At 40.5% G+C, this 112,775-nt stretch carries 114 protein-coding genes, 1 tRNA gene, 1 pseudogene and 1 riboswitch (1 of these 117 cut by a window edge); of the genes and pseudogenes, 34 read left to right on the forward strand and 82 right to left on the reverse strand.

The annotated features are described in order from the left end of the window. Positions 1 to 114, reverse strand: the 5' end (the start) of a protein-coding gene (gene fadH / locus QT711_RS02050; RefSeq protein ID WP_317941819.1) for a 2,4-dienoyl-CoA reductase. The gene continues 645 nt to the left of window position 1, outside the view; 114 of the gene's 759 nt are visible here — the first part of the coding sequence; it begins with the start codon at positions 112 to 114; its stop codon lies beyond the left edge, outside the window. Positions 115 to 248: 134 nt separating this feature from the next. Further along, positions 249 to 2,300 (reverse strand): putative bifunctional diguanylate cyclase/phosphodiesterase, encoded by a 2,052-nt coding sequence (locus QT711_RS02055; RefSeq protein ID WP_317941820.1) that lies wholly within the window; start codon positions 2,298 to 2,300, stop codon positions 249 to 251. Positions 2,301 to 2,626: 326 nt separating this feature from the next. Between QT711_RS02055 and QT711_RS02060 the strand changes: the two genes are divergently transcribed. Continuing rightward, on the forward strand, positions 2,627 to 3,100 hold the full coding sequence (locus QT711_RS02060) for a YkyB family protein (RefSeq protein ID WP_317941821.1): 474 nt from the start codon (positions 2,627 to 2,629) through the stop codon (positions 3,098 to 3,100). Positions 3,101 to 3,264: 164 nt separating this feature from the next. Here the strand turns inward: QT711_RS02060 and QT711_RS02065 are convergent, their stop codons facing one another. From QT711_RS02065 to QT711_RS02085, 5 genes are all read right to left on the reverse strand, one after another. Next, positions 3,265 to 4,149: an NAD(P)-dependent oxidoreductase gene (locus tag QT711_RS02065; RefSeq protein WP_317941955.1), complete on the reverse strand. Its 885-nt coding sequence runs from the start codon at positions 4,147 to 4,149 to the stop codon at positions 3,265 to 3,267. Between the two features lie 138 nt (positions 4,150 to 4,287). Further along, positions 4,288 to 5,520 (reverse strand): hypothetical protein, encoded by a 1,233-nt coding sequence (locus QT711_RS02070; RefSeq protein WP_317941822.1) that lies wholly within the window; start codon positions 5,518 to 5,520, stop codon positions 4,288 to 4,290. Beyond that, positions 5,463 to 6,674: a DUF58 domain-containing protein gene (locus QT711_RS02075; protein WP_317941823.1), complete on the reverse strand. Its 1,212-nt coding sequence runs from the start codon at positions 6,672 to 6,674 to the stop codon at positions 5,463 to 5,465. The genes QT711_RS02070 and QT711_RS02075 overlap by 58 nt, the downstream gene beginning before the upstream one ends. After that, the gene (locus QT711_RS02080; RefSeq protein WP_317941824.1) at positions 6,671 to 7,606 is read right to left on the reverse strand and encodes an AAA family ATPase; all 936 of its coding nucleotides are present in this window, start codon (positions 7,604 to 7,606) and stop codon (positions 6,671 to 6,673) included. Before QT711_RS02080 ends, QT711_RS02075 begins: the two co-directional genes overlap by 4 nt. Positions 7,607 to 7,640: 34 nt before the next feature. After that, entirely contained in the window at positions 7,641 to 7,799 is a 159-nt protein-coding gene (locus tag QT711_RS02085; protein WP_317941825.1) for an aspartyl-phosphate phosphatase Spo0E family protein, read from the reverse strand. Between the two features lie 185 nt (positions 7,800 to 7,984). Between QT711_RS02085 and QT711_RS02090 the strand changes: the two genes are divergently transcribed. Together QT711_RS02090 and QT711_RS02095 are read left to right on the forward strand one after the other, a co-directional pair. Then, positions 7,985 to 8,173, forward strand: a complete 189-nt coding sequence (locus QT711_RS02090) for a YkvS family protein (protein ID WP_317941826.1) — start codon at positions 7,985 to 7,987, stop codon at positions 8,171 to 8,173. Between the two features lie 49 nt (positions 8,174 to 8,222). Beyond that, entirely contained in the window at positions 8,223 to 8,870 is a 648-nt protein-coding gene (locus tag QT711_RS02095; protein ID WP_317941827.1) for a hypothetical protein, read from the forward strand. Between the two features lie 298 nt (positions 8,871 to 9,168). Here QT711_RS02095 and QT711_RS02100 read toward each other — a convergent pair whose 3' ends face one another. Further along, on the reverse strand, positions 9,169 to 9,615 hold the full coding sequence (locus QT711_RS02100; protein WP_317941828.1) for a MarR family winged helix-turn-helix transcriptional regulator: 447 nt from the start codon (positions 9,613 to 9,615) through the stop codon (positions 9,169 to 9,171). A gap of 83 nt (positions 9,616 to 9,698) precedes the next feature. Continuing rightward, positions 9,699 to 11,129 carry an ATP-binding protein gene (locus tag QT711_RS02105; RefSeq protein WP_317941829.1) on the reverse strand — a complete coding sequence of 477 codons (1,431 nt, stop codon included), beginning with the start codon at positions 11,127 to 11,129 and terminating at the stop codon, positions 9,699 to 9,701. 189 nt (positions 11,130 to 11,318) lie between these two features. On the opposite strand from QT711_RS02105, the gene QT711_RS02110 reads away from it, so the two are divergent. Beyond that, on the forward strand, positions 11,319 to 13,103 hold the full coding sequence (locus tag QT711_RS02110) for a B12-binding domain-containing radical SAM protein (protein ID WP_317941830.1): 1,785 nt from the start codon (positions 11,319 to 11,321) through the stop codon (positions 13,101 to 13,103). 50 nt (positions 13,104 to 13,153) lie between these two features. Here QT711_RS02110 and QT711_RS02115 read toward each other — a convergent pair whose 3' ends face one another. The 6 genes from QT711_RS02115 to QT711_RS02140 all read right to left on the reverse strand — a co-directional run bounded on the left by QT711_RS02115 (position 13,154) and on the right by QT711_RS02140 (position 23,974). After that, entirely contained in the window at positions 13,154 to 14,539 is a 1,386-nt protein-coding gene (locus tag QT711_RS02115; RefSeq protein ID WP_398295418.1) for a TrkH family potassium uptake protein, read from the reverse strand. Positions 14,540 to 14,780: 241 nt separating this feature from the next. Further along, positions 14,781 to 15,536, reverse strand: a complete 756-nt coding sequence (locus QT711_RS02120) for a TerC family protein (RefSeq protein WP_317941831.1) — start codon at positions 15,534 to 15,536, stop codon at positions 14,781 to 14,783. 414 nt (positions 15,537 to 15,950) lie between these two features. After that, the gene (locus tag QT711_RS02125) at positions 15,951 to 19,016 is read right to left on the reverse strand and encodes an efflux RND transporter permease subunit (protein ID WP_317941832.1); all 3,066 of its coding nucleotides are present in this window, start codon (positions 19,014 to 19,016) and stop codon (positions 15,951 to 15,953) included. 706 nt (positions 19,017 to 19,722) lie between these two features. Beyond that, a complete protein-coding gene (locus QT711_RS02130; protein ID WP_317941834.1) occupies positions 19,723 to 21,297 on the reverse strand; it encodes a peptide chain release factor 3 in 1,575 nt (524 codons plus the stop codon). 122 nt (positions 21,298 to 21,419) lie between these two features. Beyond that, on the reverse strand, positions 21,420 to 22,910 hold the full coding sequence (locus QT711_RS02135) for a UDP-N-acetylmuramoyl-L-alanyl-D-glutamate--2,6-diaminopimelate ligase (RefSeq protein ID WP_317941835.1): 1,491 nt from the start codon (positions 22,908 to 22,910) through the stop codon (positions 21,420 to 21,422). A gap of 14 nt (positions 22,911 to 22,924) precedes the next feature. After that, positions 22,925 to 23,974: a M42 family metallopeptidase gene (locus QT711_RS02140; RefSeq protein WP_317941837.1), complete on the reverse strand. Its 1,050-nt coding sequence runs from the start codon at positions 23,972 to 23,974 to the stop codon at positions 22,925 to 22,927. 98 nt (positions 23,975 to 24,072) lie between these two features. Between QT711_RS02140 and QT711_RS02145 the strand changes: the two genes are divergently transcribed. Next, entirely contained in the window at positions 24,073 to 25,668 is a 1,596-nt protein-coding gene (locus QT711_RS02145; RefSeq protein ID WP_317941838.1) for a two-component system sensor histidine kinase NtrB, read from the forward strand. A 73-nt stretch (positions 25,669 to 25,741) separates the two neighbouring features. Here the strand turns inward: QT711_RS02145 and QT711_RS02150 are convergent, their stop codons facing one another. Then, on the reverse strand, positions 25,742 to 27,109 hold the full coding sequence (locus QT711_RS02150; RefSeq protein WP_317941957.1) for an aldehyde dehydrogenase: 1,368 nt from the start codon (positions 27,107 to 27,109) through the stop codon (positions 25,742 to 25,744). A 339-nt stretch (positions 27,110 to 27,448) separates the two neighbouring features. On the opposite strand from QT711_RS02150, the gene QT711_RS02155 reads away from it, so the two are divergent. Continuing rightward, positions 27,449 to 27,598 carry a hypothetical protein gene (locus QT711_RS02155; RefSeq protein ID WP_317941839.1) on the forward strand — a complete coding sequence of 50 codons (150 nt, stop codon included), beginning with the start codon at positions 27,449 to 27,451 and terminating at the stop codon, positions 27,596 to 27,598. A gap of 42 nt (positions 27,599 to 27,640) precedes the next feature. Here QT711_RS02155 and QT711_RS02160 read toward each other — a convergent pair whose 3' ends face one another. Then, positions 27,641 to 28,495 carry a DNA-3-methyladenine glycosylase family protein gene (locus tag QT711_RS02160; protein ID WP_398295424.1) on the reverse strand — a complete coding sequence of 285 codons (855 nt, stop codon included), beginning with the start codon at positions 28,493 to 28,495 and terminating at the stop codon, positions 27,641 to 27,643. A 115-nt stretch (positions 28,496 to 28,610) separates the two neighbouring features. On the opposite strand from QT711_RS02160, the gene QT711_RS02165 reads away from it, so the two are divergent. Beyond that, positions 28,611 to 28,683 (forward strand) — tRNA-Val (locus tag QT711_RS02165). A 254-nt stretch (positions 28,684 to 28,937) separates the two neighbouring features. Here the strand turns inward: QT711_RS02165 and QT711_RS02170 are convergent. From QT711_RS02170 to QT711_RS02205, 8 genes are all read right to left on the reverse strand, one after another. Next, positions 28,938 to 30,002, reverse strand: a complete 1,065-nt coding sequence (locus tag QT711_RS02170) for a DUF4179 domain-containing protein (RefSeq protein WP_317941840.1) — start codon at positions 30,000 to 30,002, stop codon at positions 28,938 to 28,940. Further along, the gene (locus tag QT711_RS02175) at positions 29,977 to 30,525 is read right to left on the reverse strand and encodes a sigma-70 family RNA polymerase sigma factor (protein ID WP_317941841.1); all 549 of its coding nucleotides are present in this window, start codon (positions 30,523 to 30,525) and stop codon (positions 29,977 to 29,979) included. The genes QT711_RS02170 and QT711_RS02175 overlap by 26 nt, the downstream gene beginning before the upstream one ends. An 824-nt stretch (positions 30,526 to 31,349) precedes the next feature. Further along, entirely contained in the window at positions 31,350 to 32,720 is a 1,371-nt protein-coding gene (locus QT711_RS02180) for a vWA domain-containing protein (RefSeq protein WP_317941842.1), read from the reverse strand. Between the two features lie 16 nt (positions 32,721 to 32,736). Next, entirely contained in the window at positions 32,737 to 33,918 is a 1,182-nt protein-coding gene (locus tag QT711_RS02185) for an AAA family ATPase (RefSeq protein WP_317941843.1), read from the reverse strand. A gap of 172 nt (positions 33,919 to 34,090) precedes the next feature. Continuing rightward, positions 34,091 to 34,510 (reverse strand): arsenate reductase (thioredoxin), encoded by a 420-nt coding sequence (arsC, locus tag QT711_RS02190; RefSeq protein WP_317941844.1) that lies wholly within the window; start codon positions 34,508 to 34,510, stop codon positions 34,091 to 34,093. 18 nt (positions 34,511 to 34,528) lie between these two features. Then, entirely contained in the window at positions 34,529 to 35,809 is a 1,281-nt protein-coding gene (locus QT711_RS02195) for an arsenic transporter (RefSeq protein WP_371390052.1), read from the reverse strand. Positions 35,810 to 35,838: 29 nt separating this feature from the next. Beyond that, positions 35,839 to 36,186, reverse strand: a complete 348-nt coding sequence (locus tag QT711_RS02200; RefSeq protein ID WP_317941846.1) for an ArsR/SmtB family transcription factor — start codon at positions 36,184 to 36,186, stop codon at positions 35,839 to 35,841. A gap of 181 nt (positions 36,187 to 36,367) precedes the next feature. After that, on the reverse strand, positions 36,368 to 37,684 hold the full coding sequence (locus QT711_RS02205) for a sodium-dependent transporter (protein ID WP_317941847.1): 1,317 nt from the start codon (positions 37,682 to 37,684) through the stop codon (positions 36,368 to 36,370). Positions 37,685 to 37,840: 156 nt separating this feature from the next. Between QT711_RS02205 and QT711_RS02210 the strand changes: the two genes are divergently transcribed. Beyond that, positions 37,841 to 38,338, forward strand: a complete 498-nt coding sequence (locus QT711_RS02210; protein WP_317941848.1) for a TspO/MBR family protein — start codon at positions 37,841 to 37,843, stop codon at positions 38,336 to 38,338. A 46-nt stretch (positions 38,339 to 38,384) separates the two neighbouring features. Here the strand turns inward: QT711_RS02210 and QT711_RS02215 are convergent, their stop codons facing one another. From QT711_RS02215 to QT711_RS02240, 6 genes are all read right to left on the reverse strand, one after another. Further along, positions 38,385 to 38,801, reverse strand: coding sequence for a pyridoxamine 5'-phosphate oxidase family protein (locus QT711_RS02215; RefSeq protein WP_317941849.1), 417 nt, complete (start codon positions 38,799 to 38,801; stop codon positions 38,385 to 38,387). A gap of 229 nt (positions 38,802 to 39,030) precedes the next feature. Beyond that, positions 39,031 to 39,279, reverse strand: a complete 249-nt coding sequence (locus tag QT711_RS19640; RefSeq protein WP_450097595.1) for a hypothetical protein — start codon at positions 39,277 to 39,279, stop codon at positions 39,031 to 39,033. 193 nt (positions 39,280 to 39,472) lie between these two features. After that, a complete protein-coding gene (locus QT711_RS02225) occupies positions 39,473 to 39,916 on the reverse strand; it encodes a GNAT family N-acetyltransferase (protein WP_317941850.1) in 444 nt (147 codons plus the stop codon). 167 nt (positions 39,917 to 40,083) lie between these two features. Continuing rightward, entirely contained in the window at positions 40,084 to 40,416 is a 333-nt protein-coding gene (locus QT711_RS02230) for a hypothetical protein (RefSeq protein WP_317941851.1), read from the reverse strand. 412 nt (positions 40,417 to 40,828) lie between these two features. Then, positions 40,829 to 41,377: a periplasmic substrate-binding domain-containing protein gene (locus QT711_RS02235; RefSeq protein ID WP_317941852.1), complete on the reverse strand. Its 549-nt coding sequence runs from the start codon at positions 41,375 to 41,377 to the stop codon at positions 40,829 to 40,831. Between the two features lie 96 nt (positions 41,378 to 41,473). Beyond that, a complete protein-coding gene (locus QT711_RS02240) occupies positions 41,474 to 42,583 on the reverse strand; it encodes an ABC transporter substrate-binding protein (protein WP_317941853.1) in 1,110 nt (369 codons plus the stop codon). A gap of 140 nt (positions 42,584 to 42,723) precedes the next feature. On the opposite strand from QT711_RS02240, the gene QT711_RS02245 reads away from it, so the two are divergent. Beyond that, the gene (locus QT711_RS02245; RefSeq protein WP_317941854.1) at positions 42,724 to 43,938 is read left to right on the forward strand and encodes an MFS transporter; all 1,215 of its coding nucleotides are present in this window, start codon (positions 42,724 to 42,726) and stop codon (positions 43,936 to 43,938) included. 40 nt (positions 43,939 to 43,978) lie between these two features. Here the strand turns inward: QT711_RS02245 and QT711_RS02250 are convergent, their stop codons facing one another. Then, positions 43,979 to 44,518, reverse strand: coding sequence for a hydrolase (locus QT711_RS02250; RefSeq protein WP_317941855.1), 540 nt, complete (start codon positions 44,516 to 44,518; stop codon positions 43,979 to 43,981). Between the two features lie 150 nt (positions 44,519 to 44,668). Here QT711_RS02250 and dpaL point away from each other — a divergent pair, with 150 nt between their 5' ends. The 3 genes from dpaL (at position 44,669) to QT711_RS02265 (ending at position 47,239) form a co-directional block, all read left to right on the forward strand. Further along, positions 44,669 to 45,889, forward strand: a complete 1,221-nt coding sequence (dpaL, locus tag QT711_RS02255) for a diaminopropionate ammonia-lyase (RefSeq protein WP_317941856.1) — start codon at positions 44,669 to 44,671, stop codon at positions 45,887 to 45,889. Between the two features lie 23 nt (positions 45,890 to 45,912). Then, on the forward strand, positions 45,913 to 46,470 hold the full coding sequence (locus QT711_RS02260; protein WP_317941857.1) for a DUF1273 domain-containing protein: 558 nt from the start codon (positions 45,913 to 45,915) through the stop codon (positions 46,468 to 46,470). A gap of 139 nt (positions 46,471 to 46,609) precedes the next feature. Beyond that, on the forward strand, positions 46,610 to 47,239 hold the full coding sequence (locus tag QT711_RS02265) for a class I SAM-dependent methyltransferase (RefSeq protein ID WP_317941858.1): 630 nt from the start codon (positions 46,610 to 46,612) through the stop codon (positions 47,237 to 47,239). An 80-nt stretch (positions 47,240 to 47,319) separates the two neighbouring features. Here the strand turns inward: QT711_RS02265 and QT711_RS02270 are convergent, their stop codons facing one another. From QT711_RS02270 to QT711_RS02285, 4 genes are all read right to left on the reverse strand, one after another. Beyond that, positions 47,320 to 49,110, reverse strand: a complete 1,791-nt coding sequence (locus tag QT711_RS02270) for a S9 family peptidase (RefSeq protein ID WP_317941859.1) — start codon at positions 49,108 to 49,110, stop codon at positions 47,320 to 47,322. A gap of 199 nt (positions 49,111 to 49,309) precedes the next feature. Further along, positions 49,310 to 49,711 carry a DUF4870 domain-containing protein gene (locus QT711_RS02275; RefSeq protein WP_317941860.1) on the reverse strand — a complete coding sequence of 134 codons (402 nt, stop codon included), beginning with the start codon at positions 49,709 to 49,711 and terminating at the stop codon, positions 49,310 to 49,312. Positions 49,712 to 49,794: 83 nt separating this feature from the next. Then, positions 49,795 to 50,481 (reverse strand): hypothetical protein, encoded by a 687-nt coding sequence (locus tag QT711_RS02280; RefSeq protein WP_317941861.1) that lies wholly within the window; start codon positions 50,479 to 50,481, stop codon positions 49,795 to 49,797. A 119-nt stretch (positions 50,482 to 50,600) separates the two neighbouring features. Further along, positions 50,601 to 51,395: a VLRF1 family aeRF1-type release factor gene (locus QT711_RS02285; RefSeq protein ID WP_317941862.1), complete on the reverse strand. Its 795-nt coding sequence runs from the start codon at positions 51,393 to 51,395 to the stop codon at positions 50,601 to 50,603. Between the two features lie 223 nt (positions 51,396 to 51,618). Here QT711_RS02285 and QT711_RS02290 point away from each other — a divergent pair, with 223 nt between their 5' ends. Beyond that, a complete protein-coding gene (locus tag QT711_RS02290) occupies positions 51,619 to 51,783 on the forward strand; it encodes a hypothetical protein (protein WP_317941863.1) in 165 nt (54 codons plus the stop codon). 43 nt (positions 51,784 to 51,826) lie between these two features. Here QT711_RS02290 and QT711_RS02295 read toward each other — a convergent pair whose 3' ends face one another. The 16 genes from QT711_RS02295 to QT711_RS02370 all read right to left on the reverse strand — a co-directional run bounded on the left by QT711_RS02295 (position 51,827) and on the right by QT711_RS02370 (position 61,734). Beyond that, on the reverse strand, positions 51,827 to 52,261 hold the full coding sequence (locus tag QT711_RS02295; RefSeq protein ID WP_317941864.1) for a VOC family protein: 435 nt from the start codon (positions 52,259 to 52,261) through the stop codon (positions 51,827 to 51,829). A 14-nt stretch (positions 52,262 to 52,275) separates the two neighbouring features. Continuing rightward, entirely contained in the window at positions 52,276 to 52,716 is a 441-nt protein-coding gene (locus QT711_RS02300) for an ASCH domain-containing protein (RefSeq protein WP_317941865.1), read from the reverse strand. A 12-nt stretch (positions 52,717 to 52,728) separates the two neighbouring features. Beyond that, a complete protein-coding gene (locus QT711_RS02305) occupies positions 52,729 to 53,178 on the reverse strand; it encodes an SRPBCC family protein (RefSeq protein WP_317941866.1) in 450 nt (149 codons plus the stop codon). Positions 53,179 to 53,203: 25 nt separating this feature from the next. Further along, positions 53,204 to 53,683: an NUDIX hydrolase gene (locus QT711_RS02310; protein WP_317941867.1), complete on the reverse strand. Its 480-nt coding sequence runs from the start codon at positions 53,681 to 53,683 to the stop codon at positions 53,204 to 53,206. Between the two features lie 12 nt (positions 53,684 to 53,695). Next, the gene (gene dnaN, locus QT711_RS02315; protein ID WP_317941868.1) at positions 53,696 to 54,826 is read right to left on the reverse strand and encodes a DNA polymerase III subunit beta; all 1,131 of its coding nucleotides are present in this window, start codon (positions 54,824 to 54,826) and stop codon (positions 53,696 to 53,698) included. Next, positions 54,816 to 55,409 carry a nucleotidyltransferase family protein gene (locus QT711_RS02320; protein ID WP_317941869.1) on the reverse strand — a complete coding sequence of 198 codons (594 nt, stop codon included), beginning with the start codon at positions 55,407 to 55,409 and terminating at the stop codon, positions 54,816 to 54,818. Before QT711_RS02320 ends, dnaN begins: the two co-directional genes overlap by 11 nt. Continuing rightward, positions 55,406 to 56,308: a GNAT family N-acetyltransferase gene (locus QT711_RS02325; RefSeq protein WP_317941870.1), complete on the reverse strand. Its 903-nt coding sequence runs from the start codon at positions 56,306 to 56,308 to the stop codon at positions 55,406 to 55,408. The genes QT711_RS02320 and QT711_RS02325 overlap by 4 nt, the downstream gene beginning before the upstream one ends. Positions 56,309 to 56,329: 21 nt before the next feature. Then, on the reverse strand, positions 56,330 to 57,187 hold the full coding sequence (locus QT711_RS02330) for a hypothetical protein (protein ID WP_317941871.1): 858 nt from the start codon (positions 57,185 to 57,187) through the stop codon (positions 56,330 to 56,332). After that, positions 57,174 to 57,470, reverse strand: a complete 297-nt coding sequence (locus QT711_RS02335; RefSeq protein WP_317941872.1) for a DUF2087 domain-containing protein — start codon at positions 57,468 to 57,470, stop codon at positions 57,174 to 57,176. The genes QT711_RS02330 and QT711_RS02335 overlap by 14 nt, the downstream gene beginning before the upstream one ends. Before the next feature lie 42 nt (positions 57,471 to 57,512). Beyond that, positions 57,513 to 57,992, reverse strand: a complete 480-nt coding sequence (locus QT711_RS02340; RefSeq protein WP_317941873.1) for a tetratricopeptide repeat protein — start codon at positions 57,990 to 57,992, stop codon at positions 57,513 to 57,515. A 34-nt stretch (positions 57,993 to 58,026) separates the two neighbouring features. Beyond that, positions 58,027 to 58,611: a DUF402 domain-containing protein gene (locus tag QT711_RS02345; RefSeq protein ID WP_317941874.1), complete on the reverse strand. Its 585-nt coding sequence runs from the start codon at positions 58,609 to 58,611 to the stop codon at positions 58,027 to 58,029. A 15-nt stretch (positions 58,612 to 58,626) separates the two neighbouring features. Further along, positions 58,627 to 59,163 (reverse strand): Rossmann-fold NAD(P)-binding domain-containing protein, encoded by a 537-nt coding sequence (locus QT711_RS02350; protein ID WP_317941875.1) that lies wholly within the window; start codon positions 59,161 to 59,163, stop codon positions 58,627 to 58,629. Then, a complete protein-coding gene (locus QT711_RS02355; protein WP_317941876.1) occupies positions 59,160 to 59,735 on the reverse strand; it encodes an NUDIX hydrolase in 576 nt (191 codons plus the stop codon). The genes QT711_RS02350 and QT711_RS02355 overlap by 4 nt, the downstream gene beginning before the upstream one ends. A 14-nt stretch (positions 59,736 to 59,749) precedes the next feature. Further along, on the reverse strand, positions 59,750 to 60,520 hold the full coding sequence (locus QT711_RS02360; protein WP_317941877.1) for an alpha/beta fold hydrolase: 771 nt from the start codon (positions 60,518 to 60,520) through the stop codon (positions 59,750 to 59,752). Then, positions 60,517 to 60,975 (reverse strand): GNAT family N-acetyltransferase, encoded by a 459-nt coding sequence (locus QT711_RS02365; protein WP_317941878.1) that lies wholly within the window; start codon positions 60,973 to 60,975, stop codon positions 60,517 to 60,519. The genes QT711_RS02360 and QT711_RS02365 overlap by 4 nt, the downstream gene beginning before the upstream one ends. A 120-nt stretch (positions 60,976 to 61,095) precedes the next feature. After that, positions 61,096 to 61,734 carry an SIMPL domain-containing protein gene (locus QT711_RS02370; protein ID WP_317941879.1) on the reverse strand — a complete coding sequence of 213 codons (639 nt, stop codon included), beginning with the start codon at positions 61,732 to 61,734 and terminating at the stop codon, positions 61,096 to 61,098. 194 nt (positions 61,735 to 61,928) lie between these two features. Further along, positions 61,929 to 62,062: riboswitch (cobalamin riboswitch) on the forward strand. Positions 62,063 to 62,223: 161 nt separating this feature from the next. Between QT711_RS02370 and metE the strand changes: the two genes are divergently transcribed. Next, complete coding sequence (gene metE, locus QT711_RS02375; protein ID WP_317941880.1) at positions 62,224 to 64,521, forward strand: 5-methyltetrahydropteroyltriglutamate--homocysteine S-methyltransferase; 2,298 nt, start codon at positions 62,224 to 62,226, stop codon at positions 64,519 to 64,521. Positions 64,522 to 64,576: 55 nt separating this feature from the next. Here metE and QT711_RS02380 read toward each other — a convergent pair whose 3' ends face one another. From QT711_RS02380 to QT711_RS02390, 3 genes are all read right to left on the reverse strand, one after another. Further along, complete coding sequence (locus tag QT711_RS02380; protein ID WP_317941881.1) at positions 64,577 to 64,738, reverse strand: hypothetical protein; 162 nt, start codon at positions 64,736 to 64,738, stop codon at positions 64,577 to 64,579. 24 nt (positions 64,739 to 64,762) lie between these two features. Then, complete coding sequence (gene cyoE / locus QT711_RS02385; protein WP_317941882.1) at positions 64,763 to 65,692, reverse strand: heme o synthase; 930 nt, start codon at positions 65,690 to 65,692, stop codon at positions 64,763 to 64,765. A gap of 235 nt (positions 65,693 to 65,927) precedes the next feature. Continuing rightward, positions 65,928 to 66,164, reverse strand: coding sequence for a hypothetical protein (locus QT711_RS02390; protein ID WP_317941883.1), 237 nt, complete (start codon positions 66,162 to 66,164; stop codon positions 65,928 to 65,930). 123 nt (positions 66,165 to 66,287) lie between these two features. Between QT711_RS02390 and QT711_RS02395 the strand changes: the two genes are divergently transcribed. Then, complete coding sequence (locus tag QT711_RS02395) at positions 66,288 to 66,722, forward strand: YusW family protein (protein WP_317941884.1); 435 nt, start codon at positions 66,288 to 66,290, stop codon at positions 66,720 to 66,722. A 121-nt stretch (positions 66,723 to 66,843) separates the two neighbouring features. Then, a pseudogene (gene ypfJ / locus QT711_RS02400) lies at positions 66,844 to 67,679 on the forward strand (KPN_02809 family neutral zinc metallopeptidase). Positions 67,680 to 67,714: 35 nt separating this feature from the next. Here ypfJ and QT711_RS02405 read toward each other — a convergent pair. The 11 genes from QT711_RS02405 to QT711_RS02455 form a co-directional block, all read right to left on the reverse strand. Further along, the gene (locus QT711_RS02405; protein ID WP_317941885.1) at positions 67,715 to 68,620 is read right to left on the reverse strand and encodes a methyl-accepting chemotaxis protein; all 906 of its coding nucleotides are present in this window, start codon (positions 68,618 to 68,620) and stop codon (positions 67,715 to 67,717) included. 183 nt (positions 68,621 to 68,803) lie between these two features. After that, on the reverse strand, positions 68,804 to 69,592 hold the full coding sequence (gene nadX, locus QT711_RS02410; protein WP_317941886.1) for an aspartate dehydrogenase: 789 nt from the start codon (positions 69,590 to 69,592) through the stop codon (positions 68,804 to 68,806). 36 nt (positions 69,593 to 69,628) lie between these two features. Next, positions 69,629 to 70,651: a GTPase gene (locus QT711_RS02415; protein WP_317941887.1), complete on the reverse strand. Its 1,023-nt coding sequence runs from the start codon at positions 70,649 to 70,651 to the stop codon at positions 69,629 to 69,631. Between the two features lie 240 nt (positions 70,652 to 70,891). Beyond that, complete coding sequence (locus QT711_RS02420) at positions 70,892 to 71,401, reverse strand: DinB family protein (RefSeq protein WP_317941959.1); 510 nt, start codon at positions 71,399 to 71,401, stop codon at positions 70,892 to 70,894. A 15-nt stretch (positions 71,402 to 71,416) separates the two neighbouring features. After that, the gene (locus QT711_RS02425) at positions 71,417 to 72,349 is read right to left on the reverse strand and encodes an aminoglycoside phosphotransferase family protein (RefSeq protein WP_317941888.1); all 933 of its coding nucleotides are present in this window, start codon (positions 72,347 to 72,349) and stop codon (positions 71,417 to 71,419) included. Continuing rightward, on the reverse strand, positions 72,346 to 72,840 hold the full coding sequence (locus QT711_RS02430) for a GNAT family N-acetyltransferase (RefSeq protein ID WP_317941889.1): 495 nt from the start codon (positions 72,838 to 72,840) through the stop codon (positions 72,346 to 72,348). Before QT711_RS02430 ends, QT711_RS02425 begins: the two co-directional genes overlap by 4 nt. A gap of 11 nt (positions 72,841 to 72,851) precedes the next feature. Then, positions 72,852 to 73,358: a GNAT family N-acetyltransferase gene (locus QT711_RS02435; RefSeq protein ID WP_317941890.1), complete on the reverse strand. Its 507-nt coding sequence runs from the start codon at positions 73,356 to 73,358 to the stop codon at positions 72,852 to 72,854. A 169-nt stretch (positions 73,359 to 73,527) separates the two neighbouring features. After that, positions 73,528 to 74,934, reverse strand: a complete 1,407-nt coding sequence (locus QT711_RS02440; protein WP_317941891.1) for a SpoVR family protein — start codon at positions 74,932 to 74,934, stop codon at positions 73,528 to 73,530. After that, positions 74,931 to 76,088, reverse strand: a complete 1,158-nt coding sequence (yhbH, locus tag QT711_RS02445) for a sporulation protein YhbH (protein ID WP_317941892.1) — start codon at positions 76,086 to 76,088, stop codon at positions 74,931 to 74,933. Before yhbH ends, QT711_RS02440 begins: the two co-directional genes overlap by 4 nt. A gap of 78 nt (positions 76,089 to 76,166) precedes the next feature. After that, positions 76,167 to 78,062, reverse strand: a complete 1,896-nt coding sequence (locus QT711_RS02450; protein ID WP_317941893.1) for a PrkA family serine protein kinase — start codon at positions 78,060 to 78,062, stop codon at positions 76,167 to 76,169. A gap of 205 nt (positions 78,063 to 78,267) precedes the next feature. Beyond that, positions 78,268 to 78,693: a DUF1801 domain-containing protein gene (locus tag QT711_RS02455; protein ID WP_317941894.1), complete on the reverse strand. Its 426-nt coding sequence runs from the start codon at positions 78,691 to 78,693 to the stop codon at positions 78,268 to 78,270. A 403-nt stretch (positions 78,694 to 79,096) separates the two neighbouring features. Here QT711_RS02455 and speD point away from each other — a divergent pair, with 403 nt between their 5' ends. The 6 genes from speD to nspC are packed head-to-tail and all read left to right on the forward strand — an operon-like array spanning position 79,097 to position 85,455. Next, positions 79,097 to 79,909 carry an adenosylmethionine decarboxylase gene (gene speD, locus QT711_RS02460; RefSeq protein ID WP_317941895.1) on the forward strand — a complete coding sequence of 271 codons (813 nt, stop codon included), beginning with the start codon at positions 79,097 to 79,099 and terminating at the stop codon, positions 79,907 to 79,909. A gap of 12 nt (positions 79,910 to 79,921) precedes the next feature. Next, a complete protein-coding gene (locus QT711_RS02465) occupies positions 79,922 to 81,382 on the forward strand; it encodes an aminotransferase class I/II-fold pyridoxal phosphate-dependent enzyme (protein ID WP_317941896.1) in 1,461 nt (486 codons plus the stop codon). Then, positions 81,379 to 82,230 carry a polyamine aminopropyltransferase gene (gene speE, locus QT711_RS02470; protein ID WP_317941897.1) on the forward strand — a complete coding sequence of 284 codons (852 nt, stop codon included), beginning with the start codon at positions 81,379 to 81,381 and terminating at the stop codon, positions 82,228 to 82,230. The genes QT711_RS02465 and speE overlap by 4 nt, the downstream gene beginning before the upstream one ends. After that, positions 82,220 to 83,077, forward strand: coding sequence for an agmatinase (speB, locus tag QT711_RS02475; protein WP_317941898.1), 858 nt, complete (start codon positions 82,220 to 82,222; stop codon positions 83,075 to 83,077). The genes speE and speB overlap by 11 nt, the downstream gene beginning before the upstream one ends. An 18-nt stretch (positions 83,078 to 83,095) precedes the next feature. Continuing rightward, the gene (locus QT711_RS02480) at positions 83,096 to 84,295 is read left to right on the forward strand and encodes a saccharopine dehydrogenase family protein (protein ID WP_317941899.1); all 1,200 of its coding nucleotides are present in this window, start codon (positions 83,096 to 83,098) and stop codon (positions 84,293 to 84,295) included. A gap of 17 nt (positions 84,296 to 84,312) precedes the next feature. Next, positions 84,313 to 85,455, forward strand: a complete 1,143-nt coding sequence (nspC, locus tag QT711_RS02485) for a carboxynorspermidine decarboxylase (RefSeq protein WP_317941900.1) — start codon at positions 84,313 to 84,315, stop codon at positions 85,453 to 85,455. 64 nt (positions 85,456 to 85,519) lie between these two features. Here nspC and QT711_RS02490 read toward each other — a convergent pair whose 3' ends face one another. Both QT711_RS02490 and QT711_RS02495 read right to left on the reverse strand, forming a co-directional pair. Beyond that, positions 85,520 to 85,657: a hypothetical protein gene (locus QT711_RS02490; RefSeq protein WP_317941901.1), complete on the reverse strand. Its 138-nt coding sequence runs from the start codon at positions 85,655 to 85,657 to the stop codon at positions 85,520 to 85,522. Next, positions 85,657 to 85,971, reverse strand: a complete 315-nt coding sequence (locus QT711_RS02495) for a hypothetical protein (protein WP_317941902.1) — start codon at positions 85,969 to 85,971, stop codon at positions 85,657 to 85,659. Before QT711_RS02495 ends, QT711_RS02490 begins: the two co-directional genes overlap by 1 nt. Before the next feature lie 141 nt (positions 85,972 to 86,112). Between QT711_RS02495 and QT711_RS02500 the strand changes: the two genes are divergently transcribed. Beyond that, positions 86,113 to 86,502, forward strand: a complete 390-nt coding sequence (locus tag QT711_RS02500) for a hypothetical protein (RefSeq protein ID WP_317941903.1) — start codon at positions 86,113 to 86,115, stop codon at positions 86,500 to 86,502. A gap of 75 nt (positions 86,503 to 86,577) precedes the next feature. On the opposite strand, the gene QT711_RS02505 is transcribed toward QT711_RS02500, so the two are convergent. After that, on the reverse strand, positions 86,578 to 87,495 hold the full coding sequence (locus QT711_RS02505; RefSeq protein WP_317941904.1) for a stalk domain-containing protein: 918 nt from the start codon (positions 87,493 to 87,495) through the stop codon (positions 86,578 to 86,580). A 139-nt stretch (positions 87,496 to 87,634) separates the two neighbouring features. Here QT711_RS02505 and QT711_RS02510 point away from each other — a divergent pair, with 139 nt between their 5' ends. Next, a complete protein-coding gene (locus QT711_RS02510) occupies positions 87,635 to 88,042 on the forward strand; it encodes a YugN family protein (RefSeq protein ID WP_317941905.1) in 408 nt (135 codons plus the stop codon). A gap of 64 nt (positions 88,043 to 88,106) precedes the next feature. On the opposite strand, the gene QT711_RS02515 is transcribed toward QT711_RS02510, so the two are convergent. The 5 genes from QT711_RS02515 to argC form a co-directional block, all read right to left on the reverse strand. Then, positions 88,107 to 89,318, reverse strand: coding sequence for a CynX/NimT family MFS transporter (locus QT711_RS02515; protein WP_317941906.1), 1,212 nt, complete (start codon positions 89,316 to 89,318; stop codon positions 88,107 to 88,109). Between the two features lie 293 nt (positions 89,319 to 89,611). Next, a complete protein-coding gene (locus tag QT711_RS02520; RefSeq protein WP_317941907.1) occupies positions 89,612 to 90,757 on the reverse strand; it encodes an acetylornithine transaminase in 1,146 nt (381 codons plus the stop codon). Further along, positions 90,754 to 91,533 carry an acetylglutamate kinase gene (gene argB / locus QT711_RS02525; RefSeq protein ID WP_317941908.1) on the reverse strand — a complete coding sequence of 260 codons (780 nt, stop codon included), beginning with the start codon at positions 91,531 to 91,533 and terminating at the stop codon, positions 90,754 to 90,756. Before argB ends, QT711_RS02520 begins: the two co-directional genes overlap by 4 nt. Further along, a complete protein-coding gene (argJ, locus tag QT711_RS02530; RefSeq protein WP_317941909.1) occupies positions 91,496 to 92,722 on the reverse strand; it encodes a bifunctional ornithine acetyltransferase/N-acetylglutamate synthase in 1,227 nt (408 codons plus the stop codon). Before argJ ends, argB begins: the two co-directional genes overlap by 38 nt. An 87-nt stretch (positions 92,723 to 92,809) precedes the next feature. Further along, positions 92,810 to 93,844 (reverse strand): N-acetyl-gamma-glutamyl-phosphate reductase, encoded by a 1,035-nt coding sequence (gene argC / locus QT711_RS02535; RefSeq protein WP_317941910.1) that lies wholly within the window; start codon positions 93,842 to 93,844, stop codon positions 92,810 to 92,812. A 199-nt stretch (positions 93,845 to 94,043) separates the two neighbouring features. Between argC and QT711_RS02540 the strand changes: the two genes are divergently transcribed. The 4 genes from QT711_RS02540 (at position 94,044) to QT711_RS02555 (ending at position 98,181) form a co-directional block, all read left to right on the forward strand. Next, positions 94,044 to 94,823 (forward strand): enoyl-ACP reductase FabI, encoded by a 780-nt coding sequence (locus QT711_RS02540; protein ID WP_317941911.1) that lies wholly within the window; start codon positions 94,044 to 94,046, stop codon positions 94,821 to 94,823. 284 nt (positions 94,824 to 95,107) lie between these two features. Next, the gene (locus QT711_RS02545) at positions 95,108 to 96,016 is read left to right on the forward strand and encodes a DoxX-like family protein (RefSeq protein WP_317941960.1); all 909 of its coding nucleotides are present in this window, start codon (positions 95,108 to 95,110) and stop codon (positions 96,014 to 96,016) included. A 7-nt stretch (positions 96,017 to 96,023) separates the two neighbouring features. Further along, on the forward strand, positions 96,024 to 96,632 hold the full coding sequence (locus QT711_RS02550; RefSeq protein ID WP_317941912.1) for a DUF4166 domain-containing protein: 609 nt from the start codon (positions 96,024 to 96,026) through the stop codon (positions 96,630 to 96,632). Continuing rightward, a complete protein-coding gene (locus tag QT711_RS02555) occupies positions 96,625 to 98,181 on the forward strand; it encodes a YndJ family protein (protein WP_317941913.1) in 1,557 nt (518 codons plus the stop codon). The genes QT711_RS02550 and QT711_RS02555 overlap by 8 nt, the downstream gene beginning before the upstream one ends. A gap of 61 nt (positions 98,182 to 98,242) precedes the next feature. Here QT711_RS02555 and argH read toward each other — a convergent pair whose 3' ends face one another. After that, a complete protein-coding gene (gene argH / locus QT711_RS02560) occupies positions 98,243 to 99,571 on the reverse strand; it encodes an argininosuccinate lyase (protein ID WP_317941914.1) in 1,329 nt (442 codons plus the stop codon). Between the two features lie 1,428 nt (positions 99,572 to 100,999). On the opposite strand from argH, the gene QT711_RS02565 reads away from it, so the two are divergent. The 3 genes from QT711_RS02565 (at position 101,000) to QT711_RS02575 (ending at position 103,496) form a co-directional block, all read left to right on the forward strand. Then, entirely contained in the window at positions 101,000 to 101,905 is a 906-nt protein-coding gene (locus QT711_RS02565) for a cation diffusion facilitator family transporter (RefSeq protein ID WP_317941915.1), read from the forward strand. A 74-nt stretch (positions 101,906 to 101,979) separates the two neighbouring features. Next, a complete protein-coding gene (locus tag QT711_RS02570) occupies positions 101,980 to 102,543 on the forward strand; it encodes a branched-chain amino acid aminotransferase (RefSeq protein WP_317941916.1) in 564 nt (187 codons plus the stop codon). Between the two features lie 53 nt (positions 102,544 to 102,596). Further along, the gene (locus QT711_RS02575; RefSeq protein WP_317941961.1) at positions 102,597 to 103,496 is read left to right on the forward strand and encodes a TRM11 family SAM-dependent methyltransferase; all 900 of its coding nucleotides are present in this window, start codon (positions 102,597 to 102,599) and stop codon (positions 103,494 to 103,496) included. 81 nt (positions 103,497 to 103,577) lie between these two features. Here the strand turns inward: QT711_RS02575 and QT711_RS02580 are convergent, their stop codons facing one another. The 3 genes from QT711_RS02580 to QT711_RS02590 all read right to left on the reverse strand — a co-directional run bounded on the left by QT711_RS02580 (position 103,578) and on the right by QT711_RS02590 (position 105,650). After that, positions 103,578 to 103,973, reverse strand: coding sequence for an NUDIX hydrolase (locus tag QT711_RS02580; protein ID WP_317941917.1), 396 nt, complete (start codon positions 103,971 to 103,973; stop codon positions 103,578 to 103,580). Positions 103,974 to 104,047: 74 nt separating this feature from the next. Next, positions 104,048 to 105,424 (reverse strand): leucyl aminopeptidase family protein, encoded by a 1,377-nt coding sequence (locus QT711_RS02585; protein WP_317941918.1) that lies wholly within the window; start codon positions 105,422 to 105,424, stop codon positions 104,048 to 104,050. Between the two features lie 70 nt (positions 105,425 to 105,494). Beyond that, the gene (locus tag QT711_RS02590) at positions 105,495 to 105,650 is read right to left on the reverse strand and encodes a hypothetical protein (protein ID WP_317941919.1); all 156 of its coding nucleotides are present in this window, start codon (positions 105,648 to 105,650) and stop codon (positions 105,495 to 105,497) included. A 296-nt stretch (positions 105,651 to 105,946) separates the two neighbouring features. On the opposite strand from QT711_RS02590, the gene QT711_RS02595 reads away from it, so the two are divergent. The 3 genes from QT711_RS02595 (at position 105,947) to QT711_RS02605 (ending at position 108,221) form a co-directional block, all read left to right on the forward strand. After that, positions 105,947 to 106,399: a YaiI/YqxD family protein gene (locus tag QT711_RS02595; protein WP_317941920.1), complete on the forward strand. Its 453-nt coding sequence runs from the start codon at positions 105,947 to 105,949 to the stop codon at positions 106,397 to 106,399. A 199-nt stretch (positions 106,400 to 106,598) separates the two neighbouring features. Next, positions 106,599 to 107,678: a type III polyketide synthase gene (locus QT711_RS02600; RefSeq protein WP_317941921.1), complete on the forward strand. Its 1,080-nt coding sequence runs from the start codon at positions 106,599 to 106,601 to the stop codon at positions 107,676 to 107,678. A gap of 15 nt (positions 107,679 to 107,693) precedes the next feature. Continuing rightward, on the forward strand, positions 107,694 to 108,221 hold the full coding sequence (locus QT711_RS02605; RefSeq protein ID WP_317941922.1) for an isoprenylcysteine carboxyl methyltransferase family protein: 528 nt from the start codon (positions 107,694 to 107,696) through the stop codon (positions 108,219 to 108,221). A gap of 351 nt (positions 108,222 to 108,572) precedes the next feature. On the opposite strand, the gene nhaC is transcribed toward QT711_RS02605, so the two are convergent. From nhaC to QT711_RS02625, 4 genes are all read right to left on the reverse strand, one after another. Continuing rightward, entirely contained in the window at positions 108,573 to 109,952 is a 1,380-nt protein-coding gene (gene nhaC / locus QT711_RS02610) for a Na+/H+ antiporter NhaC (RefSeq protein WP_317941923.1), read from the reverse strand. 373 nt (positions 109,953 to 110,325) lie between these two features. After that, a complete protein-coding gene (locus QT711_RS02615; protein ID WP_317941924.1) occupies positions 110,326 to 110,487 on the reverse strand; it encodes a hypothetical protein in 162 nt (53 codons plus the stop codon). A 271-nt stretch (positions 110,488 to 110,758) separates the two neighbouring features. Then, positions 110,759 to 111,802 (reverse strand): aminoglycoside phosphotransferase/kinase family protein, encoded by a 1,044-nt coding sequence (locus QT711_RS02620; RefSeq protein ID WP_317941925.1) that lies wholly within the window; start codon positions 111,800 to 111,802, stop codon positions 110,759 to 110,761. Positions 111,803 to 111,953: 151 nt separating this feature from the next. Continuing rightward, on the reverse strand, positions 111,954 to 112,577 hold the full coding sequence (locus QT711_RS02625) for a putative zinc-binding metallopeptidase (RefSeq protein WP_317941926.1): 624 nt from the start codon (positions 112,575 to 112,577) through the stop codon (positions 111,954 to 111,956). Positions 112,578 to 112,775 lie beyond the last annotated feature (198 nt).

A 112,775-nucleotide genomic window follows, 5' to 3' on the forward strand; every position in this document is an offset into this window, starting at 1 on the left:
TTCATCCCGTCCTGTTATTATGACGTGAGCACCCTCTTCAGCAAACTTTCTCGCCATATACTTGCCCATCCCGCTAGAACCGCCTGTTACAATAATGACTTTTTCCTCAAACATGTTACTCCCCCTTTATGAATGAATACTCACTCATAATTATAGCACAATTTTCTGTATATGATATAGATGAACACTAAAAAAGCACATGAAAATGTGTCACTTCTTACACACTTTCATGTACCTCATTTTTTTAGTTAAATCCAGTCAAAATATTGATCGACAATTTGTGAAGCGGGAACGGGTTTGCTAAACAAGAACCCTTGTGCTTTATGGCATGCCGCCGCTTTAAGAATTTTTGCTTGCAACTCTTTCTCCACACCTTCAGCGATAACTTCCATTCCAAGGTTATGGGCTAAGTTAATAATCGTTTTTGCAATTGCTTCGTTCTTCTTATCATGTTCAATGTCTTTTATAAAAGACCGATCGATTTTAATAATATCAATGGGGTATTGCTTTAAATAACTTAAAGACGAGTATCCTGTTCCAAAGTCATCCACTGAAATAGTTACACCAATTGCTTTTAGTTTTTGCAAGGTTAATAAAGTATCGTTCATGTGCATTAATGCTGTTTCCGTAATTTCTACTTCAAAAGAAGAGGCATCTATTTCATGTTTTTCTATTAATTCTTTCGTTTTCAGTGCAAAATCTCCAGATCTGAATTGTTTCGGAGAAATATTTACAGCGATTCGAACCGGACGATATTGTTTGTCTTGCCATTCTTTCAACTGCTTACAAACAACTTCTAGCACCCAATCACCTATCGTATGAATCAGGCCGGATTCTTCCGCTAAAGGGATGAATTCCATCGGTGAAACAAAACCGAACTTTCGATTATTCCATCGTAACAGCGCTTCAAAACTATCGATTTGCCCTGTATTTAAATTTACTTGCGGTTGATAATAAACCGCAAGCTCATTAAATTCAATTGCTCGACGAAGATGGGATTCCATTAAAGCCAAATCTGTAAATGTGCTATTCATATCTTCACGATAAAACCGATAATGGGACCTACCATTCTCTTTTACGTACAAAACAGCTTGCTCAGCCTTCTGCAATAATCCTTCAAGTGATACACCATCATGTGGATAGACTGAAATACCGACTGATGCAGAGATGAAATACTCTTGATGATTGTAATAGAAAGGTTTTGTAAAATCACTGAGAATCCGCTGTACCAATGATTCTGTGCTGTCAATGGAATGGTTCCGGAAAGAGATAATGTATTCGTCCCCTCCATTTCGATACAGCTTACAATCCTTTCTACAAACCATTTTTATTCTGTCGGCAATCATCTTCAGCATTTCATCCGCACCATTGCGGCCAAGAGAATCGTTAATCGTTTTAAAGCGATCCAAGTCTAAATGAATAAAAGACAAATATTCATCACTTTTCTTTGCATAGTCGGCATCCACTTTAAAATGTTCTTTTAATGCACGTCGGTTCCATAAACCCGTCAATTGATCGTGATAAGATAAAAACAATAACTTTTCATTATTCTTTTGATGATAAGAAGTATCGCGCAAAATCAAGTGAATTTCATCAATTGATCCGTTAATTTTTACAGGAATTGCTTTTATATAGGAAGTCACATACTTTCCTTTTTTATGAAAGAATGATATCCCTTCCATTTCTAATGACTCACCGGCAAAAGCCCGTGCGATAAAGTGATCGAATTCCTCTTTCTTTTCATCACTCAAAAGATCGATGACAGAACGTCCGGACAGTTCTTTCATTCGATAACCAAACGCATTATGAACGGATATATTTGCGTACGTAATACGATTGCTGCGATTAATTGTAATAATCGGATCTAAATTATGCTCAATTACTGACATATATTTTTGTTCGAATTCTATACGGATTTTCTGTTCTTCCAATAGCGCTTCTTGTGAACGTAATTCAATCACATACATTTCTTGATAGTGTTCTGAAGCTTGGCGAATGATAATTGACTCAAATATGTGAGCTTGTTCATATATTTCATAAGCGATCTGGTTTTTACTCGTTTGTGTAGAGCACATTGTACCTATCTGTTTACGTAAAGGCGCCCAGAATGGTCCAAAGTAGCTGGCCGCGTCTAGCCCTTCACTTTCTTCAAAAAACCGCTTTGCTTCTTCGTTTGTGGACAGAACCGTCCAATCGTCGCCGTGCATACTGCCGATCAGGATGGCAAGACTGTGAGGATGTTGTTGTAAATATGTACACAGTGTTTCGTCATGATGTTCTTGTACAGTTTTATTCTCCATGTATGCCTCCATGCATGTCGATTGTCTTTTAACGAGCAGTAGGGGGACATCTCTTGCTAAGGGCGATCATTATACATGTTTTCCTACTATTCTACGTTATTTTACAAGTATACCTTTTTATTCGACAAAAAAATAGTGTCTCTACGTAAATTTCTGTAAACGAACCGTAGTACCGTACACATATGTCACGAAGAGTTAAGACGATGATCAATGAGTTTTGGTATTAAATCGTAGCGTAATCTGTGTGAAATTCATCTCTACTTCATTTTAGTTTCAACTATGCTATGATAGGAGGACAGACGACAATATTTGAGCGGAGGATAAAAGTGACTAACGAAGAAAGAATACAGCAATTGGCAATCGCCATCTATACCGTGAACCGACACGCCAAAACAGCTACGAATAATCGTGAGTTGTATACATTGAAAAACAAAGCGATTCAACAACTCCTTCGAAATGGGGATGCCCAAAAAATCGGTTTGCATTTTATTGAGAATCCTCAATTAAGCAAACAAAGCTCAACAGTTCTTGTGGCATGCAGTGATTTTCTCTTTCATACCTTACCAACAAAAGAAGACTTCACATCTCTCCCTCACCTTGGCAATCAAGACCAACAATTCCGAAACCCTCAAATCCATATGAATTTAAAAGCAGCTAAAGAATTGTTGCTATCATTCATTGGTGAAGACTCTGTCGTACACCAAACTCCTCCTAAAAAAAGACCTGCAATAAAGGAACACAAAACCAAACGAATGTCACATACACAACCCTTCCGTTCCTCTTACTTAGATGGGAAGTAAGTGTAGGATCACCAAAGAGTTGACATTGCGTGACGAACATCAAACAGAAAAAAACGCGTAAAAGCAATCGGCCTTTTCCTTTGCTTTCACGCGTTGTTCTATTTTTCACTAATACAAACAGCATGCCACCCTCTGTTTCTTGTACCTTTAACTCCATCTATCAATCAATTCTTATATTTCATAAATAACACTTGAGTACCTTTTTCTCCATACCCTTCCTCTATTAACTCTGCATATAAATCCTTTGCCATTTGAAGACCAGGAAGAGCTACTCCCATCCTATCAGCTTCCTCCAAAGCAATTTTCATATCTTTCACAAAATGCTTTACGTAAAAACCCGGCTCAAAATCTCCTTTTATGATTCGAGGAGCCAAATTGGACAATGACCAAGATCCCGCTGCACCTGTTGCAATGGACTGTAATACAGTATCTAAATCCAGACCCGCTTTCTTTCCATAGACGAGTGCTTCACAAACGCCAATCATGCCTGTCGCAATAGCGATTTGGTTACACATTTTTGTATGCTGGCCAGCCCCTGAAGGACCCTGATACACAATTTGCTTACCGAATAGTTGTAAGAAAGGTAGCGCCCTTTCGAACACTTCTTCAGCCCCTCCACACATAATAGAAAGTGTACCATTTTGTGCCCCAACATCTCCACCCGATACTGGCGCGTCTAGTGTATACAAACCTCTTTCCCTCGCATCAGCATCCATGCGCTGCGCTAACGAAGGGCTGGAAGTCGTCATGTCAATAAACAAAGCCTGAGAATTAGCATTCTCTAAAATCCCGCCACTACCGTAGAACACTTCCTCCACATCAGTTGGGTAACCGACCATCGAAAAAATAACGCTCGCCCCTTCAACCGCTTGCCCAACTGTTTCAGCCCATTTAGCCCCAAACTGAAGCAGTTCCTCCGCTTTTGCTTTTGTTCTCGTATAAACTGTGACTTCATGTCCCGCTTGCAACAAATGCTTTACAATACTTTTACCCATTACACCCGTGCCAATGAACGCTATTTTCGCCTTCTCCAAGTTGACCCCTCCAATATATGTATTACTCTCATTATAAACAATGTTCAACAAAAAAAGGAGGACAAAACCTGAAAAGGTTCTGTCCTCAAAAGGGGGAAATGAGAATGTTGCTGTGTTCAATCATACTATGCCCTGATCATACAAAGGTTAAACCTATTTCGTAAAAAAGTTTTCCTTTATTTTTTCAAGTGCTTGTAAAAATGTGTTTTGCTCCAATTCTGAAGGGATATAGGCACCGTAACGAACATCATTGTAAAGCGTTACAACAAGTACTTCCTGCTTCCACCCCATTCTCGCAAACCATTCAGAGACAGTCTCACCTTGAAACCGAGAAAAATTGTATTTTTTTGCTTCTAACTCAAAACTTTCAAAAGCTTGTCTAACAACATCTCGCGCAATTGAATAATCATACGTTAGTTTAAGAGGACTCACGTTATTCCGCTTTCTCCCTTTAGATGTAAACGTATACGGTTCTTTCTTCTCTATCTGCTTTGTTCTTCGTTTTCTTCTAAACAAGTAAATTGTTGCAGCAAGTAATAAAAAAGCAGTCACCGCAAACATCGTATATTCAAAAATACTTCCTTCGTCCCCAAACACTTTTGCCTCTTCTTGCATTTCAAAATCAACGGCACTCGACTCATCTTCCAATTCCTCTTGAATTTTTGTAGCTTCACGGTTAATATACTCAACAAGCGGACTCGTCGCTTTACCGAACAGCGTGAACAATCCGTTGAATAAAAAACCCATTAACATGAATAATCCAAGACGCACAGGTTTCAAGCCAAATGCGATAAGTGCAAATACTGCACTGCCTAGCCCAATAATGGAGAAGAATATTCGATTGGCATCGACTAATTTAAAATTAGCTAATTTGCGGCTATTACTCCAAATCGTCAACATTCGCACAAAGAAATACAGAAATGTGATAACAAGATAGATGACAACCTGCTCCTGAATCCTAACTCCAGGGTTATCCATTGGAAACAATAACCGAACAAGAACTGTTAGTATGACAAATACAAATGTATTTACGAATAAAAACGGCCAACCATGAATGCGAGAACCATTAAAATTCCCTTGTATCCGCCACAATGCAAACAAGAATATAAACCAGCCGCTCATAAGCGGAACACCTGCAAACAAAACTAGCATCGTCAAACTTAAGGCCAAACCTATACCCAGCCCTATTGAATAATCACGCTTACTAAACAAGAAATAGCTTACAATGCCTCCAAATAACGCAATCAAGATCCATACAAACGCTACAACCGCATGAACTTCTTGTGGAAAGAAAGCAAAAATGTAAGCCAGGAGCGATAACTCAACAATCAAGCGCTCGGAATTACTGAATCGGTTCCTGTCATCTTCAATTCTGGCTTCTCCCATCCATTTTCATCCCTTTCAAAAGAAGTATCGACTGTAACTGTATAACGTCTTTCCCACTGATGAACAATCCTTTGAAACCTTTCTTGAACATGAGAGATAAGTATAATCGTTGGAGAGAGCTGACCTGAACTCTCCATATGTTTCATCATCTCCTCAAAAGGCATTTTCGCATAACGATCTGAAATTTGCGCCATCATTTCCATTACCTCTTGAAAGTGCAATTTTCCAGAGCCACTTGGAATGAACAAGTAGGGTCTTCCTCCCAAAGTACGCAAATTAATGGCAACCGCATAAGGAATCTCATTTTTCGTACAATAATCCGCGTATGCGACAAGCCGTTCAATTTTTGCTTCAAAGTCATGATAACCTCGGTCTTTCTCAAGCGCGTTCATCATCAAAACAATCATTTGTGCACTAATTGGCTGAAATTCTTTCGTCTGCAGTTTTTGCATTCTCGCAGAAGCTGACCAGTGAATCTGATCAAATCGGTCATTGGGCATATAATCACGCGTACCGATCGGTTGGAAAGGATCAACAAACAATGACTGCCGTTGTTGAAATTCTCCTGGTTTAAAAGGCGATGGTGTCAGCTCTCTTCCTAACTTCGTAATTCTTGGGTATACGATACTTTTATAACTGACTACATCTTTTAGTTCCATATTGACTGAACCATCCCCAAACATATGAGGAATTTCCAGCAACACCCTCGTTATTCTTGATTTGCCTCGTTTTTTCCCTTCTAACGGAATACGAATTTCTGTCGTTTCATGACGACCAATTGCAAAAGGAATATAAATATCATAGATTCCACTAAAGTTTTTCATTAACAAATTTTTCGGTGCAACCGAATCTTCCATTGACAAAACAAGTGTGCCGTTCCAAATAGGGACCCTACCGTTCTCAAATTCCATTATGAGTTCTTCGTCATGCCCAATTAAGATTCGTTTTTGTTTCGCTTTGAATCGAACAGTCAACCCCTCTCCAATTTTGGAGAAATAATAATTCTGAAAAGCCAACATTGCAAATACTGAAGCAAAACAAGCCGCTAGTGTAGATAAACCAAACACTGCACAGAGTAGAAATAATGTAAGTGTAAGGAGCATGCCGTTGTAGATCGCCTTGAACCCATGCTCATAGCGGATCCAATTCATCATACAGTCGCCTCAATCGGAGCAGTCACATGATTGACAATTTCATTCAACACTTCCTCTACCGAGCGTGTTAACATACCTTCTGTCGATAACTCCAGTCGATGCAATGCAGCAGGTGCCACAATCGCTTTCACATCATCCGGTGTAGCATACTTCCTGCCTTCTATATATGCTTTTGCTCTAGTGGCTTGTAGGATTGCAAGTGCAGCTCGTGAACTTAACCCAAGTTCCATCATAGGGTGTTCTCTTGTAGCTCGAACAATCTTTAGAATGTATCTTTCAATATCTTCATGGACAGTCACTTCTCCGGCTTCTTTTGCCCATTGACGGACAAGTTGAGCGTCGACAAGCGCTTTTGTTCGAATTTCTCCAGGTTTAGAACCATATTGGCGCAAAATCTCATGTTCTTCATCAAATGAAGGATAATCGATTGTCAATTTAAATAGAAAACGATCTAACTGAGCAGCCGGTAACGGAAAAGTTCCCTGCTGAGATTCAATAGGATTTTGTGTGGCAATGACCATGAATGGAGTAGGCAATTCAATCGTTTCTCCATCAATCGTTACCTGCTTCTCTTCCATAGCTTCCAACAAACTTGACTGTGTACGTGGGGTCGCTCGATTCACTTCATCCGCTAAAAGGATATTCGCTTGTACAGGTCCTGCTTTTAAGACAAACTCCTGTGTTTGTGGATTAAAAAATCGAATACCTGTCACATCGGACGGTAGTACATCCGGGGTGAACTGAACACGTTTAAAAATCCCTTTGAATGTATTGGCAAAACTTTTTGCCATCATTGTCTTACCGGAACCCGGCACACTTTCAAGCAACACATGCCCTCCTTGTAAAAGGGCAATTAACAATAGATCAAATTCCTTTTCTCTCCCCACAACCGCTTCATTCAATTCTTCTCGAAACTCTTGTAACGTCACCATTTTACATAATCCTCCCTATTCCCCTAATCATCTATTATCCCGGCAACTCGTCTATTGTTTGGAGCGCATTCAATAAACGATCAAGTTCTTCACTCACTTCAATCGTCTCTTTAGAAGAAATCCCCTTTTCTAACGCTATCGCACTCAACTCTTGACGCGTCAATTCGATTTGTTCTTCCAATAAACATCTCATGCGCTAGCCTCCCGAGAATAATAGTTTTAAAAGTCTAGTATAACCTATTTTACAAATAATTAGAAACGTTTTAACAATCTCGTTGTTTCTTATGAAATTGCACAATTTTTTGAGTGAAAACCTTTACGAATTGAACATTTTAAGGCACACTATAAAAGATAATCTGTTTAAGGAGCTGGCGAACTATGAAAATCGCAGAAGTTGGCAACATTATAGAATTCAGAGATGGTTTACAAGGGATTGTTGAAAAAGTAAATGAGAACTCTGTCATTGTCGATTTGACATTCATGGAAAACTTCGATGAACTTGAGCTGGAAGAAAAAACAGTTGTCAACCATAAACGGTATACAATTATTCATGGAAGTGATCAGTGAAACGTTTCAGCCAATGATACGTCCAATTAGTAAATGGGAGGGATTATGAATGAAGATTAAATTTAAAATTTTATACACCGGGCTTGCCGCAACCCTACTCCTTGCAGCATGCGGCACAGAAAGCAACAATGAAGAACCCGCTAAAGAAAAACAAGAACAGTCGGTCAATCCTTCAGAGGAAAGTTCGACTGATGAGAGTACGACAACTGACGGTACCGAGGAAAGTGGTAGCGACGATTCAGAAACTTCTTCTTCGGACTCTTCCGATGAGCTGGCAGATGCTACGTTGACAGAAAGCGATGAACAACCCTATGCACTTAAAGTGTTACCTGGCTACACATTAACAAGTGAAGAGCCTGGCCGAGATAGCTTGTACTCAAATACCAATGAGTCAGCGTTTATGCGCATTGAAACTAAAACTGCAGAAGATGGCTTGTATGATTACCTTGCGGAAAATATGCAAGAAGTTTTAAAAGCCTCAAGTGATGGAGTTGAACCCGAAGAAGTGAATGATGTCTACACTAACTCCAACGAGGGTGTGTCAAACGTTCAAGCTTTTAAAGTAGAAACCGCTACAGGTCCCGTCACAGGAGTGCTTTTTGAAAAAGGGGATATGATTGTCAGATTGACAATTTTTGATGCTCAAGATGGAGAATTTACAAATGATTTTCTAAAAATGGGCGAAACCATTCAATGAATAAAGGAAAGAGAGTGGGACAAAACTCTAAATAGACCGTTACTCTGCGCTCCAAAAGGCACGCTTTCCGCGGGGCGCGCTTGAGCCTCCTCGTCCGCTGCGCTTCCTGCGGGGTCTCAACATTCGCGCTACAATCCCGCAGGAGTCGGCCTTTTTCCGCTCCGATTCACTCATGATTCGAAAAGAAACATTGGAAAAATATAAAAAAACTGCATGACGGCGAATTAGCTACCATATTGCAGTTTTTTTATGTTATGTCCCAGCCTCTTTTTAAGTATGATTAATAATAAGTTCGACTTTAAGATAAATCCCTAACTGATAAGCCTAATTTTTTTATAAGATGAATTGCATGTTCTTGTTCTTCAGCACTAAGTGTCGACATGATTCCAGCAATATTCTCTTCATGGGAGGGAAAGATCTCTTCAATTAACGCTGTACCTGCTGGTGTAATCGACATATACGTAATTCTTTTATCCTCCATACTGGAAACCCTTTCAAGGAGTCCTCTTTTTTCAAGCTTATCTACAACATATGTCATAGACCCACTTCGTAATAAAATTTTTTGACCAATTTTTTGAATAGGCTGCCTTCCTTTGTGATGCAACAATTCTAATACCGCAAATTCAGTTGGATTTAAATCATAGGTTTCAATTAACTTGTTCGCTTCTTCCAAGACGACTTTGCTTGCCCTCGAAAGGACAATAAATAACTTTAATGCACGGGCCGTATCCTTACCATTCGCCATTATTCAAATCCACCTTCTATTATTCCTTAACTCTGTGACACTATTATACTGTTCAGTTGAAGGAAGTGTCAAAATATCCATTGTTATGAAACAATCGTCCGTTTGCAATTCATCATTTCGTTAGCAGCCTCATTCTTTTTTGGCAATGTCAACACGAATTTTGTCCCGATTTCCAGTTGACTTTCTACCGCAATCGTTCCTCCATGCTCTTCTACTGTCTTCAAGACGAATGGTAAACCTAAACCTGTACCACCGGGCTTTGAGCTAAAAAAGGGCATGAAAATTTGATTCACTTGATGCAAGGTCATTCCTTTGCCTGTATCTTTAATTGTCAACATTAATTTTTTGTCTTCTTCTGAAAGCTGAATTGTCAAAATCCCACCGTGTTCCATCGATTCCAGGGCATTCTTGAAAAGATTCAATAAGACTTGTTTAAATTTATCTGGGTCACCATGCAGAAGTGGACTTTCCTTTACACGAATATCGGTATCAATTTCAATTCCTTCCATAAGTGCTTTTGGTTGTAACACTGCCACCATTTCATCTACTAGAATTTCCAGTGAAAAAATACTCTTCTTCTTTACAGACGGTTTTGACAGCACTAGCATTTCTCCCAGAATCGATTCCATCCGATCGATTTCATCTTCAATAACGGATATATACCGTTTTGAATCGTCTGAAGCGGATGCTTTTAATAACTGTGTAAATCCTTTTAACGTTGTTATCGGGTTACGAATTTCATGCGCAATGCTCGCTGCAATCTGACCAACTGCTGATAGAGATCCTGAATGTGCCAATTGGACTTGAAGGTTCTCTTTTTCTGTTGAATCGGCCATTTGAATAATATACATATTTGTTTCTTGATCGTAATACGTAGTAATATGATAATGACGCGTATCTTCCTGTGTCCGTTGGTACGATTTAAATGTTTCTACACAACCTTGTCTTTTCACAGTTTCACATAATTCCGCAAAGTTATTGGTATTTCTAGAATCGATGATGGAGAGGACTGTAGAAATGTTTTCGCCAATCAGTTCTTCCCGTCTTCGGTTGATGAAAACAGTATGCATGGCGTTAACGTCCCTAATGATTCCCTCCTGGTCCACGAGGAGGATGAAGTTGGATGATTGGTTAAATGCATTAACATATGTTTTCATTGAGGGGAGCATTTGAAGATGAACAGCATCAAACATTACGATCATTTTATTAACATCAGGAACAAAGAGTAACTGCATATCCACAGGATGCTTTTCGGTTAACATGACTTTCTTCGGCATCATTTCCATCATCATGCATCCTGATCGTTTAGCTTTACGCGTAAATTTTTCGAAAGCTTCATACGATGATGCATCTAGTAATTGGACGATATTTCGATTCGTTACACTGTCAAAACACAGTTTGAATGCTTCATTTTCATACAGGACGTTTCCATCCATATGCAAGATGAGACCCGGTCGAAGGCTGTCATCCACTAGGAACGACAAACTTTTTCTCGTTTTTTCAAGATCACTCAATTTGATACCTCCTATGTCATTTGTAGACAATATGAGCAATGAATAGATTTGATGAGAAGAAATACATTTTTAATAATTATCTTTATTTTTGATTATTTCATATTCCTACACACATTAAAATAGTCACATATAACTAATTACACGTATCAAGACACACTACTTAAATACTACTAAAAAAGGTGAAAAAACATGAACATTATCCTTACTACTCTAAATGCAAAGTATATTCATACGAATTTAGCGATCCGTTCCTTAAAGGCATATGCACAACCTGAATATGAACCAGTACTTACGGAGTACACAATTAAAGATCCCATTTTAAATATTGTAGCAGATATCCATCAAAAAAAACCAAAAATTGTCGGATTCAGCTTATATATTTGGAATATAGAAGAATCCTTAAAAGTAATTCGAACGTTGAAAAAGACGAACCCAGATTTAATTATCATTGCAGGCGGACCTGAAGTCACATATGATTACGATAAATGGTTGGAAAAAGTTCCCGAAATCGATGTAATTGTTATTGGAGAAGGCGAAAGAACATTTAAACAATTGTTAGATTACTACGCAGGTAAGATAGATTTAACAGAAGTCCAAGGGATTGCCTACATAGAAAATGGCATCTTCAAAGCAACTCCTCCTGGACCAAAGCTCGACTTACGTGAAGTACCTTCACCATTTAGGTTTCATGAAGACTTACCCCACCTCAGTAACCGTGTCACCTACATCGAAACGAGCAGAGGATGTCCGTTTTCTTGTCAGTTCTGTTTATCGTCAATCGAAGTTGGCGTTCGGTATTTCAATCGGGAGGCAATTAAAGACGATATTCGATATTTAATGAAAAATGGAGCGAAAACAATCAAATTCGTTGACCGCACATTCAATATTAGTCGAAGCTATGCGATGGAAATGTTTCAGTTTTTAATTGATGAACATGTGCCAGGTACGGTTTTTCAATTTGAGATTACAGGTGACATTATGCGCCCTGAAGTCATCAATTTCTTAAATGAGAATGCCCCTGCCGGTCTATTCCGATTTGAAATTGGTGTCCAATCGACAAACGATTTGACGAATGAATTAGTGAAGCGACGACAAAATTTTGAAAAGCTTTCTCGAACAGTCACAATGGTAAAAGAAGGAGGAAAGATCGCACAACACTTAGATTTGATTGCCGGGTTGCCTGAAGAAGATTACAACTCCTTTAGACGTACATTTAATGATGTATTCGCGATGCGTCCTGAAGAACTGCAGCTAGGTTTCCTTAAGCTGTTGCGCGGAACAGGGTTACGAATCCAAGCGGAACAATACGGTTATACGTATATCGATGAGGCACCCTATGAAATCCTTTCGAATAATGTGTTAACGTTCGATGAGATTCTTCAGATTAAACAGACCGAAGACGTACTCGAAAAATATTGGAATGACAATCGTATGCCACGAACAATCGAGTATATTGTTTCTCATGTATTCGAGACACCGTTTGACTTCTTCCAACAATTCGGGACCTACTGGGAGACGCGTGGCTGGTCAAGAATCGGGCATCAGTTGCAAGACCTCTACACACGTCTCCAAGCATTTTTAGAGGAGACTGAACGAGGGGACATGAACATCATCCGTAGTCTCATGAAAATCGATTATTTAGCTCACCATTCGTTCCAACCGCGTCATATTTGGTGGGATGTAGAGCTTGATGCCAATGAATTAACTAGTCTTGAACAACGTATTTTACAAGATGAGCATTATCTTAAAGACATCGTCACGCCCACACGTTTAACAGAACGCAATATCCGTAAACATACGTTCATCACACCGATCAATGTACGACCAAATGGAGATGATGCAATGGCGTACTGCATGGAAAAAGGCTACTTAATAACCTTCTTTTGCCGTGGACACAAACCACAATTCCGTTTTATGCGTGAATCAATTCGTTCAACTGATAAAATAGCCATGGACTCGATTACAGTCCGATAAAAAAACGCGTGCGACCGGATAACGGTCCACGCGTTTTTTTATTATTTCCCTCATCCAATAATGACTCGTTCTTTTGGATACGTATAAGGTCTTTTATTCGTCTTTCCACCTAATGTATATAAGAACGAAATAAGTCCCACTCTTCCGATAAACATTAAAATCATGATAATTACTTTACCGACAACGGATAAATCAGATGTAATACCAAGTGACATCCCACACGTACCGAACGCGGATGTGATTTCAAACAACAATGCGACTACCGGGATATTCTTTTCAGTTACGAGCAATATTAACAATGCAGTCATGACCATCATTGCCGCAAGAAGGATGACAGCATATGATCGATACACGTCCACAAGCTTCACTTCACGCCTAAAGATATTGATGACGTTATTTCCACGTGCAAAGTTTATGAGGAACAATATAGCGATTGCAAACGTCGTCGTTCGAATTCCGCCTCCCACTGAGCTTGGAGAAGCACCTATGAACATTAACGATGAAATGAAAATATCTGTCGCATCACTAAATTTTGTAATATCATACGTCGTCAATCCTGCTGACCTTGCCGATACTGAATGAAAGAGAGACGTAAATATCTTTTCATGCCATGTCATTCCTTTAAATGAATGAAATGATTCCAAAATGAAAATCATAATTGCGCCCCAAACGAGCAACAATCCGAATGTTGCCGTAGTAATTTTCGTAAATAACGAAAAGCGGAAGTTTGGAACTTTTTTAGAAAAATACCCTTTCACTTCAATAAGGACAGGAAAACCGATCGCCCCAAGAATGATGAGCACCATTATGACGGACTGAACAAAATAATCATTATAATAGGGATGTAAGGATGCTCCTGTAATGTCAAAACCGGCATTTGTCGTTGCAGACACGGACATAAACATCCCGTTAAGCAACGCTTCACTAAATGTGTCATAAAAACGCATAATGTATAACGTTAAAATGACACCACCCGTAATTTCGATAATGAAAATAATCCCAACAATTTGTTTTATGAGCTGCACAACACCAGCAAATGAATATTGGTTATGATCGACCATTATTAATTGACGTTCCCGCAAGCCAATTCTCTTTTTCACGAGAAGCCAGAAAAATGTACCTATCGACATAATACCGATTCCACCTAATTGCAGCACAAGCATTAACATACAGAGACCGAAAACGGTATAAGTATCCCCTATGCTGATGGGTGTTAAGCCTGTTACACTGACAGCACTGACAGCGGTGAAAAGACTATCAATAAAGCTAACTTTAACGCCAGGCAAATAGACACCAGGCAAATTCAGTAATAAAAATGAACAAGCAATTGCCAAAAAATAATAAAATACGATTACTTGCGCAGGGGTGAATCTATGCAAACTCTCCTTTGTAAGCTTCTTCATGCCATCAGTACCTTTCTTTGTAGAAGGAATCATCTATCTAGTTTAGAGAACTTTACCTAAAAAAGAAAGGATTGCGGTATCCCAACACGTTCATCCTTCAAAAAGTCCTTTTTCAACTGTACGCAAACAGTGGGTGTAAAGTTTCAATAAATCCGTCCACAGACATAAAAATGATTATCTCAAATGTCTCTTTGCAACGCAATCATTTTTTTAACTCGATAAATAGACAAAGAAAAAGCCGATACACCTCTTAAGATGTACCAGCTCTCAATCATTATGCCTTTTTACGTTTTGTCGCAAGTGCAGTCAAATAACCGAAAAGAACAATCGCTCCAAGGACAGTCCAGAAAATGACCTTCCAAAGTGTTGAATGCGGGAATGCCGTATCAATGATCGCTAACTTTTCATGTCCTAATGCAAGGACTGCCAATTTGACGCCTACCCACCCAACAATAATAAATGCCGTTGTTTCCAGTACTGGATATTTTTCAATAAGGATGACAAACTGTCTAGCCGCAAATCGGATTAAGACGAGGCCGACAATACCACCAATCAACATGACGGTGAACTGACCACCATTAATACCACCGATATGGAAATCACCAAGTTCAGGTAAGGTCACTGCCAACGCTACAGCAGCAAGCATTGAATCGAGCGCGAAAGCGATATCCGCCAACTCAACTTTCAGCACCGTCATCCAAAAGCCGGATTGTTTCCGTGGTTTCTTGGTCGCATGGCCATCTGCACCTTTCCCTTTATCCATTAAACTCTTAATGGCGATGAACAATAGATAGACTGCTCCTAACGCTTGAATCTGCCAGATATTCACCAAAAACGTAATCATGAACAATGCCGCGAAACGGAAAACAAATGCTCCAAGCAATCCGTAAAACAACGCTTTCTTCTGTTGGACTTTCGGCAAGTGTTTCACCATAACCGCCATAACAACTGCATTATCAGCTGCCAATAGACCTTCTAAAAAGATCAAAACGACTAGCACCCATGCGTATTCCAATAAAATTGCTTCCAACTAAATTTCCTCCTTATTTTCACAAAATAAAAAACCCTCACCTAATAAAGGCAAAGGTCTCGCTAAGTCAGAAATTTTCAAAACGAAAAATCCAGCTATCATAACCGATGGACAACGCCCATGTATTGACGACTATGAAATAGGTTTCCCTATAGCTACTCCCCTTTGACAACCGTCAAAAGAAATTTAATTAAGTTGCTGAGTGCTCTCCTATCATTATATCACTAATCGTTTTCGAGGACAATTACTTACGAAAAAAAATCACAGTTCTTTCCACCTCACTTTCTAAGATGAATTGAAACACCGATATCGTCGATTCTGCTTATATATAGTCTTTCAAAAAGAATACTTACACTTCTAATTCATTAAAAAACCCTTGGAAGCTACCTTTGAGCAAGCTTCCAAGGGTTTCATTCATTCAGGTTCAACTGCGCGTCTTCTCGTCTGGCGATCGAACAAACTATAAATGATGGGTACAATATAGAGCGTCAAAAATGTTGAACTGATCAATCCACCGATGACCGCAATCCCCATCGGTTGGTTCATCTCTGTCCCTTCTCCTAACCCGAGTGCTAATGGTAACAATCCTAAAATGGTCGTCAAAGCAGTCATCAAAATCGGCCTTACACGGTCCCTTACTGAAGCGATGATTGCATCATAGGATGACATGCCCGCTTCCTTCCGTTGATTAATATAATCAACAAGGACAATACCGTTATTGACGACAATTCCAACGAGTACTAGCACCCCAATTACCGCTGTCACACTGATTGGGGTAGAGGTTACGAAAAGTCCTAACGCCACACCGATAACCATTAACGGCACAGAAAACATAATGACAAATGGATACTTGAACGATTCAAACTGAGCAGCCATAACAATGTACACTAACACGACAGCCAACACGATTGCTAATAACATGTCATTGATCGCACTCTCAAACAGTTCTCTGTCTCCCCCATAAGCCATTTCGGTCTCATCAGGTAAATCAATTTTGTCAATGAGCGTATTCACTTCTGCAGTCATTTCACCTAATGATAAAGAGGATTCGTATTTGACATCAAATGTTACTGAATGCGCTTGGTCGACCCGTTGGATGGACACAGGACCTTCAGCGACTGAAATGGTCGCAACATCTTTCAAAAGAACGAATTGCCCCGTTTGCGTTCGTAATTTAATATTTTTCAACGCCTCAATACTGTCCCGAAATTTTTCATCATACTTCACCAAAACAGAAACGACGTCTTCTTTGTCATCTACAAACTGTGTAGCAAAAGCACCACGAGTAATCGTATTGACGGTTTGAGCAATTTGATAAGGTGCAAGTCCTTGTTCAAATGCTTTCTCACGATTGACGTCAATATGGATTTCTTGTATCGTGTCTTGCAAATTATTAGAGACTTCTAATACGCCATCCATCCTTTGCAGCTCATCATTCAGTTTGACAACAGAACTGTTTAGCCGCTCTTCATTCGTATCTTGCAATGAAAACGACAAGGTGTTCGGACTGGATCCAGCAGCCGTTTGCATATTGAAGCTAACGCGTGCATCTTCGCCTACTAGGTCCAAAACTTCCGGTTGTACATCATCTACAAATTCAAACACAGACCGTTCTCGATCCTCCATAGGAACAAGTTTGACATACATTTCAGCAGTGTTGGATTCGGAACCCCCTTGTGCCATACTTTGCTGTGTTCCCCCGACTAGACTGACATACACCTCAATGTCTTCTTCCTTTTTCAACCTTGTCTCAATCTTTTCAACAACCTCATTTGTGGATGAAAGTGCTGAACCATTTGGCAAATCGATTGCAATACTGAAGAACCCTTCATCTGTTGCAGGTAGAAATTCTGTTCCAACTTTGAATAAGCTAAAACCACTTCCAGCGAGTAACAATACTGTCATCGTCAATACGATGGCACGATGTTTTAACGACCATTTCACAGATCGCTCGAAATTGTTTACTGTTTTAGAACGCCGTCTCCTTGCTTCCAAGTTCTTACGTGGTTTCTTTAACATTCGACTAGCCATCATTGGTACTACCGTCAAAGCAACGACAAGCGAAGCAAACAAACTAAAGGAAATCGTCAACGCGAACTCTGTAAAGATTTGTCCAATCAATCCGCTAATAAAAATGACTGGAACGAATACAGCTAACGTCGTTAATGTCGAAGCCGTAATGGCTCCACTAATTTCCTTCGCCCCATCTCGAGCAGCTTCCACTCGATCTTTCCCCATTGCCAAATGCCGTTCAATGTTTTCGATGACAACAATGGCGTTATCTACAAGCATTCCGATGCCAAGTGCCAATGCACCAAGCGTCATAATATTTAACGAAAAATCGGCAAAAAACATCAGCACGAATGTGACAATGACCGAATAAGGTATCGCCACTCCTATAATAATCGGGCTTTTAATGCCTCGTAAAAATAAAAACAGAATGACCATTGCAAACAAACCACCAAGAAGTAAAGATTGGCCGATGTTCCCAATTGCCAACTTGACATAATCCCCTTGGTCAAACAAAATATCCGCTTCAATGTCCTTAAAGTTCTCTTTTGCAAGCAATGCATCCAGCGATTCCTTGAAAGCTGTCGATACTGTCGCTGTATTCGCACCTGACTCCTGCAATACAGACATGAGCACTGCTTGTTCATCATTCGCTCTCGTTTCAGATGTTGCTTTCGGTTCAACAAGCGCAACATCTGCAACATCTGCAACTTTTACTTTCTTACCTGTTAACGGATCCATATTAATCAGTACATTACGAATATCTTCGACAGACGTTAACGAGCTGAGAATCCGAGTCGTCAATTGTTTTCCATCATCCGTTTCAATTGGCTCACCTGGCATCGATATATTATTTGCCTGGATTGCTTGCACGACATCCGATTGGACAAGTCCGTAACTGCCTAATTTGTTCTGGTCAAGTACTACTTGGACTTCTTCCACTAATTTGCCGGATACCGTTACACTCGCAACACCTTCCGTCCGGCGTAATTCTTTCTCAAGTTGCTCCGCAAGATTCCGAATATCCGCATCCTCAGTCGAAGTCCGTAACGATAACTGAATGACAGGAAATTGCGACGGATCAAATTTCATAAACCGGGGAGCATTTGAACCTTCCGGAATTGGCACTTGATCAATCCGCTGTAAAATATCTAGCTGCACATCATCAATCTTTGTAGACCAATCAAACATTAATAAAATGAAATTCGCACCTTCCTGCGACGAAGATTGCATCGATTTCAATCCAGGTGCTGTTGATAAACTATCTTCTAACGGTTTCGTCAACTTTTCACTTACTTCAGTTGAAGAAGCCCCAGGATAATTTGTTACCACAACCGCTACAGGAGGATTTAATTCTGGAATTAATGTCACTGGAATTTTTAAAAAAGATACCGCTCCAAGAATAACGACAAGAAACATCGTCACAATCGTAAAGACCGGTCTCTTTATTGCAAAATTACTGATCTTCATGCGCCCATTCCTTTCTACATCACCACATCACTATATCCATCATATTGAATGTAGTTATGAACATCAAACACGAACTCTCACCATCCCCCAACTCTCTTCTCAAAATTCCATCACTCTGTCACACATCCCCTAACCAAACAAACTTTAAACAAGTCACTCAGCACATATCTTCCGAGAACGCAGCATTCTTTCCCCGTTTGCCGCATAAATTCCTAGAACGCCGCATTTCTTTCCCTGTTCGCGGCATAAATCCCCAGAACGCAGCATTCTTCCCTCGTTCGCAGCATAAATTCCCAGAACGCCGCATTACCTCCCCATTCGCCGCATAAATCCGCAAAACGCCGCAATCTCCACCCACTTCGCCGCAAAAAATCCACTAAACAAAAATTCCCCATACCTAAAACATAAAACCCTAATTTGTCAAAACCCATTTTAGCGCGTCTGCTACTTCCTAACACTTCAAGCTATCCACGGAACAATTATGCTGGCCAAATATGTAAACTAACTTTACCTTCGGCGAATGTCTTTCCTCTAAACAAAGCAACCCATCTGAACGCGGCATATTTCCCCCGTTCGCCGCATAAATCCGCAAAACGCCGCATTCTCCTCCCCATTCGCCGCATAACCCCGCAAAACGCAGCATTCTCCCCTCAACCAAAAAAGCCGAATAGACTCATTTCAAAGTCTATCCAGCCAAACCTAATCCTTATAACAAATTGTACAATCGAATATCTGGATACTTATCACCGAACCAGCGGAGTGCAAAATCATTCTCGAACAAAAAGACGAGGTTGTCGTATCGATCCTTCACGAGCATCGACCGTTGTCCTGTCATCGAATCTTTCACGTCACTTTCATTCTCAATCCAACGCGCCACCTTTGAACCAATATGTTCCATATGCACTTCAACGTTATATTCGTTCTTCATACGATGTTCGAACACTTCAAACTGTAGTTGACCGACTGCGCCTAACAGCACTTCTTCGGTATGCAGCGTCTTGTAATATTGAATAGCCCCTTCTTGCACAAGCTGAAGAATCCCTTTATGGAAATGCTTTGATTTCATAACGTTTTTCGCCGTCACACGAACAAATAGTTCAGGGGTAAACTGTGGCAATGCTTCAAATTGGAAGTTTGACTTTCCACCAACAACTGTATCGCCAATTTGATAGTTCCCAGTATCATATAAGCCGATAATGTCACCTGCAACCGCTTCATTCACCGTTTCACGGTCATCCGCGAGAAATTGCGTCGTTTGCGTCAACTTAACCGTCTTTGAAATACGCGGAATGGTGACGGACATACCTCTTTCAAAACTGCCTGAAACAATCCGGACAAACGCGATTCGATCTCTGTGCGCGGGGTTCATATTCGCCTGGATCTTGAAGATAAAGCCTGAAAATTCTTCAGCCTTTGGATCCACTGCCTGTTCATCTTTCGTCATTCTCGGCTGTGGTGAAGGCGCAAACTTTAAGAACGTTTCCAAGAATGTCTGCACCCCGAAGTTCGTCAGCGCACTGCCGAAAAATACAGGTGTTAATTCACCTTTTGCAACACGTTCAGTATCGAACTCGTTCCCTGCTTCATTCAACAGTAAAACATCTTCAAGCGCTTGCTTGTAATAGGACGTCTCTGTCATCGGATGTTCAACCGCAAGCTCACCGTCTTCATTTAACGGAAGAAAATGACTTTCCCCTTCAACACGCGCTTGCTCAATTCGTTGATTGTAACGATCGTACACGCCAATAAATTCTTTCCCCATCCCGATAGGATAATTCATTGCGTACGACTCGATTCCTAACACTTCTTCAAGCTCTTCCATCAATTCCAATGGCTCTTTACCTTGTCGGTCCATTTTGTTCATGAACGTAAAGATCGGAATGCCTCTCATCCGACAAACTTTAAACAATTTGATCGTCTGTGGCTCGATCCCTTTTGCCGAATCGACCATCATGACAGCTGCATCAACCGCCATTAATGTACGGTACGTGTCTTCACTGAAATCTTCATGGCCAGGGGTATCCAAAATATTTACTCGTTTACCATCATAGTCAAATTGTAAAACAGAAGACGTTACCGAAATTCCCCGTTGTTTCTCAATTTCCATCCAGTCGGAAGTGGCATATTTACCGGTTTTCTTCCCTTTTACAGTCCCCGCATCACGAATAGCTCCACCGAAGTAAAGCAGTTTTTCAGTCATCGTCGTTTTCCCGGCATCTGGATGCGAGATAATCGCAAATGTTCGCCGGGATAAAATTTCATCATGTATCGATTTTTGCATATAAATAACTCCTTCTTTTCCGCTTTTTTAAGCATAGACAGATTGCAATCCATTTTCAACATTTTTTTCTTCGGAATTAATCAAAATGAAAGAGCTGCCTAAACAGACAGCCCTTCTCACTATTATTGCTCACGAACTTGATGACCAAACTTCTTCTCTGCTTCTTCAAGCGCAATCATTGCATCTGAATGCGGAAATTTTTCCTTCCCGATAATTTGGAAATCCTCGTGACCTTTACCAGCGAAAATAATGATGTCTCCTTCATTAGCAACTGCAACTGCATGCCGAACCGCTTCCTCACGGTCTCCAATACACGCGTACTGGTCATGTTGCATGCCCACTTCAAGCTCTGAAAGAATTGACGCATATGGCTCGTCTCTCGGATCGTCTGTCGTCAAAATGACGTAGTCCGCAATCGAAGCCTTTTCTGCCATAAATGGACGTTTCAACCTGTCCCGATTGCCACCTGTACCGATGACAAAGATTAATTTTCTTTCAGTACCTTTATACGGTAATACAGCTTGAATCGCTTTTTCGATTGCATCCGGAGAATGCGCATAATCGACATAAATTGTGAGCGGTAAATCCGTCTCTACTTTCTCCATTCGTCCTTTTGCAGCTGGGATAACAGCTAGACCTTCAATTATCGACTCGATTTGAATTCCTTTCGCATACAACGCAGCAATTACAGCAAGTGCGTTGTAAACATTAAACTCGCCAATGAGTGCCATTGATACATTAAATTCGCCTTCAGGTGACTCCAAATGGAAAGAAGTCCCTTTATCACTTAAAACGATGTCTGACGCACGAAAATCGGCAGACTGATGAATTCCATACGTCAAGACAGGGAATGCGGTCATCTTTTTCATACGCTCTCCCCAAAGATCATCACGATTAACGATACCAAACTTCTTTTTCTCCAAGTCTTGTCCGAGTTGCGCAAACAAAAGACCTTTTGCATGGCCGTAATTATCCATACTGCCATGGAAATCCAAATGATCATGCGATAAATTCGTAAAGACAGCAATGTCAAACTCCGTACCTGCCAGCCTTCCTTCCAACAGACCATGTGACGATACTTCCATCGTCATCGTCGAACAATTTGCATTCGCCGCTTGTCGAATTAGCTGTTGAGTCGTCAAAACATCATTCGTCGTATTTTCAGTTTCAAACAACACACCATCCAAGTTAAACCCGATCGTCCCGGTCACTGCAGACTTTTCACCAATATGACGCAAAATCGCATGCATCATATTGCTGACACTTGTCTTCCCGTTCGTTCCTGTCACACCAATCATCGTCATTTCTTTGGAGGGATAACGATAAAACCGAGGAGCCAGTAATGCAATCGCTCGCATTGTATCGTCAACATAGACAACCGCCACTCGTTCCGTATCTACGTCGACCCGGTCCGACGCGACAATGACACGAGCACCCGCTTCTACTGCATTTTGTGCATACATATGTCCGTCGACTGTAAACCCTTTAATACAAACGAATGCACCTCCCGCATTAACGGAACGAGAATTTACCGCAAGATCAGTAACCTGTTCTGGTAATATCCCTTCTATTGTTTTAATTGGCAGCACGTCAAATAATTCATTACAATTCATCACAAGACTCTCCTTCAATCCATCATATCTGAATTCACATAAGCATATAACAACTGTGCCGTTGCACGTAATGAATCAACATGTGTCCGCTCTAACGCATGAGACGATTCAATTCCCGGACCAAACAAAGCATGCTTCACGTCAAAGCCTGCCCGAATAGCAGCAGATGCATCCGATCCATAGTATGGGTAAATGTCTAATTTAAACGGCACATTCTCTTTTTCACAAAGAGCTGTCAAATGCCGCGTCAAGCCGTAATGGTAAGGACCACTAGAGTCCTTTGCACAAATGGAAACCGTGAACTCATCAGATGATTGGCCATCACCAATCGCCCCCATATCAACGGCTATATATTCTACTGTTTCTTGAGGGATATTAGAATTTCCGCCGTAGCCAATTTCCTCATTGTTGGAAATATAGAAATGCGTTGTATGCGGCAATTCCACGTTCTCTTCCTTTATTGTCCAAAGTAAATCCAGCAACAAAGCTGTACTCGCTTTATCATCCAAATGCCTTGATTTAATAAACCCACTTTCAGTCGTTTCAAAGCGCGCATCAAAAGAAACAAAATCGCCTACTTCAATCCCTAGCGCTCTTGTATCTGCAGCATTTTTCACTTTTTCGTCTATACGTACTTCAATGTTTTCCGCACTTCTCTCGGCAATTCCTGCATTGCGATACACATGAACGGTCGTTTGGTGCATTAAAATGGTTCCTCTCACTTCTTTACCGCTAGCAGTATGTATACGACAATATTCTCCTTCAACTGCATTCCAATTAAAACCGCCGACCATAGCAAGTTTTAACCTGCCATCGCTCTTCACTTCTTTGACCATTGCTCCTAGTGTATCCACGTGAGCCGTCAACAATCGATGACGCGTATCATCTTTCCCTTTGACAGTTGCAATAATCGCACCTTTATTTGTTTGCACAAACGGTACTTTAATGCTCGTTAACTCTTCACGGATAACTTGCATCACTTTGTCCGTAAAACCAGATGGACTTGGTGTCTTTACTAACTTTTCTAATAACGTAACTGTACGTTTTTCATTAAACTGCTTCATGCACTTTCAACCTCTTTTCTATTTCTGAAACTTCTGTTTTCATTCGTTGATAAATCATGTATGATACATATAATACTACTTCTAAGAGAGGTGCATCAATGAAAACCGATCAATTCATCCTCACACAAACTAAGTATTTACTACACTTTTTTAGTTTCATTGTTTTAGCACAACTACTTTTGACAGTATCATTAAAACATTATGAATACCTCTCTATCATTGCAGTAGGAGCTGTTATAACAGGTTGCTTGCACTATATGCTTTCTCGCAATTTTATGCTGACCTTTCTCATACCTATCATTATTAGTACGAGCCATTTCTACTTAATTTCATTATTTCTTATTGATCATAAATTAATTTTTATCTATTTTTTACTTTTACCCATTATTCTAGCTGTGCTCTTTAAACATACCGTATTATCGCTCTCGCTTCTACTTATCACAACTATTGAATGTATTGTTTTATTTAGAAATGTACAGCTTTCGGTACAACCGATGAACAATGCCTCATTACTTATTTTCATAACAGTCATCATTGGAATGCTTGTCCTTCTTCTCATCACATTCAAAATGCGTTCAACAGAGCTTTCGATATTATTTAAAGATCAACTTCCCGAATCCACGTCAACTTCTGGCTATTTGGATTTGTTTTTTGAACATACTCAAGATGCAATCGCCGTATTTTCAATCGATCAAAAAGTATTGGCTGTCAATCCTGCATTTGAAGAACTGTACCAATGGAAAAAAGCAGAATGTCTTGGCAAACGAATACAATTATACCACCCTTCTGAAGAAGAGAATGTTGTTCACCGGATTCAATTTTTACTAGAAGGCAGGCATTTCAAAAACTTACGCACAAAAGAGATCCGTAAAGATGGCACGATGTTCGAGGCAGCGACTACGCTCGCACCCATTCTGGACAAGAACAATAACGTCATAGCAATTTCTGTCATTGTCCGTGACATGACAGAAAGGATTCAAGCCGAACGCATCAAAATGGAAGCCATTAAACTGAATGCCATTGGAGAAATGGCCGCATCCGTCGCCCATGAAGTCCGCAACCCAATGACTTCTATAAATGGATTCGTTCAGATGATGAACAATGACCCGTCGAATCCTTATCGTGCATTTACCGAGATTATGGAAAATGAAATTAAACGGATCAATTTAATAGCAAATGAGTTTTTAATATTATCAAAACCCAATATCAAAGAGCGGAAGCAACTAGATGTTGAGCATTTAATCATGGAAGTCATATCTCATCTCGAACATGAAATTATCTCAAATGATATAAACTGCAATATTTACCTTGCCGAGTACCAAACAACCATCATAGGAAATGAAGAAAGCCTCAAGCAAGTTTTTATTAACTTGATTCGAAATGCAATTGATGCACATACGAATAAAGGAAGCATAACATTTATTAACACCATCTCGAATGACACGCTACGTATTACAGTAAAAGATACAGGTGCCGGATTCCACCAAGAGACGTTTGACCAATTGTTTACACCGTTCTTTACAACAAAAGACGGTGCCGCTGGACTTGGTCTCGTTATTTCAAAAAAAATTATTCTCGATCATGACGGCACAATCGAGATAAATGAACGGGCGAAACAAGGGGCTGAAATAATCATTACGTTGCCAATCAGTTCATTTTCTAAACAAGATTACACGTATCCGACTACCAGATAAACTCAAAAAGCCGCATGAATCAGGGTTCATGCGGTTCTTTATATGATTTGGTCTTGCTGTCAACGCATCTCAATTATTTAAGAATCTTTTTAATGACCGACAGCTTGTTGCCATACGGGGGGAAACCTATACGGACAGGAATTTTCGAGTTTCTTTTCATAATGGATTTCTTATGCGAAAACAATTCAAAGCTCGCTTGACCGTGATAGGCGTTCATCCCCGAAGCCCCGACACCACCAAACGGCAAGTGGATATTGGCCACATGCGAAATTGTATCGTTAATGCACCCTCCACCAAAAGAGAGGTTCGCTAAAAAGTATTCTTGTGCTTTATCATTTTCGGAAAACAGGTACGCCGCCAACGATTTTGGCATTTGGCGCAACCGATGTATAACTTCTCCCAAATGTTTATAGGTCATAATCGGAAGGATCGGACCGAAAATCTCCTCTTCCATTGACGGGCTATCCCACGCCACTCCATCCAAAAGAGTTGGGCTAATATAGAGTTCTTGACGGTCTACTTGTCCACCAACAAGGATTTGTCCTTTCTCTCTTTCCAACAGCTGCACTAATCGATCAAAGTGTTTTTCATTAATAATCCGTCCGTAATCCGGGCTTTTTGCGCTATCTTTCCCATAAAAATCACAAATTGTATTTTTCATTTCTTTCATAAGGTGATCTTTGACACTTTCGTGGACAAGGACAAAGTCTGGCGCTACACATGTCTGCCCATTATTCACAAATTTCCCCCAGACAATTCGTTCAGCGGCCGCTCGTATATTGGCGGTCTGATCGACGATTGCAGGACTTTTCCCACCAAGTTCAAGCGTGATAGGTGTCAGCCTCTCTGCTGCAGCCTTCATAACAATTTTCCCGACAGTTGCACTCCCTGTAAAAAATATGTAATCGAACGGAGCATGTATGAGCGCCGACGTCTCTTCCACACCACCTTCAACAACACGCACGAAATCAGGTGGATAGGTAGCTGTCACAAGATCACGTACAACCGCAGCCGTGTGCGGAGCATCTTCAGAAGGTTTGATAATCGCGCAATTCCCTGCTGCAATTGCCCCAACTAAAGGATCCATGACCAATTGAAACGGATAATTGAACGGTCCGATAATCAAGACTGAACCATATGGCTCCCGTACAACAAAACTTTTAGCCGGTTGTAAATGAACGGGCGTCTTCACTTGTTCCGGTTTCATCCATTCTTCCAGGTGTTTCATCATATGCGTAATACTCGACAAAACAAAACCGACTTCCGTCACATAGGCCTCAAAAGAACTTTTCCCTAAATCCTTTAATAAGGCTTCTTGAATTTTCTTCTCATTGGCACTAATCGCTTCTCTCAAACGATGTAACATGTCCAATCGGAACGCAACGCTTTTAGTTGCACCTGTCGCATAAAAATTCTGTTGATACGTAATCATTGACTCCATATTTTTCTTCACAGTCACAAAATCAATCTCCCTTCAAAAAAGTCAATATAGCAAAAGCACTGTTTTTACTAACCACCAAATTCCGACCAATTACGCAGTTTGGTTCAATATACGACAACATATACTAGGTATACGTAAATCATCGAAATCTTGTCATCATTCTACGTAAAACCAAGGAAAAAACACGTCGAAAAAGGCAAGAAAAGATAAATCACACAACAATCATCACATAGGCCTTAGGATCTTTTTTCATGTATTCAGTTTAAACTACTCACTTTCTCGGGTAAAGAAATAGCACATACCAACAATGACAACGAAAAACGAATGGAGGAAATGAACATGACAACAACAGAAACTTGGTGGGAAACAATTTTTGAAGGAAATCTTTCATTAGGACTCAACAAGGAGCGCATCTCAGACCTAAATGATGAAACTTTCCTCTACTTTGGTGAAATGGATCAACAAACAAACGAAGACCCTACACAATAAATACATGCCAGAAAGCTTTCCACTTGAAAATGGGAAGCTTTTTTATTCGATACTTCTCCATAAATACAGCGCAGCGTAACTTAAATACGGAGACCACCTCGGAAAATGCTCTGCAATTTCATCCGCAGTCGGTTTACGCGTAAGATTCCACACTTTCTTCAAAGCATTCTGCAAACCGACATCTGCAATCGGGAACAAATTCGGTCTACCTAACCCGAACAAGAGAAAATTTTGAGCTGTCCACGCACCAACACCTCGATAGGCAACCAACTCACGTATGACCTCTTCATCTTCCATCGTCTCAAACTTATTCAGATCTAGTCGTCCATCGGCAATTGCTTGCGACAAACCGATGACATATTCTGCTTTACGTGCACTAAATTGCAGGGTTCTCAAATCATCAACTTGCAGACGAGCGACAACTTCAGGTTTGGGATACCGCCAAACGCCCTCTTGCTCTGAGCCAAACGCTTGAACGAATCGCATCGTCAATGTGTGGGAAAAAGCTAGATTTAATTGTTGGTGGATGATGTTTTGCATAAGTGTACCATACAAAGAAAAGTTTCGAACGAGTGGTGTACCCGCATGCTCGATAAATAATTGCTCCAAATCTGTTTGCATAAAATGAGTATTTATTTGATCGAGCGACTGATGAAAATGAAAACGACGCTTCACCCATTCAACTTGGTCTTCATTCTGCACATTTTGCAAAATAAACGATGGACTCTCCGTAGTACCCGTACCAACAAGACGTACAATATTTCCTTCCTCCATTGGAATTCGTACTTCTCGTGTCCCTAAATTCACCGAATGCACCGGATCGGATGCCAATCGCTCAAGCGCACGATCATAATCGTATCGAAAAGATAGGTTAATTGAAATATCGATACTACGCACCTCCCTCTTCCACCATTCTACCTTTTTAGGCTTCAAGAAAAAACTTTTAAAAATAGTGTTGACTTTAAACTCAAACGCGCTATAATATAACTTGTGCAGTAAACAACTATCTCCTGATTCCGTAGCTCAGCTGGGAGAGCGCTACCTTGACAGGGTAGAGGTCGCTGGTTCGAGCCCAGTCGGAATCATTGGGTGCCAAACCCTCGGAAGTATTGTCGGAACAACGATACTTCTCCGAAACAGTCCTATTAGGCCGGATGCCTAGGGGCTGTTTTTTTATTAAATCTCCGCATTTTGTCTGTAGCTTATTTACGCTATCTAATTCTTATTCCCACGTCTACTTCAAGTAACTTCACTCCCTAATTCATCAAAAAAACTGTCTGACACTTAATTTTCGTGTCAGACAGATTATATCGTTTAAAGACAATGTAGGTGATTTCTCTTACGGAAGTGTTACAGTAAAGCTTTCGAACTTAATTTTCTCTCCTTTTTGGAGCTCAAAATCAATTGGAACTTCATTTCCATCCTCATCAAATTCCACGCCTCCTCCTGATGACAAATCAAGATAAGGAGTAATCGTTAACTCTGTCACATTTTCATCAATTGGTTCAAAAAGCGAGTTCCCTATTGTATATATATTTCCATTTATGAAATTTGAATGACCTCCACCTTCCGAACTAATTGCAAGTTCATTACCGGAAGAATCAACAGCCTTGAATTTTATATAAGCACCAGAAAGAAATTCATTTTCTTTCGCTACTGTATTGTAAGTGATGCGAAGGCCAACTGGACTGATTTCAAGCGCCGAGATATTAAGCCCAACACCACCTACTTGCTGCGTTTCATCAATAGTGACAAACTTCGCTCCAGACTGCTTATTAACCGGAATGAAAAACTTCCAGCGCTCGCCACCCTCCCCTTCAAAGGATAATCCCAATTTAAACTCCTCTGGAACAACAATATCTGAAGGTTCAATATTGTAAATGCCCCTTCGAAAAGTCGGTGTTATCTCTGTTTCTTCACTGTTCCCCCCAAATGAAAATTTCTTCCCATCTATGGTAACGTTCATTCCATTATTTAAATAAAATTCTCCAAGAGGCTTCTCCGATGTTAGCGAATAGCCAACAGTTAAACGGGTTCCGTCAAAAAATACTTCATCAATCGTAATCGTATTTCCCTTAACTGTCTTCGACTCACCAACAACTTGCGTTAAACCTAACTCACTTACTTGCTTCAAACCGAGATCCCCAGACTCACTAAATATAGAATTAAGAACTGGAATTTGAGAAACGATGTTTGCCATCACGGGGGATACCGTTGCTGAACCGATTAGCAAGGCAAGTGTAGCAACAGCGGCACCCACACTCAGCATCAGCTTCTTCTTGTTAGGTTTTTTTCTTTTCTGTATACCTTTCTGAACTGCTTTTGTAATAATGGTATCCAACTTATCAACCGGCACTGGAATGTCATCAATTTCTTTTTTAAACATGGGAATTTTGTCTGACATCTGCATAAACCCCTTTCATTTTTTTCTTTAACGCAGCTAATCCTCTGCGAATATTTGTCTTCACTGTCCCTTCAGGACAATTTAGAAACTTAGAGATTTGTACTATTGAATAATCTTCATAAAAACGCAACAGCAGAACAGTTTTATACTTTTCTTCGATTTCGCCCATTGCTTCAAGTAAATCTAGTTGTTCATCCTTTTTCACACGCCAGGGCTCGCCCATGTTTTCGAGTATATCTTGACTTAATGGAACTATTCCTTGCTTTTTCCTCAAAAACACTATCGCTGTATTTATGAGAATTCGAGTGACCCATGTAGAAAAATAATTATCGTTTTTAAGTGTAGCAATTGACTTGATTACTTGATAAACAGTTTCTTGAAACACTTCTAATGCATCATCTTTGTTCTGCACATATACATACGCCATTTTATACAATTTCTCTTTTTCCTGTTGAAGAAGAGTTTGAAGCGCTTCCTCATCTCCATTTTTTGCACGGACTACAAGCATTCGTTTAGTTTCCAATCGCGCCCCTCCTTTCCTCTCTTAACTATTAGATAAGATCTACCGCAAAAACGATTCAACTATTTTATACAACATTTCTTTGTTCCACCGATAAGAGTTAGAAACGCTTCTACATCAACTTTTTGACCTATCACAGATATGAGTTTCGTATTCAATCAGGCTGCCTCCTTTCTTTCTCTCACCTATTAGATAAAAACAACCTCAAAAACGATTCAACTATTTAAAATAAGTACCTTAAAATGTGGTTTTCATTAGGGTCTTTATAGAATATACTTAGAAGACATCTTTAATAAATAAATCATTCATATCTTATCACAATGTCAGAATACCTATAATTTAATGCATGTAATAGATTGACCCATTGATTTTCCACATAAAAAAAGCGCCTTTACCAGCGCTTTTGATTTAGCAATTACAGTTGTTGAAGTAACATTTACCGAACTGGATAATAATCATACAAAAGTGACAGTTGGACACATCGGATTCAAAGATGATGAAGACTGGTCAGATGCTATAAAATAGCTTATATCCATATAGCGTGTTTTAAGTAGTTTGTAAAAGCTAAACTTGAAAAGGTTGAATGAAACTTCTGTTGCAAGCCTGAAAACTAATGTAAAAGATGACTTTTCTTCATCGATATTATTGGTAGGACTGTTTTTTCATATTGTTTACTTCTTCTAACAATCCCTTCATCTTTACACAGTAAGAGCATAACCGCATGCAATATTCAATGATTGTCAAAAAATATAGATTCAGATTTACAATAACTTCTCTGTGTTAAGGATAGACGCATTTTTTGACACGGATTCTAAAACAATAGAACATCAAACCTCAAAAGCAATAAAAGCCCCTTCATCGTTGTAATCTGTAATCTGCACAACCCTGTCAGAAAAGTTCTTCACGCTCTCACAAGCTTGGCCAAGAACGAGTGATAGCACTTGGAAGCCTTTCTCCTCTTTTGCCTGTCGGAACGAAGTTAAAAAGGATTCGCTCACTTCGTCCTCTCCGTCCGTTACCAAAATTAGATCTGCTGCTCGAAATCGGCTTTCTTTCATGACAGTCACCGCTTCTTCGAGTACGCACGAAAAATTTGTTCCTCCCCCTAAATAGGTTTTCGTCAACTTCACCATTTCAGGAAACTTCACTTTTCCCTTTTTATAGATGAACATGCGTGTCGTAGTTGAAAATAACAAGATACAGAAATCACGACGTTGCTGCTTTGCAATCGCCAAAAGTGCTAAACTGAATCCTTTCGAAGGTGCGTCAAGACCACTCATACTGTCAGATTGGTCTAAGCAGAGCACAATCGGACCTCTCCCTAACACTTCCCTACCTTGTTGTTCATATTGCAACGTTTGTCCTTCGGCTAACCGGCGCAAAAAATCCGTTTTTGTTAACGGGTGTGAATAATAACTGTATTCGATCGGTACTAACGCATCTATTGCGTTGCCGATTGTCACGCCGTTTTTTTCAACAGATTCAAGCGTTGTAGTTCGTTGTTTTGTCCGAGCAATTTGTTTGAACCGGCCGGCCCACTCAGCAATCTCCTTTAACTGTTTATTCTCCAACATTTTATCCGCTATCATGAACTGGTGACGTAAAGGGACTTTCTTCAATGACGCTTCCCCATCACCCGACTTTAAGCCACCCAACAATGATTGCAGTTGGAATTTTAGCCACTTCGATTCTTGCATGACTGCCGCAATCATGTCGTTAAAGCGATGACTATTTTCATCGACAGAACGGTCAACTGCTACTTCTATTCTTTGCAACTCTCGATCATCCAACCTCTCCCACTCACAACGTGAATTATTAGGTTCAAACATACGATCGAAGTCTTTATCTGCATCCCTTAACTCCGTAAGCCAGCGATTAATCATCTCTCCAAATTTTATTGCACCGATTGCAGAAACAAAATCATCCAGTCTAGTGACACGCCGAAATGACACAAACTGTTCATGCGCCATTATTTGCTGGATGAAGTGCAAATTTAGCTGTAATTGACTATCAATTTCCCCCTTTCTAATCTCAGGTTTCATTTTATACAAACACGCCCACACATCACCGAGTAATGCTCTAAACAATGGATAGTCCGTTTCTTGTTCGAGTTGGTAAAGACGATTAGACATATTAAAAATCTCTTGAAAACGTCTACGGTCAAATGCATCGGTGTTGACGACTGACAGGTTGTCCATTCACGCAAGACTCTCCTTACAATTTGTAGTTCATTGACGACATATTTTGTTTAAATTCTCTCACCTTTGCTGAAGCATCAAAATAGAGCGGTTCCAACAAAAACGTTAGTACTTCTTCGTGCATCAATTGTACTTTAGATAAAAGTTGTTCAATTGCTTCTTCACGAGTATGGTGCGTTTCTTTTAACTTCATCAAATCTGCCAGTAGCGCTTTTAATTTCTGAGATGCTTCCACTCCTGCGTCCACACAATGTTGTTGAAGTACAATTGTAAACAATTCAACTGCTTCTGCTTGAATACTATCCAACTTCCGAATGACAGCATCTTCAGCGTGTCTACGAACAATAAGAGAAGTGGCCTCTTTTTGATCGTGCGTTTTCCATAAAACATTTTCCAAAATGACAAGGTCATCCGTATGCACGACGCCTCTTTGCTCCAACAACGCTTTTGCTTGTAAAATCCGTAATGATTTTTTAAAACGACGATCTGACGGCCGAATGCCTTCATCGCTTAGTTCTTGTCGTATTTTTACAAGCGCTTCATAAATATCATTATGGATAATTACTTTCTCCGTAAGCTCTTGGTAATCATGCAACTCCTCTAGTGTTATCGTTGGTACTTCTTTCAGTTGCTCATCTTGTTTCATCATTGCAAGGAAATTGGTTTGCTCTTTTATGTAATCCACCTCATAGCGCAATAGAAACCGATCAAAAAGAGCATCTAACCCTTCTCCCTCTTCAGGGTATTCATTCGATGCACCAATGACAGAGAATAGAGGGACTTTCATGGGTTGATCTCCATTGTAGAAAAGCCTTTCGTTCATCAAAGTAAGTAAACTGTTCAAGACCGCACTATTAGCCTTGAACAATTCATCTAGAAAAGCAACATTCGCTTCCGGCATTTTCTTGCTCGTATTGCGTTTATATAGACCAATTTCCAAATCTTTTAATGATAATGGGCCAAATAATTCCTCAGGGGTACTAAATTTCGTCAATTGCCATTGAAACAATGTTGCCCCTCCAATACTTTTCATCAGCTCATCTATCATTGCAGATTTTGCTGTACCCGCCGGACCAATCAACAACATATGCTGACGAGCCAGTAGAGAAATTAACATCCCCTCAATTTCTTTTTCTCGCTCAACAAATCGCATATTTAAACTTGCCTTTATCGCTATCAGTTTTTGAAGTTCTTTCAAGTCATCCCCTCCTATTGGTGTCATTCATTTTACTCATAACATACTTCTATCTTTTCCAAACCATTCATTTGTTAATCGAAAACAAAACAGGTCATCTTTATCTCTCGAATTTTCTACACAAAAAAAATTGTGGAACATTGAATAAATCCAATGACCCACAAGCAGACTCGCCTTAATACATATCATTAAAATAATTATTAATTTTACTTCCAATCTCATCCCTTACACGTTGAAAGAAAGCCCATTTCTCTTCATCGGTTCCTTCAGCTTTTGCAGGATCATCGAATCCCCAATGTAACCGTTCGACATGTGGAGGTGTTAATGGACATTTGTCCGCAGCATCCCCACATAATGTGATAATTAAAGTAGCATTGTTTAAAATTTGCGGATCAATGATATCCGATGTTTGGTTGGTTATGTCAATCCCGACTTCACTCATTGCTTTCACCGCGTTCGGATTCACTCCATGTGCCTCAATGCCTGCACTATAGACATCCCATTCGTCACCTAAATACTTTCTCCCCCACCCTTCTGCCATCTGGCTTCGGCATGAGTTACCTGTGCATAGAAAATACAAGCTTTTTTTCGCCATTCCATTCCACCCTTTCCATTAGATAATGAGTAGCCATAGATACAGTCCAACGAGCGTGATCAATAATGTTGGAATCGTCAAGATGATGCCAACTTTGAAATACGTCCCCCAGCTAATTTTAACGCCTTTTTGCGCTAGTACATGCAACCAGAGCAAGGTTGCAAGTGAGCCAATTGGCGTAATTTTTGGCCCCAGATCAGAACCAATGACATTGGCATAAATTAGCGCTTCCCGAATGGGTCCTGTCGTTGTTGTTTCCGCAATTGCCAATGCGTCAATCATAACAGTCGGCATATTATTCATAATGGATGACAAAAATGCAGCAATGAAGCCCATCGCAATCGTCGCACTAAATAATCCTTGATCGGCTGCAAGTTGTAGTACATCCGCCAAAACCGTCGTCAATCCTGCATTTTTTAATCCGTACACCACGACATACATTCCAATCGAGAAAAAGACAATGGCCCAAGGTGCACCTTTCAACACTTGTGTAGTCTGGACTGCCGAGCTTCTTTTTGCCATAAGTAAGAAGAAAATCGCAACAATCCCCGCGATGAAGGATACCGGTATACCGATAAATTCACTTGAGAAGTAGCCAACAAGTAGCACACCTAAGACATACCAAGACAGACGAAACATCTTTGCATCCTTAATCGCTTCTTTCGGTCGTTTCAACTGCGCCATGTCATAGTTTCCAGGAATACTTTTTCTGAAAAACAAATAGAGGACAATAATACTTGCAACTAACGAAAATAGATTAGGCACAATCATTCGAGATGCATATTCCACAAATCCAATACCGAAGAAGTCTGCTGAGACGATATTGACTAAGTTACTAACAACAAGTGGTAGAGACGTCGTATCGGCAATAAAACCACTAGCGATAATAAAAGGAAAAATCATTTTCTCGCTAAATTTCAAGTTACGCACCATCGCTAATACAATTGGTGTCAGTATTAATGCTGCACCATCATTCGCAAACAATGCAGCAACAATTGCACCCAAAATGCTGACATAGACAAACATCCGTAAGCCGCTCCCTTTGGCAATACGCGCCATATGTAAAGCAGACCATTCAAAAAATCCGATTTCATCCAAAATCAATGAAATAATGATGATAGCAATAAAAGCAAGCGTTGCATTCCAAACAATCCCTGTTACATCAATGACATCCCCAATATCGACAACACCAAACAATAGCGCAACAACGGCTCCTATACAGGCAGACCAACCAATCGAAAGATTTTTAGGCTGCCAAATAACAAAAACTAACGTAACAATAAAAATCAATGAAGCCATAATAACTGGATACAAACTTTATTTCCTCCCTACTCGCATATAATGCGTAATCCTTGTGTTTCTAGCGCTGCTATCGATTCATCCTGTTCGGGCAGATAAGCAAGGATACTCTGAATGAAAGGATAATCTTCATGCTCTGTATTAATGGAGTAAAAAATCCACTGCCCTTTTCGTTCTTCCTTTACCAATTCAATATCTCTCAACTTACGCAAGTGTTGACTAACTGCCGGCTGACTCATGTTAAAAATTGCTACAAATTCACACACACAGCAATCATGTGTTTGAAGTAATTTCATCATGGTTAACCGGGTTTTATCTCCCAATAACTTCAACAATTGTGAAGCACGTTGAAACTCAATGACTTCTCCCCTATCCATCGTTCTCTCCCCCTCCTCATTAACATCATATAATTATATGCTTATATACGCAAGGAGTTTTTTGTTAAGCTTTGTAAATAGCTTAATCAACACATCGATTTCTCTCCATTGCATTTCCATGAAACACCGACATACTAGATGCATAAGAAAGCCGCTTACCTGATTTGTAAGCGGCTTTCGTTTAAAAGAATGCAGCGATAAAAATTATCACAATCGCAGCAGGTGCGATGAATCGCACGATGAACTTCCATGCGCTATGCAAGAAAGGATGCATACGCAATTCATCTTTCGTTTGTGCCGAAGTTAACACGTGTCCAGCAAAAATAGAAATGAGAAGTGCACCAATTGGCAAACCGAAGCGACTTGTCAACATATCCGCAAAATCAAAGAACGTTCCGCCTGGTAATTGAATATCAGCCAACAGACCAAATGATAAAGCGCTTGGAATGCCGACGATAAAAATAAGAATTCCAAACAACCAAGCTGCTTGTTTTCTACGGTTGTATTTGCTACGAATACCAGTCGACACGACAATTTCCAACATAGAAATCGAAGACGTTAACGTGGCAAAAAGCATTAATACAAAAAAGATAATCATAAAAAATGCCCCAAAAGGAATTTCATTGAATATTGCTGGCAATATGACGAAAATAAGTCCAGGGCCTTCTGCCGGTGATTGTCCGAGTGCAAACACTGCAGGAAAAATGACAATTCCTGCTAATAACGAAATAACAATGTTAAGGATGGATACATTAAAAGCAGATTGGCCAAGTCGTTCTTCTTTTGATAAATAAGATGCATACGTCATCATTGCAGTTACCCCTACACTCAAAGAAAAGAAGGCTTGACCGAGTGCCATTAGTAATGTCTTTCCATTTAAATAGGACCAATCAGGTACAAAAAGAAAACGAACTCCTTCCATTGCCCCTTCAAGCGTCAATGATCGAATCGCTAAGACGATGAAAAATATGAACAATAACGGCATCATCCAGCTGCTAGCACGTTCTATCCCACCTTTTATGCCACTTTGGACGATCCAAATTGTCAACATCATGAAGACCGCTTGTGCGATGAGCACTTCAACTGGATTGGCAATAATCGTATTAAAAAGGTTACTGTAATTCGTCAAATCCAGCTTAAACAACAATGCCCTGCCTAAATACGAAAGAATCCAACCGCCGACAACACTATAAAAAGACAACAGGATAAAGGAAGAACCTAGTCCCATCCAACCAATCCAATGCCATTTACTTTTCGGAGCAAGCTTTGATAGTGAAGTGACCGCATCACTTTGCCCTCTTCTTCCAATGACAAATTCAGCAAGTAAGATCGGCAATCCAATTGCTAATGTACAAAAAATAAATAGTAACACAAATACACTTCCGCCATTCATTCCAGCCATATACGGAAACTTCCATATTGCGCCAAGTCCGATGGCACTTCCCGCTGCCGCTAATATGAATCCAATTTTGGACGTCCATTGTTCACGTTGTTTCATCTAATCACTCACTTCATTCCCAGTGAACCACTGAATTTTGTATTAGTATACCGTACCAACATAGGAATCAGTACTATTTTTATTATTTCGGAAATAAAGCGCTTCTGGTTTGTCTATCTAAAAGAAGGGAATTCTACAGTACGAGGAGGTTGTAAAATGGAACTTTTGAAAGTGAATGGCCGCTTGGATCGTAAACGGGTTGCTGTTGGCATATTGTTGCCAATCATCGGTGGCTCCATTACGGGTTGGCTCGCCAATCGGAACGCACAAGAGAAGTATAAAAGACTTGAAAAGCCTTCATTTTCTCCACCACCGGCTGTCTTTCCGATTGCATGGACAACCTTATATGGCATGATGGGGCTGGCAAAATATCGCGTTGAACGAAAAAAGGAGATCGGTTACAAAGAACCGACAAGCATTCCCTCATATGAAATTCAACTAGGGTTGAACTATTTGTGGTCTTTTCTGTTTTTCAAATGGGGATTGCGGGGAACTGCCCTCATAGAAATGACAATTTTATTAGCAACGATTGCCTTGACGACCTATGAATTTTATCAAGTGGACAACACTGCTGGTACGTTGATGATTCCTTATATCGGATGGGTTGTCTTTGCGTTAGGTTTAAATTATGCAACGTGGAAATTAAATAAGTGAATACCAAAAAATCCCTTGCATTTAGTTACGCAAGGGATTTTTTAGCTTAAGTAATTTGAATGTCTTGTGGCGGTTGGCCTTTTTTATTCATGAGACGCATCGATTCAGGCGTCACTTTCAAAATGATTAAGTCAGGATCATCAGGACCTGAAAACCAAGGCTTCATATGCTCGTTCCACACTTTTTCTCTCAAACTTTCGTCGTCAGAAATCTTTACAGTGCCCATAATCTCAAGGAATGCATCGTCATACCCTTCTCCGTTATAACCGATGAGAATATGCGTGTTTGGGTTCGCTTCCAACTCCTCCACTTTGTCCGTCTGTTTCGATGTCGCTGTGTACAGAGTGAAATCCTCATTGAAAAATGTCATATACCGACTGAATGGCTTATTTCCTTTGACGGTCGCCATTGTCCCGACTAAGCTTTCATCTAAAATCTTTCTTGCTGTCGCTTTTGCATCCATTTTCACTCACTCCTTTTATGTCTCTCCTTTAACTCTTCCTATATTGGGCAAAAACTAAACATCGACAGACCTACTCGTAGAATAAGGAAAAATTTCTCATTGATATTTAAACGCATGTTGCGTATTATATACGTATGAGCTGCATTGTTCGTATACACATTAAGTTTTAACCTTTAAGCTGTAAAAGGGAGTTTATATAAGAACAGGAATGGCAGGCCCGGTTCAATGATCAATCGGGACATACAGGAATGTTTTTGCGAACACCCACTTTGAGGAGTGGTGGTTTAAAACTTTCTATGAAACCTATACGGCAAAGGCGGCTTTTTAAAAGCAAATGAGCAACCATCATCCTTTTTAGGGTGGTGGTTTTTTGTTGTAAAACAATTGGGGTTAAAATTGTTTTAGCTGCTGATAAAAGCTGATAAAAAAGTAGGTCAATGCCCCATCGTTCATTTTCTAATGAACATGATTTTTGCATACTTTATTCAACTTCCTCGTTACCGTACTCTTAGCAACCCTTTAGTTTCCGGGGAACCATTACCAATATTCTCCGATAAGGTGGTTCTCCGTAAAACAGATTGAGGTACACATTGCATCTCTTTCGGTAGCATATGTGCAACCTCAAAAAGAAAGTATGTCATGTCTTTTGTTAATAACACTTAACTTCAAGCTTAGTTTTCCGGTATGTATAACCGCATAAAGAGATAACCATTCTCCATGTCGTCTGTCATCTCAAATCCTGCCTTACTCCAAAATCTTTGAGCTACGCTATTTTCACGTTCAACTGGTAAAGAAATTTTACTTGCGCTGCACTCTTTACACAGGTATTCAACACAAAGCTTAGCAGCAGCCGCACCATAACCTTGTGCTTGAAAATCGCTATCTATCATGAAATTAATGATTTGAGGGTTATTTTCTCCAATATACATTAGAACATAGCCCACCATCACATCACCCGCATAAATCGCAAAGGGACGAGAAGCATCGTAAAACACCCACGCCTCCGCTAAAGACCACGCTACAGAATCTACAAAGTCATCATTAGTAACCGATGCACGTAAATTCAAGCACTCCTCGTAATTATCTTCATTAATTGTTCTTAATTCTACCAACATTAATCAAAGTTTCTCCCCTTTTTTATCGCAATAAGTTTTTACATATTAAACCAATTTGCTCTATTGTTGGAATGGCGCAATTCAAATTTTGAGAATTGCGCCTGATTGCTGAACAAAAGTTAAACAGCACTCCTAAACTAAACTGCCTCGTTAGTTCATTAATGGCTTTATTGTTTATGAACTTTCAAATAAATACTCCCAAATATTTCATCTCCAATATAAGCATCTAACTTCCACATTCCACTTTTAGGAAGCATCATATTTGTTGGGATATGATGATCTGCACCATTACTTGGGCTAGGAAAAGAAATCCCTATTGTTGGTACAACTGTTATTTCCTCATTACTGTTTTCGTGAGTTCCTAAAACCTTAAAATCACCAATTAACTCATCTTCGTTTCCCCAAAAGTGCCACATATACGTTTGCACTTTGTCCGGATAAAATCTAACTACTTCGCTATCATCGTAAATAAATCCCAATCGTCCTTCTTCACCGATCATTGTGTAACTTCCTGATTTAAAGAGAGGACTTTCACTCCAATTGTGTTGAATAACTTCTTCTTTTATTGGCTCTTCGTCATTACAGCCCGCAATTACTAATGCTAAAAAAACTGCGCAAATCAAAAAAAATTATTTTTGAACATGAACATATCCTCCATCTTTTTATTTTCACCTTACTCATCTAATTCGCTTCCGTTAATAGGAAAACCTCCTAAAATCGTTAAAAATAACAAGCACAGCATTCGATAAAGGACAGGGCACTTTTTACAGTCATCTTATATTTCATTGTCCGCGCTTGCCATCAGTTAAAACAGCACTAGCATTTGATGTGCCTGGTCAATTGGTTTGTTAAATGGGAAGCAAGATACGATTATTGTTTGAAACGCATCAGCTTACAACAATAATTTTACAGTCAAATCCTATATTTATTATCCCACCTCCTCCACACTTTTCGATAATCCACACGTCCATTGCTATCTAGTTGTACGCCCTCATATGGACTATCTTCTGGTTCATAGACAGCATGGAATCGGTGATTTAAGAAAAAAATTGCATGCATCGATTTCAGCATCTCTTCAATTTCAAAGTACTTTATCCAACGAATAGATTCCTCCTGAGATAATCTAATTTCCCTAACCTTCTTATCGATTATTTTCTTCGTGCGATCATCTACTGTGGGATAAATTGTATAAAGTGTGGATTGTAACGTTGCAAGCAGAGATAAAAGTCGATCTTCCCCTAACAATATCCCGCAAACAAAAAGGTCATATTTCGCCAAATTTTCACTTGAACTTAAGTGTGATGCCTCAACTAGGTCAATTGTCGATTCAATGCCTATTGTATGCAGCTGTCCTTGAAGATACTTGGCAGCTCTCAAATGATTTGCACCAGGACGAATTTGCTGAGCAGCAATCCGCAAAGCAGGTCCTTTATATGTGAAATCATTGCTTCTTACTTTCATTTTCAATTTGCACTGCTCTGATTGCTTCCAAATAAAGCTCGTTGCAACAGTTTCTTTGTCCAGTGCTTCGTTCCGTATAGCCGCTGGTTGAAGTCGCTAACAAATCGCTCTCCTAATAGTTTGTTGGCGAATTGGGCCGTTTTTTATACAGTTAAATGAGATATAGCTTGCTCCATCTTCTACGCGTTTCACTTGCCTCCACGTTGCATCAGGCGCAGCTAATAAAAATGGATGGCCCGCTTCAGCCTTATATTGGGCTGGTGTTTTAATGATATCTATTTGGTCCAACCACGGGCGTTCCGAGAAATAGGATTGATTCACTTCAAGTCGAATTAGGTTTTCGTCATGCACTGTCAACTTATAGGGACCACTGCCAATCGGAAAGACTTTAAACTTCTCCGGATTGGCTGTCACAATCTCAACTGGCACGATGGACGCTTTTGTACTTGCTAGACTTCGAGGAAAGAGATAGTCTACTTCCTTTAACATAAATTGGATTACTGTCCGATTACAACTAATTATCTTGTCTATCGTTCTAAATAAATCCTTTTCATCCATTAACCTAGAAAACGTCGATTGGACATCTGTACTCGTAAGATCTCTTCCATGATGAAACGTAATACCTTTATGTAAATAAAATGTCCAAAGCTTTCCATCTTCTGATTCCCAATGGCGAGCAATACTTGACGTTAATTGCTCCGAAACTGCATCGTATTCCACAAGTCGATCAAATACTTGCTGAACCATATGTGCATCGTGACGTGATGTCGTCCATAAGGGGTCCATGATTAGGCTTGTTTCATAGAATGGATAGCGCAATACATCTACTTCATAAGCATCTTTCTCCCTTTTCTGCGTTAACCCCACATGATTAGAAAACCATTTACGAAACTCCTCTTGCTCTACACGCCCCAGCGATTCCATTAGCTTGAATGCCTCACGATATTGTTGAACTTCTACTCTTTTCTTTGCTTGTATGAGTAGAACAGTATTTCTTGACACTTTGACGGTCAATCTAGGCTTCTTCCCTCTGCCCCTTTGTGTTTGCCACTCAATAACACCATCATTTTGTAGCGATTGCATAATCGTTTTTACATGTCTCTCTGAGCAATTCAAAATACCTGCAAGCGCAGAAATTGATGTCTCTGTTTCATCGTCTTCTAGAAAATGGCCCGTCAATTCGAGTAAGTACTCAACGTATTTCATATGTATCTACTTCCTTTCGCATGGCGTCCATACATGTAACTGTTAAAAGGTGAACAACGAAATTTCTAGTGGTCACTTTTTATGCACCTTTTACTATTCTACACTTACAATAAGCGTTTGAAAAATTTGGAGGGGGTACTATGAAGGCTGCAGTTTTACAACGTCCGTTATGGAGAAACAGAAACTTCCTGTTTTTGTGGGGAGGGTCTACACTTTCGAGCTTTGGCATGCAAATGTATAGCATTGCAATACCATTACTCATTTACGATTTAAGCAAATCTGCATTATCAATGAGTATGATGCGAGCGATCGAATTTTTCCCTAATATTTTTTTAGGTATGCTCGCTGGAGCGCTCGTTGATCGGCTAAACCGAAAGAAGATGATGGTTTGGACAAGTTTTATACAAGTCCTTTCGATGTGCGGCATCATTGCTTTGTTGCTTGCAAATCATATTGAACTTTGGCATTTATATGTATTTGGATTTGTCTTATCATCGGCTGGCTATACGTTTGGTAACGCCAATCATTCAGTTCTTCCGCAAATTGTGACGAAGGAGCAACTTACGTCTGCTAACGCAACACTTTCTTTTATCGACACATTGATTCGGATGATCGGTCCAGGAATTGCTGGCATACTGCTAGCTGTTTTTTCCTATACATCTACACTTACCATTTACTTGATTTGTCTTGTCATCATGCATGTATGTATGCATTTCTTACACGTTCCACCCGTTGTGAAACAAAAAGAGACTTCAAATTCCATTTGGAAAGACATGAAAGAAGGAATCGATGAGCTTTTTAGCAATAAAACATTGTTAACACCAACGATTACCGTGCTTTTTAGTAACTTTGCATCCAGTCTCGTCATCGGTGTACTCATCTTTTTTGCTACCGATCAAATTGGTGCAGATTCAAAACAAGTCGGTTTCATGTTCACTCTTTCAGCAATCGGGGGGCTCATTGGCGCAAGTGTGATTAGCAGCATTCGAAAACGGTTCGGTAGAGGTGTCATCTATACATACTCCTTACTTTTTGATATTGCATCTATGGGGTTACTTATTTTCGCACAAACGTGGTGGGCGATTGGTCTTTCGTTAGGAATCCGGACGTTCTCAACGACACTGTCCAATATTGTCTACTTTACAATTCGACAAGAATTCACGCCAAATCACTTATTAGGTCGGGTTGCAGGAACGTCCTCCATGCTCATGAAGTTAACGTTACCATTCGGTCTTTTCATAGCCGGTTTATGGGCGGAGTGGTTTCCAATTCGTGTACTATTTGTTATTTCCATGTGCATATTCATCGTTCTGTTTTTACGCTTGTTCTTTCATCCTTTTAGGAAATTAACGTAATGAAACAGTCTGCCAACGATTCTAGGCAGACCGTTTTACATCATTTAATAATCTTGAGCAATTGTTTAAATGCAGGATCATCCGCTCGCTCCATCAATTCATAGAGCGCCATTTCAACACTTGTGACTTGTACCCCTAACGCCGCCATTTTTCGTAATCCTACTTCTTTGTTTTCATTCGTACGTGACGACACAGCATCTTCTACTACTTGAACGTCATATCCATTTAATTGTAAATCTACTGCCGTTTGATAGACACATATATGAGTTTCGATACCCGCAATGAGAACTTGATTGCGGTTCAGTAATTGTAGCTGCTCTTTAAATGTATCTGTTTTAAAAGCACTGAACGTCATTTTCGGGATAGGTGTGGTCCCTTCTAACAGGCGGGCGATTTTTTCATTTGTCGGTCCTAAACCGTCCGGATATTGCTCAAGCCATAATATCGGAATGTCCAGTACTTGTAAGCCTTGAATGAGCTTGCGCAAATTTGTTAGCATCTTCTCACTTTCATGAACAATCTCAGACAGTTTTCCTTGTACATCTACTAACACAAAAACAGTTTGTTCTCTCTTATTCATTCTCCTTAATCCCCTTTCCCAACTACCACTAGTACCTTCTATCATAATGATAAATCACTATAATGCAAATCATCCGACAATCCATTAAACTGCATTCTTACGGGATTACAGTATAATAGATGCATAGATAGATGATGAGGAGGATGTTAGATGAATACACACTTAAAATGGACGCTTAATCGTTTCCATACCAAAGATCTTGCTATGGATGAAGCACTATCCCAATTTAACGATCAACAAATCCGTTCGATTTACCAGTTCCAACAGTCGCACCCCTCTTACACAAAGACGGCACTCGTTTCACTCCAAGATCTAGCTAAACATTTAGGGATCGCCCAATTACATGTAAAAGACGAATCGAATCGGTTTGGCTTGAATGCATTTAAAGTAATGGGAGGCATTTATGCGATGGGCAACTACATTGCTCAAGCATTGAATAAAGACATTTCTACACTGTCATTTTCAGATTTAACGGCTACTGCTGTCCGCGAACAACTTGGCGAGTTGACATTCATTTCAGCAACTGACGGCAATCACGGAAGGGGCGTTGCCTGGACTGCAAAAGAGCTTGGTCATCGTTCAGTCATTTATTTACCAAAAGGAGCTTCCCAGCAACGGTTGCAGGCCATTCAAGCTGAAGGGGCAGAAGCGTACATAACTGATATGAATTATGATGATACGGTTCGCATGTGTGCTCAACTTGCTGAAAAGAATGGTTGGGTACTCGTACAAGATACAGGTTGGGAAGGTTACGAGGAAATTCCATTATGGATCATGCAAGGGTATGCAACCATTGTATATGAAATGATTGAGGAGCTACCAGAACCTCCGACACATTTGATTTTACAAGCGGGAGTCGGTTCTTTTGCAGCGTCCATTGCTGCGACGATGATGAATGCCTACCCAACTAATCCACCAAAGATTTTAGTAGTTGAACCGGCCGCAGCGGATTGCTATTTCCGTTCGTTGACGACACATGACGGCCACATTGAACATGTGACTGGCGACCTAGCGACAATTATGGCTGGTTTGTCATGTGGTGAACCAAATACACATGCTTATGAGTTATTGAAAAAGACCGCTACTGCATCGTTTTCCTGCGTAGACGGTTTAGCCGCACTTGGTATGCGGGTATTAGGCAATCCGATTGGAAACGACCCGCGTATCATTTCAGGAGAATCAGGCGCGATACCGATGGGATTACTGTATTACTTACGAACAACTGACGAAGGTAAAGCAATTTGCGATGCGTTAGCTATTAACAATGAGTCTCGATTACTCTTCGTCAGTACAGAAGGAAATACGGATGCCCAGCATTATTTGGATGTAGTTTGGAAAGGCTATCACCCTTCACATTTGGAATCGTACTAAACAAAGTAAAAAGGAATGAGCAAATGATCAAACGACTTGTCATAACAGGATACAAAGCACATGAGTTAGGCATTTTCAATGATAAACATGAAGGGATTACCATCATAAAGAAAGCATTGGAAAGCCGAATGATTCCCCTACTGGAAAGTGGACTTGAATGGGTCATCATTAGCGGACAGCCTGGCGTTGAAACGTGGGCAGCTGAAACGGTCATTGACTTGCAAGACGATTTTCCTGAACTACAGCTAGCTGTTATCACACCATTCGAAGAGCAGGAGAAAAACTGGAACGATGCGAAAAAACAAGCGTATGAATTCATCCTCGCACATGCGGATTACACAGTCAGTTTGACAAAACGCCCCTATGAAGCACCTTGGCAATTCATCGAGCGGGATAAATTCCTATTACGCAATTCAGATGCCATTTTAATTGTTTACGACGAAGAAAATGATGGCTCGCCGAAGTTCATGAAAAAGATGGCGGTCAGTTATGCAGAGAAAAGCGATTATGAGGTGCTGACGATTGCAGCGGATGATCTTCAGTTAATTGCCGAAGATATACAGCGACAAGATTGGGAGTAAGAAGGGTTATCAATGGTTATTAAACCGTTAGTACTGCTTGATTCATATTTCTAGCGTAAACAATGTAATTGTATTAACTATGATATACGTACTATAATTCATCAGACAACATGTGCAAAACATAAAAGGAGTTCAAACTATGACAGAGTTTTGGGAATCAAGCTTTACTGAGAACCAATTGATGTGGGGATTTGAACCATCAGAAGCCGCCATCCTAACAAAGAATCTCTTTGTTGAAAAGAATGTTGTGGATGTATTAATTCCCGGTTTTGGCTACGGCAGAAATGCAAAGATATTTACAGACAACGGCATCAATGTAACAGGGATAGAAATTTCAAAAACAGCGATTGAATTAGCAAGACAACATGGCGTGACGAACAGAATTTTCCACGGGTCCGTAACTGAAATGCCCTTTGACGACAAACTTTACGATGGGGTATTTTGTTATGCACTCATTCATTTATTGAACAAACAAGATCGGGAAAAGCTTATACAAGAATGTTATCATTCTTTAAAGCCAAACGGTTATATGGTTTTCACCACGATTTCAAAGGAAGCTCCGATGTATGGTAAAGGGAAAAAACTCGGAGAAGACTATTATGAACTAATGGAAGGATTGCGGATGTTCTTTTATGACACAGACTCCATTACTCAAGAATTCAAAAATTACGGTTTGATCGAGCAAACTACACTAATTGAACCAAATAAGAATCATACAGATAAGCCACCATTTACATTTACGATGATTACATGCCAAAAATTAAAGTAGGCTTGTCAGTATTCGAAAATTGATGGTAAAGAAAAACAGCTATCTCCAGTACCTTTCTCTGGAGAATAGCTGTTTCCCTTTTATTGCTGATGCTTTTCCAAAAAATCAAGCATAAGCGAATACACCTTAATCTCATTTTCTTTCTTAGAGAATCCGTGTCCTTCATCATCCAAAACAAGGTATTCAACATCTCTGCCTTTTTCTTGTAATTTGGCAACGATTTGATCCGATTCCTCTTTAACGACACGCGGATCTTTTGCACCTTGTATAACGAGCATTGGTTTCGTCATTCCGTCTAAATACGTAACAGGTGAATCTTTGATGAAACGTTCTTTATCACGTTCAGGGTCACCTAACCACCGTTCCATAATTGGCTTCCAGTGCGGAGGGACTGAATTGACAAACGTGAATAGATCTGATGGTCCAAAAATATCAACTACAGCTTTAAAGCGCTCTGCATGGCGTCCGTGTAAAAGCAATGCCATGTAACCACCATAACTACCACCGACAAGGAAAAGACGATCACTATCCGTAATGCCGTTATCAACGAGCCAGTCTATTCCTGCTAGGCAATCAAGGCGAGGACCTTCTCCCCAATCTTGTTCGACCATCTTTGTAAATGCAGAACCATAGCCTGTGCTTCCTCGGAAATTTGGCGCAAAAATTGTATAGCCACGATGTAAGAAACATTGGAACATTGAACGGAACATCTTACGCTCGGACGCTTGTGGACCGCCATGTGGCCAAAAGATTGTAAAACCATTGTCATTTTCGGGCTTCGCTTTAAATAACAATGCTTCAATTTCCATACCGTCAAATGATTTGTACGAAACGACATCCGGTTCAACCATACCTTCTTCGCTCACACCAAGTACTCGATTTTCCGTCAGACGACTCCACACTTTCCCGTCGATAGACGAATAAATATTTTGCGGCACCGTTGCACTTCTTCCTAATACATAGACATTTCCGGCCTTTGTATAGTGAATCTGATCAATCACATCGACAGGAATATTACATTCCTCGAAAGACTCTGTGCCGATCGAGTAACGATAGAGCTTATCCGCCACGCCTTTTGTTGTCAGGAAATACAGGTCGTTTTTCTCTTTACTCCACTTGATAGTTTGAATGCATTCCCCTTCTACTTCAAGCACTTTTGTAAAGGTCTTCGAGGATAACTCAAATTTCGCGATATACTTGTGATCACTTTCATAATCAGTCACAAAATGAATCGTGTCATTGTCTGTAAAAACTGCGTCATACGCAACATGTACTTGTTGAGGATCAGGCGTTAAATGAAATGTATCTTCACCGAGTTTCACAAAACTGACGACATACGTATTCGCAAACGCTTGGGAATAAACAAATGCCTTCTCATCATCCGACACAGCAGCAAGCTCAGTCGGTGACACTTCTCCAATGTGAATCAGTGTATCTACACCCGTCTCCAAGTTACGCATATGTGTATTCAAGTACGATGGATTATCTTCTGAAGTGACATAATAAACGCGCTTTCCATCTTCACTTAAATGACTAAAATAATATTTCTCATTCGGTTCGCCCGTTATTAATGGTTGGGGGAGCCCACCTTCAAATGGAATCGCATAGATTTGGTAATTTTCATCGCCATCTTTATCAAACCCAGCAAGTACATAGTCATTTACTGGTCCGAATTTTATAAAATTGCAAGATTCATCTCGTTGAGCAAATAAATACGGGTACGAGCCAGGAAGATCCATTGCCCACAAATTCATCTTTCCGTTCAAGTTTGTATTGAAAATCAATTTCGTTTCGTCACTGTTCAGCGCAAAATTGGTTATGGCATACGTTCTAAAAAACTGTTCCACTGTCGGTTGTGCAAATACGACCATTGTTTCATCCCCTTTTTTAGGTAATTTCCTACATGCAACTAAGTATAGCATTATCTTAATCTACTTTTCACTTTTTTAGAGAATAGTGTAATAATTTAAACCTTAATTATAAATAGCAATTGCAAATTATTTATAACGAGTTTTAGTAAATACTAACAAATTGAAAAAGCTGTCCTTCATAACGGGGACAGCTCTCTCATCAAACACTATCAAGTTGTTTCTCCACTAATTCTCCAATAAACGGCAGTTTATAAAACTTCCCTTGAAACGCTTGCACCATCATGAAAATCACTAACGCAAAAGCAAGTGGTCCTAACAACAAGTTAGCAACCCAACCGATAATTGGAATAAATCCTAAAACAACACTTGCTAAAAAGACAGCTATTGTCAGAAAGATGGACTGCAATGCATGAAAACGGATGAATCGGTTCTCTTTCTCAATGAATAAAAAGACAATCCCGATAATGAAAATATAACTAAGCATCCCTCCTACATTTTCAGTCAATCCAATAGATGTTTTTTTCTCTGCTTCTGCAGATGCAGGTAATAACTCTGTTTTTGGTTCTGTTTGTTCTCTAGACTCTCTTTCTTCTGTCGACAAATCCTTCCCTCCCCTTCTACATACTATATTGACGTAGAGAGAGAATGATACCGAATTTCATCAGCTTTCTTGGTCAGAATCGTTCATTTTGATTCTGTTTTTCTACTACTCAGGAACGAAATACTGTTGTCAATTTTTTCAGAGATGAAATGTGTGCGTTCGTACAATATCGAACGAAAGTAATCTAGCTGCCTCAAGATTTTATCAATCAATCCTTCTTGATTGTCTAATCGCTCAACAATTCTAGAATGAACGGTTTGTTGTTCTTGTAGGCTTGTTGCAAATTGATTTTGCTTTTCTATTTGTTCGTCCATCTTACTCAACATCACTTCTTGGTCCTCATCAAGCTTGTTTAACCGACTCATTAGTTGTTCATTCGAATAAGTCAACGTTTCAATTTGATGAACGAGTTCGTCATGTACTGAACTTTTTTGTTGCAATACATCTTGAAGATTTATATTTTGCCGTTGTAATTGCTCTATCGCTTGAAGAGCATCTTGTTCGAATTGGAATTGTTGTTCCTGATTGTCCAACACTTCATCTATTCGCATCCTCGTCGTCGTCCACCGGTCTGTTTGAAGGCGATGCTGTTTGCCAACCTTTTTTTCAATTGCTTGTTGTTGATTTTTCATCGCTTCCAGTACGTTTTTCTGCTCTTTTAAAAGCTCTGACAAGGAATCAGACCGATAGGATTGTTGATTGGATTCGTCAGATGGACGGCTGCCTGCCAGAAGATTTTGGTGATGTGTCTTATTGATAAATAGCCCCATTTCATTCAACCTCCTTGTCTTCTCATTTCTGTATGATATGTCGAAAATCTTCATTCCGTCCGGCTATCGGCAACCAAGACAAAACCGCTCCTCATATGAGGAACGGTTTATAAGTGTCCTTATTTCTCAAATACTTGATGTAGAATTTTTCTTGGTTCTACATTAATTAAATTTTTGTTAATACAATTCGTTGGTTTTTCTTTTAATGAACTGGCAAAAGAATTGGCAAGTTCAGCCTCACCGACGACATAGATCTCTTTCCATTTTAATTCTTTCCTCATCTTCTCAACAATCTCGCCCATTTCTTTATAAAAACGTTCTAAGTTTTCTTTTAAGCGCTGATCCAAATCATCGGAATGGCTGCCACCAGTTCCTCTTTGATAGGATGAATTTAACCCTTTCTGCTCTCTCCATACTTCTAATCCTGAATCGAACGCATACGACTTCTCGCCATTTACAAAGCCCATTGATGTGTCCAGGATGCGCACTTCACCAAAGCTTGGTAATACAATTCCCGCTTCAGGATATGCTTTTAACATATATTCCATTTCTTCAACGACCGGATGGTCTTCCCAATGAAAACTCGTCTTCACTTGTACTTGAACATAATGAACGGACCACAGTTCAGGGTCATCAGCAGCAAAAATTACGACGCCTTTGTTTAAGTCGTTTTGATTGTCTTCAATTTCTTTCATCACTTTGTCTTTCAATTTTTTATACGCTTTTATTTCCTTTTCATCTTGAGAGGCTTCCAAATACTCGGTGATCCGCTTCAATCCATTTTTCAAATGAATTCTCCAGGCACCGTTTTGTTGCTCCGGGTCAGCAGGGTTTGTGTTCAAATAAACACTCAACACACAACGTGAATCGCACTTAAATTCTTTAAGTTTTTTCAATTCTTCACTTAGTGACATGTATCCCGAACCTCCTTAAAAGTATGCTCTTTTGTAGCATACCCCAACGACGATATCGTAAAACGAAAGCAGGCACATGTGGATTTTATTCCATGGGAAAGTGATGCCAATATGAATTACATCTAGTTATCCTACCAATACGCTGGCAAATCATCTAAGCATAAAAAACGATCCCCAAAGCCATATTATATTGAACACTACTTTATAAAAGGAGCTGTTACTTGTGGGAAAAGACGAGCACAAAACGGGAGGAAACAACGCAAGTTCCTTGCCACAGACACCTAAAAATCAAAAGATCAAACCGAAAGATATGCAAGAGGAAATCGCAAAGGAATTTGCAGAATTACGCCAAGACAGAAGGAAGAAAAAACAAGTTAGATGGCCATAAGGAAAAACCCGCACTTCTAACCGTTTTAGAAGTGCGGTTTTTTTCACAATGAAGTGTCATTTATATTAAAATGTTGACGACTTTTAAATGATGCACTTAACTCGCTCCACACGTCATACTGATTGCCATCTACGTCTTGAAAGACAAAATTGCGGCCGGCATGCCCTCTATTTTCAATCTCACCTACTGTTACATCAGATTCAATGAAATGTTCACGTAAACTTTCTAACGCTTGTAAACCATCTACTTCAAAAGTAAGTGAAAAACGCTCATTACCTCTTGCATCATAGAAGTTCGCCGTTTCGTTTTCTTTGGACTTTACGAGAAAGAAACTTTGGTCGGCTAAGTTCATAATTGCCTTGTCTTCATCCTGATAATTTAACTGTGCATCCAGTTTTTCAACATACCACTGGGCTGCTTTCTCCACATCTTTTACCGGAATATATGTCGTACCTACTCTTTCTAACTTTGGACTCATACCCATACCTCCACTCATTTTTTTACGTCAATCAATGTAAACCTTTCACAGACAAGGAGCATATCCTCCGAATACGACCGATGGACTTCTTTTAATTCTTGTTTGAAAAAGCGAACGTGTGCGGCTTTCCATTCTTCATAGGTTCCTTCACCTTCCGCCAATGCAAATTCTTCAGTCACTTCATCCATCGGAACGATTTCAACTTTCACAGTTTTTATGATTGCAACGGGTTCTTCTTGACTGTTTAGAATTACACTGTAATCCTCAGTTGTAGGAAGTGGTTCATTTTCTAATTCATACAGAATATGTGCTGAGCATGTTGCTGTTTTTTTCTTCTCAATGACTAACTGTGCAAGCTCGTCTGGTGAATCACCAAACATCCAAGCACTTACAGTTTCCGGTCGTTCTTTGTCACCCCAATAATTTTCCCAGTAGGTCTTTGCTGCTTCATTCACGATTGTTTCCCCTCACTTTTCACTTTCAGCTACTCGTTTTACACGTTCGACAAATTCTACAACAACTTTATCGTTTGCAAACATCAAGAATAATTTCACAAACCATTTTAACGGATCATTTGTTGCTGTATAAATTAATTTCGTTTGCTCTTCATTCAACTTGATTAATTGATAGCGAGCTGTAATGTCAAACATATTAGCAAGCGCAAAACCGACTTTCATCTTTTTCTCGTTAGGAGAATTTATGTACTCCAACGTTTTTACTTCATACTCCATGACACGTTTACCTTCCCGATATTTTTGCAAATACACACTGCCAACTACCTCTTCGGTAATTGAAATCGGTTCATTTGAAACCACTTGTGGCATGATTTTTTGCATATTTTCTAAAGAACCGTCCAAGTACTTCCAAACATGTTCAATCGGTGCATGAATTTCAATTTCCCTTGTCCATTGTTTCATTTTCATTCTCCTCGTATGTTCTTTGTCATTTAGCAACTACACGTAAAGACGAATAATGTTTCAACAGAAATTCATCCAATATCGCTTGATGACTTTTCACAATTCCTTCAGGAAATTCATTGGGATAAAAATAATGGAAAGCGAACGACTCAGTTTCATCAACGACGACGTCCCCTTTTGCATGCTCTGCATAATAGGCAGTCGTTACGACATAGAATTCATCACCATTTGCCGCTTTTATGAAGTGCTCGGGTCCAGAGTAGACATTGATTAATGTTAGTTCCTCCACCTGTAAACGTGTTTCTTCATACAATTCACGTTTTGCAACATCCTCCGTCGATTCACCTAGTTCCATTAATCCTCCTGGAATGCCCCAAGCGCCTTCTGGAAATTTTCTTTGCTGCAATAAAATTCTCCCTACTTTATCGACCACAACTACGACCGATCCAACAAAAATGAGCGGTCGGTGTCCTACAATGCTCCGCAAGTCTTCTATGTATCCCATGACGGCCTCCTCTTAATGTGTTCGGCGTGGTGAAATGAGCTGTACATATGTATTACTTTGTGCCGGTTTAATAACAATCGGCTTCATAGCACCATTAAATTGTATTTCAACAAACTCCTCTTTAATTCCTCTTAACGCTTCTACTAAATACTTGCCATCAAGCGTGATTTCGAATGAATCCAGCCCCACCATATGTACAACCTTCTGTCGTTCTTCAATCATGCCCATTTCTGTAGAACTTGAAGAAATACTAATGGTTGTTCGATCACAAAGCTTCAATAACACATTGTTATGTTTTAACTCTCTCGAGAAAACGCAAGCCCGATCTACACCATTTTGTAAAGCTTTTCGATGTAATGTAATAGAGGACATATAACCTGTTGGAATTAACCCTTGTGTTACTGGATAGTTGCCTTCAATTAATACCGAAACCAGTTTCGTATGCTCAGTTTCCATTACAAGTAAGTTACCTTCTTGAAGTATGCTAAGGATCGTAGCGTCAGCCTCCTTCAAATTTATAACCTCCAGCATGCTTGCAGCAGGTACAACAAATGCTTTATTTAATTCGGATGGTATTGGCAGCTCACAGCGAGACATTCGATTCGAATCGGTCGCAATACAAATCAGTTTGCCCTTTTCAAATTCCATCCTTACACCTGTAAGAACAGGTTTAACATCATTTTTTGAAACAGCAAAGATCGTTTGTTGAATTGCTTCTTTTATTGTTCCAAGTGGTAACTCAACGGATTGTTGAGCATGGACTTCCGGTAACTTTGGGTATTCTTCAGCACAAAATCCTGGAATCTTCATGACTACCTCATCGGATTGAATACGTATCGCATTATTCAGGTCAGCTTGAACATGAACGTTCCCCGACAGCTTTTTTAGTATTTCATTAATGAATTTCGACTGAACGACAACACTCCCCTCTTCAATGACTTCAACTACTTTTTCACCATTGAGCTCAAGTGGGATTGTCTTTTCAATGAATATCTCTGAATTGCCACCGGTTAGTTTTAATCCATTTTTACTTGCCACAATTTTAATGCCTGAAAGAATCGGAATTACACTTCTAGCTATGCAAACTTTATGAAGTTCAGAAACAACTGTCGATACTATCGAATGATCTACGTTAAAATTCACGGACATATTCCTCCTTACTTACCATGCCAAACACTTCAAGCTTGTTCCATCTAGCCTTCCAGTTTTTCTTTATCACTCGATCTTTGTAAATCTCCATTTGTTCCTCGCTTTGAGTAAAGTACGGTGTTGGCTTCACCTGACAGTTCACGACATCTTCAATACCATGAGGTGCCGCCAAGACAACTTTTCCATGATCATTCAGTTTAACCCCAAGCGCTGTAGCAGTTTCCGGAAACTTGGAGATTGCATCTATAGATGATTCATAGGGTGGAATTCTATTGACAATATGCATTCTTGCTTGATTTTTCACCGACCATGGGAGATGAGGTTGAAGGTGAAGCAATGTCTGTTCATATTCTTTTTCAAGTTCAACACTTTGCACCGTGGAATCGAAGTAAATTACATCAATATCAGGCAAGAGGGTTCTTTTACTAAATCCGTGTAACACATCCCATACTTTTGCTCGTACAAATCCTGCGCATATCCACCAATCCGGTAGATTGAGTGACTGCGCACTTTTTAATATATCCAACATCCATTCGTCTTCTTGTATGAGTTGAATGAGTGACTCATTGGTGATCATCTTAAAACAACTCCACTAAAACGATTAATTTTATAACTAATCAACTCATGGAGCACCTCGAAACCTGCAGCTTGATACAATTTCAGAGCTTGCTCGTTTGCACTTTCTACGCAAAGTGAAATTTCTTCAATGGTGTCATGTTGAAACAACTCTTGCATCGCAAAGGTTAGTAGCTTTGTACCGAGGCCTTGTTTGCGAAAGTCATTGGAAATAGCAATGTATTCAATCGAACCTTCATGATGTGTTGGTTGTGCTTCCACGTAGACATAGCCTTGCATTTTTCCGTCACTCGTACGAGCAATGAACAATTTATGGGTATCACTTAGGCGATTAATTATTTGCTCTGCATTAAAGTATGTAGACGGAAATTCACGTTCATGAAGTTCCTTGAAATCTTGATAATCTTTCGGCATGTAAAGCTGGATCCCACTGCCATCTACATCACGTTTGTCACTTTTCTTTGCAAGTAGAATTGAATGGTGACCATTTTCAACTCCTCCGTGTGCCAAAGCAAACTGTTGTCCAAAACGATTTTCTTTGGAGAGGAAAAAATAAAAGTTTGATAGTTGCAAACCGGAAAATTCAAGTACTTTACGCCACAACTCTTCAGCTACACTAGACTGGTCCGCTACGTCACTAATAAACGGACCCCATACTTCAGCACTTAGGTCCTCCTCGTCGATATCCAGCCCGATTGCACCAACAATGCGATCATGTTGATAAGCGACTGCAAAGGATTGATCTACGTCCAAATCCGAAAAATCGGTTGAAATCGTATCGTAAATCTCTTCCTTCACATTTCCACAATAGCCGACGTGTTTTGTTTGATCTGTGTTCATCTCTTCTAGAAAAGCTGCTAGCGCTTGCCTATTACGAGGTGGTGTAATGAGGATATTCATCGTCTATCATCCTTTGTAAGTTTAGTTGACATAAGCAAACAATGTTTCAACAACTTCATACGGTACCGATTTGCAAATATGAAGGGAATAAGGACAAGTTGAATCTACTTCCTTTTCAATGAAGGCGATTTTGTTTTCCTTTGCATCTGCAAGTTGTCGGGCAAGAATGGCATCTAATAAGTATAGATTCGAATCATTATTAGCCCCTACCCAACCTAGTTCCCAATTATTCTCCTCTCCTTCATACAGCAAGCTGAATGCAAGTACCTTTTCCCCTTCAAGCACAACATAGCTATAATCCAAAAGCAATCCATCCAAAACCACTTCTCTCCATGATTGGAATGAATGGTTGCCGACAGGATTACTTACATGCGTTTCTGTATATGTACATTTGCTTAATTCTACTAAACTGTTCATGCAATCGACATTTTCACTAATTTGCGCAACAGTTATAAGCGCGGTATCATTCCTATGATGTGTAGCTGGTTGAATATGTACAACTTCAGTTTTCCGAATCATTGGGAATCCAAATTCCACTAGAATGCTTGCCAATGCATTGAAACGATCATCTAGTAAGAAGAACAATGGTTTATCAAATTCATCTCGCAAGAACTCGATACAAAATTGAAGCAACTGTAAATCAGGTTCATCAAGATCATAAGCAAGACGCGTATAGACACAGTGAGGATGCCATTCACTTTCATGTATTGAAGCAATGAGTGGACGACGATTCCCTGATGAAAATTCAAACAATCCACAGTTACGTGGAGAATTGGCACTCGCAATTAAGGCACTATATAAATCGGAATGTTTTGCAAAGACCTTTTCAATAAACAGTAAATTCTCCTCATTCAGCGTCTTGATTTTATTCGCTTTCAATCCAATACACCTTCCCATCATCACTCCGCTTCATGAATTCATAATCAATGAAGTAGCGTCTGATGGTCGCAAAGTCAGGATATACCTCTTTCAAGATGCGATTTATCTCTACTTCTTGATACTCCTTCCCGACTTGAAACCGTTTAATTAGTTCTTGCGCAATTATAAATTTCCGTTTGTCTTTACTTGGAAATATATCGAGCGGTCCATCAACGCCTTGTTTAAAGTAATTTTTTAATACTTTCTCTCTTTCACTTTCAAGAATAGTAAATCTTTCATTCAAGCGAATCAGTCCTTTTTGGCAATTAGTATGCCTATAATTTCATTACCACGTCTTATCCAGTTTGTCCGCGTAGAAACCAATAGCTCTCTTATAAAGTGCTATATCTGTGTCATTTGTAGTCTCCACGATACAAGTAAGAAGAATTTCCATTGCTTTTTTGTTCTCGCCTAAATTGTACAACGTCATTGAGTAGAATGTTTTCAATGCATTGTTGTGAGGAAAGCGGTCAATTCCCTTTTCGAAAACTAACTTCGATTTTTTATATTGGCCAAGCGTTCGGTATGTACTGCCAAGTCCAATGGTTGCACCTAACGTATCCGAATCATTCAATCCAATTTCAAGTGCTTTCTCATAATAAGGTACGGCTTTCGCTTCCTCACCGAGCACATCAAAACTCCAAGCGCATTGGTAATTCAATTCCGCGTTATTCGGATCATTTACTACTAGTTTAAGAAGCAATTCATTGGATTCCTGCAATTTTCCTTCATCACGGTATTGAAGTGCTCTTTTAACGTTATTCATTCAATACACTTCCTTTACTTCTTCTGCCGAATAGTTACCCTTCTTTCATTGGCAAGTAGGGAATCTCTTGTCCATCCACAATTCCCATAGAAAGCTCATCAAAATGCGTTGTGGTCATTTCAAGAAGGGGGAATTGATCATCTATAATCATCGTTTTTAATTCACTAAAGTCAGTCCAAGCTTGCAAGTAATCTTGTTTGGAAATAATTCGAGCATTTAACGCTGCGTCTAGTTCTTCTTGATCTTTCTCTATTATTTCACCTGTTGGCAAGACAATTAAATCTAAATATAAGTCATCCATCCAGGGACCGTTCACACTACAATAACCATTTTGTTTACAAATATCGATATACCATTGAACGATTTGATTTTCAGCATTAAAGACAGTCGTTACAGAATAGCGCTTACCTTCAGGGAAATGTTGCAACCAACTGTATCCCTTATCCGCAATACAAACAGTCCTCTCTTTGTAAGTCATGTTGAGAGGTTCAACCACTTCGCACATTGTAAATAAACTAATATACCCTGTAAATTGTGGAGAGGTCTTATACGATTCTGTATATCTTTTTTTCGCAATACGCTTCCAATCATACCGGCTTCCATATTTTCGTTTCAGCAAGCATTTTCCACCTTTCTAGCTTGGCCGTTGACTATAAGGATGTAATTGACCAACAATCCGATCTTCAATTGGTGCTAACATTTGTTGGATAACACCATCAGCTATTTCTTCATGCGTCAGCCATCTGGTGTTTCCGGCTTCCATCACGAATCCTAAAAATACCTTTTCATAATTACAATTAAGTGGAATGCGTATTTCTTCATCATCAAAATACCTTCTGCTCCCTTTAACATGGATTAGTCGAAAGGTATTTTCCTGTTCATTCAATTCACAAATCCTTTCAAGTGTTTGATAATTCGGCGTCCAACTGACGATTACACTAAAGGGTCCCCGATTCTTTATGGCATCTATTACTTTTGTGAAAATTTCATTCGTATTGTAATCCGCTTGAATAGGATAGATTGAATGAGGTGGACAATCCTCTATTAGCTGGTCTAATTTTAAAATAGTCCTGCCAATAACTGAAACGATGCATCCTTCTTTCGCTAAATAGCGGCTTACGCCAGCTAACATTCCAGTCCCACCGATAACTAGTACATGCTGTTGACTCAATAGACTTTTTCCTCCTGTTGAGTACCTTTGTTCATTTCTATATAATTCTTAGCTAGATAGTATGCGCTTACCGAAAACAATTGCGTAATTTGTCTCTCTCGAATCATCTTTTCAACACTTTCAAAAGGATACCTTTTTACATCTATTACTTCCGTTTCATCCAAGTCTTGCTCAAACGCATAGTAAGCATCTTTGATTAAAAAGGTGATTACTTTATTCGTCTGCGTCGCTGGATTCACCAGGAATTCCCCTAATAGAATAGGTTGTTGCATAGAAACATATCCTGTCTCTTCGCGCAACTCACGTACAATTCCTTCCGCATACGTTTCCCCTTCTTCAACTTTGCCTGCAGGGATTTCCAAGAATATATCTCCACCAGGATGACGGTATTGCTCGACGAGAATGATGTCATTTTCCTTCGTTAGGACGATTGCATTTACCCAATCTGCATATTCGTTCACATAATAATCTTGAATGATCGTTCCGTCCGGCATTTGGCACGTATCTCTCCGTAAATTACCAAATGGTGATTGATAGACGTTCTCCGAGTTTAATACTTCCCATTTCTTCAACGTAATTCCCCCATTTACAACTTATGTACGTTACCTTTTGTTATCCATTTCTCCACAACCTCATTGAAAAGTTGAGGTTGTGCGACTGGAAAACCATGTCCCATATTTGGAATAAAGAGTTCTTTGCAGTTTACATAGTGTTCGACGATTTGTTTGACCGATTTCTTTAGTATTCTCGTCTCTCTTTCACCAACTGTCACTAAAATTCTCACTGTACTATTAGATCGATTTTCTGGAAGTGCATATGACATGTTTTCCTTTAACATTTGGATAAGCGTTGATGGTTTCAGTTTCACACTGTCTTCATAGTATTTTTCGAAGTATTCTCCATCCATATATAGCTGCTTTGCTTGAACTTTCGCAAATGATCGGCTTTTGACCAACGGAAAAGTTAGTAGGATTGTCGGGGCAATTAAAGGTTGTACAAATTTCATTGGGATGACTGTCGCACTGTTGATAACTGCTGACGTAATAAGAGTCGGCGCAAGATCAATCATCTCTAAACAGATTTGAGCACCAATTGAAAAGCCAATAATATGTACGTCCTTGCCAGCTCCCTTTTCTTTGATTAAGTCAATCATCTCTTCTGCATTTCCCCGAATTGAAAATTCTTCTTCATTCCTTCTAACTCCATGTCCTTGAAGGGTTGGTACGATACAATGGTAGTGACTGAAATCGTCAATTTGCTTATCCCACATCCACCCCCCTACACCTCCCCCGTGCAAAAAGAGCAGGAGAGGTGCGTTTTCATTACCATATTCTTCAAAGTCCATCACTTCATTCATTCCTTATCATCAAAATTTAAAATGTGCGTCGTTTCTGAAGCGGAATCATCGAACGAAAAACCACATGCACGATAAAATGCGTCTGCTTTCGCTGATTCTGTCCGAACGGTAATCTCTTTAAAGTGCTTCTTGGCATGATTGATGATCGCGTTTTGAAGCAACGTACCGACACCCTGACGTCGATATGCTTGTAACACATAAAATCTCCGTAATCGAGCTACCTCGTGATTTTCTGAAAAAGGAGATTGATTGATGCCTCCGATAGCGACGACTTCACCTGTATTGTTTTGAACACAAAACAGCCCTTCCCCTCGTTCGTCGAATGTATTTGAACTGTCTTCATAATCGTTCACTAAACGAGTAACAAAACGATATCCTTCATCTTCGCTTTCTTTCACAAGCCTTGAAATATCAATCGTGCGCAAGTTCTCAATCTGTTGAACGACATAATTCATAGACTTCCCCCCTCAATTTTCTCACCTATCTCTACATTCTACAAAGTCTGTCAAAAAGCCTGCTTATTCTAGTAAAACAGTAAAAGTAAGCCGAATCCCTCCTGACGAATTCGGCATTAATTAAAACGAATAGTCAACGCGCATCGTCGCTGTAATGACTAACTGTCCTTTCTCAATGGGTGTTGTTGATTTTTCTGCGGCGACAGAATAATACGGAGTAGGACTTACACGATTCACTTCCTCTACAATTCTTATTGGCTGAGGAGGAACGGCCAGTTGCATAGAATTTGCGATAGTTTGGGCTTTCGTCTGTGCATCTTGCAAAGCAGCTACAATGGCTTCTTGTTCATACATTGATGGATCTTCGACGCTGAATTGGATGCTTGAAACACGATTTGCACCGTTCGCAACCGCTGTATCGATGACAATGCCAACTTGATCAATATTCGTTAATTTCACAGAAATGGCGTTGTTTACTTCATATCCTCTAAATACTTGTTCCCCGTCGACGTAATCATATTTTGGATAGATCGTATATGAAACGGTTTGTATATTCGCTCGAGGAATGCCTAGTTGTACGAACGATTGGATCACTTGATTCATGATTGCGGCATTTTCTTCTTGTGCCACACGGACTTGCTCGTCTACAGTACGCACTTCAAATTGAATGGTTGCTATATCTGGTTCAACAGCAACCTGCCCATTACCGACGACTGTTATCTTCCTTACCGGTTGACGAAAAACGTTCTGGTAATACAACGAACTTCTCCCTTCTTCATTCAGTTTCTTTACTCTATGCCAAATGAGTAGGTGCTAGTAAAAGATATTTCCATTCTAGTAAGCGTTTACAACCTAGCAACCTGTACCTATCAGTCCTCTAGCAATTCTACTAAATCCGAATCTTTAGTTGACAGATATTTTTTACTATGCTAACTTTAGGCATCACTACTAATCTAATAGCTATGGAAATAGGTGGTCTGATTTTGGTCAGATCTTAAATGGGAAGCCGGTGCTCAATCCGGCGCGGTCCCGCCACTGTAACGGCATATTGCCGAAGCCAGATACCAGCCTATTTGAACAACGCTGCTAACCTACGGTGAATGGGGAGGTGTTAGACGATACGCAAATGAATTGCGTGCTTTTTAAGCATGCATTTACCCGAAAATCGGGATACACGTACATTTCTAACATTCCGTAGAAATGTATTTTTTTATGCACAAAAATCCAAAATTGAAGGAGACGAGACAGATGACAGTAATTAGTAGTACAATCGGCTATCCGTATATCGGTGAAAACCGTGAGTGGAAGAGAGCGTTAGAATCATTCTGGGCAGGCAAAACAAGTGAAGAACAATTGTTGCAGGTAACAAAAGACATTCGTCTTTCCCGTTTACAAAAACAAAAAGAGAGCGGCATTGACCTCATCCCCGTTGGCGACTTCACGCTCTATGATCGTGTGTTGGATACAGCAGTTATGTTCGGAATGATTCCTGAACGTTATGGCTGGAATGGCGGGCAAGTTCCTTTATCTACATATTTCTCAATGGCACGTGGCAATGCGTCTACAGTTGCGTGCGAAATGACAAAATGGTTCGATACAAACTATCACTACATCGTCCCTGAATATGAAGGTCGCAAACTGGCTGTAACCGAAAACAAGCCCCTCATCGAATACCGTGAAGCAAAACAAGAGCTTGGCATTGAAGGAAAGCCGGTACTCATTGGACCGTATACATTCCTGAAGCTTTCTAAAGGTTATGAGACAAAAGATATTCCAGCTTTCTTACTTCAATTACTACCACTCTACGAAAAAGTACTTGTAGAATTGCAAGCGGAAGGAGTCGAGTGGATCCAATTGGATGAGCCGATTCTATCTACTTCCATTTCGCAAGATGAAATGAAAACCGTTCATGAAATCTATTCACAACTTCAAAAAGCGGTCACACAAAGTAAATTATTCATCCAAACGTATTTCGATTCAGTTGAATGGTACGAAGAGACAATTGCCCTTCCGGTTGATGGGATTGGCTTGGATTTTGTACACGGATTGAAAAACAATCAAAAGAGTCTAGAGGCGCATGGCTTCCCTGCTGATAAAGTATTTGGAGCAGGCGTGATTGACGGTCGAAACATTTGGCGCGCAAACTTGCAAAACAAATTGGCGTTATTAGATACACTTCAGCAACATGTGTCAGTTGAAAATTTATGGATTCAACCTTCTTGTAGCTTACAACACGTTCCTGTGACAATTGCATCCGAGCAAAAATTGGACTCGACCATTAAAACGGCACTTGCTTTCGCAGATGAAAAAATTGTTGAAGTAGCAACTCTTGTGAAAGCTGTTCGCGAAGGAGCCGACGCTATTGTTCATGAACTTCGTGAAAGTGTTGACGCATGTGAACAGCTTGCTCAATTACCCGCTCGCAATCGCCAAGATGTTTTGCAAGCCGTCAACAATATCGGCAACGTACCAAGTAAACGCCCTACACCATTTGCAGAGCGTCGTGTAAAACAAGAAGAAGCATTTAACTTACCTTTATTGCCGACAACTACTATTGGAAGTTTTCCTCAAACACCTGAAGTGCGTGCAACGCGTACGAAATGGCGCAAAGGTGAAATTACGGAGCAACAGTATGGTGATTTCGTATTCGATGAAATTAAACAATGGGTCGACATCCAAGAAAAGATTGGCCTAGACGTATTTGTACACGGTGAATTTGAACGGACAGATATGGTCGAGTACTTCGGCGAAAAGTTGGACGGCTATGTATTTACAGAAAAAGCTTGGGTCGTTTCCTATGGATCCCGTTGTGTAAAACCGCCAATCATTTATGGAGATATTGCATTTGTCGAACCAATGACTGTCAAAGAATCGGTCTATGCGCAATCTCTTACGGACAAGCCGATGAAAGGGATGCTGACAGGCCCTGTTACAATGTTGAACTGGTCATTTGTACGTGACGATCTTTCCCTTAAAGATGTGACGTACCAAATCGCTCTTGCCCTACGAAAAGAAATTGAAGCGTTAGAAGCAGCAGGTATTCATATGATTCAAGTCGATGAGCCTGCACTACGAGAAGGTTTGCCGTTGAAGAAGGACGAATGGAATGAATACTTGGATTGGGCTGTAAATGCTTTCCGTATTTCCACTGCTACCGTCCAAGATACGACGCAAATCCATACCCATATGTGCTATTGTGATTTCAATCATTTCATCGATTCCATCAGTGCATTAGATGCTGACGTCATTTCCATTGAAACATCAAGAAGCCATGGAGAACTTGTGCATGCATTTAACACGTTCCATTATGACAAAGGAATTGGATTAGGCGTTTATGATATTCACAGCCCACGCGTCCCTTCTATCGAAGAAATGGTGGAAATCATTGAAAAAGGTCTAGAAGTACTGGACGTTAAACAGTTCTGGATTAATCCTGACTGCGGCTTAAAAACAAGAAAAAAAGAAGAAACAGTCGCTTCGTTAGAAAACATGCTAACAGCAACGAAAAAAGTACGCGAACAACTCACTGCAGTAAGCTCAAACTAAAAAAAGCGCTCCTTCTCTCACGATTGAAGAGAAGGAGCACTGGTTTATAAAAGAATCACCAAATATCACTTATAAGTCTTAACAACGGTCTTACTAACCACACAAGCAATCTAAATGGAAGAAAGAGTAGTTCTGGGATGAAAAACAATACATCTAACAGAAAATCCGAAAACCGATAACGTTCATTTTGCTCTTTACGAACGGTCCTTCTTCTCATGCACCCATCCTCCACACTTCATTATTAGATCGGTAATGTGACAGCAACCATTAACAAAAACAGAATCGCAATATAATTAACTGAATACATGAACATGACATATGCCCATTTATCATCGTCTTTTGTAAAGAAACCTCGAATGGATACAGCAAGGAAACCGATGTTCAAGATGGTTGCAAGGATGATAAACACCATACCTAATGAACCTAAGTAAAATGGCAACGGCAGTAAGCACGCAATATAGACAAACATTTGGCGCTTCGTCATCTTAAATCCGCGGACAACCGGCAACATTGCAACATTTGCTGCTTTGTATTCATTGTATTTACGCATCGCAATCGCGAACGTATGCGGCATTTGCCAAATGAAGAGAATCATAAATAGCATGATTGGGACAATATGGTAAGCCGGTGCAATCGCCGCCCACCCAATCATTGGCGTAACTGCCCCTGAAACACTTCCAATAACCGTATTCAAAGTGTATTTACGCTTTGTCCACATCGTATACATCACTACATAAGTAAACCATCCAATGAATCCATATACTGCTGCTTCAAACGTGGTGAACAGTAACATGATGAGACCAACTGCAGACATTGTAATTCCGATTCCTAATACAGTTCTTAATGAGAAATGCCCGGTAACAGTTGGACGTTGTTGCGTACGTTTCATCACTGTGTCGATATCAACGTCATACCAATTATTCAAAACGAGTGCCCCGCCCATAAGGATGGTACTCCCGATTATCGTTAGCCAAAACAGCTTACTGTTAGCGAACAATGATCCACCCGTGAAGTGAAGTGCAAGCCAAAATCCCACAAATACCGGTAGCGCATTGGCAAGTAGGACGGGTGCTTTAAATAGTGATTTCAAATCTGCAATGAGTGTGCTTGATCGCTCATTCTCAAGCGCAGGACTTTTTTCGTTAAAAGTAATATCCATTTCTTTCGTCATCTATATACGCTCCTTAGAGGTATTCTCTATTATCATCCTCCCCATCATATCATTTCAAGCGACACAATTTAAACGTTTATCGCTTTTTATTTGGAAAATCCTTTACTTTCCTAGTTAGTTCGTCACAAATAATTCAAAAGTGGGTAGCTGTGACACCTGTCTGATTTCTATAAAGAATTCTATTCTTCTTGCAATATTAAACAGTACGAAATGAAGTAATACATTCTAGTATGTATTATTGTCCAAGCATCAAACCGAATGTAATTGCGAAGAAGAAAATGACAGCATAAATCACAAAAATAAATGCAAATACACAACCCATAACGATCAAATAGGCTTTCGCAAAAGTATTTCGTCGTTCTTGTTTATCCGTCGCCCAAATAATGAGCATGATAATATTAACAATCGGCAAAGTGATTAATATGATTGTTATAATCCACTCTTTTAGCGATATCGTTTGGTTCGTTTCCATACATGACTCCCCTTTCTTGTCTATTCTACGAACATGTTGCACAGAAGTTTCATGTTAAATGACTAACAGTATATCTTCGCAGATTAGCGGTTATGTTAAGTATATAGGAAGGAATGAAAGGGCGTGACATGGACAATGAAGAAAATTGGATTCTTTATAATTACTGTGCTTTCATCAATGTTGTTTGCTTGCAGCAATCAAAATCTTGTTTCTGACAAAGAAGCGAAAGAAATTGTGGATACATATGACATTACAGCTTTTTCAGTCGTTATTGATACGAATGAACAAAGTGAAGTGCTTTCCGCCAGTTTCACAGAGAAGAAAGACCGATCTGAAGCAGAGTATTCCCATAAGAAAGACGAAGTACATCTACATGGTAAAAAAGCGTTGGACAAAATAAACGATGCACTTGAGAAAATGAAGCCTACTCCAGAGACAGAGGAAACTGAATTGATTAAGCAAGTTGCCGAAGCATTCGAGTTCTCTGATTACAAAATGATAAAAATTGAAATCACTTTTAAAGGACATGACAGCAAAGAAATCATGTTTTCAAAATGACATGGATATTGATTGCTTAACAGCATTCAATATCTTTTTTTCATAACGCTTCGATTCACTTAAAAGTGGGTAAAACAAAGCAAATTGCTAATGGATTAATGGTTGGTGAGGAGGGTGTTTAATGGAATGGAAAGGCAGAAGAAAAAGTCAAAATGTGGAGGACCGAAGAGGGATGGGTGGAAAAACGCTCGTCGGTGGAGGCATTGGCGGAATTGTCCTTGTTCTCGTTGTCATGTTCCTCGGAGGTGATCCTGGAGAACTTCTTGGCAACTTATCTGGCGAACCTTCAAATACAGCTTATGTAGAAACAGAGCAAGATAAAGAGTTAGCTGATTTCGTCTCAGTCGTATTAGCAGATACCGAAGAGGTGTGGACGCGCGTATTTCAAGAGGAAGGACTCGAGTATCGTGAACCAACGCTCGTTTTATTCACTGGAAGTGTGCAATCTGCTTGTGGGCTAGCCGGTTCAGCAGTCGGACCTTTTTATTGTCCTGCAGACGAGCAATTATATATTGACTTAAGTTTCTTTAATGAACTGCAATCAAAATTTGATGCTCCAGGGGATTTCGCGATGGCCTATGTCGTGGCCCATGAAGTCGGGCACCATGTACAAAAACTAGTAGGAACTAGCGATAAAATGGCGAGTATACGAGCGCAAGTAAGCGAGGAGGAATATAATGAGTACTCCGTTCGACTAGAACTACAAGCTGACTATTTACAGGTGTGTGGGCACATCACGCAAACAGTATGGGGGTTGTGGAAGAAGGCGATTTGGAAGAAGCGCTCAACGCTGCGAGTGCCGTTGGAGACGATACAATTCAACAACGAACTCAAGGTTATAGTGTTCCTGAAAGTTTTACACACGGCACAGCGGAACAACGGAAGAAATGGTTTTATCGAGGGTTTACGTCAGGCAAGCTCAACGAAGGGGATACATTTCGTACACCCGATCTATAAAAAATCGACCGAGACATCTCGCTCGGTCGATTTTTTTATATAATGTCGGATACTCTTTTAGACTGATCATCCAAAGCAGAAGCCGATGATGAGATGACAAGGAAATCTTCCATAGCGACTTCAATTCGTTCTTGGCAACGTTGAATATGTTGCTCTGCTACCGCTGTACCCTTTGATATGTTTTGAATTTCACTCGTTATGGATTCAACACCTTCTCGTACTTCGACAATTGACTGTTCCACGTTAGCCGACAACTTCCTCACTTCTTTTGCAACTACGTCAAATCCCCTACCATGTTCCCCCGCTCGCGCTGCTTCAATTGCTGCGTTCAATGCAAGCAAATTCGTCTGTGCAGCAATGGCTCGGATTGTTTTTACAATGTCTTGAATACCCTCTGCATGTGTTTCCAGTTTTCCTAATGTTAATGTGTTTTCAGCAGAAGCCACTGCAATTGCCTCAATAATCTGCAGTACTTCTTCACTTCTCTCAATGCCGACAGCAGCACGATTGGTCAATTCTTCGGACATATTTCGAAGATCCTCTACTAAGTTTGTAATAGACGTCTGACGTTTTGTGATATTTGTCGCAACCTTTGATATACCAATGACTTTCCTAAATTTTGTACTGTAAATCGGCATATACGTCGCTTCTAACCAAACTTTTTGACCAAATTTGTCCTTCCGCTCAATCTTCCCTTGCTGACGCACCCCTCTAGTTAAGTCACGCCAAAAATTTTCATACGCTACACTCGTTACATACGCCGGAAAGCAAAAGTCCTGATGTGGCATCCCAATCATTTCTTCACTTGAATACCCCATCGCATGTGAAAAATTATCATTGACATATGCGACTTTTCGATCCAAGTCAAAACGAATGATTGCCAAATTCTCTTCAATGGCTTTCACAACATGGTCATCTGTCACCCGTTCAATAAAATGCATCCATTTTCCCCACCTTAATTCCTATTTCTAAATAAAAGACGTTAAATTCGTTCGAAATATAGTAATTTCGTAACGGTTATCTTCCTTCATTTAACCATAGCGGTTTGTAAATAGGAATAGTTTGGAATAACTTTTTATTGGGTTATGTGGATACAGTTGAGTTTTGACATGGAATAGACAAATTCAACCGATTTTGATTGGCTCATGCACATTTTTCAGCGTAGCTAAAATGCTTAAACCCGTTACATAACTAGTTTTTGGATTTTCGGGTGAAGGATTGTTCATAATTGTTCCTTCATAGTCTCCAAAAGATCCTGATGCATGAATATGGTGCACGTTCTTCTTGCTATAAGGATCTGCAATGATCGTGACGTTCGTCTTTTCAATGCCTAGCCCCGCTAGTGACAATGCAATAGCGACATTGGCGTTTTTCGGAAACTTATGGATTGCCTCCTTGGCAGAGCCTTGGAAAATTACTTGTTCCTCCTCTAATTGGACGGATGTAAGAGAATGTGCAGGCTTCCTCGTCGTTAACGTCACATGATCGAGTGCACCGGCGAAGTTTGCAGCTTTTATGATATCTAGCCCACCTATTGCGCCTGAAGGTAAATAAATTTGGTGGCCCTTTTCTAACGCAATCTTTTCCATTCGTTCTTTTAGCACTACATCAGAAAACGCACCAATACTAATGAGTAGAAGGCTTTTTCGCTTCAAGATGGCTTCCCCATATTTACGAACAACGTCTATATTGGCACATTCAACAACCAAATCGATCGTTGAATCGAGAAATGCATCCATCGAATCAAACGGTACACATTCATAATCATGAGCAATGCGCGCCAAGTCAATGTGTGCGTGTTCTCTCTCATCAATAATTGCCGTTATGCGACAACCTGGAATGAGTTGGTCGACATTGATTTTTTCCAGCAGAAAAGTACCGAGTGCACCTTTACCAATTAATCCGATATTCATCGTAGTCACCCTTTCAGGGAAAAGAACATTTACGTCCTACTTCTCTTTCCGTGATTTTGTTTGAGACGAAGCTTTTTTCAGAAACATATTGTAAATAGGTTTTAAAGCTTTCGGTGTTAAGTCGATATCGTTTTCGTGTGCATATTTAACTGCTTGTCCAAGTGCAATTGTCATCGCACCCGCCACACTTGCTCCTGCTACCATACCAGCCCCTGGTACAATTTTGATAACTTGCCTGAAAACCGTCTTCCCGATATTTCCTACAATGGTTGCAATTATTAACTCTTTCGCATTGTCTTTTGAGATCGGTTTCCCATACAATGTCGAAAGTTTTAACATGAGACTCACTTGCAGGGCGGTGAGCGGAACGAAATCAGAACCTGGAATTGGAACCGCTCCAATTGTAGCAGCTGATGCACCTGCCCCGAGTATCCAGCGGTTGGCAATTGTTGATTTATCGGCCATGTTTGCGGCCATTAAAATGTCTTTTTTTTTGGATTCCAATAAAGTAAGGACTTCTTTTTGCAACAGGTGGATATTTTCACCGGTCCGCGATGAAATAGGTGTGACGGGATATTCATAACCGGTATGGTCTTGTACATATTTCACAAGCACAGGAATGTCGTCTGCTGCGTCAATTTTATTCAGCACAAGGATGAGGTCTTTATTCACTTTAGCAATTTTCTTCAATGAAAGAAGTTCTGCTTCAGATAACACTGTACCTGCTGCATTTAAGAAAAACAGGATGACATCCGCCTGCTTGTAAAATTTCAACGTTTCGGCTGAATGCTCGCTATAAATATCATCTAGTCCAGGCGTATCAACAAAAATGATTTTGTCTTTGTAAACGAATTTCTTAATTTCTTGCGTCTCTCCAGGTTTTGCACCAACTTGCGCAACTTCTGACGCCATTAACCGGTTAATCGTAGACGATTTCCCCGCATTCACATCCCCGATCATGGCAATCAATATTTCACTCTCTAACTGCTCATTAATTTCCGTTGATTTCTCATCAAAGATTTTGTCGAATTCTTCATCTGACATCCATTCTTGTTTCATCGTATGCACCTCTGTTCTGTTTAGCTTCTATATTATTGTACGAATTTCCTATGGGATAAGATTCATTTTGTACTGCTCTACCCTTTTTATTGTACTTGTAACAGGAGCTTGTTGGAAGTTCGACGAGTGGGGGAGAAGTTGTATTTAGTAACATCTCCCAAGAAAAAAACCATACCAATTATACCGGTACGGCTGCGTTGTCGTATGTATTCACGACGGTTGAATGCTTTAGACAATCATTTACTTCTTCATCATTTTCTTAATCAACCTAATTTGACCACGGTGACTCAGTTCATCTTCGAATACATGGAACCATTTGAAATAGTTGTTCGTCGGGTGTCCTCCGAAAAATGGTTTCTGTTCGAATAACCAACTATCCGGTAAAGACTTAAAGGTTTCGATCGTCTTTTTTCTCACTTCCGCGAGTTCATTTACATAGACTTTGATGGATTGTCCGTTTATTTCCTCCCTTGCACGTTCGCCTAATTGCAATCCCGGGTTCAGAAGCGCTACGTCTTCTTCTGTGATTTCGCGTTTTTCAAAAGTGTCTATTTGGTAAAACTTCTCTACAGATGCCATATGCACAAGAAGCATGCCAATTGAATTTGCATCATCAGCATATAAATAATCAAGTTCCTCAATCGACAGATTTTGCACTTCATCGAGTGTTGTCTTTCTCGTATACTCCATCATCGCAACCAACTTACTGAATTCCGCACTTAATCCTTCTTTTTGATCAATGATATACATTGTATCTTGACTCATTCAGCATTCCTCCTGCTCTTCTAGTAGTAATTTTTCGATCCATTGTGCACATTGGTACATTTCCTTCCAGTACCAATCCTTTGACTCTATCGACCAGCACGCTTTTAAAATTGACATGGCATATGCCGCTTTCAACAGTCTACTACGATGCAACACCAAATTTTCACATATGCGATCTATTCTTTTATTCAAAACAGAACGAGGGTCTTCATTCTTAAATAGATGATTAACCAAAAAGGGAACTATGTCAAAAACCGGGTCGCCACCTACTCCTTTTGGGTCAATCGCAATCCAGCCTTTCTGCTCTGAAAACAAAATATTACTATGATGCAAGTCTCCATGAAGCAATTGGATATCATGAGCATTCATTGATAATTCCTGCATATAGTTATCGGCTTTCTGCACGACTTCCACTGGTATGGGTTGATCAGAACTATTTAAGGAACAATAAGCAGTAAAAGTAGTTGCCCAGTCCGTTACGAATGGGAAGCTTGGACGTTCAGGTAGTGGTCTTCGAATCTTTTTCCATACTTCACAAAAAAGGTAAATTGCTTTATCTTCATCACGTTCCGTACTTAGCATTGTTCCAGGCTGTAATCTTTCAAGTAACATGGCTCCGTTTAACACATCAGCGTGTAGTAATTTAACACAACCAACACTGTCGTATATTTGTAGAGCTTGCAGTTCATTTTCAAATTCTTCACCCGGCAAACTCATTTTAAGTACGCATGCTTCTTGATCAGAATTCTCAACAAAAAGTACATAGTTATACGAAAGATCTGGTACAGGAGCAACTACTGTTAAATTCCATTCATGTGCAACATGCTGCACCCTTAACTCTAATGTCGCTAGCCACTCACGACCTTCAACACCAAAACAGTTAACAATTTTTTCTCGAAATGAACATGGGAGGTGTATGGATGTTTTACTCATAGTATTTTCGCCATATAGTATTCATCGATATATTGACCATTCACGTAGAGCGAATCTTTCTTAACACCTTCTCTAACAAAGCCGCTCTTCTCGTACAAAGCTATGGCAGCTTGATTTGTTTTTAGTACCGTCAATTCAAGCCGATGTAGATGGTTGTTGCGAGCCCATTCGTCAAGAGCACTGAATAACGCTTTACCTATCCCTTGTCCGCGATAATCGCTAGAGATTCCGATTACCAGATAAGCAGAATGATGGGTTCTGATTGCCCCTCCACGATTCACCATTAAATAGCCCACCAAATCCTCACCAGTCTCTGCTACTACTATTGTAGATCCACTTTCTTGTAATGAAGCAATACGTTTAGTGAATTGCTCCACAGAAATGCTCCGTTCGCCTGCCTCAAACATCATATTTTCCGAACTATTTTCCACATGTTTAATCAATTCTACAATCCTCTCAGCATCTATCGGTTGTGCGTGTCTAATCTTCATTGATGCACCTCCTATTTGTTTACAAACTTCTCCAAATCCCATACATAAGCAATTTCCTTAAACGTTTCGCCACCGATTTCAATCATTGTTTCTCCAACTCGTTGGCCACCTACTGCTTCGTAGAACTTCTTAGCGGGATTCAAATCGAGAACCCAAACGAGCATTTTTGTGGAACCCTGTTTTTTCAGGTCCATAGCAACTACTTGCATTAATTGCTTACCAATTCCTTTTCCTTGCACTTTTTGCAACAGATAAATGGCAAAAAGCTCACAATCAGCTGAATAGTTGCCAGTCCGTTCTTTACCTCCTGTAGCAAAACCGACAATCTCTCCGTCCTCAACTGCTACATACAAACTATTATTTCCAATACCTCGTCGCCAATTTTCCGTTCGTTGTTCAACGGATAACTGATCCAAATATTCATCTGACACAATACCTTTGTAGGTCGTTCGCCAACTGTCCACATGGACGCGAGCAATCCCTTCTTCATCCCCTATTACCGCTTCTCGAATTTCCACCCAATCTCCTCAATTCTTTAAGTGATTTACCTATTACTTTACATCATTATCTGAAATAATTAAACATTATCAATATCTCCACTTAAAGAATCCATCCTCCGGCTACTCTACCATCAAAAAAACCGCTCCATTCTCGAATGAATCGATGAATGAAACGGCTTCTAGCAATCTAGGCAAATCTTCGATGAACTTTCTTTCCATCATATGAAAAAACGACAAGTTTAGAATCCACATACGTTTCCAAATGCACAATCCGCCCCCATAACTGGTGAATATACGGAAGTACATTTTCTAAATACGGTACGTCCAACTCAGTCTCTTCAAATTTATGCACGAGGTATAGTTCCCCATTACGAATGTAGTCTCCATCCTCAACGACGATGTATGGAAAACCGCCATTTACACGCTGCGCAATGAGTCGATCTTGCACAATTTGATAGTCTTTATCGGAGATTTTATATTGACTTCCTTTTTTCTCAAATACATACATATCTTCACTTTGAATGATTTCTTTCGTTAAATAATTGCGGACAAACGAAATGTCGGAATCCATTTCCCGCACTTCAAACATTTTCTCTCTCCCTGTTCCAGGACGCACACCTAATTGCATCATTTCTTCTGTCGGCTCGTTGTAGCGGCGTTCAATGTCCTCAAAAATTTTCAAGCCTAAATAATAGGGATTAATAGACGTTTTGGATGGCTGAATCACATTTGCATTCAACGTGGCAAATTCAATTGTTTCGTCAGCTGTCAAATCCATCTCGCGTAATATACGCTGATGCCAAAACGTCGCCCATCCTTCATTCATAATCTTCGTTTCCATTTGTGGCCAGAAATACAACATTTCCTCACGAATCATCGTTAAAATGTCCCGCTGCCACTCCTCCAATTCACGACTATGCTCTAACAAGAAGAGGAGCAAATCTTTTTCGGGTTGAGCAGGGATTTTTTTTCTTTTCACTTCATTAGATGGTGAATTCAATTTTTTGTAATCCAATTCCCATAAGTCGTCGTACGCAGTTTTTCGTGAAACTGGCGCTAATTCTTCTTGCTCGACTTCTTTATTACCATCACGCCACCTAACGAGCGATGGATCGATATGCTCCTGAATAGCGAGGACGGCATCCAAAAATTGTTCAACTTCATCTTTGCCATACTTCATTTCATAATGGGCTATCCGTTCAGCAGTGGCCGTCATACTTTCAACCATGTCCCGTCGTGTATTCGCAAAGCGCGCATTATTTTTGAAGAAATCGCAATGCGCGAGGACATGTGCAATGATTAATTTATTTTGAATAAGAGTATTACTTTCCAATAAAAATGCATAACATGGGTTGGAATTGATGACCAGTTCATAAATCTGGCTTAACCCTAAATCATATTGCAGCTTCATCTTATGAAATTGTTTTCCAAAACTCCAATGACTGAACCTTGTCGGCATTCCGTATGCACCAAACGTATAGATGATATCTGCGGGACAAATTTCATAACGCATCGGATAAAAATCCAATCCAAATCCTTTGGCGATTTCTGTAATTTCCTCCACGGCACGTTGAAGTTCTATATGTCCCTTCATCGAGATCCCTCCAGATCTTTATAGAAGAACTTCTTCAATGCGTGGTACACGTCTTTATGGTCCTTCAACACATAATGGCGGAACTTCGGGTCATCGATTTTGTTGTACGTATTCATCAATGTGGAGTATCGGCTATGGGCATTCACTTCACCATAGCCGAACATATTGCTTTGTTCCATTAATGCCTCCACGAGCGTTAAGCATTTTGCATTATCTGAAGACATATTTTCACCATCTGAAAAATGGAACGGGTAAATATTGTAACTCGATGGATTGTATTTTTTCTCAATTAAATCGAGTGCTTTTTCGTATGCAGTCGAGCAGATTGTTCCGCCACTCTCCCCTTTTGAAAAGAAGTCTGTTTCCGACACGACTTTTGCTAATGTGTGGTGCGCAATGAACTCAATGTCCACCTTTTCATATTTCGTCCGTAAAAATCTTGTCATCCAAAAATAGAAGCTTCTTGCAGCGTACTTTTCAAACGTTCCCATTGACGCACTCGTATCCATCATCATGAGCACAACCGCTTTCGATTGTGGTTTGACGATCGGGTCCCACGTTTTAAATCGTAAATCATCATTGTAAATCGGCAAGATATCGGCATGCCCTTCCATCGCATTTCGTTTGAACGCTGCGATGATCGTTCTTTTCTTATCAATATTGCCGATCAGCCCTTTTTTCCGTATATCGTTAAACGCGATATCTTCGTCAGTAATCTCGTATTGATCGCGCTGTTCCAAGTTCGGTAACTCCAACTCTTTGAATAAATGATCTTCTATTTCCGCAATGGAAACTTCTGCTTCGTAATAGTCACTGCCTGCCTGATCGCCAGCTTGCTTTCCTTTACCGGCATTTTGGCTCCCATCATTTGCAACAACATCCCCGACTTGACTCTTTCCGTTGCCTTGCCCTACATGCTTAGATTTGTCATGGTTATAACGAATTTTATATTCATCTAAAGAACGAATCGGTATTTTAATAACATCTTTTCCATCGGACATGACAATACTTTCTTCGCTGATCAAGTCGGGCAAATTATTTTGAATGGCCTTTTTCACTTTATCTAAGTGACGTTGTTGATCTTGGTAACCCTTACGGTGAAGCGACCAGTTCTCTTGGGAAACGACATAGGATTCGCCTTTTTCGTCATTCATTCCTTTTCACCTACCCCAGTCCACTCGTTTTTAGTAGTATATGCAACGACTGGCGTTTAATTGTAATATTCGGATAAATCATCTGTTAAGAAGACTACCTACGTATTTCAATAGTTCATTCGCAGAAATGGAATTGTAGCCATGCTCCTCGATAAGACGTGCAACGACCTCGTTTATCTTCTTCAAATGTGTTTCATCTGGCGTCGAAGAAGACGTCGTAATTTTAACCACATCTTTCAAATCGGAGAATAATTTCTTTTGAATTGCTTCACGTAGTCTCTCGTGCGATTGGTAGTCAAAACGTTTTCCTTTTCGTGCATATGCAGATATTCGAATCAGAATCTCTTCACGGAACGCTCTTTTCGCGTTTTCTGAAATGCCGATTTGTTCTTCGATGGAACGCATTAATTTCTCGTCTGGATTCATTTCCTCACCAGTGAGCGGGTCTTTCAACTTATGCTTGTTACAAAACGCTTCAACATTATCCAAATAATTGTCCATTAACGTTTTCGCGGACTCTTCGTATGAATAAACAAAAGCTTTTTGGACTTCCTTCTTAGCAATTTCGTCAAATTCTTTGCGAGCGATTGAAATGTAATTCAAGTATTCTTCTTTGTCCTCTTTCGATATAGACGCATGCTGATCGAGCCCCTCTTTTAATGCGCGCAATACGTCTAATGCATTAATGGCATCGACTTCTTTACGGATAATGGCAGAGGAAATCCGGTTAATGACGTACCGTGGATCAATGCCGTCCATGCCTTCATTCGGGAACTCCTTCTTCAATTCTTCCAAGTCGGCGGAATTGAACCCTTCTACATTTTCCCCATCGTACAACCGCATTTTCTTGACGATGTCGATGCCTTGCTTCTTAGAAATTTTCAACCTCGTCAAAACGGAGAAGATCGCTGCGACACGTAAAGCATGTGGCGCGATATGCACGTGATGCATATCACTTTCACGGATCATCTTTTCATAGATTTTCTCCTCTTGGCTCACTTTCAAGTTATATGGAATCGGCATAACGATGATCCGGGAATGCAACGCTTCATTCTTTTTATTGGAAATGAAAGCCCGGTATTCCGTTTCGTTCGTATGTGCAACAATTAATTCATCCGCACTGATTAACGCAAATCGTCCTGCTTTGAAATTCCCTTCTTGCGTCAACGATAATAAATGCCATAGAAATTTCTCATCTAGCTTAAGCATCTCCTGAAACTCCATCATTCCTCGATTTGCCTTGTTAAGTTCGCCATCAAACCGATAAGCACGAGGATCGGATTCCGACCCGTACTGGGCAATTGTTGAGAAATCAATACTTCCCGTTAAGTCGGCAATGTCTTGTGATTTCGGATCAGATGGTGTAAACGTTCCGATTCCAACCCTTTTGTCTTCCGAGAAAAACATTCTTTCAACAAGCACATCTTCAATACGGCCATCGTACTCCGTTTCCAACCGCATTGTATTCAGCGGCGATAAACTTCCTTCAATGCGGATGCCGAACTCCTCAAAGAAGTCATCTCGTAAGTGCTCAGGTATTAAATGCAATGGATCTTCATGCATCGGACAGCCTTTAATTGCATAAACTGCGCCTTCCTCTGTTTTCGAATATTGTTCCAGACCTCTCTTTAACAACGTAACAATGGTAGATTTACCACCACTCACCGGTCCCATTAGTAACAATATCCGTTTGCGGACATCAAGCCGCTTAGCCGCTGGATGGAAATATTCATTCACAAGACGTTCTACCGTGTCCTCGAGTCCAAAAATTTCATTTTCAAAAAAATGATAGATGGTATGCCCATTTTTCTTCGTTTCACCGTGACTTTTTATCATTTCATATACTCTTGAGTGCGCCGTTTGTGCAACTTCTTTACGTTCACGCAAAATGTCCAAATACTGTGCAAAGGTACCTTCCCATTTCAGCTTGTTCTCTTCATCTCTGAATCGTTCAACCTTCTGTAAAATGTCCATTCATGTCCCTCCAATGTGGAGCTTGGTTTCAATTAGTGTATGCAAGTACGCGCCGTAAAATGAAGCAAACAAAAGAAGCTGCTAAACGAAACGACTCGTTTAACAGCCTCAACTTGTTGACAGACACGTTCATCCATTGTTGCTCGACATATTTGAAATTTTACGCCCTACATAGATTGACAAATCTAATTTATAAACACAATCGTTAGTTACCGTCAGGATAGGTTCTCCGAAAAAAGTCGATCGATTGGTCTATCAATTGTTTCAAGACATCAACATCGATGTCAGCCACTTTATTAATATAGACACACGCTTTCCCTGATGTATGCTTCCCAAATTTCGCAAGTGTTTCTTCTCTTGCAGTGTCTCCAGGAGCAAAGTATAGGCTAATCTTTGCTTTTCTCGGAGAAAACCCGACTAACGGTGCATCTCCTTCGTGACCGGTTTTGTATACATAATGATACGATCCGAAACCGATAATACTCGGCCCCCACATTTTTGCCTCATAGCCCGTAGCTTCCGTAAAAATATCAAGGAGCTTATAGGCATCCTCACGTTTTTTCGGGTTATCCACAGCTTCAATAAATTCAATCACACTATTATCAGTTTCTTTCGTTTTTAGTTCGTACATTCGGTTTGCCCCTTTCATATTAACTGAATAATGCTATCACTTGAAATTCCATTGAAATTATTATAACGTTAATAGCTACAAATCCAAAACAACCCTAACTGTAAGCGCAATTTCGTGATAAATTTTTTAGTTCATGTAATCAGATTTTCACGGTCAAACTTTCTTCAATTTCAACGAAGAAAATGCATTGAATTTCCTATTTAATTAATCGGTTGTAAATTATCTTGACTCACCCTTTTTTTACTTTATAATTAGATTGATTTTATTACAATGGCAATGGTTGTCCCGTAAGATTGAGTGATGTGGAGATGCTTGAAGAGATGACAGTTTTACACATTTTACTCATCAGGAATTTTACGGTTCTTGCTAGCCTGATACCCGAATAGAAGGAGTGATAGTTGGGTTGGAAAATAAGCTGAAATTGTACGGCTTTAACAACCTCACAAAAACACTTAGCTTTAACATCTATGATGTAAGCTATGCAAAAAGTGAGCGGGAGCAAAAAGATTATATTGCCTATATCGATGAGCAGTACAATTCTGAACGGCTGACAAACATCTTATATGACGTCACAGAGATCATTGGCGCGCATGTATTGAATGTGAGTAAGCAAGATTACGATCCGCAAGGCGCTAGTGTCACAATCCTAATTACGGAAGAGACATTACCTGTCGCTTTAATAGACGAATCGTGTAATCGAGGGGCAATCGATATTTTAAAAACCCGGGATTCGGTTGTAAGTCATTTAGACAAAAGCCATGTCACCGTCCATACGTACCCTGAATACCATCCGGATAATTCTATCGCCACTTTTCGTGTAGATATCGAAGTATCCACATGCGGTGAAATCTCTCCGCTCAATGCACTTGATTATCTAATAGGAAGCTTCGATTCGGATATCATTACGACTGATTATCGGGTCCGTGGGTTTACACGCGATGACAGAGGGAAGAAGTTGTTTAGAGATCATAAAATGACATCGATCCAAGACTATATCGATAGCGAAACGTTACAGAAATACGATGCCATTGATGTCAATGTATATCAGTCCAATATTTTTCATACAAAACTGCTGATTAAAGACATTAATTTACAAAACTATCTTTTCAATACGGATGTTTATGAAATCCCTCCAAAAGAGCGGTTATATATCACAAACAACTTACGTAAAGAAATGATTGAAATATTCAGTGGTTCCAATATATATGAAGAGTGAGAGGAGCGTATCATGAACATTCTTTCACAACAAAGAGCCCCAATTATGGAGGCGCTTAACAAATATAAAAAAATGAGGGTCGTTCCATTTGACGTTCCTGGCCACAAACGTGGTAGAGGGAATGAGGAATTGACCGCTTTTTTAGGCGAAAACTGTATGTCTTTTGACGTCAATTCCATGAAACCATTGGATAACCTTATTCACCCTGTTTCTGTTATTCGAGAGGCTGAAGAACTTGCTGCCGACGCATTTGGTGCGAAGCATGCCTTTTTCATGGTGAATGGAACGACATCCGCAGTGCAAGCAATGGTGATGACGGCTTGTAAAGCGGGCGAAAAGATTATTATGCCAAGAAACGTACACCGGAGTGCCATTAATGCGTTAATCATTAGTGGCGCCATTCCGGTCTATGTGAATCCGGGTTCCAACAAAGAACTGGGCATTCCGCTTGGGATGGCGGTGGAAGACGTCAAACAAGCGATTAAAGAACATCCTGATGCGAAAGCGATTCTTATTAATAATCCGACATACTATGGAATTTGTTCCAATATGAAGGAAATTACTGCTCTCGCTCATCGTCACGGGATGCTTGTGCTTGTAGATGAAGCACATGGGACACATTTTTATTTTAGTGAGGAATTGCCTGCTTCAGCCATGTCTGTCGGTGCAGATATGGCTGCCGTTAGCATGCACAAATCAGGTGGCTCATTGACCCAAAGCTCCTTGCTGTTAATTAACAACGAAGTGAGTGAAGGGTATGTCCGACAAATTATCAACTTGACGCAAACAACGAGCGGTTCTTATTTACTCATGTCATCTCTTGATATTTCAAGAAAAAATCTCGCTTTACACGGTGAAGAAATTTTCAAGAAAGTGATGAACATGGCTCGTTATACGCGTGAAGAGATTAACAAAATTGGCGGCTACTATGCTTTTGCGGATGAGTTGAAAAATGGTGATACAATTTACGACTTTGACCTAACAAAGCTGTCTGTCCACTCGTTGGATATCGGACTCGCTGGTATCGAAGTGTATGATATTTTACGCGATGAATACGACATTCAGATCGAGTTCGGAGACATCGGCAACTTCCTTGCGTACATATCCGTTGGCGATCGTCATTTAGACTTGGAGCGCCTCGTCTCCGCACTCGCAGAGATTAAAAGGCGCTATAGCACCGACAAAAGTGGCTTATTCGATCATGAATACATTAAACCACAAGTCGTTTACACTCCTCAAAAAGCGTTCTATGCTCCAAAAGAAACATTGCCGATGGCGCAAAGTGTTGGCCGTATTTCAAGTGAATTCGTCATGGCGTATCCACCGGGCATTCCGATTCTTGCGCCTGGTGAACGAATTACAGGTGAAATTCTTGAGTATATCCAGTACTGCAAGGATAAAGGAAGTTTCATGACAGGGACGGAAGACCGGGAAATCGAGCATATCAATGTCGTAAAGGAGTCTGAGCAATGAAATTATGGTTTACTGAAAATCACTCGCCCAATGTGACATTTTCCATGAAAGTCGATGAACATTTGTACACTGGCAAAAGTGAGTTCCAAAAAATCGACATCTTGCAAACAGCAGAATTCGGACGGATTTTAACGTTAGATGGTCTTGTAATGGTAACCGAGAAAGACGAATTCATTTACCATGATATGATTACGCACGTTGCAATGGCGACGAACCCGTCCATTAAAAAAGTGCTCGTTATTGGTGCTGGAGATGGCGGAACAGTCCGCGAACTGACGAAGTATGCCACCATTGAACATATTGATATGGTTGAAATTGATAAAATGGTCGTGGATGTGTGTAAGGAATATTTGCCGCAAACAGCATCTAAGTTAGATGATCCACGTGTTCATTTACATTTTGAAGACGGATTGAAATTTATCCGTTCAAAAAATGATGAGTACGATTTAATCATTGTCGACTCCACTGATCCATTCGGACCGGGTGAAGGGCTATTCACGAAGGAGTTTTATGGCAATTGCTACAAAGCGCTTAATGAGGAAGGAATTTTAGTCAATCAACACGAAAGTCCGTTTTATGAAGAAGATGCGTTAGGCATGCAGCGTGCGCATCAGCGGATTATCGGTTTCTTTCCGATTTGCAAAGTGTACCAAGTCCATATTCCAACCTATCCATCCGGCCATTGGCTATTCGGATTTGCTTCTAAAAAGTTTGATCCGATAAAAGATCTGCAAGCGGATGATTGGAATAATCTTGGGTTGCAAACGAAGTATTACAACACGGACGTCCATGTCGGATCGTTTGCCTTACCTAATTACGTAAAGGAGCAATTGGAAGATGTTGAATAGAAATGTTGAAACATTCATTGGCTGTGACAATGAATATGATGAGTCTGGCATTGTGATATTTGGTGCTCCTTTCGATTCCACGACTTCTTTTCGTCCAGGTACCCGTTTCGCTAGCAAAGCGATGCGTGGAGAATCTTTCGGAATCGAAACGTATAGTCCCTACCAAGATAAAGACTTAGAAGATATGAACGTCTTTGACGGCGGGGATTTGGAGTTAAGCTTCGGAAACACCGAAAGAGCTTTAGGCCAAATCGAAGCGTTTACGAGCAAAATTGTGAAAGACGGCAAAATACCTTGCATGATTGGTGGAGAGCACTTAGTGACGCTTGGATCAGTTCGCGCTGTTGCTGAACAGTATCCAGATTTGCACATCGTACAATTCGATGCTCACGCCGATTTGCGGGACGAGTACCTTGATGAGAAACTTTCACACGCATCCGTCATCCATCGCGTATGGGATATTGTCGGAGATGATCGGATCTTCCAATTTGGAATCCGCTCCGGTGATCGTAGCGAGTTTGCGTGGGGCAAAGACCATGTATACACAAACAAGTTCAACTTTAATGGCTTAGAAGACATTGTTGAGAAGTTGAAAGGGAAACCTGTGTATTTAACAATCGACTTGGATGTGTTAGACCCTTCGGTTTTCCCAGGAACAGGTACACCAGAAGCTGGCGGTGTTTCGTTCATGGATTTATTGCAAGCGATCTTGACGGTCAGTGAATTGAATATCGTCGGTTGTGATGTGAATGAATTATCACCGGTCTACGACCAAAGTGGCGTTTCAACTGCCGTCGCTTGTAAAGTACTTCGTGAATTACTATTGGCAATTCATAAACAAAAATAATTATGGGTGGTGTTTTGATTGGGTAAAGCGTTAATTATTGGTGCAGGTGGAGTAGCAAGTGTAGTTGTTCATAAATGTTGTCAAGTTCCGGATGTGTTTGAAGAGATTTGTATCGCAAGCCGAACAAAATCGAAATGTGATGCGTTAAAAGAAAAGCTTGATGGTGGGCGTACGAAAATCCAAACGGCACAAGTGGATGCTGACAATGTGGACGAGCTCATCGAATTAATTAACGATTTCAAACCGGAAATCGTCATTAACGTTGCACTTCCCTATCAAGATTTAACAATCATGGATGCATGTCTTGCAACAGGTGTGCATTACTTAGATACAGCAAACTACGAACCGTTGGATACTGCGAAGTTTGAATATAAATGGCAATGGGCGTACAAAGAGAAGTTTGAGCAAGCTGGACTTACAGCACTATTAGGTAGCGGCTTTGATCCTGGTGTAACTGGTGTATTCTCTGCGTATGCACAGAAGCATTATTTTGACGAAATCCATATGATCGATATCGTAGATGCAAATGCAGGTGATCACGGGTATCCATTTGCAACAAACTTCAACCCGGAGATCAACATCCGTGAGATTACAGCGAACGGTCGTTATTGGGAAAACGGTGAGTTCATCGAAACACCGCCACTTTCTGAAAAACGTGTGTACGATCTTCCTGAAATCGGACCAAAAGATGTGTACCTTCTCTATCATGAAGAATTAGAATCATTAGCTGTTAACATTAAAGGGATTAAGAAAATCCGTTTCTGGATGACATTCTCCCAAAACTATTTGACACATTTGAAAGTGCTTGAAAATGTCGGAATGACATCGATTGAACCAATTGAATTCGAAGGACAACAGATTGTCCCATTGCAGTTTTTGAAGGCGATCCTTCCTGACCCGGCTTCTCTTGGACCACGCACAAAAGGAAAAACGAACATCGGCTGTATTTTCCAAGGCGTTAAAGACGGCGAAGAGAAAACGTATTATGTATACAATATTTGTGATCACCAAGAATGTTATCGCGAAGTCGGTTCCCAAGCGATTTCTTATACAACAGGTGTTCCAGCCATGATCGGTGCAATGCTCATTATGACGGGTGCATGGAAAAAACCAGGCGTGTTCAACGTTGAAGAGTTCGATCCAGATCCGTTCATGGATGCATTAAACAAATACGGACTTCCTTGGCAAGAAGATTTCAATCCTGAACTAATCGACTGATGGGAGGCATGCAAACAATGAAATTAAATTTCGATCCAAACGCTGTTCCCTCCCCTTCCTATGTTGTGGATGAAGCATTGCTTATCAAAAACTTGGAGTTGCTCAAGTCGGTCATTGACAGAACCGGTTGCAAAATCTTGCTCGCACAAAAAGGGTTTTCGATGTTTTCCGTCTATCCGCTCATCGGCAAGTATTTGAATGGTGTTACTTCAAGTGGGTTGTTAGAGGCGAAACTAGGGTACGAGGAAATGGGGAAAGAAGTGCATACGTATGCACCTGCTTTTTCGGAAGTGGATTTTGATGAAATCCTTTCCTACTCTGACCACTTAGTGTTCAATACGTTTGAACAATGGCGACGTTTCCGCGACAAAGTGAAAAACTATCCGAAGCAGATTGAATGCGGCATTCGCATCAACCCAGAATACTCGGAAATCGAAGTCGATATGTACAACCCTTGCTTTACGAATTCTCGGTTTGGTGTGACGCTTGAAAACTTCGAACCGGATGAGTTGGAAGGCATTAGCGGATTGCATTTCCATACGATGTGCGAACAAAACTCCGATACACTGGCACGTACAATCAAAGTTGTTGACGAGAAGTTCGGCAAGTATTTACACGGCATGAAATGGATTAATTTCGGTGGTGGTCATCACATTACACGACCTGATTACGATATCGAAACCCTTATTGAATCTATCTTGTTCATGAAAAATAAGTATGACTTGGATGTGTACTTGGAGCCGGGCGAAGCGGTTGCCCTTAACACGGGTTTCCTCGTTTCGACTGTATTGGATACAATGCACAACGGCATGCCGATAGCAATTGTTGACACTTCCGCATCTTGTCATATGCCAGATGTATTGGAAATGCCATACCGGCCGGAAATCGTCGGAGCAGGCGTCGCAAATGAAAAAGCAATTACGTACCGATTAGGCGGACCAACATGTCTTTCGGGGGATGTCATCGGTGATTATTCATTTGACGAACCGTTACAACCTGGCGACAAACTCGTATTTTGTGACATGGCCCATTACTCGATGGTGAAAAACAATACGTTCAATGGCATGAACTTGCCGTCTATCGTATTAAATACGGTGAATGAAGGACCAAAAGTCATTAAGTCATTTAACTACGAAGATTTTAAGGAACGGTTGTCCTAACGGATTACATGGCTACAAAGAGGTGATCTTGCTTCTTTGTAGCCTTTTTTCAATGCTCAAACGTTTACAACGGGCCTACGATATCTTCCGCTACAGTTAAGCCTTCCAATTTTGTTGAACCAAAAATGAGCAGGAGCAAGAAGAGCACGAGAATCACTTTATTGATAAAGGATGGAGCGTCAAATTCTTTTTTCTCAACCATTACTGTCCCTCCTCCTCACTGTTCATCCGTTTTTTAATTCCTTCAAACACTTCATCCATTGTCAAATCACCGTTTGCTGCCAAGAAATCCGTTAACGTATTCACTTGATCGGCTTTAGATGATTTGAATTCACCTAACAAAGATACATAAATGATTGGCTGACTTCTATAAATTTGTACGGAGTCCACTTTTAGTTTGCCGAGTAAAAGAAGCGTTGCTGCAATGATTTCAATGTCTTTTCCTTTTAAGAGGTCACTAATTGTATAGGATGATTTTCCATGTTGCTGAAAATGGTTATACATTCGTTCACTCACCTTTTGCTTCCTTTCTATACTATATGGAAAAGCAGGATGGATTGTTCAATCATTTGATTTTTCATAAACGCTCCTTTACAATGAACTTCCACTATATCTTACGCAATAGTGAAAACAATTCGCATCGAGGTGTTCATCATCATGAAAAAACGACTAGCCTTATTTTGTGGTGCTCTCCTGCTCGCGGGATGTGCAAATGACAACGCAGAAGAACAAGTGAAACCTGACTCCGCCCTAGAAAGCAATGAACAGGCTGAATCACCATCCAAAGACGTTGAAACAAACACGAGTGCAGATCATGTGGCTGACTTGACTGATTATGAAGAATACGATGTTCTGTCAAGCGAAATTGACGTAGATGCCTACATAGCAAGTGTTGTGGAGGACAATGAAGGAAAGCGAGTCATCCTGTTTTCCAATGAAGTCGGAGAGAAAATCTATAAAAGTATTTTCGTTAAACACGATCAACGCCTAAAAATTATCGACTTACACGATGATGGCCTACTATTTAACGACACTATCAACGAATGACAAAGAAAGCCCTACGTCTCTGCAGCCTTTAGAAGCAGAGATGTAGGGCTTGTTTATGTTTGGATTAAGTTGACCTTATTGGTCACTTAACATTGCATCTAAAAAGTCCTCTGAAACATAGGTCTTATTCCCACCAATTAATTCCGGTGCGATTGCAAATTGTCGAAGGCTTTTATTTAGACCATACTTCTTTTCTCCACGTGTAATCGTGAAAGAACGGTTTTCCTTCTTTACGAGCGCTCCATTGATATGCCCTTGAGATACGACTGTGTAGCCTAGAGCCTCTGCAACTTTGCGCAGTGGAATCATTTTGACCCCGTCTTTCATGTAGTGATCCGCTTTAATGATTTTGTTAACAGTTGCTTCTTCAGATTGTTCCAATGGATCCAAAGCAATCACTTTTGTTGGTGTCGTTTGTGGGGGAATGCTTCTCGTTGTTGCTGTATAAAATACCATCAGCTCTTTCCCTTTCAAATCAGCTTTCCCAATCGCTTTGCCCTGTTGGTTTTGGAGGACTGTATCTCCCGCAATCGTCAATTTCAATTCTTTGTCTAAACTAAGGAATTCATCATCGAATTTGTTTACCTTTACGTTTTGACCATTTTCATCTTTTACAACGACAAGTTCAGGTGTGTATTGCGCAGGATAGATTAAAATCATCGGTTTGTTTTTGTCAGTATAGGCTTCCACATGCATTCCCTTTTTCAAACGATCGCTCGCAATCGTTGCTGTCGTTTTGTTGCTCAATAAGTATGATTTTTCGTTGATGATTAAAACTTCTTCAATTCCTTCCTCATTTTCAATTGTTACTCTCAAAGAACTTTTAGATGCTTCGACTGCTGTAATGACACCACTCGCTTTCATATAATCACTGGCGTGTTCAGCTTGCTCTTTGCTCACTTGTACGTCTGCCTCCTTTGCTGATACCGAGTGAGCGACAACTGGGCTTCCTGCTAGAAGTACGGTTAATGCCACTGCTCCTAATTTTTTCATCTCTTTCTCTCCTGACATTAGGTATTCACTGATTAGACGGAAAACATTGCTAAAAGTTACAACTCTTTTTTCAAATATGTATAGCAATATTCAATTTCGTGAATGTTAGAAATGACTATCAAAAAAGGGAGTGCACAGCATGTTGGAATTGCAAACAGAATTGGAAGGAAAAAGAACCCATTTTGGAGAATTCCTTAATTTGATTGAGCCCAAAGGCTATCATTTAGGCGGCGGATGGGATTACCATTCAGGTTGTTTTGACTCTATATTACATCGTGAAGGTGGAGAAACCATCTATTTGCGTATGCCCTTCTTAGTTCGTGACGGGATACTAGATGACCAATATGCAGGTATCGAATTTACAAAGCCTTATGTCATTAAACATGTCGTTAACGTTGGACTAGACAGTGACATGAGTTCACTCGGCACCGCTACGTTTAACCAATTCCAAGAGCCGATCGACAAAGACGCAACAATACACGATAAAAGCAAATGGGCATTAGCCGGCGAGCAAGCAATTGAAGAAATTATCCCGTATTTGCAGTGAAGGTTGAATTGAAGAAAATGCGAAAGAGGAACTCCCACAATAAGGAATTCCTCTTTAACGTTTATTACGAAATAATTTTCCGATCTTTTCCGGCTTGCATGCCACATAAGAACAGTAGCAATGATCCGATCAGGAAGATGAACATAGAGCTGTTCCATGAGCCAGTTAAATCATGTAGAAAACCGAATAGAACTGGTCCACTGGCCGCGAGCAAGTACCCGTATGACTGCGCCATGCCAGATAAAGTAGCGGCTTCCATATGTGTTTCCGTTCGGAGCGTGAAGAACATCATTGACAGGCCAAAAGATGAACCGCCAGCAATACCGATAGCCACCATCCAAAGAGCCGTAAAAGATGAACCTCCACTTAACCAAACCCCACCATATCCAATTAAGTAAAGGGCAACAATTCCCACTACAATGCTGCGTTGGTCTTTCACTTTTCCAGCAAGAATCGGAATGATGAATGTCATCGGCAATTGCGAGAATTGTAACAAAGATAACATCCATCCCGCTTGAGCGGCACTCATCCCCCCACTCGTAAGCATTTCAGGCATCCACGCCGAGGTCGAATAAAACAATAACGATTGCAATCCCATGAAGAATGTGACCGCCCAAGCAATTGGGGAACGCCAGAAAGGATTGCCTTTGTTCGCTGTTCCTGTAGATGGTTTTGCTTGAATGTCCATTTTTCTTCTCAACTGTGGAAGCCATAAAAAGATGGCGAGTCCGGCTAAGAGCGCCCATATTGCTAACGCCCCTTGCCAACCGAATTTTGTCTGTTCCACAATTGGTACACTAATTCCCGAAGCAATTGTTGCAGAAATGTTCATCGATACTGAATAGATACCTGTCATTAATCCAATCTGAAGCGGGAAATTCAGTTTTAATAAGCCTGGCAATAACACGTTTCCAAATGCGATTGCGACACCTATTAAAAAGGTCCCGATTAATAATAAGGGAATTGCTCCAATAGATCGGATAACAATGCCTATCGTGAGTAGACAAAGCGATACAAACAATGTCAGCTCCATACCGAACCGATTTGCCAGTTTAGGCGCAAAAGGTGAAATGATTGCAAAAGCTAATAATGGAATGGTTGTTAAAAAACCTGCTAACACGTTCGACATGTTCAAGCTATCTCGGATTGGTCCTATGATTGGTCCAACTGAAGTTAAGGGTGATCGAAGGGTTGAAGCGATGAAAACAATGCCGATCACTAAAAGCCATGTCTGCTTTGTAAATGTAAGTTTTCTAGAATGATGTTGAGCATCCATGACATCTCCTCCTCTTTCTTTTTAAATTCACTCTAATTCAAATGTTCTCTGAATAGTATCCACCAACATTTTAGAGGATTCAATCCACATTATATAAATGCTTAAAGAGCATATCATATGGACACATTTCTTAAAAGAATTGAAATGATGCACGTTAAATTTAGTAGTATTCAGAACACTCTTCCCCATACAAAAACGGATCCCCCCAGTCCGTGAGATCCGCCTTGTATGTACCTTTATGTTCTTGTTTGTTGAATAGTGTTTCACCGAAGCACCTTAATTCAATATAGTCATTACGTCAAACTTGGTTCAAGCAAAATGGCCGTTAGCCGTTCGATTGCTACGTCAATCTCTTCATTCGTCACAGTTAGTGGCGGTAGCAAGCGGATAACGTCCTGACCCGCTTGAACAAGCAATAATCCATTCTGTTCAGCCTGTTGGATAAAAGGTGCGACATCTTCCGTACATGCAATGCCGACTAATAACCCTTTCCCGCGGACACTGAATCGCTCTGCTGGCAAAACGGCTGTCAGCTTCTGTTTCATGTATGCTGCTTTTTGCTGCACTTCCTTTAAAAACGATTCGTCAAACACATGATCAACGACCGTTTGCGCGACAGCTACAGCCAACGGATTGCCACCGAATGTCGTACCGTGTGTACCCGGTCCGAATGCTTCAGCTAATTTCTCATGTCCAAGCATTGCTCCAATGGGGAAACCGCCCCCTAACCCTTTCGCAAGCGTTAAGATATCCGGCTCCAAGCCAGTTTGCTCATACGCATAGCGTGTTCCCGTCCTGCCGATCCCTGTCTGCACTTCGTCCACAATGCAAAGGATCCCCTTCTCTTTACAAAGCCTTTGAATTGTAGAAGCAAACTGTGGCGTAATGGCATGCACGCCACCTTCCCCTTGAATCACTTCCAACATGATTGCCGCTACATCTTCATCAATCGCTTGTTCTAATGCAGTACAGTCATTGAATGGGATGGTTATAAACGTTTCAAGCATCGGACCATAACCTTGCTTCACCTTTTCTTGCCCAGTTGCGGCCATGGCCCCGAATGTGCGTCCGTGAAATGATTGTTCAAATGTGATGATAACGTGCTTGCCTGTATGTTTCCGTGCCAGTTTAATGGCTGCTTCATTCGCTTCTGCTCCACTGTTACAAAAGAAAGCTTTTGAAAAAGGCGTATGTTGCACAAGTGAATGTGCCAATTTTTCCTGTTCAGGGCTTTCAAACAAGTTTGACGTATGCCAAAGCTTCTCGCTTTGTTTCGTAAGTGCCTGCACAATTGACGGGTGCGCATGCCCTAAACTGACGACCGCAATCCCGCTTGTAAAGTCAAGGTACTCTTTTCCATTCGCATCGTATACATACGTACCTTTTCCCTTCACAAGATGAACGGATCGTCTTGCATAGTTGTTGAACAACGTACTCAACTGAACACCTCCTCAATTTCAATGACAGTTCCCTCAAGTTGCTGGTCAACAATATGCACCGCAGGAATACCTGCTTCTAGGCATGTAAGCGCGGCTTCCACCTTCGGAATCATGCCACCGTAAATGGCTCCTTCCGTGATCCATTTTGCAAGTAGTAAAGGTGTTGCGGCATGTTGTTTAGCATTCCCGACATGAATTCCAGGCGTATCAGTGACGAGCATTAAACTTTTTGCCCCAATCGCAAGTGCAACTTCACTGGCGACTGTATCAGCATTAATGTTCAGCGCTTTTCCTTCAGCAGATGCACCGATGCACGAAACAACTGGCAATATGCCTGCTTTAAGAAGCGTATCGAGTAAATGTGCATTCACTTTTTCAATTTTGCCGACAAGGCCATATCTTGCCTCATCTAACAACGAACACGTCAGCAACTTCCCATCAAAACCACTCAGTCCGATTGCTGGAATGCCTTCCTTGTTTAACTGAAAGACAAGTGCTGTATTCACATCGCTAATTAACACGTGCTTAATGACGTCGCTCGATTTTTCACAAGTCACTCGTAATCCATTGTCAATTTTGCTTTCTATTCCGGCGTTTGCTAGCGCAGCGTTAATTGATGGGCCACCTCCATGGACGATAACCACATCATAACCATCCTGTTGAAGCTGATGGAATTGCTCAAAAAACGTCGTACATAACCCTTCTAACATACTTCCACCTAACTTAATGACAATCCGTTTACGAGCGATATGATGCGTTGATTTGGACGTAGTCATAAGTCAAATCACACCCCCATGCGATTCCTTTACCGTTTCCATTATTTAACTCGACATGTATTTTCACTTCTGGCTGCTTTAAGTAAAGCATGACAAGTTCTTCTGAAAATACGACAGGTTCACCATTTGTTACGACAACATGCTCCCCAATTTTTATTGTGATTGTATTTGGATTAACCGCTGCACCGCTATAACCGATTGCAGCAATGACACGCCCCCAGTTGGCATCGCATCCAAATACAGCGGTTTTAACGAGCGGTGAGCCGACGACCGTTTTAGCAATTTTTCTTGCTTCACTAGCTGTTACCGCACCTGACACTTCCACTTCGATCAGTTTTGTTGCCCCTTCCCCGTCTTTCGCAATCATCTTCGCGAGATCTTGGGAAACTGTATGCAGTGCTTGGATGAACGCTTCCCAATCCGGATGATCAGGGTGTAACGGTTCATTGCCCGCCTTTCCGTTTGCAAGCACAAGTACCATATCGTTCGTCGACGTATCCCCATCGACAGTAATTGCATTAAACGTAACGTCTGTTATGGCTTTTAATGCATTTTGTAAATGGTCGGATTCAATTGCTGCATCCGTCGTAATGAACCCGAGCATTGTTGCCATATTCGGCTCGATCATGCCAGAGCCTTTAGCCGTTCCTGCCACAATTACTTCTTTCCCATCGACTTCCGTTCGATACGCAGTGTTTTTCGTCACCGTATCCGTCGTTAAAATGGCTTGTGAAAATTGGATGGAGCCTTCGAGGCTATCGACCGGATTCAATTTCTCAATGCCCGATAGGACAGGTTTCATGTTCATTTTTTCCCCGATGACACCTGTTGAAGCAACACCGACTAACAAAGAGGAAATCCCGAACTTCTCAGCGGTCTTCTCTTGCATCAGCAATGCGTCTAGCATACCTTGCTTACCGGTACATGCATTGGCATTGCCGGAATTGACGATTACAGCTTGCATCTGCTTTTGTTGTTGGACCACTTCTTTCGTCACGATGAGAGGGGCAGCTTGTATCGCATTCGTCGTAAATACCCCTGCCACACTTGCAGGCACTTCACTTACTAACACCGCCAAGTCGTATTTCTTATGCTTTAATCCACAATGGATGCCAACTGCTTTAAACCCTTTTGGCGTTACAATATTCTTCCCTGCAACGCGCTTTAGTTGTTGAACTGCTACTGCCATACAATTTCCTCCCTCTATGTTCGTGTCACTTCAATACGGAACTTCTTCAATCACATGATTCTTCTTTAAAAATCTTCAGGTGCTTCATTAAATGAATAAAGGTACATGCGTGAGACCGGTTGTTTCATCCAATTCCATCTGTATATTCATGTTTTGGATTGCTTGCCCAGCAGCACCTTTCACGACATTATCAATGACTGAAATAATTGTCGCCCGATTCGTCCGTCGGTCCAATTTCACGTGAATATCACAGAAGTTCGATCCATAAACTTGTTTCGTACAGAATTTCGTGGCATCTTGCATCACTCTGACAAACGGGCTTGATTGATACGTCTCCTGTAAACAATTCAGCAGATCCTCTTCCGTAATCCCTTCATAAACGGGTGCATAACTCGTTGTCATAATTCCACGCGTCATCGGCACTAAGTGTGTTGTAAATGTCACGGCAATTGATGCATTCGCAAACTGCTCAATCGCTTGCTCAATTTCCGGGATATGCTGATGTGCATGAATCTTATAGATTGAAAGGTTTTCATTCGTCTCACTAAAATGCGTCATTTGACTCGGTGTATTCCCTGCACCCGACACACCACTTTTCGCATCAATTACCAATTGTGTTGGGTCAATTAACCGTTCTTTAATAAGTGGCAATAAAGAAAGGAGTACCGCAGTCGGGTAACAACCCGGATTTGCGAGGAGACAAGCTTGTCGGATTGCATCCCTGTTCCACTCCGTTAATCCATATGTTGCTTGTTCAATCACTTCGATCGGCGCAGGCTCTTTCTTGTACCAGTGCTTATAGACAGCTGGGTCCTTTAATCGAAAATCACCGGACAAATCGATGAGCCGCCGTTCCTCACTGATGAGTGGAGGCAGTAACTCACTTGTCACGCCAGCAGGGGTACTTGCAAAAACGACATTACAACTACTTAACGAGTCTTCATTAATTCCTTTTAGTGCACGGTCATACAATGTTAACGTATGAGGATATTTCGCTGAGAACATAGACCCTTCTTCCGACGAAGTGAATAAATCAATTTGTTCGACTTCCGGATGCTGATGTAGCAAACGGATTAGTTCGAGCCCACCATACCCAGAAGCACCAACGATTCCAATCTTCATAACGGCCACCCCTTTTATCGTTAGACCTAGTATACGTATGCATATTTATAAAGTCAACTGTATTTTTATAAGTTTATAGATTTTTTATTTGTGAATTAATCCTTTCATAGTTTTGTAACGCAAGCGAATATGGTATACTGAATTTATTATCTGGTACTAATATAAGGTGATAGGTTTTTTACCGATTGAGGAGGCTATTATGGAAGACTTATTGAAGTTAAAAGGGAAAAATATTGTAGTCATGGGTGTAGCGAACGAACGAAGCATCGCATGGGGCGTCGCTAAATCACTGTTTGAAGTTGGTGCAAACGTCATTTTCACGTACCGTAAAGAACGCTCTCTTGCAAAACTTGAAAAAGCATTAGATAGCAATGGACTAGCAGCAAAAATGATTGTCCAATGTGATGTCAATGAAGATGAAAGCATCCAACAAGCATTCGCTACAATTGGTGAACAACTCGGAACGATCCACGGACTCGTCCACTCTGTCGCTTTCGCGCATGCAGAAGACCTTCACAACGATTTTGTTGAGACAACGAGAAGTGGTTATGCATTTGCACAAGATTCAAGTGCTTACTCACTAGTAGCAACTGCACGGGAAGCTCGTAAATACATGACCGACGGCGGATCAATCATCACGATGAGTTATTTAGGAGCTGAGCGCGTCCTTGACGGATACAACGTCATGGGTGTGGCAAAAGCTGCACTAGAAGCATCCATGCGCTACCTAGCAAACGACTTAGGAAAAGACGCAATCCGCGTAAATGCAATTTCTGCCGGCGCTGTCCGTACGCTTTCTGCAAAAGGTGTGCCTTCCTTCAACACGATCCTAGGTCAAATTGAAGAAAAAGCTCCATTAAAACGCAATATTACAAATGAAGAAGTTGCGAAAATGTCCATCGCCATGCTAAGCGACCTGTCCAGCGGCGTAACTGGTGAAGTCATCTACGTCGACGCAGGTTATCATATTATGGGGTAAAGAAAAAGAAGCCGTTGGGGCTTCTTTTTTTGATGGGTTAAAAAATTGTAGTAATTAGGCGTATACCGAGTGAACTCAAAGCTCGAAAATGTTCGTTAGAATTGTGAAAGTGATTGATAGAATCATCAAACTGAACGATAGAACGTGTCAAGTGATTGATAGAAAGGCTAATTTGATTGATAGAAAAATTGGTGCGCAACGCAGAACTGATTATTTTATATTTTGAATCAAAACCATCCAATTTTGTAACTTCCACAAGTCAAAATCGTCCTACTAGTGAGGTGATGACATTGAAAAGTAAGCCGATTTACGTGGAAATTGACATTCAAGCATCAATGGATGATGTGTGGCATGCTACGCAACAACCTGACTTGCATGCAAAATGGGATGTTCGGTTTTCGTCCATCACGTATTTGCCGAAACAAGCTGATGAACCGCAAGCTTTCACTTATGAGCGGCGTGTTGCTCCTTTTCTTACGGTAAAAGGCTGGGGGAAGAGTTCGGGGGCTACTAACAATTCAAATGGCTCACGGTCATCCGCTCTTCATTTTGGGACTGACCAATGGTTTTCCCCTATCCGAGAAGGGAGAGGGTTCTGGAAGTATGAGCCGATGGAAGGGGGCGTGAAGTTTTTAACACAGTATGATTATGAAGCGAATTTTTCTTCATTCGGAAAAATTATCGATCGAAGCTTATTCAAGCCAATGATGGGGTGGGCAACTGCGTTAAGTTTTGATGTCTTAAAAAGATGGCTTGAACAGGGGGAGGCTCCTCGCTCGCAATACATACGATTTTTTTACTCATATGGTCTCGCCCTATTGTTTGCATTTGTATGGATGTACCAAGGACTCATCCCCAAAATACTCGCCAAACATCCTGAAGAAATGGCGATGGTGGCAAGCGCGTTTTTCACTAGTCCAACGCAAACTTCGTCAATTGTGTTTGGCATTGGGATTGTCGAAGTGCTCTTCGGATTGCTTTGGCTGTTCTATCGAGAGAAAAAGCACTTATTTGCGTTACAGCTTGCAGTTTTTCCGTTATTGACAATTGCTGCAATTGGAGCTGTTCCAGAGACTGCAGTTCATCCGTTCAACCCTGTAACATTCAACATGGCTTTACTAACCCTATCACTCATCGGCTATTTTAGTAGTGGTGATGTTCCAACCGCTAAAAGTTGCAAAAGAAAAAGGTGATTCGACAATGTCTATCTACAAACATGTTTTAGGTGATGACTTCACTAAACTGCATCCTATGCTGCAAAAGCGTTATCACATTGAACCGGATACCCCTTTTCACGGAAAGGGTACTATGACAGCCATTACAGGCGGGCAGAAATGGCTATATCCTCTTTTCAAGTTAGGTGTCAGGTGGAAGCTGCTATTCCCTGAACGCGGAGAAAACATCGATTTTACAATTACAAACAGTGCGCGATTCGGCGCAAATGGAGAGGCACAAATTCATTGGGAACGGGTTTTCCACTTCGGATTTATTCGTCGATATTTCAATGCATTAATGAGTTTGGATGCGAAACGTGGGATCATTAAAGATTACCTCGGAGAACCAGCATTGCTGTATGCTGACTTGGCGTTTACTGTAACAGATGATGGCGCGCTCACGATTGAGTCTTTGCAACAACGACTCGTACTCGGAAAGATTGAAATTCCACTTCCTCGATTGTTGCAAGGCTTGGCGACGGTGACCGAAAGCTATGACGAAGAACAGGAAGTGTATCGCATCGCTGTAACTGTCCGGAATCCTTTGATTGGCAATCTATTTTCGTATGAAGGGGAGTTTGTTCAACATGCGTAAATTTGCTTTCTTTCATAGCTTTTTATTTATCGTTATCGCATTCCTTTCAAAAGATCCTTGGCCCTATCTCTTATTAACAGTTGCTCAACTTGTCTATGTGCCGATTGCGTTGAAGATGGTCATGAACAAGTCAGATTGGTTTTCCAAATACTATTATTTCTTTAGCATTCCTGCCTATGTGTCAATCGCGATTTTACAAACAACAACACCAACATTTCCGGCACTATTCGCTTTCATCTATTTTGCATTTACCGTTTGTATCGCTTTGTATGGATTGACACGATTTTTGAATAGGGGTTTTTCGAATTGTGAAGAATCCGCAATTGACCTCGGCATGATGTATATCGCTTTAGGAGGAGGTTGGTATTTCGCCTATATTGCCGGAATAGATACGGGCTTTACGCCATTAATCACGTGGTTGACCGGTATTCATTTCCACTATTCCGCTTTTCTATTGCCCATTTTCATCGGTTTGTTAGGCAGATTGTATAAGCCCCGTTCGTACCGATTTTTTAGTACGTTATTGCTCGTGGCTCCTATGGTCGTGGCAATCGGCATCACATTTTCAAGATGGATTGAATTGTTTTCAGTACTTTTGTATATCGTCGGGTTAGCAGGGATGATTGGAATTGTATGGCGTGCACGTTTTCCAATGCACATGCAGAAATGGCTACTTGTTACGTCGTTCACTTCGCTAGGCGTCACAATTATTTTCTCGCTGTTATATGTTCTTGGCAATGGCTTCGGACTTACATCGATTACGATCGACTTTATGCTCCGATTTCATGGTGTTTTGAATTGCATTGTCTTTGCACTGCTAGGTATTATCGGGTGGTCTTTGGCCATTCCACATTCCAACGCTCGTCCTCCATCATTCCCAGTTAGTCGCATAAGAGGTAAACAATCGGTGACGGAACTTGGTGTGCCCGGGGAACATCGTGGCCTTGTGGATGCAATGGATATTTACAACGTAGACATCGCAACTACTATTGTCGATTTTTATGAGAATACATCGGACTATCGACTCTTTGCGACCGTTCAATGGAAAAAGTGGTTTAAACCGTTTGCTTTTATCTATTCATTCATTAGCCGTAAAACGGAGCAAATCAATTTACCCCTTCATGCAAATGAAATCGAAATGACTGGTGAAATTGTATCTGTGGATGAAATGGACGGCCGCATCAAGCCCCGCGCATGGATTCGGAAGATTGAGGATGAACTGACTTTCATTGCAATTTACTCCTATCACGAAAAGAGTGACGGTCAAGTTTTTATGAATATTGCGTTACCCCTCCCCTTCTCTACAATGACAGGTGTTTTGGAAGTCCGAACCGTCGGCGAAATTTTGCAGCTAACGAGCAAAAGATCAGATGCCGCTTCCGACGCAGGCATTTACTTATCATCCAGATGGGGTGAGTACAGCAAACTGCCTATTGAAGAAGACTTCATTGTGAAAGAAGGTAAGGAGGGGCAATTGGTTGCGACACACAAAATGTGGTTGTTTTCCCTTCCATTCTTGACGATTGAATACACGATACAGAAAAAGTGAAAACCCGCGTGTAGCCAAGATTGTCTTGGTCTCACGCGGGTTTTTTCATTTTTCGAGTGATTTATTCACCAATTTCCTTCATCAAGCCTTTATTTCCTTTTGTCAAAATGCTTTCGTAGTCAATATAGGCGTAAATATCATCTGCAATATGCGGGCTGAATTGAGCAAGTTCTTCTACAGTCAACTCTTCAATCGCTTTCTTTTCTTTTTCACAATAAATGATGATTTTCCCTACAATTTCATGGGCATCGCGGAATGCAGTCCCTTTGCTCACTAAGTAATCCGCCACTTCCGTTGCATTCAGGAATCCGGCTTTAATCGCCGCTTTCATGTTCTCTTCATTGACCGTCAACGTGTCAATCATCTTCGACATAATTTCCATGCAATCCAAGACGGTATCCAACGCATCGAAAAATTGTTCTTTGTCTTCCTGCATGTCTTTGTTATACGTTAACGGCAACCCTTTTAAGGTTGTTAATAAAGCGAATAATGAGCCGTATACGCGACCTGTCTTCCCTCTTATTAACTCGGCCGCATCGGGATTTTTCTTCTGTGGCATAATACTGCTTCCTGTTGAATAAGCATCCGCCATTGTGATGAACTTGAATTCTTGGCTACTCCACAAAATCAATTCTTCACTTAAACGGCTTAAATGCATCATGATGATGGAGAAATCAGACATCAGCTCAAGCATGTAATCCCGATCACTGACACCGTCCAAGAAATTATCAACCGGCTTTGCAAAACGCAACAGTTCAGTCGTAACGTTCCGGTCGATTGCATGTGTCGTCCCAGCTAACGCACCACAGCCTAACGGGTTTTCATCCAATAGTTCAAGTGCGTTGCTAACACGTTTTTTATCCCGCTTGAACATTTGCTCATAAGCACCTAAATGATGGCCGAATGTCACAACTTGCGCACGTTGTAAATGTGTGTAGCCCGGCATAATGACATTGTTCGTTTTTCCTTTTTCATGTAACGAATCAATTAACGTCTGCAAACCGTTCATCACGTCGACTGCTTTATTTTTTGCATAAAGGCGCATATCTACAGCGACTTGGTCATTTCTGCTTCGCGCTGTATGTAATTTCTTACCGGTTTCACCAATTCTTTCGGTCAAATTCATTTCAACAAATGAATGGATATCTTCGTAATCCCCTTCGATAACGAGCGCACCCGATTCAATATCTTGTAAAATGGATTCAAGGCCTTGTACTAACAGATCCCCTTCCTCCGGTGTTAGCAAGTCACAATGAACCAACATCGTAACGTGAGCAAGGCTACCCGCAATATCCTCTTTGTATAGTCGATAATCGACAGGCAAAGATGTATTGAACTGTTCCATTATTTCATCCGCACGACTAGAAAAACGTCCTCCCCAAAGCTTCATCTATAATCAACCTCTCGTATGTATTTTTATTCACTTTATTGTATTATAATGATTTGATGTATGGATTGCAATGACGCGATTGTTTTCACTTAAGTATACATTATTAGCTTTGAATTGTTTGTTTCGAAATCCTGGTTACATCCTTCAAACTCTTGGTCTTTTGGTTATCTGCTTGCGCAGTCCTAGAGCGTTGGCTTGAATAAGTTGCTTTTTGTTGAAAGGACTTTTCACCGCCTTCATGTACAAGGAAACATAGATGATTCTCCTATAACGGGAAAAGTATATTTCTAACTTACCGTTGTACACGTTTTGTAGTGCTGGCGGGCATTTAGAACGCTTCTATTTGACCGTCAATCACGTTTTGTAGCACTGACGGGCATTTAGATCACGTCTATTTCACCGTTACTCACGTTTTGTAGCACTGACGGGCATTTAGAACTCTTCTATTTGACCGAGGCTTGCGTTTTGTAGCACTGACGGGCATTTAAAACACTTCTATTTGACCGTCGATCACGTTTTGTAGCACTGACGGGCATTTAGATCACTTCTATTTGACCGTTACTCACGTTTTGTCGTGCTGGCGGGCAGTTAGAACGCTTCTATTTGACCGTTACTCACGTTTTGTAGTGCTGGCGGGCATGTAGAACTCTTCTATTTGACCGTTACTCACGTTTTGTAGCACTGACGGGCACTTAGAACGCTTCTATTTGACCGTGGCTTGCGTTTTGTAGCACTGGCGGGCAGTTAGAACTCATCTCTTACAATTAAAATACCAATGTACATTTTTTTACTTAGACAGGGGTGTTATACCGCTTTTCATGACACGCTAACAACCTTTTTCCTCGTCAACGTGTCATAAAACACTTTTATCGACGCGTCAGCAACCTTTTTCTTCGCTAACGCGTCATTAAACCACTTTTATCGACGCATCAACAACCTTTTTCTTCGCTAACGCGTCATTAAACTACTTTTATCGACACGCTAACAACCTTTTTCTTCGCTAACGCGTCATTAAACTACTTTTATCGACGCGCTAGCAACCTTTTTCCTCGCCAACGCGTCATTAAACTACTTTCATCGACGCGCCAACAGCTATTCCCCTCGCCAACGCGTCATTACTGTTATCGTCGTAACAGCAATCAATTTTTCACTCTAACGTGTCTTTACACCACTCTTCATGACGCACACCATACTCTCCTGTAACAATAAAGATCACCAATAGTCACATCTAGCTGCATTTCGCTTTGTCAAATTGTTGCTCGGTTAGTTACATAGTGATATGCTTGTAAGACTAACCGATAAATGAGTGATCAGAATGATACTGACAATAAAAGACGCCACTAATCTAATTTTTCCATTCATCCCTTGACAGAACGTTGTCAGGGGTTTTTCTTTCCTCTAGGAAAACTTTCAACAGGAGGTTGTACAATGACAAATAAGCATTCACATTCCATCGCTTCCGTTTTTGCCATTTGGATCAGTTTAATGAGTAACATCGTGTTGACTGTCGTTAAAATTCTTGTAGGGGTTCTCTTTAATAGTCCCGTTTTGCTTGCTGACGGCTTTCATAACGCGGGAGATGTTGTCGCTTCCGCTGCAGCCTTGACCTCGATGCGATTCTCACAAAGACCGGCTGATGAAGATCATCCATATGGGCACGGAAAAGCTGAAGTGATTGGATCGGGACTTGTTGCGATTATTTTAGGGATCGCTGCCATCTATATTGGATTTGAAGCGGTGAAGACATTTTTTGAGGAGCCCGCTAAAGCGAGTGTTATTGCGTTAATTACGGCGATTGTTTCCCTTGTATGGAAACAGGTTCTCTATGTGTATACGATGCGCGTCGGTAAAAAAGCAAATAGTAAGGGGTTGATTGCGACTGCTTATGATCACCTTGCAGATGTGTATGCATCGCTTGCGGCTGTTGTCGGAATCGGGTTGGCTTTGATCGGGGATGCATATGCTATTCCGTTTCTATCATACGGGGATCCATTTGCCGGTGTGATTGTTTCCATTCTCGTGCTCCGTTTAGCTTATGGAATGGGGATCGAGGCAATGGATGTATTAATGGAGAAAAATGTACCTGAAGCGCGTTTGCAGGAGTTTGCCGCATTGATTCGCACGGTGCCTGAAGTGAAGCGAATTGATCGACTTCGTGCTCGAGAACACGGCCATTATGTGCTCGTCGATTTACGGATTGGTATTCCTGGGACGTTGACCATCCAACAAGGTCACGACATATCGAGTAAAATTCGTAATATGATTATTGAAGCCCATGCTGATGTGGATGAAGTGCTCATCCATCTGAATCCTTGGTATCCAGATGAAAATTAATTCTTCATACTGCGCAGAACGAAACTTCATACGCACAAATGAGGTATACTGTTGAATGAAAAGGAGTGTCACACATGCTAAAAGAAAAACTTGCACATACGATAGAGCAACAACCCATTGCGCTATTTTCAATTGAAAAAGAATATGCCGAAAGAAATGGTCTGCTGTCAGCTAATCAGTTGGTCCAACCAAAACAATGGGATTTCTCCGCCATCGAGTTATGCTTAAAAGAAACCGAAGAATTGCTAGAAGAAAAGTCGCCCTCATTCATGAATGAGCCGGTATCCTATTTCGGTGTTAACATTGATCAATTTGTCTATGTCGAGTCAGAAGCATTTACCACAATCGGTGTCGATGCGATGGCAATTGAAATGGACGATGTCTTTCAAACCATCACAGTATTATTCGGATTAAAGCTTCAGAAGAAATGGGGAGCTTTCATTAAGGAGCATTTGGATGCGAACGTTGGCTTAAAAACGTACAGTGCGATGTTCTCGGATCAAGACGGTCTATGGGACATTAACATACCGCTTGATGCACTTGAAGGATTCCACAAAGATTTACCAATAAAAGATGCGGTTGATCTCGCTTATCGCTTCATTTTCAACATGCTCGCAACACTTGAGGCGACAAATTGAAGCAGGCATTTGAAACACATCAACGTGAGTATGCCTACACGTATATCCGGCAAATGGATGAACACGATCTTTGCCGTTTGGAAATGCGGGCGTTCTTCGGGTACGACAGCCCATCAAATGCCTTGATTAGCAAAGTAGCCATTGACCCAAGCCGCAGCCCTTTTATGAAGGAGCGATTGGAAATAGTATGGACAGCACACGATTGGGCCGACTTGCTTGCACAAGCCGAAGAGTTCGTCAGTCACTCGACATTTAAAGTCACTTGTATGAATGACATCGCATTGAATGACACGGCTAAAATTCATCATCCAGAACGAAGAGCGATGGAACGAGAAATCGGTGAAAAAATTGAGGGAGAAGCAGATTTAGACAATCCGGCAGTCAATTTTGGCATTCTCTCTCTCAATGGACGTTGGTATTTCGGCATCCTTCAAGTAAGTGAACCGATTTGGCGCTATCATATGCAAAAACCGCATATGTACTCAACGGCATTAAGTACGCGCGTCGCCCGTGCATTGGCAAATATTGCAGTTCCTCATCCTGAAGGCGTCCGTGCGATTGACCCGTGTTGTGGAATCGGTACGGTGTTAGTCGAAGCACGTTCAATGGGTATTGATATGGTTGGGAGAGATATTAATCCACTTGTCTGCCTTGGTTCCCGCAAAAATCTTGCCCATTTCGGTTTGGATGGCGAAGTCGTTAAAGGTCCTATCGCTGAAGTGACAACTACATATGATGCTGCAATTATTGACATGCCGTATAATTTGTTTACCCATATTACTGCTGAAGGACAATTGGATATATTAAAGAATGCCCGACGCATTTCGTCAAAACTCGTCGTCGCCACCATTGAACCGATGGACGATATGATCGAGGAAGCCGGTTTCCAAATTGTCGATCGGTGCGTTGCCAAGAAAGGAACGTTTGAGAGGCAAATTCTTGTTTGCAAATGAAAAACAAGGTACTCTCTCCTCATTTTTATCGAGAATCAAAAAAGAAAACGCTTGGGGAATAGACCTAAGCGTTTTCTCGTTTTATATCGATGTAATAATCCTTATTAATAACTCTTTATCCTCAGGATAGGCATGCTCGATTGTCTCCAAGTCATTGAGAGATTTCCAAGCTACAGTTTCAATGATGTTATCTGGATCATTAATCCCACTACTCTCACCAAGTTTTTTTACTTTATAGTAATGTGTTTGAACTTGTATATTGGTAATGGTAACTTCTTTTATAAAAAGCTTCTCCACAATAGCCACCCTATAACCTGTCTCTTCCATCACTTCTCTTACACAACATTCCTCTGGCGTTTCTCCTTTTTCAATCCCACCCGAAGGGATAGCCCATGCATCAGAATGATAACTTTTCACCAATAGTACTTCATTGTTTTCATTCATACAAACAGCGGCAGAACCAAACCATTCTTTCATAGTAAATTCTCCATTCGAAATGCTCTACGAGTAGCCAACCGGCTTGATGACAAAAGCGCTGTTCTAACAGAACTTTACTCCGAAATCTTCACAGCATAGTCCGCAAGTAATCGCGCGCCATACCCTGTTGCGGATTTAGCATAGTAACCAGAATTACTCGATTTGCTCATCATACCAGCCATGTCTACGTGAAGCCATTTACTGTCTTTTGGAACGAATCGACGAAGGAATAAGGCAGCAGTGATCGAACCGCCATAGCTCAATGAACTGATGTTGTTCATATCTGCATAGTCACTCGCCAATGATTTGTCATACGCTTCGACTAACGGCATTGGCCATACGAAATCACCGTTTTCATCTCCGACTTTTTTCATGATGAATGCCTGCTCTTCATCTCCAAACACACCACCGATTTCCGTTCCTAACGCATTGACGACCGCACCCGTAAGTGTCGCGATGTCAACGATGTATTCCGCATTCAACTCACCTGCACGAATGAGGGCATCCGCCAAGATGAGACGGCCTTCTGCATCGGTATTCCCGACTTGTACTGTCGTACCGTTTTTGTACGTAATTACTTCACCAGGAAATACGGATGTGTTGTCCGGCGTATTTTCAACCATCGGGATGAGTGCAACTACATTCACTTTCGCTTCCGTTTTAGCTAACAACTGCATTGCACCAGCTACTGCAGCCGAACCGCCCATATCCATGCGCATGTCACTCAAATCTTTCCCACTCTTCAAGCTGATGCCGCCCGTATCGAATGTGACCCCTTTCCCGACAAGCGCCACTAATGGTTTTGACGCATCTCCGACATACTTCATTTCTACGAATGAAGGGCTGTATTTACTACCGCGACAAACAGTCAACACGCCGTTCATGCCCATCTCTTCAATTTCCTTTTTTCGATACACCGTCACTTCGATTCCTGTGTCTGCATATTGTTTTTTCAGAACATCAGGATACGTTTCAGGATTTAACACATCAGACACTTCATTCATTAAGTCGCGTGAAAACGCAGTAGCAGCGGCACGGATTTTTCCGAGTTCGACAGCAGATTGGACGTCCTCCCCTTCTACTTCTAGTGCAGTTTGGAATGGCTCTTCTTTTGATTTATACGTAAGGAATTGGTATGAACCAAGATCCCAACCTTCTGCAAATGCTGTAAACACCGTTTCTTTTACAAGATGTTCAAAGGCTGTTTCCAATGTCCCTTCAAGTACAAGTGCTTTCTCCACTTTTTGACTCGCAAGATCACGTGCAATATTGCCTGCTGTTGCACGGACTTTTTCGATATCCGCTTCTTTTGCAACTTTCACGACAACGTACTGCGTTTCATTGACCAAAACAGAACAATGCGCCCCTTTTTGTTGGTCGACAAATTTCTTTAAAGGCTCATTTCCAGCAATCAATTCATGGCTCGCACAAATCACTTTCACTTCTGTCATACTCGTTTCCCCCTACTGATCTATTTCGATACTAGAAATAGTTTACCATAACAATGTCAAAATGAAAGAATTATCTTTTTTCTGCAATGACTAAACAGAACGTTGCAAAAGGGCCAAGAAGTAATGACAACAAAAACCAATTCAATCCACTTCTATTTTTCCCTTGCGCGATACCGGCATTAATGAGTGCCAACGTACCCCAACCGACAAAATATTCACTTCCCATGCGTATTACCTCTCTTCATTTCATAAATGTTAATTTCCCTATAAAATAAAAGAACCTACAACTTCACAGCTTTGCTTTAATTTACGATTAACTCACCGTTTTGTTTCAAAAAAACATTGTTGAACAAAAAGATTTAGTGAAGTGAATAGCACAATAGAAAGATTCAACTTTTACGCCATGTTCACATTTCTCACTTTTGAATTAATAATTTTCCGGTGAATATGATATAGTGAGACATTAATCCTTCCTATTTTTTACGAGCACTTATCTACTTCATACGGAAAAGGGGTTCTGTCATGGTAACGATTTTTGTGGATGCTGATGGCTGTCCTGTTGTGAATGAAACGATTTCCATTGCCAAGAAATTTAAGATGCCTTGTACTCTTATTTGTGACACAGCCCATGAAATGCATCGGGACGGGGCCGATACAGTCATCGTTTCAAAAGGCGCGGATGCAGTCGACTTTGTATTAGTAAACAAAGTGAACAAAGGCGATATTGTCGTCACGCAGGATTATGGGCTAGCGGCAATGGTTTTAGCGAAACAAGGTCATCCGATCGATCAAAACGGAAGACGCTATACGAATGACAATATTGATCAACTCCTATTAGCAAGACATACCGCCCAAAAAATCAGGATGGCCGGTGGTCGCCTAAAAGGACCTAAAAAACGATCAAAAGAAAGCAATGAGAAATTCATCAATAGTTTGCGGGAATTATGTCAATTTTTATTATCCCAGAAACAATGAGCCCTCCATTACTGGTGGGCTTTCATATTTGCCAAAATCTTTTCATATACTGAGGCATGTCTTTCCTTCTCCAACTATTAAGTATTGTTTGAGATTGCAATTAAAAAGAGAATCTGATTCAAATTTAGCAACAGACATCCCAATGTTTATGTACAAGCTTACGAGGTTAAAGAATGATAAATGTTCCGGAGGTTAGAAAATGCCAAAAATCCTATCCGTCAGTACAGTTCTCCCTCCCTATGAAGTGAAACAGCAAGAAGCTGTTGAACTGACCCGCTCCCTTTTTAGCAATAGGTTTAAAGACATTGAGCGTCTATTAAAAGTATTTCAAAACGGTGATATCGAAAAACGAGATGTTTGTATGCCGTTGGAATGGTATGGAGAAGAACATGATTTTGAAGAACGCAACGATTTGTATATTCACCATGCAACGCATTTAGGCATTAAAGCCATTCAATCTTGCCTGCAACAATCGGACTTTTTACAGACAGACGTTTCTCCTTCTGAAATTGATGCCATCATCTTTGTTTCCAGCACAGGCATTTCCACGCCAAGTATCGATGCACGCATTATGAATGAACTTCCTTTTCGGGACGACGTCAAACGGATCCCGTTATGGGGATTGGGTTGCGCTGGAGGCGCTGCCGGTTTAAGTCGCGCATTTGAATATTGCAAAGCATTTCCGAAAGAAAATGTACTCGTCTTGGCGGTTGAGTTATGCAGTTTAACGTTCCAAAAAGACGATTATTCAAAGAGCAATCTCGTCGGTGTCTCATTATTTTCTGACGGCGTCGCATGCGCACTCATCGCTGGTGATCAATCCGAAATTGCCGTCTCTCGTGCTGTGCCATCAATCGTCGCAACTACTTCAAAACTAATGCCTCATTCAGAAGATGTAATGGGGTGGGATGTGAAAAATAACGGTCTGCATGTCGTATTTTCAAAAAGCATTCCTTCCATCATCACAGAGTGGTTAGGACCATTTGTACATGAATTCCTGTCTACTCACGGTTTGACGAAAGATGACATTGCGCACTTTGTCGCTCATCCAGGAGGAAAGAAAGTGTTGGCAGCCTATGAACAGGCTTTAGGATTCGACGCATCCATGACAGAAATTTCGCGTGATGTACTCCGGAATAACGGCAATATGTCCTCACCGACTGTATTGTATGTCCTTCAACAATTCATGGCATCGACGCCACAAGCTGGTGAATATGGAATCGTCGCTGCATTAGGACCAGGATTTTGTGGAGAATTACTCCTCATCCAGTGGGATTGAGGTGACTTCAACTTGATGATTCCAATCGTACTTTCAGTTGTCATCCTCCAACGCATTGTCGAATTATTCATCGCAAAACGGAATGAAAAATGGATGATGCGCCAAGGCGCATTTGAAGCAGGTGCTCAGCATTACCCTTTCATGGTTGCCATGCACGTCTGTTTCTTTCTCTCATTGCTCATCGAAATCTATGTCTTTAACCGCCCGCTATCACCGATTTGGGGCTTGTTCTTATTAATCTTCCTTCTTACTCAACTATTACGAATATGGTGCCTCACTTCGCTAGGGAAATATTGGAACACGAAAATCATCGTTCTACCGGATGCCAAAGTTGTACGGAAAGGCCCTTATAAATGGATCCGGCACCCGAACTATGTCATCGTCGCAACTGAATTGCTCGTCTTGCCATTACTGTTCAGCGCTTATTTCACAGCAATTCTCTTCACAATCCTTAACGTATGGATGATGTCCGTCCGTATACCGGCAGAAGAGAAAGCACTAAAAGATGCTACAAATTATCGTGAAGAATTTTCGATTGATTAACGCATAAAGGCTGAGACAAAAAATGTCTCAGCCTTTCATTGTATTTGCCCATCTTGGAAAAGCGCTCAAACTCCTCCATTGGCGCAAAAAATCGCTTCTTTTTTTCAAGAAACCTTTAGTTTGTCAAAACCATTTTTGACGCAACATAATTATCCAGCCAATACACTTCTCCACGATACAACTAATCCAAACGCCTCAAAACTCCATCAAACGGCTCATAAGTTCTCCAAACGCCGCATACTTCAGAAGAACGCAGCATATTCAAGCAAAACGCGGCATAAATCCGTAGAACGCCGCATTCCCCAATAGAAACACAGCAAAACGCTAAAAATCGCCGCATAATCTCATTCATCAATTAACCCGCGTCAACGTCTTCCCAACATATCCATAGCCAATCGTCAAAATCGGCGACAACAAACAGAAAAACGCAAACGGTAAATAAGCAAGTGGCGATACACCTAGCACATCTGCGATGAAAATCCCACATACACTCCACGGAACGAGTGGATTCACCACAGTTCCCGCATCCTCCATAACACGGCTCAAGTTTTTATTCGCAAGTCCAACTTTTTCATACGGCTTTCTAAACGCTTGCCCCGTCAATAAAATCGATAAATATTGCTCGCCAATCAAGACGTTAATGCTGATCGCGGTCAATGCAGACGCCAATATAACGGATGACACTTTCTTCAAAAGTGCTTCAATTGTTGCCAATAAACGTTGTACAATGCCAAGCGTGAACAACAATCCGCCCATACTTAATGCCAATAATACTAAACCGACCGTGAACATCATGCTGTTCATTCCACCGCGTGACAACAAGACATCCACTTCTTCCACTCCTGTCGAAGAAACAAATCCTTTAAATAAAATGCCCATCACTTCCGATACACCATACTGGTGATGGAAATAGGAAAGCCCAATCGCAACAGCAGAACTAATTGCCAGTGTAACAAGTGCAGGTACCTTCTTCATGCTCAATGCAAATAACACGAAAAGCGGAATGATCGTATACCAATGAACGAGCTCCGTTTTGAGGAGCGTTTCTTGAAAGAGCGTAATTTTGGTAAACTCTCCTCCACTAACGGAAGGCGAAAGAATGCCAAACAACAGTAGCGACAACAGAAACGCTGGAATCGTCGTCCATCCCATATTGCGGATATGCGTAAACAAATCGACGCCAACAATCGATGATGCTAAGTTGGTCGTATCCGACAATGGAGACATTTTATCCCCAAAGAAAGCACCGGACACAATCGCACCTGCAGCTAATGGCAAAGACAGTTCCAGCACATCAGCCATACCAATGAAAGCTACGCCAATTGTCGCAACGGTTGTCAATGAACTACCGATGGAAATCCCGACGATCGACGTGACGACGAAGACGATGGCGAAAAAGAAAGCAGGTGTAATGAGATGAAATCCTGCATAAATCAATGTCGGAATCGTACCGCTCATCATCCAACTACTAATGAGAATGCCGATAAAGAAGAACAAAAACACTGCACTCATCCCTGCTCCGGCACCTTCCACCAAACCTTTTTCCAAATTTTTAAAAGAAATCTTTTTAAAGAATCCGTAACCCAATAACAACAAGATTGAAAACAAAATCGGTATATGCGGCACAGATTCGAAAAGAATGATACTCGTACTCATCATTACGACAATACTGATTGTGAGTAGTGCGGATGCTACTACTGAAGGCGAATGGATCGCTTTAATTTGAAACATCATGGATTCCTCCCCAATTGTATTTTGAACATAAAAAACCCCTTCCATCCCTAAAAAAGGGACGAAGGAGCTCTCCGCGATACCACCCTAGTTGACGATAGGCACACCTATCATCCTCTTCATTGCAATTGGAGAAAAACTGTTGGTGTACTTCACCTTTGTTGCTGCCTGAATTTCCACTGTCCATTCAGTCTCTGTTTGCTGCCCACAACAAGATTACTAGGTCAACTCTCCATTTTTATATTTAGTAATGATTACTGGATTGTTCATGTATGTTTGATATACTACCATGTCTGTGGAAGAAGTCAATAGTCTGTGTTGAGTGGCTATAACATTTGATGTAACAATTAGATTGACATTGAGCTTAGAAAATTTATAATTCCCTTTCCTTTTCAAGCTTTTTCATCTCTAATTCTAACTTCTTTTGCTCCAACTCTATTTGTTTTCCTTTTAATTCGTAGCTTTTCTTTTTATCATAACCATAATAAATAAGAGAAAAACCTGTTATGATTGTTATATAAAACCAAATACTCACCACTTCACCTCCAATACTTCCAGAACTTTACTTACGGTTGACTACCCATTCACTTCTTAAAAAAGACAATGTTGTCCTATTTAAATGCTAGTACTTTGAAAATATGCTACCTAATCGTATAACAGAAGTTGAAGAACTTATACACTATTTGAATTGCCCGCAAACATTAACAATAATTATAATTCATCTTAATTAATTTCAAATTCACACAACGCCAAAAACTGTAAAAATCGCTAACTCCATATAAGTTAGAAGTTTTATACATTCATTCTTACGAGCCTAGCACTTTCCAATTCAGCTCGCATTGTTCATCAAAATCATTTCTCACTAAACTAGTGTAGATTTCATGTAATAGCCTTCCCACTTTTTCTTTCTCATTACGCTCTATTAACTTTTCCAATGAATGTTCATCGTATTTTATCTTCGTAAACCAAAAAGCAAATGCAATTGAATAAATGTCACTTAACACATTTTTTTCGTCCACTGTTAAAGGTCTTTCAGTAAGATATCCCTGAATAAAATGCTGAAAAAGACTAGCTCGATCGTTATCTGTTAATCCAAAAGATAAATCCATTTCATATGCTAGTAACAATCCCTCTAGTACCATGTCACCAACAAGCGTTTCATCACCTGCAATGTTATAGTCAAAAATACCAATGGTGTCGCCTACGTACGTCAAATTATTAATGGAAATGTCACCTTGTGTTGCAAACCTCGGTAACGTGTTCCAATGTACCCTAATTTTTTCTAGCCTCTTATGATAGAGCTCTTTTATTTTCTGGTACATTGTCACATCTATGTTGTGGGTTTCACTTAGCTCGCAAAACGTATTGTACCCACTGACTTCGTTATATCCAAGTAAATCGAATATCGTACTTTGTCCAATTAGACAGTTTCCATTCTCTGAAAGTGTATGTATTTTCCCCATCAATTCCCCTACTTTCGTAGCAAGATGAGCGTCAAGAGTACGTATTTCCTCACCTATGTAATCTTCAAGGGTAATATCTACATCCATATAATCCAGTTTATATTGAATACAGTACTTATCTTCGCTCAAATATCTTCTTGGCGTCGAAATCCCTTGACTTCTCAAGTATTCAGAAAAGGCACTTTGAGATTCAATAATATGGGAAGGATGTTTATCTTCCCTTACGAATTTTATTACGAGCGAATCTCTATCGGTAAAATCCACTTTAGATATTATTTTTAATTCGTTCTCATCACGATAATGAATAAAATCATAAACAGTAGTCACTTGTCCTTTCATGTTATAAAGAGACAATACTTCTTTTATAATTTCCAATCCGATGGTCATAGCACTCTCCCCCTTGAGTCATAGGTGAGTTTCTTTAGAAAGGCACGATTGAGGCATGTTCGATATTTACAATACGTTTTATTGCCAACCGGTTAAACAGTAGAGCCGTCAACCAATTATAAAAATATTAAACCCATGCCACTTGCTCACCTCAGTAAAAAGACAACATCTCGTCTTTTCGATCTTTCAATTCCTTCAGTACGAATGCGCGATGTGCTACAAGTTCAGGAAACTGATAGAAGAAATTCACTTTTCTTTCTGGTACAGTTTGTGGATTATCATTGTAAGGCGTTAACATAAAATGAGAAAAAGTTTCTGCTATATCTTCATAAGGATGTACCGTAGCATACGTTGACACAAAAGAATCTTTATGATCTTCATAAAAAGCAAGTCTTTCTTCAATAGTCCCGTAACCAGTTTGCAGCCATTGCTCGTCATAATCCTTCCAAAAAGCTTCATAAAATAGGGTCATATAACTGTCATCGTTATAACACTCTTCGAATGGAATGGAATGATAGCGATCAGCAGCACAGTTATCCGATTTGACGAAATCCGTTTCATTCCATGTCAGCATATGGCCAAATTCATGCATGAGAATTCTGATCATATCTGCTTGCAACGTTTGTGTGATCATATTTGAAGGTAACACCAATTTCCTTTCATATATATCAACATGTGGGTACACATCCTCCTGGAACACAATCATTTGAATATTAGCTTTGTCTCGATCGAACAACACACTCACAAGCTCAACTAGGTTCTTAAAAATACTCACTTCTTCACCCTGTGTTCTAACAAATGCGTTGTCTACTAATTCATAGCGAGCGCTAATTATTTTTTCGTCTTCTGTTGTTTATGGCACACTAGAAATGTAGAAAACGGCAGCTAATTTATGTATAAAAAAAAGGCCACTTGCCAACATCTGAAAAAATACTTACACTCCTGTTGGGCATTAAGTTCACAGGAGGTAAAT

The sequence above is a fragment of the Sporosarcina saromensis genome (assembly GCF_033253735.1).
Lineage (GTDB): Bacteria > Bacillota > Bacilli > Bacillales_A > Planococcaceae > Sporosarcina > Sporosarcina saromensis.

What these genes read in the sequence shown, in the direction of transcription:
- QT711_RS02055 (WP_317941820.1), bottom strand. Translation starts at nt 2,300, where the DNA reads ATGGAGAATAAAACTGTACAAGAACATCATGACGAAACACTGTGTACA.
- QT711_RS02070 (WP_317941822.1), bottom strand. Translation starts at nt 5,520, where the DNA reads ATGGGAGAAGCCAGAATTGAAGATGACAGGAACCGATTCAGTAATTCC.
- QT711_RS02075 (WP_317941823.1), bottom strand. Translation starts at nt 6,674, where the DNA reads ATGATGAATTGGATCCGCTATGAGCATGGGTTCAAGGCGATCTACAAC.
- QT711_RS02080 (WP_317941824.1), bottom strand. Translation starts at nt 7,606, where the DNA reads ATGGTGACGTTACAAGAGTTTCGAGAAGAATTGAATGAAGCGGTTGTG.
- QT711_RS02085 (WP_317941825.1), bottom strand. Translation starts at nt 7,799, where the DNA reads ATGAGATGTTTATTGGAAGAACAAATCGAATTGACGCGTCAAGAGTTG.
- QT711_RS02090 (WP_317941826.1), top strand. Translation starts at nt 7,985, where the DNA reads ATGAAAATCGCAGAAGTTGGCAACATTATAGAATTCAGAGATGGTTTA.
- QT711_RS02095 (WP_317941827.1), top strand. Translation starts at nt 8,223, where the DNA reads ATGAAGATTAAATTTAAAATTTTATACACCGGGCTTGCCGCAACCCTA.
- QT711_RS02100 (WP_317941828.1), bottom strand. Translation starts at nt 9,615, where the DNA reads ATGGCGAATGGTAAGGATACGGCCCGTGCATTAAAGTTATTTATTGTC.
- QT711_RS02110 (WP_317941830.1), top strand. Translation starts at nt 11,319, where the DNA reads ATGAACATTATCCTTACTACTCTAAATGCAAAGTATATTCATACGAAT.
- QT711_RS02115 (WP_398295418.1), bottom strand. Translation starts at nt 14,539, where the DNA reads ATGATTCCTTCTACAAAGAAAGGTACTGATGGCATGAAGAAGCTTACA.
- QT711_RS02125 (WP_317941832.1), bottom strand. Translation starts at nt 19,016, where the DNA reads ATGAAGATCAGTAATTTTGCAATAAAGAGACCGGTCTTTACGATTGTG.
- QT711_RS02130 (WP_317941834.1), bottom strand. Translation starts at nt 21,297, where the DNA reads ATGCAAAAATCGATACATGATGAAATTTTATCCCGGCGAACATTTGCG.
- QT711_RS02135 (WP_317941835.1), bottom strand. Translation starts at nt 22,910, where the DNA reads ATGAATTGTAATGAATTATTTGACGTGCTGCCAATTAAAACAATAGAA.
- QT711_RS02140 (WP_317941837.1), bottom strand. Translation starts at nt 23,974, where the DNA reads ATGAAGCAGTTTAATGAAAAACGTACAGTTACGTTATTAGAAAAGTTA.
- QT711_RS02145 (WP_317941838.1), top strand. Translation starts at nt 24,073, where the DNA reads ATGAAAACCGATCAATTCATCCTCACACAAACTAAGTATTTACTACAC.
- QT711_RS02150 (WP_317941957.1), bottom strand. Translation starts at nt 27,109, where the DNA reads ATGGAGTCAATGATTACGTATCAACAGAATTTTTATGCGACAGGTGCA.
- QT711_RS02155 (WP_317941839.1), top strand. Translation starts at nt 27,449, where the DNA reads ATGACAACAACAGAAACTTGGTGGGAAACAATTTTTGAAGGAAATCTT.
- QT711_RS02170 (WP_317941840.1), bottom strand. Translation starts at nt 30,002, where the DNA reads ATGTCAGACAAAATTCCCATGTTTAAAAAAGAAATTGATGACATTCCA.
- QT711_RS02180 (WP_317941842.1), bottom strand. Translation starts at nt 32,720, where the DNA reads ATGGACAACCTGTCAGTCGTCAACACCGATGCATTTGACCGTAGACGT.
- arsC (WP_317941844.1), bottom strand. Translation starts at nt 34,510, where the DNA reads ATGGCGAAAAAAAGCTTGTATTTTCTATGCACAGGTAACTCATGCCGA.
- QT711_RS02195 (WP_371390052.1), bottom strand. Translation starts at nt 35,809, where the DNA reads ATGGCTTCATTGATTTTTATTGTTACGTTAGTTTTTGTTATTTGGCAG.
- QT711_RS02200 (WP_317941846.1), bottom strand. Translation starts at nt 36,186, where the DNA reads ATGGATAGGGGAGAAGTCATTGAGTTTCAACGTGCTTCACAATTGTTG.
- QT711_RS02205 (WP_317941847.1), bottom strand. Translation starts at nt 37,684, where the DNA reads ATGAAACAACGTGAACAATGGACGTCCAAAATTGGATTCATATTAGCG.
- QT711_RS02210 (WP_317941848.1), top strand. Translation starts at nt 37,841, where the DNA reads ATGGAACTTTTGAAAGTGAATGGCCGCTTGGATCGTAAACGGGTTGCT.
- QT711_RS02215 (WP_317941849.1), bottom strand. Translation starts at nt 38,801, where the DNA reads ATGGATGCAAAAGCGACAGCAAGAAAGATTTTAGATGAAAGCTTAGTC.
- QT711_RS19640 (WP_450097595.1), bottom strand. Translation starts at nt 39,279, where the DNA reads ATGCAAAAATCATGTTCATTAGAAAATGAACGATGGGGCATTGACCTA.
- QT711_RS02225 (WP_317941850.1), bottom strand. Translation starts at nt 39,916, where the DNA reads ATGTTGGTAGAATTAAGAACAATTAATGAAGATAATTACGAGGAGTGC.
- QT711_RS02230 (WP_317941851.1), bottom strand. Translation starts at nt 40,416, where the DNA reads ATGATCGGTGAAGAAGGACGATTGGGATTTATTTACGATGATAGCGAA.
- QT711_RS02235 (WP_317941852.1), bottom strand. Translation starts at nt 41,377, where the DNA reads ATGAAAGTAAGAAGCAATGATTTCACATATAAAGGACCTGCTTTGCGG.
- QT711_RS02240 (WP_317941853.1), bottom strand. Translation starts at nt 42,583, where the DNA reads ATGAAATACGTTGAGTACTTACTCGAATTGACGGGCCATTTTCTAGAA.
- QT711_RS02245 (WP_317941854.1), top strand. Translation starts at nt 42,724, where the DNA reads ATGAAGGCTGCAGTTTTACAACGTCCGTTATGGAGAAACAGAAACTTC.
- QT711_RS02250 (WP_317941855.1), bottom strand. Translation starts at nt 44,518, where the DNA reads ATGAATAAGAGAGAACAAACTGTTTTTGTGTTAGTAGATGTACAAGGA.
- dpaL (WP_317941856.1), top strand. Translation starts at nt 44,669, where the DNA reads ATGAATACACACTTAAAATGGACGCTTAATCGTTTCCATACCAAAGAT.
- QT711_RS02260 (WP_317941857.1), top strand. Translation starts at nt 45,913, where the DNA reads ATGATCAAACGACTTGTCATAACAGGATACAAAGCACATGAGTTAGGC.
- QT711_RS02265 (WP_317941858.1), top strand. Translation starts at nt 46,610, where the DNA reads ATGACAGAGTTTTGGGAATCAAGCTTTACTGAGAACCAATTGATGTGG.
- QT711_RS02270 (WP_317941859.1), bottom strand. Translation starts at nt 49,110, where the DNA reads ATGGTCGTATTTGCACAACCGACAGTGGAACAGTTTTTTAGAACGTAT.
- QT711_RS02280 (WP_317941861.1), bottom strand. Translation starts at nt 50,481, where the DNA reads ATGGGGCTATTTATCAATAAGACACATCACCAAAATCTTCTGGCAGGC.
- QT711_RS02285 (WP_317941862.1), bottom strand. Translation starts at nt 51,395, where the DNA reads ATGTCACTAAGTGAAGAATTGAAAAAACTTAAAGAATTTAAGTGCGAT.
- QT711_RS02295 (WP_317941864.1), bottom strand. Translation starts at nt 52,261, where the DNA reads ATGAGTCCAAAGTTAGAAAGAGTAGGTACGACATATATTCCGGTAAAA.
- QT711_RS02305 (WP_317941866.1), bottom strand. Translation starts at nt 53,178, where the DNA reads ATGAAACAATGGACAAGGGAAATTGAAATTCATGCACCGATTGAACAT.
- QT711_RS02310 (WP_317941867.1), bottom strand. Translation starts at nt 53,683, where the DNA reads ATGGGATACATAGAAGACTTGCGGAGCATTGTAGGACACCGACCGCTC.
- QT711_RS02320 (WP_317941869.1), bottom strand. Translation starts at nt 55,409, where the DNA reads ATGATCACCAATGAGTCACTCATTCAACTCATACAAGAAGACGAATGG.
- QT711_RS02325 (WP_317941870.1), bottom strand. Translation starts at nt 56,308, where the DNA reads ATGAATATCCTCATTACACCACCTCGTAATAGGCAAGCGCTAGCAGCT.
- QT711_RS02340 (WP_317941873.1), bottom strand. Translation starts at nt 57,992, where the DNA reads ATGAATAACGTTAAAAGAGCACTTCAATACCGTGATGAAGGAAAATTG.
- QT711_RS02360 (WP_317941877.1), bottom strand. Translation starts at nt 60,520, where the DNA reads ATGAATGAAGTGATGGACTTTGAAGAATATGGTAATGAAAACGCACCT.
- QT711_RS02365 (WP_317941878.1), bottom strand. Translation starts at nt 60,975, where the DNA reads ATGAATTATGTCGTTCAACAGATTGAGAACTTGCGCACGATTGATATT.
- metE (WP_317941880.1), top strand. Translation starts at nt 62,224, where the DNA reads ATGACAGTAATTAGTAGTACAATCGGCTATCCGTATATCGGTGAAAAC.
- QT711_RS02380 (WP_317941881.1), bottom strand. Translation starts at nt 64,738, where the DNA reads ATGAGAAGAAGGACCGTTCGTAAAGAGCAAAATGAACGTTATCGGTTT.
- cyoE (WP_317941882.1), bottom strand. Translation starts at nt 65,692, where the DNA reads ATGACGAAAGAAATGGATATTACTTTTAACGAAAAAAGTCCTGCGCTT.
- QT711_RS02390 (WP_317941883.1), bottom strand. Translation starts at nt 66,164, where the DNA reads ATGGAAACGAACCAAACGATATCGCTAAAAGAGTGGATTATAACAATC.
- QT711_RS02405 (WP_317941885.1), bottom strand. Translation starts at nt 68,620, where the DNA reads ATGCATTTTATTGAACGGGTGACAGATGACCATGTTGTGAAAGCCATT.
- nadX (WP_317941886.1), bottom strand. Translation starts at nt 69,592, where the DNA reads ATGAATATCGGATTAATTGGTAAAGGTGCACTCGGTACTTTTCTGCTG.
- QT711_RS02415 (WP_317941887.1), bottom strand. Translation starts at nt 70,651, where the DNA reads ATGAAACAAGAATGGATGTCAGATGAAGAATTCGACAAAATCTTTGAT.
- QT711_RS02420 (WP_317941959.1), bottom strand. Translation starts at nt 71,401, where the DNA reads ATGTATATCATTGATCAAAAAGAAGGATTAAGTGCGGAATTCAGTAAG.
- QT711_RS02425 (WP_317941888.1), bottom strand. Translation starts at nt 72,349, where the DNA reads ATGAGTAAAACATCCATACACCTCCCATGTTCATTTCGAGAAAAAATT.
- QT711_RS02430 (WP_317941889.1), bottom strand. Translation starts at nt 72,840, where the DNA reads ATGAAGATTAGACACGCACAACCGATAGATGCTGAGAGGATTGTAGAA.
- QT711_RS02440 (WP_317941891.1), bottom strand. Translation starts at nt 74,934, where the DNA reads ATGAAGGGACATATAGAACTTCAACGTGCCGTGGAGGAAATTACAGAA.
- yhbH (WP_317941892.1), bottom strand. Translation starts at nt 76,088, where the DNA reads ATGAATGACGAAAAAGGCGAATCCTATGTCGTTTCCCAAGAGAACTGG.
- QT711_RS02450 (WP_317941893.1), bottom strand. Translation starts at nt 78,062, where the DNA reads ATGGACATTTTACAGAAGGTTGAACGATTCAGAGATGAAGAGAACAAG.
- QT711_RS02455 (WP_317941894.1), bottom strand. Translation starts at nt 78,693, where the DNA reads ATGTACGAACTAAAAACGAAAGAAACTGATAATAGTGTGATTGAATTT.
- QT711_RS02465 (WP_317941896.1), top strand. Translation starts at nt 79,922, where the DNA reads ATGAACATTCTTTCACAACAAAGAGCCCCAATTATGGAGGCGCTTAAC.
- speE (WP_317941897.1), top strand. Translation starts at nt 81,379, where the DNA reads ATGAAATTATGGTTTACTGAAAATCACTCGCCCAATGTGACATTTTCC.
- speB (WP_317941898.1), top strand. Translation starts at nt 82,220, where the DNA reads ATGTTGAATAGAAATGTTGAAACATTCATTGGCTGTGACAATGAATAT.
- nspC (WP_317941900.1), top strand. Translation starts at nt 84,313, where the DNA reads ATGAAATTAAATTTCGATCCAAACGCTGTTCCCTCCCCTTCCTATGTT.
- QT711_RS02490 (WP_317941901.1), bottom strand. Translation starts at nt 85,657, where the DNA reads ATGGTTGAGAAAAAAGAATTTGACGCTCCATCCTTTATCAATAAAGTG.
- QT711_RS02500 (WP_317941903.1), top strand. Translation starts at nt 86,113, where the DNA reads ATGAAAAAACGACTAGCCTTATTTTGTGGTGCTCTCCTGCTCGCGGGA.
- QT711_RS02505 (WP_317941904.1), bottom strand. Translation starts at nt 87,495, where the DNA reads ATGAAAAAATTAGGAGCAGTGGCATTAACCGTACTTCTAGCAGGAAGC.
- QT711_RS02510 (WP_317941905.1), top strand. Translation starts at nt 87,635, where the DNA reads ATGTTGGAATTGCAAACAGAATTGGAAGGAAAAAGAACCCATTTTGGA.
- QT711_RS02515 (WP_317941906.1), bottom strand. Translation starts at nt 89,318, where the DNA reads ATGGATGCTCAACATCATTCTAGAAAACTTACATTTACAAAGCAGACA.
- argB (WP_317941908.1), bottom strand. Translation starts at nt 91,533, where the DNA reads ATGACTACGTCCAAATCAACGCATCATATCGCTCGTAAACGGATTGTC.
- argJ (WP_317941909.1), bottom strand. Translation starts at nt 92,722, where the DNA reads ATGGCAGTAGCAGTTCAACAACTAAAGCGCGTTGCAGGGAAGAATATT.
- argC (WP_317941910.1), bottom strand. Translation starts at nt 93,844, where the DNA reads ATGAAGATTGGAATCGTTGGTGCTTCTGGGTATGGTGGGCTCGAACTA.
- QT711_RS02540 (WP_317941911.1), top strand. Translation starts at nt 94,044, where the DNA reads ATGGAAGACTTATTGAAGTTAAAAGGGAAAAATATTGTAGTCATGGGT.
- QT711_RS02545 (WP_317941960.1), top strand. Translation starts at nt 95,108, where the DNA reads ATGACATTGAAAAGTAAGCCGATTTACGTGGAAATTGACATTCAAGCA.
- QT711_RS02550 (WP_317941912.1), top strand. Translation starts at nt 96,024, where the DNA reads ATGTCTATCTACAAACATGTTTTAGGTGATGACTTCACTAAACTGCAT.
- QT711_RS02555 (WP_317941913.1), top strand. Translation starts at nt 96,625, where the DNA reads ATGCGTAAATTTGCTTTCTTTCATAGCTTTTTATTTATCGTTATCGCA.
- argH (WP_317941914.1), bottom strand. Translation starts at nt 99,571, where the DNA reads ATGAAGCTTTGGGGAGGACGTTTTTCTAGTCGTGCGGATGAAATAATG.
- QT711_RS02565 (WP_317941915.1), top strand. Translation starts at nt 101,000, where the DNA reads ATGACAAATAAGCATTCACATTCCATCGCTTCCGTTTTTGCCATTTGG.
- QT711_RS02570 (WP_317941916.1), top strand. Translation starts at nt 101,980, where the DNA reads ATGCTAAAAGAAAAACTTGCACATACGATAGAGCAACAACCCATTGCG.
- QT711_RS02575 (WP_317941961.1), top strand. Translation starts at nt 102,597, where the DNA reads ATGGATGAACACGATCTTTGCCGTTTGGAAATGCGGGCGTTCTTCGGG.
- QT711_RS02580 (WP_317941917.1), bottom strand. Translation starts at nt 103,973, where the DNA reads ATGAAAGAATGGTTTGGTTCTGCCGCTGTTTGTATGAATGAAAACAAT.
- QT711_RS02585 (WP_317941918.1), bottom strand. Translation starts at nt 105,424, where the DNA reads ATGACAGAAGTGAAAGTGATTTGTGCGAGCCATGAATTGATTGCTGGA.
- QT711_RS02590 (WP_317941919.1), bottom strand. Translation starts at nt 105,650, where the DNA reads ATGGGAAGTGAATATTTTGTCGGTTGGGGTACGTTGGCACTCATTAAT.
- QT711_RS02595 (WP_317941920.1), top strand. Translation starts at nt 105,947, where the DNA reads ATGGTAACGATTTTTGTGGATGCTGATGGCTGTCCTGTTGTGAATGAA.
- QT711_RS02600 (WP_317941921.1), top strand. Translation starts at nt 106,599, where the DNA reads ATGCCAAAAATCCTATCCGTCAGTACAGTTCTCCCTCCCTATGAAGTG.
- QT711_RS02605 (WP_317941922.1), top strand. Translation starts at nt 107,694, where the DNA reads ATGATTCCAATCGTACTTTCAGTTGTCATCCTCCAACGCATTGTCGAA.
- nhaC (WP_317941923.1), bottom strand. Translation starts at nt 109,952, where the DNA reads ATGTTTCAAATTAAAGCGATCCATTCGCCTTCAGTAGTAGCATCCGCA.
- QT711_RS02620 (WP_317941925.1), bottom strand. Translation starts at nt 111,802, where the DNA reads ATGACCATCGGATTGGAAATTATAAAAGAAGTATTGTCTCTTTATAAC.